Origin of the sequence: Terribacillus sp. FSL K6-0262 (genome assembly GCF_037977385.1) — a bacterium.
In the GTDB taxonomy this organism is placed as follows: Bacteria; Bacillota; Bacilli; order Bacillales; family Amphibacillaceae; genus Terribacillus.
Map to the genome: position 1 here is coordinate 1,903,170 of NZ_CP150277.1, position 115,343 is coordinate 2,018,512.

The window sequence follows — 115,343 nt, forward strand, 5'->3', positions numbered from 1 at the left end:
ATGTCGATGTATCGGAAGATGGCAAAACGTATACGTTCACCATCCGCGACGATGCCAAATGGTCAGATGGCTCGAACGTGACAGCAGGCGATTTCGAATACGCATGGAAACGGGTGCTGAACCCAGACACCGGCAGTTCCTTTGCTTTCTACCTGTATTACCTCAAAGGTGCAGAGGCATACAACAAAGGCGAGGGCTCCGTCGAGGATGTCGGTGTAACGGCACAGGATGATAAAACACTCGTCGTGGAATTGGAAGCACCTCTTGGCTATTTCGATGAACTATTGACGATGTGGACATTCTACCCGGTCAAACAGGATGTCGTGGAAGAGAACAGCGCGTGGTCTGCCGAAGCGGATACATTTGTAAGCAATGGGCCATTCAAGCTGACAAAATGGGCGCATGACAGCGAAGTCGTGATCGAGAAGAACGGAGACTATTGGGATAGCGATGTCGTCAAGCTGGATAAAGTAACCTACAAGATGGTCAATGATGCAACGACGTATTATCAAATGTACAAAACAGGCGAGCTGGATCTCATCCAGACACTGCCATCCGATGTGATCGATCAAGAAAAGGATTCCGAGGAATACAGCGAAGTACCATACTTCGGAACGTATATGTATATGTTTAACGTCGACAAAGAACCATTCACCAATGAGAAAATCAGAAGGGCATTCACGATGGCAGTCGATCGGGAAACATTAACGAAGAACGTGACAAAAGCAGGGGAAACACCAGCGTATGCATTTGTCCCGGAAGGTGTCGAAACACCAGAGGGTGACTTCCGCGAAGCAGGCGGCGCGTACTTTGAAGAAAATGCAGCCGAAGCGAAGAAACTGCTGGAAGAAGGTATGGAAGAAGAAGGCTGGACAGAGCTGCCGGAGGTGAGCATCCTTTATAATACAGCTGAAAACAATAAGAAAGTGGCAGAATCCGTCCAAGCCATGTACAAAGACAATCTCGGCATCGATGTGAAGCTCGAGAACCAAGAGTGGAAAACATACCTGGATACAACCCAGCAGGGCAATTTCCAAATGGCTCGCATGGGCTGGATCGGCGTCCTGGTAGATCCAGTGGTCATCCTCGATTACTACCTGGGCGACAGCCCGAACAACCGCACGAACTGGGTGAACGAGGAGTACGACCAGCTAATGGCCGATGCCAAAGTAGAACAAGACCCAGACAAGCGTTACGAATTGCTGCACCAAGCAGAAGCAGTACTGATGGAGGATCTGCCATTCAACCCGATCTACCATTATACAAATAACTACCTGACATCCCAGAACTTCGAAAACATTGTATACCCGGTAAACCGCTATCCTTACCTGAAATGGGCGGAAAAAGTTTCAGAATAGTATATAATCAAGGAAAGCGGGATCTCTTGCAGGTCCCGCTTTCCCATACATATGAAAGGAGCTTGCAGATATGAAATGGAAGGTATCCCTCTTCTTCCTGACTATGCTTGCCTGGTACAGCGTCACAATGGCAGCCTCATTTTCGCTGGCCGACGTATCCAACACTGCATTTTTGATCGGACTTCTTTTGACTATCATTGCAGCAATCGCACGCATTCTCAACACCGGCTTCCTCACGCCAATGATCCAAGGTTTTCAAATGATCGGACAGCGCATGATCCGGAAATCACGTTCAGCCGAACGCGCAGACAGCCAAATGAAAAACGACCCCGACATCCAAACATTCAAGTCCAGCCTTGCATCTTTTATCATGCAAAGCACGTTTATCATTGGCATCAGCTCGATCCTTACTTCTGTGGTTGGTATATTTATGCTTTAATAAGAGACATAAATTGTGTTATATTCCATGTTTATACAAAAATATTTAGGTTTTATGGAATTATATGTTAATTATTTAATATTCATGCCGATATAAAAGGAGATTAACAATTTCTGAAAAATAAGGAGGAAGTCATGAAGAAAATTATAGCCTTGTTTTTGTTAATCTCGTTAGTCGTTGCTCCATTGTTCTTCAAGGATTCAGCTTCTGCTGCAACTGCGCCAAGATTAACAGAAGTAAGAGTAGTAGCAATCACTTCGGATGGAAATGATTTTGTTTGGGAGAATATTCCTTCTAATTCATTGAAAGCGAGCAAACCGCTTAAGGGTGACACGCTTTATTTGAAGGTACTTTTTATGGGATATCCTAAGGGGTATCTTATTAACAGCGGAGGCGTCAATATTTATCCCAGTACAACCAGATATGATACGGATTACATTGTAGGACGAGACAGGATTGTGAAAGGGTATTATTATTATCTGAAGATTCCTATGGATAAGCTTCCAACAAATACTGTAAATATCACAGGGTTGGATCATCTGTTAGGTACTCCAATTTCTGCTATGCCTATTAGTTTTGATAGAGAGGGTGATGAACAATGACTAACTCAGTCTCCAACGTATACAGCGATGTGACAAAGGATTCCCGATTTTTAGCATTCAGCAGATTAGCCACTGAAAACTATGGGGGGAATCAAGTCTCAGAAGCTAATCGGTACTCCATGAGTTTTCAGGATTATTGTGAAAAACTAGAAAAAGGAGAAGTAGTTGAGCCAAAGAACACCTTGAATAATTACACCAAAGCCAATTGGGATTCCAGAGTGGAACGGGCATTTGAGAAATCTGATTCTGCACTGGGGAATGAGGTTATGAATATCATTAAAAAATCTTATCGATTGGGCTTGGTCGATGAGAATCATACGTTATTAAGATATAAAGCGATTGAAGCATATAAAAACTCCATTTAATCATTTCAAAAGGGCAGCTCTAGCTGCTCTTTTTTGTGATCAATGTTTTGATCTAATACTAGAAAGTGAGCATAGCTTTTGGGTTTCCAGTGACCTAGTGTTAACGCTGATACAGCAGATGAATGAGTATGTTATCGATTTTCGTATTTAAAATTTTTCGCTAACCCTGCCCCATACTTCATAAAACACCGTGTAAACTCCCTCCATCCGCTATATAATGACAGATAAAGACATATTGAACGGAAAGAAGGCATATTCATGAAAATCACCATCATCAGCGTCGGCAAACTAAAAGAAAAATACCTCAAGCAAGGCATCGAGGAATACACCAAACGCCTGAGTTCCTACGCCAAGGTCGACCTGATCGAAGTATCCGACGAAAAAGCCCCCGAAAACTTGAGCGAAGCCGACATGCAAATCGTCAAACAAAAAGAAGGCGATCGCATCCTGTCGAAAATCAACCCCGACGACTACGTCATTTCCCTGGAAATAAAGGGACAAATGATCACATCCGAACAGCTCGCGTCGAAAATTGACAGCCTGGCAACATACGGGAAGAGCAAGATCGTATTCGTCATAGGCGGATCCTTGGGTCTGAGCGAAGAAGTGATGCAGCGAAGTGACTATGCGCTGTCGTTCTCGAAAATGACATTTCCGCATCAGCTGATGAAACTGGTGCTGGTGGAGCAGGTTTATCGAGCGTTTCGGATTATTAAGGGGGAGCCGTATCATAAGTAAACGGGGTTCAAGGACAACCCCTACTTATAACAAGCACGAAAGGCCTTTATGCAAGATGGTTTTATTAATTTGTTCATAGTAGAATATTTCTTTAAGTCACAAATAAATGAATCAGGGGAGGCTCTAAAACATGGGATGGGTAATTACAGGATTGATAATCCTGGGGCTGCTGATATGCTTGGTTTCACAGAGAATTTTCTATATGCTTGTATACTTCGCATTATTATCTGCCGGGCTATTTATTTATAGAGTGGCCAATGGACAATCATTTTGGGAAGCTTTCATTGATTTTGGATTGGTGGATATCGTCATTCTTATTGTTGCATTAGTGATGATAGCAGAAAAATTAAAGAGTGGAAAAGGATGACGTGGAGGTCAGCTTTAAAGTTGGAGTACAAGAAGTATTTTTTAAGCTGCTTGGGCGGCAGTATCTATATCGTTTTTTACTTATCGAATCTTTTAGGTGTGAATATGATTGCTCCAGCATCTCCCTCTTTTTCCACAGTGTTTTTTAAATCACTATACCCAGCTAGTCCGCTTACAATGATCGTGGCGATAAGTACCAGTGAGAAAATCAGCTTTTTCATAAAAACCTCCTAATTATAGAGCCAATGAATAATACTCTGCCGCGAGTTCACATCATTAAAATATTAAAGCTATAATTAGCGTTAATTCTTCTAAAATATTCTGCGTTCCTGCTAAATGCTTCAAATTCAATCTGTCTTCATATATTTAATTCACATCTTCTCTAGATCATTTTCCATCCTTTATGAAGGAGCCGGTTCTTTCAAGGACTGTAACTGCTTATAGGAATTGAATATGGATCGGTATTAATATCTGTATATGAGATAATATGTCCTGTAGTACTAACCTCCCTAAAAACAGGAATATTATTGGTTTTAATTCCATTATTTATATATTTCGGCATGGGTATTGATGGAATTATCATGCGATTCTAGAAGTCTGTATTTCCTCGTTTGGCATAAGGACTCGTTAATCTGGAAGTGGAAAATGAGCAGGGTACTCCCAATTATCCTAGCATTTAGGCACTTTATACTGCTATATGGTCACTGGATATAAAAAAGAGGAAAATCATCTATATTTTTACTACTTTTTACTGATATTGTAAGTTCCCGGGACATGGTACGCTATTTGGGATAAGTTTACATGGAGGATGAAAAATGAATAAGAAATGGATGCTTTTATTTGGCGCATTGCTTTCCGTATTCATCATCAGTGGCTGTGGTGCTGATAAGAAGGCAAGTACGGAAGAGGAACCGGCTGCTGCCGAAGAGAAGGCTGCAGGCAGTGAAGATGAGGCGAAAGCAGTAGATACAGCAGCTGATGCAGATAAGGATGCTTCTGATGGTAAGGAAGAAGCAGCCGATTTCGCTGAACTGATTGATTATATGAAGACGGAAACAGATGCAGAAGAAGCGACGGTTCTCTATGAAAATACCGAGCCGCAGACGCATGAAATGGAAGGGGTGACAGTCTCCTTGGATTCCTATTCTCTTGTCGAGCTGAAGGATTTCCATACAGACTACAGTATTCCTTTCAATGATGAGACGAACGGCGGTGTCATTTTGGCAAGCTACACAGTCAAGAATGACACGGACAAGGATCTTCACTATACACCGTTTATGTATATGAGCTTTACAGGGGCAACAAAGGATTACAACAATTATAAGGATCTTATTCCGGAGGAAGGTCAGCTGCCCACCAAGCTGAGTCCGGATAATAAATACGAGCTTAAAGCAGGGGAAACGATAACTGGAACTTATGCTTATCCGATGGGGGAAACGCATTTGAAGACAGCAATGGAATCCGGTTCGGTCACGGTGGAAGTGCCTGCTCCGACAACTGATCCGGATGATTTAAGCACAGCACTTGGAACGAAGGGGCAGTTCACTATCGATTTGAGTGAAGAAGGAGCAGAAAAAACAGAAGCAAATGCAGTGTTTTATCAGGATTTGGCATCTGTTGATAACATGGGCGAAAAAACCATGATCGAGGAGAAGGAAGGCATCGGGCAAAGCCAGGAGCTGGGGGATGCCACCGTGACATTGGATGGATACCAATTCGCGGAATTCACTCCGAATGAATATGAAGCGCCGCGCTTCGAGAATTTCAAGAATGGCGTTGTCTTGCTGACAGTCCAATTCAATGTGGATAATAAAGGCTCCGATAATATTGGTTTGGATAACATGGGATCCAATCTTTATGTAAACGATGGCTCGCAGTATCAAATGAGTGAACGCATGCTGTCTCCTTATGAATACCAGGAGAGCATTGCTGCCGGGGAATCCGGTGAATTGCTCCAGGTTTTTGTGCTTGATAAAGAGCAATACGAAAAGATCTGGAAGGATAAAGCATTCGAGATCGAGCTTGGACCTTTGTACGATGAGAATGCTGAGGATATTTCCAAAGGCAAGAAAGCAGAATTCAAACTTAAATGATGCAAAACCGGCTGGCAGCTGCCAGCCGGTTTTCTTTATATAAAAAATAAGGTCCGATCCCATTATGGGATCAGACCTATAATTACCGGATTAAATTGGTTTTGGCAAGTTCCACCAATTCATTTCCCCGTCCATTCAATACGGCCTTCAGCATCCAAAGTGTAAAGCCATGCGCCTGTTCGTAAGTGATTTTAGGCGGCAAGGACAGTTCCTGGCGGTTGACGACGGCGTCCACGATGACTGGGCCATCGTATTCATATGCTTCTTTTATGGCGTCCTCCAGGTCGGCAGGATCCTCCACGCGGATGCCTTTGATTCCCATTGCTTCTGCAATGGCTGCAAAATTAGGGCTATCAAGGCCGGTTCCGGTTTCTGGATAACCGGCTGCCTTCATTTCCAGTTCCACGAAGCTCAGGGCGCTGTTATTATAGACCACTGCCTTGACAGGGAGATTGTGCTGGCGAAGTGTCAGCATATCGCCCATCAGCATGGATAATCCGCCATCTCCGCAAAGGGCGACGGTTTGTCTGTCTGGCTGCGCAACGGCGGCTCCGATTGCTTGCGGCAGGGCATTGGCCATCGTGCCGTGGTTGAAGGATCCCAATAGACGTCTTTTGCCGTTCATTTGCAAGTAGCGGGCTGCCCATAGCGTCGGTGTACCCACATCGCATGTATAGACGGTATCCTCATCTGCTAAATCGCTGACAACCTTCGTTAAATACTGCGGGTGGATCGGTTTCCGCCCGGGTTTTCCGACAGCAAGATTATCCAGGTTTTCCCGGACTTTCTTATATGCTTTTACATGTTTCTCTAAATATTTCTCATTATCTTTTTGTTCAATGAGAGGCAGCAGTGCCTCGACCGTTTGTTTTACATCCCCGACAAGGCCGTATGTCAATGGAGTACGGCGGCCGAGATGCTCGGAACGGATGTCCACTTGCAGGACTTTTGCGTTTTTCGGATAGAATTGACGGTATGGGAAGTCGGTGCCGAGCATGAGTAGTACATCGCAATCCATCATGGCTTCATATCCGGAGGAATAGCCGATTAAGCCGGTCAAACCAGCATAATAAGGGTTGTCGTATTCCAGATGTTCTTTCCCGCGAAGCGCAACCACCATCGGTGCGTTCAGCTTGCCGCAAAGCTCCATCAATTGATCATGCGCACCCTCGCAGCCTGCGCCGCAAAGCAAGGTCACTTTTTGTCCTTCATTCAGATAATCCGCCAGGGCGGTCAGCTCTTCCCGGGATGGGTGAATGACCGGTTTGGAGACATGGACAGGTACTTGCGGAACTTTGGCATTGGCATCCAAACCTGCTACGTCCCCAGGTAAAACAAGGACGGAAACGCCTTGTTTCGCGATGGCTTGCTGCATCGCCATATTCACCATCAAGGGCATTTGCTCTGGTCGCTGCACGGTCTCGACAAAGTGGCTGCAATCGTTAAAGAGTATTTCCGGACGCGTTTGCTGAAAGTATTCGCTGCCGATTTCACTGCTCGGAATATGCGCTGCAATCGCAAGTACAGGAATACGGGAACGATGGCAGTCGTACAAGCCATTGATCAGATGCAAGTTTCCCGGACCGCTGCTTCCTGCACAGACAGCAATGCTGTCATTCAATGCAGCATCTGCCCCTGCTGCAAAAGCCGCAACTTCCTCGTGGCGCACGCCGACCCATTCAATCCTTTCCGAGCGTCTGATGGAATCCAATACAGCATTCAACGAGTCCCCTACGATGCCGTAGATTCTTTTTACCCCTGCATTCAATAAAGAATCAATCAATAAATCAGCTATTGTTCTTGGCATGTTTTACCCCTCCATAGTCAGTTATACAATCTGTAATCCCCTTGATACCTGCAAACATGGAACATCGATTTCTTGCTAAGTCGAGCCGTCACTTCCTTTTACCCCTTTTCATCATGAATACTTACGAAAATAATCACCAAGCTGCCCCGAATGAATCGCCGTAACGGCAAAACATCAGGAAAAGGAAACTGTTATAGTTATTTATTTCATCTGTATCATAATGAAAAGCGGACAAAAATTATTCACATTTATATACTACTCCTTACAATCAGTAGTTTACAAGGAATTTGCAAAGTGTTTTTTAATTAAATAAATTAGTTTTATAAACTGTATCAATGAAATATCGATATACGTATAGTACAATTCCCGTAGATGAACCAAACGAAAATAAATGCTTGTTTTGGGCAGGGGATCCTGTCCTGAGTTGCTCCAAGTGATAAAACGTGTATAATACGTTTAAAAGAATCATCAAATGGCTGGGGGGAGAAAGAATGGTACAGTCGATCAATACAAAAGTCGATTTGGTCATCGATGCAACTTCCCATATAGGGATGGCGGCATATGGCAAGATCATGATCGGGGATAAAGGATTCGAATTCTTTAATAATCGCGATGCGCGTAAATTCATCCAGATTCCATGGGAAGAAGTGGATTACGTGATTGCCTCGGTTTTGTTCAAAGGAAAATGGATTCCGCGTTATGCAATCAGGACAAAGCGGAATGGGACATATACATTTTCTTCAAAGGACCCAAAAAGAGTGTTCCGGGCAATGCGTGAATACGTAGATCCCAACCATATGGTCAAATCACTGGGTGTCTTCGATGTTGTCAAACGCGGGTTGAAGAGTAAAGCAAGTAAGTAATATAGTCACATGGAACCCGGATTGGGAGCGGCTTTTCCAGGACTTTTGGCAGAAAAGAAATTTTTCTTGAAAGGGCAAAAGTGGTGTGCTACAATACCTTTGAAAGCTCACTAAAGCAAGGTGCAAATTTTTTTATCATTAAATTAAAGCGCTTGCAATTAAAATGAAATAGCCATTGCAATTATTTTTTTACGTGTTACTGATTCGATCAGGCATGAGTGAAAAAGTATTGATTAAAACGACGTATAGGGTCCATTCATACCTATGCCTTCCTTTAATCTGCTTTTTTGCTCATGCCTTTTTTATGTTTTTTATCGAATGTAACCGCTTTAGATGGGCTGGCCAAGTTTAGTCATGCTTTCAAAAATGCTAATAGGAGGTTAAAAGATGGTAGGAATCATTATTGCCACTCACGGGGAATTTGCCACTGGTATCCTGCAATCCGGGACGATGATCTTTGGAGAGCAAGAGAATGTAAAAGCTGTTACATTGATGCCGAGCGAAGGACCTGCTGATGTGAAGCTGAAGATGGAAAAAGCAATCGCCTCTTTCGACAATCAAGACGAAGTATTATTCTTGGTCGATCTTTGGGGCGGAACACCTTTCAATCAAGCCAACAGCTTGCTTGAGGGGCATGAGGATAAATGGGCGATCGTGGCTGGCTTGAACTTAGCCATGCTGATCGAAACCTTTGCATCTCGTTTCTCCATGAACACGGCACATGAGATTGCCGCGCATATTTTAGGCAGTGCGAAAGAAGCGGTAAAAGTAAAACCGGAGGAACTCGAGCCGGCAGCTCCGGCTGCAGCCGCGGCCGGGCCATCGAATACAGGTGCCCCTGGTACATTTGAATACGTATTGGCACGTATCGATACGCGCTTGCTGCATGGTCAGGTTGCGACTGCTTGGACAAAAAATACACGGCCTACACGCATCATCGTTGTATCTGACGAAGTAGCCAAGGATGATCTGCGTAAGAAGCTGATCCAGCAGGCTGCCCCTTCCGGTGTAAAGGCGCATGTCGTTCCTGTCCATAAGATGATCGAACTTGCAAAAGATGATCAGCATTTTGGCGGTCAGCGCGCACTGCTTCTTTTCGAAAACCCGCAGGATGCGCTCCGGGCGGTTGAGGGAGGCGTTCCGCTCACGACAATCAATGTCGGCTCGATGGCGCACTCACCTGGCAAAGTACAGCCGAATAAGGTGCTGGCCTTCAGCCAGGATGATATCAATACGTTCACCAAGCTGAAAGAGTATGGGGTGAGCTTCGATGTACGTAAAGTTCCGGGTGACTCAAAGGGCAATATGGACGAGATTTTGAAAAGGGCACAAGCGGAATTGAACAAACAGAAATAATCCTGATGATCACATAAAAGGAGGATTAATAATCATGGATTTGACTATGATTCAAATCATATTAGTTGTTATCGTGGCATTCTTGGCTGGTGTGGAAGGAATCCTGGATGAATTCCACTTCCATCAGCCAATCATTGCCTGTACATTGATCGGTTTGGTTACAGGGGAAGTCGTACCATGCCTTATCTTGGGAGGCACCTTGCAGCTGATCGCATTGGGCTGGGCAAACATCGGGGCGGCTGTAGCTCCTGATGCCGCGCTGGCATCGGTTGCATCTGCAATCATTTTGGTTTTAGGCGGTCAAGGGGAAGCGGGCGTTTCTTCTGCCATCGCAATCGCAGTGCCGCTTGCTGTGGCAGGTCTTTTGCTTACCATCATCGTTCGTACGCTTGCAACGGGGATAGTGCACCTGATGGATGCGGCAGCGAAGGAGGGGAACTTCCGGCGAGTTGAAATGTGGCATGTCATCGCTATCATCATGCAAGGACTGCGTATCGCTATCCCGGCAGCATTGATTGTGGCGATTGGTGCTGGTCCGGTTAGAGATTTGCTGGAAGCGATGCCATCCTGGCTGACAGACGGTTTGGCAGTCGGCGGCGGAATGGTGGTAGCTGTCGGTTATGCCATGGTCATCAACATGATGGCGACAAAGGAAGTATGGCCATTCTTTGCAATTGGTTTTGTCTTGGCGACGATTCCATCGATCACACTTTTGGGTCTTGGTGCTATCGGGGTTGCGCTTGCACTTATCTATCTTGCACTTACGAAACAAGGCGGTTCAGGTAATGGCGGTAACGGAAACACTGGCGATCCGTTAGGCGACATCATCGATAACTACTAAAAAAGGGGGAGGAAAAACAATGTCACAAGAATTGAAGTTATCCAAAAGAGATCGTGTTTCTATCTGGTGGCGTTCCACTTTCATTCAAGGTTCCTGGAACTATGAACGTATGCAAAACGGCGGCTGGGCATTTTCCATGATTCCCGCCATCAAAAGATTATATAAAACAAAAGAAGATCGTGCTGCGGCATTGCAGCGTCACTTGGAATTCTTCAATACGCATCCATATGTCGCTTCACCGATCATCGGGGTGACGCTGGCGCTGGAAGAAGAACGTGCCAACGGGGCGCCGGTCGATGACAAGGCCATCCAAGGGGTCAAAGTCGGGATGATGGGACCCTTGGCAGGTATCGGGGATCCGACTTTCTGGTTCACGGTGAAGCCGATCCTTGGTGCTTTGGCTGCTTCCCTTGCTCTGACCGGCAATATACTCGGCCCGATCCTTTACTTCGTGTTATGGAACCTCATCCGCATGGGATTCACCTGGTATACACAGGAGCTCGGTTACAAAGCAGGTTCCAAGATCACCGAAGACTTATCCGGCGGACTGCTGCAGGATATAACCAAAGGCGCCTCGATACTCGGGATGTTCATATTGGGGTCGCTGGTCAACCGATGGGTGTCGGTAGCCTTTACACCGACCGTATCGAAAGTCAAGCTTGATGAAGGCGCTTATATTGACTGGGATAACTTGCCTGAGGGATCGGAAGGAATCAGGACGGCATTGGAACAGCAAGCCGCCGGCCGATCGTTAAGCGAATATCAGGTAACCACCCTGCAAGATAACCTGGATAGCTTGATCCCTGGCTTGGCTGGACTTTTGATCACATTGCTTTGCATGTGGCTGCTGAGGAAGAAGGTTTCTCCGATTGTGATGATCCTTGGATTGTTCGTGATTGGTATTGCCTTCCACGCCATCGGTTTGATGTAATAAGTAATTCGATAAAAAAAGGGAAGTACCTCCTGGTATGATGAACTTATCCATCCTTGGGGGTGCTTTTTCATACAACAGAATCATTCACTATATCTTAGGAGGCTGCTATGCTTACAATCGGTTATATTGGAAATGGGAAAAGCACGAATAGATATCATCTGCCATTTGTACTGCAGCGGGAGAATATAAAGGTAAAGACGATTTATCGGAGGAATCCCGATCGTGATAACTGGGATAAAATCGCAGGGGTGCATTACACGTCTGATGTAAATGAATTATTACAAGACAAGGACATCCAGCTAATTGTGATCTGCACGAAACACGACAGCCATTATGCGTACGCCAAACAAGTATTGGAGCATGACAAGCACTGCTTGGTGGAAAAGCCTTTTATGGAAACCTCTCAGCAGGCAAAGGAAATCTTTGCATTGGCAAAAGAGAAAGGGTTGCTAGTGCAGGCATATCAAAACAGACGCTTTGACAGTGACTTCCTGACGGTGCAGAAGGTCATCGAGGAAGGGAAATTAGGGGACTTGCTGGAAGTGGAAATGCATTATGATTATTATCGGCCCGAAGTACCGGAGTCCGCACATTTCTTTGATCCTGCGGAGTCCTATCTGTACGGTCATGGCTGCCATACCCTGGATCAGGTCATCAGCTATTTCGGAAAGCCTGATCATGTCCATTACGATGTGCGGCAATTATTGGGTCAGGGAAGAATGAATGATTATTTTGATCTGGATTTATATTATGGCAGATTGAAGGTATCGGTTAAATCCAGTTACTTCAGACTGAAAGAAAGACCGAGCTTCGTCGTTCATGGCAAAAAAGGCACCTTTGTGAAAGAAACCAAAGACCGTCAGGAAGAACATTTGAAATTATTCTATATGCCTGATAACAAGGATTTCGGTATCGATACACTCCAGCATTACGGTGTCCTCACCTATATCGATGAGGACGGTACCATCCACGAAGAAAAAGTGAAATCCGTCGATGGCGATTATGGAAGGGTATACGATGACGTATATGAAGCCATCGTCAATGGGAAAGAGAAAACCATCACGGACGAACAGACAGTGCTGCAGATGGAAATGCTGGAGACAGGGGTCAAGAACTTGAAGTAGTATATAAGATTTCCTTTACGTTTGAAAGTGTCCTATATCCATATATACGAATGGGTATAGGACACTTTTTTGAGGTTCTAATTTTTCGATCCGATAATGTTTGATCCATCCATCTAGTTTTCAGCCATTAAATTTGATCGGATTCTGGGTATCATCTATACAAATAGGACTAAAAACAGACTTTTTTTGCATGAAACGTTCAATTTCTAGTCCTTTTTACCGATATAAGGGGAAACCATGTGCGGAGGAGCCCGTTTTATGAATTCTACATTACAAGCAGTAGTCAATATCGCCCCGATTTTAAAAGACACATTGGGTCCGACAGCCGCGATAGGTGTAATGGACACAGAGAAGTTTGTATACTTTGCCCCATCGACGCTTTTGAAGCTGGACGTTCAAGTAGGAAAATCAAGACTGGATGAACATGATGCTTATTTGCGAGCAATCAAAGGTGAATACATCATTTCTAAAACAGAAGATCCAGAAGTATTCGGTGTACCAGTCATGACGTCCATAACGCCGATTCGTGATTTGGAAACGAACGAAATTGCAGGACTGTTGTCTTTATCCCGGACTTTGGAGCATCAGGAAAAGCTGGATAAAGAACTGACCCGGCTGCATGAGGTAATCGACGCATTGCAAGGCAAGGTACAGCATGTAGCTGCCCAGGCAGAAGAGCTTTCCGCCACCAGCAATGACATCAACGGTCAAGCAAACAGTGCAAAGCATAACTCCCGCCAAATAGGTGATGTCGTTCAATTAATCGAGCAAATATCCACACAGACAAATCTTCTGGGATTGAATGCCGCCATTGAAGCAGCTCGTTCTGGTGAAGCAGGAAAAGGCTTTGGTGTGGTGGCAGATGAAATCCGCAAGCTTTCCGACAATACAAAGGAAGCGGTCCAAACCATCGGAAAATCCCTTACAGAAATACAATCCAGCATTGAAAATCTGACACTCAGCATCAATGAAGTCTCTGCTTCATCCGAGGGGCAGTCTGTCATCATGGTCGAATTCATGGATGATATTCAAGCCTTGGATGAAAAGAGCAAACAGATCATCGAAACGATGAAGAAAGTAACTAACCAGGAATAGAGGGGTTGAAAATGCATCTAACATTACAAGCGCTGGTCAAACTAGCACCTGAGATCAAGAAAAACCTAGGGGAAAATTGTGCGGTCGTTGTCACCGATAAAGAGCATTTTCTCTTCTCCTCCCAATCCAAAGACTTGGATTACAGCGTTAAAGTCGGAGATTACGCTTTTACGGATGACAATGATATATTGCGTCAGGCACTTGCAGGAGAAAAAGTGCAAATGCATATTCCAAAGGAACGTTATGGTGTCGGTATACAATACTCTGCCAACCCCATTCGTGATGAACAGGGTGAGATCATCGGTGTTTTCCAAGTCACCAAAACACTGAAGGATGAAGAGATATTAGACCAGGAGCTGGATGGATTACGTGCCATCGTCAGCAGTCTCCAAGGAAAAGTGCAGCAAGTGGCCGCTCAAGCGGAAGAACTTTCCGCTACAAGCACGGATATTAATAGTCAAGCATCCCATGCGAATGCGAATTCTCAGGAAATAAGTAAAGTAGTTCAATTGATTGAGGATATTTCGACACAGACGAACTTGCTTGGCTTGAACGCAGCCATCGAAGCAGCCCGCTCTGGCGATGCCGGCAGGGGATTCGGTGTCGTGGCGGATGAAATTCGCAAGCTTTCCATCGGCACAAAGGAAGCGGTAGGCACTATCGGCCAGTCGCTACAGGAAATCCGGACGAATATGGAGAACCTGACGCTGAGTATCGGTGAGGTATCCACCGCATCGGAAGAGCAATCCCGTGTCATGGTGAAGTTCATGGAAGATATCCAAAATCTTGATGAACAAAGTAATGGTATCGGCCAATACATCAAAGACATCACGAATTAAGAAGGACCAGGAGATAACTAGTTAAAATTTATTGGGGGAATGATTCTATGAAATCTTTAGTATATTATGGATCGAAAAATGTAAAGGTTGAAAATATAGCCGAACCAGAGGTCACACAAGGGACTGTAAAAGTCAAAGTGAAATATGCAGGTATATGCGGTACCAATTTACATGAATACTTACATAAAACCTTTGTCACGGAAGACAAAATGATTTTAGGTCATGAGTTTACAGGGGAAATCGTCGAAGTCGGAGAGGCTGTGACTGGATTCAAGACTGGAGATCGAGTAGCCATTGAACCGATCTGGGGATGCGGCGAGTGTGATACATGCAAAACAGGAAACTATAATATATGTCCTGATATGAAATCTTATGGTATCCACGAGAATGGAGGATTTGCAGAATATGTCGTCGTGAAGGAAGCGAATCTATATGCGCTGCCTGATACCCTAAGCTATGAATTTGCAGCATTAGTGGAGCCTCTCGCTGTCATATTGCAGGCAATCAGAAAAAGCAAATTCAAAATCGGGGATAGCGTCGCCCTATTTGGTGCGGGACCGATCGGATTGCTTTTATCGGAAAGCTTGAGAGCAGCAGGGGCAAGTAAGATCTTTGTGGCTGAAGTCAGTGAAGAGCGCAGGGAGCTGGCATTGAAAATGGGTGCGGATATCGTCATCAACCCTGCCGAGGAAGATGCAGTGCAAGTCATTAAAGATAACACGAATGGCGGCGTGGATGTATCCTTTGATGCTGCAGGTGTGGAAGCTACATTCAACCAAGCTCTTGATTGCATCAAACCTAATGGGGAGTTCATGATTGTCAGTGTGTTCGCAAATCCGATCAATTATCACCCTACAGCGCAAGTAGTCAGTGAGAAAAAGATCAATTCCTCTCTCGGCTACAATAATATCTTCGCTCAAGCAATTGACTTGCTATCCAAGGGATCATTGAATGTCGAGCCCGTCATAACAAGTGTCATTTCCTTGGAGAATATTGTGGAAGATGGATTTGAAAAACTGATAAGCGATAAGAACGAATGCAAAATCCTGGTTCGTCCGAGCTGAGAATAAAGCGGCAGATTCCAATCTGCCGCTTTATTCTATGCAAATTAAAAAATCCAATTTCCCAATCAGTGTGTAGTCTCAGGTTCCGCGTTACGGCTCATTCATTTTCCTAATCCGCGGCCATGTGCTATTATTATATGGTACCCACGTACCGTATAATATGATATTCCGTTATAGATACTCCCCTTTAGGAAAGAAGGTGTTTTACATGAATGATGCAGAAGAAATTAAAGTCACCCATAGATCGACAAACGATAAGGATCAGCTGATTAAACGCTTGAAGCGGATAGAGGGCCAGGTCCGCGGTATCCAAAGCATGATTGAAAATGATCGGTATTGTGTGGATATTCTTACGCAAATCTCCGCCATCAACGCAGCGATGAATAAAGTCGGCTTTCATTTATTGGAGCAGCATACCCACCATTGCGTAGCAGACGCGATAAAGGATGGGGATGGACAAGAAGCCATCCAGGAATTGATGGAAGTAATCAAAAGGTTTTCTAAAACGTCCTGATAGCAGCCAGCCGTTATATGCTGGCTTTCATGCTGTATATTTTTTATACCTGACAAGGGTATGGCAGCATAAGGGCGATGTTAATTGGCGATGCATTTTTTCAGAGGAAAACGGGAATGATCCCAGTAAGTGGTGAGAAGGCTTATTTAAAGGGACAGCCGAAGATACCTTCTCGGTTTGCTGTTTTGGATCAGCCTGCGCCCTGTGTACAAAAATAAAAATGAAACAAAATACTTTAATTACCCTACAGGGGTATGGTAATATGATCGTGAAGATAAAAAACATACATTCAAGGAGGAATTATGATGGAACAAGTCACTCTTAACGTACAAGGAATGTCTTGCGCACATTGCGTAAATGCCATAGAAGGAAATGTCGGTCAGCTTGATGGTGTGGATGCTGTCAAAGTGAACCTCGATGAAGCAAAAGTGGATGTTGCATTCGATCCAAATACAGTAAAACTGAATGAGATCAAGGATGTAATCGAAGAACAGGGTTATGACGTAGAGTAATCCTAAATAGATAGCCGTCATCGGATCGTGCCTGGGCACGGTCTGATTTTTTCAAAAGAATATACCCCTATGAGGTATGAAGGGATGGGAGTGAGAAGATGAGTCAAAAGGAAGCAACCCTGCAAATAACCGGGATGACATGTGCAGCTTGTGCCACAAGGATTGAAAAAGGGCTGAACAAGGTCGAAGGTGTGGAAGAGGCCAATGTCAATCTTGCCCTTGAGAAAACAAGCATCAAATATGATGCAGATGTAACGGACATCACAAAATTCAAGGAAAAAGTGCAGTCCCTGGGTTATGGCATTGCAACGGATAAGGCTGATTTCGATATCACCGGCATGACCTGTGCGGCTTGCGCGAATAGGATTGAAAAGCGTTTGAATAAGCTGGATGGAGTCGATAAAGCGACGGTCAACTTTGCGTTGGAATCCGTCATGGTGGACTATTATCCGGATCAGGTATCGGTTCCTGATATGAAGGAAGCGATACAGAAACTTGGTTATACCCTTGAACAAAAGCAGGATACACAGGGCGGGAAAGTGGACCATCGTCAGAAAGAGATTGAGAAGCAGCAGGGAAAATTCTTGTTTTCCCTGATTTTATCACTTCCATTGCTATGGGCAATGGTCAGTCACTTTACCTTTACATCCTTCATCTGGGTGCCGGATATGTTCCTGGATCCTTGGGTGCAGCTCGCCCTTTCGACGCCTGTCCAATTCATCGTAGGCAGACAATTTTATGTGGGAGCATATAAGGCGTTAAGGAATAAGAGCGCGAACATGGATGTGCTGGTTGCTTTGGGTACTTCGGCTGCTTATTTCTATTCGCTGTATTTGAGCTTTGCATCCATTGGTTCGGATGCGCATATGGTGGAGCTTTATTATGAAACAAGTGCCGTTCTGATCACGTTGATCATTTTAGGTAAACTATTCGAAGCCAAAGCGAAAGGACGCTCGTCCGAGGCTATCAAGAAGCTGATGGGCCTGCAGGCAAAAAACGCGACCGTCCTCCGTGGCGGACAGGAAATGATCATCCCGGTCGAAGAAGTCCTGGAAGCGGATATCGTGTATGTGAAGCCGGGTGAAAAGATCCCCGTTGATGGCGAGATTGTCGAAGGGCAGTCGGCACTTGATGAATCCATGCTGACGGGTGAAAGCATCCCGGTCGATAAATCCATCGGGGACAATGTCATCGGGTCGACGATCAATAAAAATGGTTTCTTGAAAATAAAAGCAACAAAGGTCGGGAAGGACACCGCCTTGGCGCAAATCATCAAGGTGGTGGAAGAAGCACAGGGTTCCAAAGCGCCGATCCAGCGGCTGGCTGATGTTATTTCAGGTATTTTTGTACCGATTGTCGTCGGCATTGCACTTGTAACCTTCCTTATTTGGTATTTTGCCGTAAGTCCCGGCGATTTCGCCGAGGCGCTGGAGAAATTCATTGCCGTACTGGTCATTGCCTGCCCCTGTGCGCTCGGTCTGGCAACACCGACTTCCATCATGGCCGGTTCTGGCCGTGCTGCCGAATTCGGCATCCTGTTCAAAGGCGGGGAGCATCTGGAAGCCACGCATCGTTTGGACACGATCATTCTGGATAAAACCGGGACCGTCACAAATGGTAAGCCTGCCTTGACCGATATTGTGCTGGCAGAAGGTATAGATGAAACAGAATTCCTGAAGCTTGTGGGTACCGCTGAGAGAAATTCGGAACATCCGCTTGCCGAAGCAATCGTCCAAGGCATACAGGAGAAAGGGATCGAGCTTGGTTCCGCGCAAACATTTGAGGCCATCCCTGGATACGGTATCGAAGCATCCGTGGACGGGAAGCAGCTGTTGATTGGCACACGCAGACTCATGCAGAAATATGACATTCATGCAGAGGGCGTGTCAGCAGGAATGGAGCAGCTGGAGAAGCAAGGCAAAACAGCCATGCTGGCAGCCATCGATGGAAACTATGCCGGTATTGTTGCCGTTGCGGACACCATCAAGGAAACTTCAAAAGAAGCCATCAGCCGGCTGCATGAGATGGGCTTGGATGTGGTGATGATCACAGGGGATAACACCCAGACAGCCAAAGCGATCGCCGAGCAGGTCGGCATTGAGCAGGTCATCGCCGAGGTGCTGCCAGAAGGCAAGGCAGACGAGGTGAAAAAACTGCAGCTGGCAGGTAAGAAAGTGGCGATGGTAGGAGATGGCATAAATGATGCCCCTGCCCTTGCGGTAGCCGATATCGGGATGGCGATCGGTACGGGCACCGATGTCGCCATGGAAGCTGCCGATATCACCCTCATCCGCGGGGAATTGACAAGCATTGCGGACGCAATCTATATGAGCAAAAAGACCATCACCAATATCAAGCAAAATCTTTTCTGGGCCCTTGCATACAACAGTCTGGGCGTTCCCGTCGCAGCCATAGGCCTGCTGGCTCCATGGCTGGCAGGAGCAGCGATGGCATTCAGCTCGGTGTCGGTTGTCCTCAATGCATTAAGGCTGCAAAGGACGAAATTGAAAGCATGACCGCAGAAAGAAGGGGCTGCATATGAATCAAAAAAGAAGCATTCTGATTTGGGCGATTTCGGCTGTTGTGTATCTTGGTGCCGTCATCCTGGTCTACAGTTTGTTTTCTGGTATGCATTAGTATCTGCTGATGGAAACAGCAAGCTTTAAGGAGGAAAAGACCATATGCTAGGAAAAAAAGTCATCATGGCAGGCTTCTCGCTTCTGGCTGCAGGGACGTTGGCTGCATGCAGCGGCGGGGATGATAACGAGACGGATGACATGGACCATGCCTCCCACTCGGAGGAAAGTATGGAAGGCATGCATCATTCCAGTTCCGGTGCCGTTCCTGAAGGATTGCAGGAAGCCGAGCATCCGACCTATGAGGTTGGCAGCAAAGCGATCATATCCGCCGATCACATGGAAGGCATGGAAGGTGCGGAAGCAACGATTGTGGGGGCATATGACACAACGGCTTACGTGATATCATATACCAGGACAGATACCGGCGAAGAAGTGAAGCATCATAAATGGATCATCCAGGAAGAGATAGGGGATGCAGGCGAAGCCCCCTATAAGGCGGGAGATGAAGTCATCATCGATGCCGATCATATGGATGGAATGGATGGTGCGACAGCAGTGATTGAATCGGCAGTGCCCACTACCGTTTATATGGTCGACTACACGTCGGCAACAGACGGAGAAAAAGTGCAAAATCACAAATGGGTCACCGAAAGTGAATTGTCAGCTGAATAGAATGAATCAAAACAGCCAATTGCTGATGGGAATCGGTAATTGGCTGTTTGACTGTCGATGAAATCATTTATACAAAAACACACGCAGCTTTTCATTCTTATCGATGGTTGCCAGCAGGACATTATCGACTTCCGTCTGATAATTACTTCTTAAGTGGGACACGAGCCATGCTTCATCCTTCTGGGTTCCATGCAGCTCCTTATACATGATTCTCCCATCCTTTATGATGGACCTTGGCAAATCGAAGGGCTGCACGTCAATCTGCATGGCCGCTGGTGTGAGAGGCTCATACTTGGGATCGAGAAAGAACGATATCTTTCCTTCCGCTTTCCACAGCGCCAACGCCACCTTTTTCACATCCTCCACCTTCCCCTTGCGCAGCTCCTCCAATAACACATCGATCGATATCCGGGCATGGCGCAGCCCTTCATAAAGGATTTCTCCATCCTGGACGATCGGGATCGGCCGATGATTGATCAAATTCCGGAACCATGGCCATTTCAAAATAAGGAAAATCCCGCCAAGGTATAAGAGCACCAATACTGCAGTCGTAATGATGGAGCCCTTCAGGCCCAGCTCCTCGTCCGAAAGAGGGTGGGCAATGATATTCCCGACGACCAAAGCAATCACAAAATCAAGCAGTCTCAGCTGCGAAATGGAGCGCTGCCCCAGCACTTTTGCGACAAACAATAAAAAGATGAAGGACACGACGGCCCGAAGAGCCCATTCGACAGATGTAAGTGTTTCTTGGCTATGGAAGAAATCCAAATTAGGCACATCCTTTGTTCAATAGGGTGTAATCACCGCTGATCGGTGTTACAGTTATTTCCCACTTTCCCGTCCGGTATCCTTTTGACAGATATAAATAAGCATCAGATAATCCCTGGGAAGGAATATCTGATGCCTTGTAATTGTGGCCGGCAGCCGCGCTCAGCTAGCAGCCCCTTTTATTTGTTTGGGAGGAAGCCTCAGGTTCCCCAGCATGAACTTCATACTTAGCAAGACCTCGATAAGAAGCAGGAAGAGAATGACCCAAATCCCAATATGGATGACAGCGGATGGAAGAGAGGACAAGCCTGCTCCTGTATGACTTTGGAAGGTGAATGTATAAAACATGCCAAACGTGAATAAACGGCTCCACTGGGAGACATCATACACCAATATTCCCTTTGCGAATCCAAGACGCTGCATGCGTCTGATAAGCCGATAAACCTCTATCGACTCCACCATCAAAAAGACGGAAGCTGTGATGCCCCATAAGGCGAGCAGTACGGCTGTGGAGTAAACATTGGCGTAAATGCCGGCGAGTCCGGTGATCGACAGAGCCCCGTGCAGGATACAGTTTGTATTATTCCAATCCGATGTAATATCGAGCTGCCGGAAATTCCCGATATAGCGGCAGAGGATGAATGCGGCACAAACCAGATAAAATGCTATTCCGATCACCAGGAAGGAAATATTCACATAACCGGCAATCTTCCCTTCAAAAACCGTATGAAGTTCCAGGATGAGAGACTGTGTGCTCACCGTAGTCAAAAGCAGGATGCCATGAACGTTCCGCCACAGCTTCAATCTATACATATTCCGGAAGGAAAATAGGCTTAATGTGATAAAAGCCATCCATAAGAAAATATTTAGGATGGCGATATACTTGGCCGCCAGCTGCCACATGGGAAAATGATTGTATAATAGAATGCTGCAAATCGACGTCCCCGCAACCCATGTTCCTATACCAAATCGATTAATCGGATTGGCAAGATGGCTGGTTTTGAACTGATTGTGTATAAGTGCAAGAAACAGCGAGAATAAAAAAGAAATCCACAAAGAAAAAGTAAGGATACTTAGGAGTTTATCCAATTCTTTGATTTCCCCTGTACTGAAATAATTGGACAATACACCCTGCGTGATGATTCCCAGTGCCATGACAGCAGCAAGGGAAGAGGTTTTTATATAAACCTTCTTCCATATAAAAACCGCAATCAGCAGGGCGCACATGATCATCATCAATAAAAAATAAAGCAATGCAATCACCTGTATTAAATAATTTTGCCGATAGTCACTGATATACTGTAACACGAAATACGGCATAAAAGCGCAGGATTCATCCCTGCGCTTTGGTCTGCTGTATGTCTAGTTTTATTTTTTCGATGGCATCTTCCACACTCACCGCCCGGATATGCGTTTGCTGATCTTCCGGACAGGAAGCGGAATGGTTATACTGCGGATCATAATAGTGAACCAACAGCAATTCCGCCGCCACAGCATATTCCCCGCTTTCCAAGCATTGCTCGATTTCCCTGGCGATGGGTGTATGGATACGTCGTTTTATCCGGCTGAAGGCTTCCATGAATCTCTCAGGATGCTTCGCAGGCTGATAGACTTCCAGGATATGTGCGACGCGCTTTTCCAGCGGTAAGTCAATGAAAAGCTGTCTGCTGCGCTCTTTTTTCTGGTAGAACTTATCAGGGATCGTTATCTTGCCGATGCGCTTGCTTTCACCTTCTGCGAACACAAACGGTTCGTCCTGATATTCAAGCATTTTCTCAAGCAGCAGGAAATCGAAGGCACGCTGATTATTCGGCTCCATTCCGATATGACCGAAAATCGATCCGCGGTGACCGGCCATTTGTTCCAGATTGATGACTGGATAGCCTTCTTCCTGCAGCCTTTCCAATATAATCGTTTTCCCATTGCCGGTACCGCCATTCAATACGATAAGTTCAGGAGCAAAGTCCATCTCATCCAGAAGACTGACAGCCCACTTCCGATAAGCACGAATCCCGCCATTCAAGCGCGTGACATTCCGGACACCCATCAGATCCACCACAGTGGCTGCTGTTTTACTGCGCATCCCCCCGCGCCAGCAGAAAACAGTGACAGGGGTATCGATCTGTTGGAATCTCGCGATAAAGTCAGGAAGTTTCTTGGAGAAGATGGCAAGTCCTCTTTGTTTGGCGGCTTCCGGTCCGACCTGCTTATAAATCGTCCCGACCTCGCTGCGCTCTTCGTCCGTGAATACGGGGATATTGATGCTTCCCGGGATGGTCGACTCCTGGAACTCCTTGGGAGAACGGACATCGACAATCGTGTGGCTTTGCTGCACTTTGCGTTTATATAATTCGTCAGGCTTTATGTCCTCGAACATAACTCGCTACACTTCTTCCTAATTTACTTGAATATGACCAGCATTACCTGAAATGACCTCGCCGATTCGCGACGCAGCAATATGGTTATCCTGAAGGTCCTGCAGCAGCGCATCTGCTTCCGCTTTCGGGACACTCATCAGCAGCCCGCCGGACGTCACCGCATCCGCGAGAATATATTGATCGATTTGATCCAATTCCTCCGAGAAAGTGACATTGCCTTTCACATGATTAAAGTTATTTTTCGTACCGCCAGGAATGGCACCAGTCTCCGCCAGCTCACGAACTCGAGGGAGGACGGGGATATCGTTAAAGGAAAGGACGATCTCTTGTCCGCTTTCCCGCGCCATTTCCGTCGTATGACCAAGCAATCCGAAACCAGTCACATCGGTGCATGCATGTACGGTATACCTCTGCATCGTTTCCGAGGCCACCTTGTTCAACGTTGCCATCACCTTCGTCACGTTGGCAATCTCGCCTTCATCCAATAAGCCCCGTTTCAAAGAAGTCGTATAAATCCCGACACCAATCGGCTTCGTCAAGATCAGCTGATCCCCAGGCTTGGCACCGGCATTGGTCTGAATTTTATCCGGATGCACCGTACCAGTGACAGACAGACCGAATTTCGGCTCCTGATCATCGATGGAATGACCGCCGACCAAGGTAACATTCGCCTCGCGAAGCTTATCACTGGCACCCCGCAGAATATCGGCCAGAATCGACTTATCCAAATTGGCAATCGGGAACGCCACAATATTCAGCGCCGTAAGCGGCGTACCGCCCATCGCATACACATCACTAATCGCATTCGCCGCCGCAATCTGCCCAAAATCATAAGGATCATCCACGATCGGCGTAAAGAAATCAACCGTCTGCACCAGCGCCGTTGTGTCATTCAGTTTATACACACCAGCGTCATCCCCGGTTTCAAGACCAACGATAAGATTCGGATCTTTTACAGCAGGAGGGAGGGTGCGCAATACTTGATCAAGATCGGCAGGGCCGATTTTGCAGCCACAGCCACCTTTTGTGGTTAGGGAGGTGAGTTTTATTGGGTTTGGCATTTAGCTCTATCCTTTCTCATATTGCTTATTGGCTCTTATAGGTTGCTATTCATAATCTTTTTATCTCTAACATGTTGACATAATCTATTTTAACATTGTTTAACAACGGGAGTGCAAGTTAGGCATTTTGATTATTTTAAGGTGCGATCAATACAATTAGTAGAAATCATTTCTATTCTTCATTCGCAGGAAAGTAAATCAGAAGAAGGATATTAGCTGATGATTAAAAAACTAGTCAAAAGTTTATCTGAAGAATTGAAAAGGAAGACGAGGGAGGAGGTAGCGTATAAAATATATAGCCCATTCTGTAGGCTACTGTCATTATTTATTGGAGAAAATATGACTTTAACAAAAAAATAGCCATCTCTCGAATATGAGAATGGCTAACTATGAACTACGCTATTTCACTAAGATATTTGTTCTTTAGCAAATTTCTCCTTCTCTTCCACCCCCATCCTCGCAAAAACATTAGCCAAAATAGACCCCGAAATATTATGCCAAACGCTGAAGATGGCACTTGGTACAGCGGCCAGCGGGGAGAAATGCGCTGTTGCCAGCTGTGCGCCCAGTCCTGAGTTTTGCATGCCGATTTCAATGGCGGCTGTCTTGCTTTTTGGCAGATCCATTCGCAGGAGCTTGGCAAAGGCGAAGCCAAGCAGGTAGCCAAGTGCATTATGGAGGACGACGACGCCGAAGATGGCGAGACCGGTCTGTGCGATCTGCTCCTGGCTATTGGAAACGACGGCTGCCACGATGCCGATGATGGCAATGGCGGATACAAGCGGGAGTGCTTTGACGCTTGCGGTTGCCTGTTTGTTGAAGAAGCGTTTCACCAATAAGCCCAAGACGATTGGGATGATGACGACGTTCACGATCGAAAGAAATAAGGAGACAGGGCTGACTTCGATCCATTCGCTGGCAAATAAAAGAATGAGTGCAGGTGTTACAATCGGCGCCAAGACGGTTGTGACGGCGGTGGAAGTCACGGATAATGGCACATCGCCTTTGGCCAGGAAGGTCATGACATTGGAGGATGTCCCGCCTGGGCAGCATCCTACGAGAATGACGCCGACAGCTACTTCGGGAGATAGCTGAAGACCTTTAGCCAATGCAAAAGCGAGCAGCGGCATGATCAGGAACTGTCCGGCAACGACCGCAAACACTTCCAATGGGCGCTTTACCACGCCTTTAAAGTCACCTGCGGACAATGTCAGCCCCATTCCAAACATAATGATACCCAACAGCGGGGTAATATAAGGGACGATCCATGTGAAGCCTTCCGGCAGCAGGAAGGCGACCACCGCAAATAAAATGACCCAATACGCAAAGGTACTTCCGACAAACTGGCTGAATCGTTCTAAAGTTTTCATCATCCACCTCTTCCTTCACTGTTTGTCAGATTGTATAACACATTTATATAAATTTCAATATTATTATTTTTCTGATAAATATAACAGGGGATGCTGTGCAATTTTATTTGTGCAGCATCTTTTTTATCTTTTCATTTAGAAGTTTCCTTCATCAAGGAAGAGTGATAGTGCAATAGATTGATGATCCTTCTGGCCATCTCGGACGGCGTCGCATCATAGTCGGCTTTGATCCATTCCAGTATCCAGCCATAAATGCCATAAGCGCGGTAGTGTGCGAAATATGGGGCATTGATTTCGGAAGCTTTTTCCCCTATGAAGGAAGATCGATTCTGGAATACATCTTTCAGCACATTTAATAAGGCCTCGCGTATTCCTGGTATCCGATCTTCTATCACAAGCAGGTCGTAGTAATGCCGATTATCCTTCATATACTGAAAAACATCGGTTTCATCCGGACTCATCTTCGTTAAGTCGAGTATCGGATTATTGCGAACGGGTTTGAAGAATTCATAAGAAAAATGCTCCATCTCCATCTCGATCATTTCTTTGGCTAATTGCTCTTTGCCATCGTAATGGACATAAAAGGTGGTGCGGTTGTAATTGGCTTCCTCGACGATGTCCTTAACCTTCACTTTCGAATAGCCTTTCTCGGATACTAGCTTTTGGAATGCGGCTATGAGCGTGGATTTTGTCCGTTCAATTCGGCGATCTATTTTCATATTATTCCCTCACTAAATTCGCTAGTCATGAATTTTAGACATTTTAAATTTTTTGTTGAAAAACTATACACAACTATTGTCATAGTTGAAAACCCATACATTTTCAGTTTTTTAGTGATTGAAACGCTGTTTTCTGATTCTTTATACTTAGCTTGATTATATTATAAAACGTTTTAATATAATTGAAAAATGTATGACTGGGGGAATTGGGATGGAAATCCAAGCAATGCTGACTACGGAAGAAAGCAATTTCAAAAGACAAACACTGCAGCTGGAGGATCCGAAGGCTGATGAAGTGTTGGTAAGGGTCATTGCTTCCGGTGTTTGTCACACGGATGCAACGGTTCTGGATGGCTCGCTGCCCGTACCATATCCAGCGGTACTGGGGCATGAAGGTTCAGGGATCGTCGAAAAAGTAGGCAGCAATGTCACGACGGTTGAACCAGGGGATCATGTCGTACTTGGATTCAGTTATTGCGGTCATTGCGATAACTGCTTGGAAGGTAATGCAGGCGGCTGTGAGAACATCATGGAGCTTAACTTTGCGGGTAAAAACAAATATGGTGTATCACCAATTCATACAGAAGATGATCAAGAAGTATCGCAATTCTTCGGTCAATCTTCCTTCGCGACATATAGCACGGTGGATGAGAAGAACGTGGTGAAGGTGGATAAGAGCGCGGATCTTCGTTTGCTGGGCCCGCTTGGCTGCGGTCTGATGACTGGCAGCGGTACCGTCTTTAACGCCCTGGCTCCAGAAGCTGGCAAGAGTTTTGTCGTATTCGGTACCGGAGCTGTAGGGCTGGCAGGGATGATGGCGGCGAAAATCGCTGGCTGCCATCCGATCATCGCGGTTGATATCCATGACAGCCGTTTGGAATTGGCGAAAGAGCTTGGCGCGACCCATACAATCAATAGCAAGAACGAAGATGCTGCCGAGAAAATCAAAGAAATCACTGGCAAAGGTGCACATTACTCCTTGGAAACAACAGGTGTTCCGGAAGTGACACTGGCTGCGATCCGCTGCCTGCGTGTCAAAGGGGAATGTGCAACCGTTGCGGTTGGTAAGCGTGACCTGACGATCAACGTCACCGATGAAATCATGACAAAAGCCATCACATTGAAAGGTGTCGTCGAAGGCGATGCTGTACCGCAATTGATCATTCCGAAACTGGTGAAGTTCTATGAAAATGGTCAATTCCCATTCGATAAATTGGTGAAATTCTATGAAATGGATGATATCCAACAAGCATTCGAGGATTCTGCTAATGGATCCACTATCAAACCGATCCTGATCATCGACAAAGAATATCAAGCTTGAACAGTTCGATATTCTATTGGTCATCCAAGTTGCAAAAGGCTGGAGGAATCCAGCCTTTTTTATTTTGTATAAAAGGAAGCGTTGGCTGTAATCGTTCCTGTTTAGAAAATTGCTTTACCGTTCATATTCAGTTCATATGGCCCCCTATACTCCATTTAGAGCTTGGAAGTACTTCTGATGAAATCTGCTGATAACCAGGAGGATCACTAATATGAAAACAGTTGATATAGACAGCGTGCATCTTTGGATATGGCATTGCCATTGTAAAAATAAAGGATACCGGGATAGGAATGGATGAGGAGGCAATCCTGCATATGTTCGAGTGATTTTATAAGGCTGATGAATCCAGGACTCGCAATGCTGGCGGGAATGGTCTGGGACTTTCCATAGTCAGGGAAATAATCGACTTGCATAAAGGGAGGATTGAGACACGTACCAATTGCCCGTATTCGTTAGTAAACGCCCAATATACACGTTCCCCAAAACCAATGTCAACTACTACGTTCGGTTGTCGATAGCCAGACAAATCACCACCATTGACTTCAAGGATATCGTATCCCGGAAACGCTTCTTCCTCTTCCCGATAGGCGATTGGCCTGGGTACTATAAGTAGACCCCTTTCTGCAGAAACATCCACGCTGCAGCGTGTTCAAATTATTTTTAAAGAAGGAGACAATAAAAAAATGCAAAATACCAACGATAATTTTATTTCAGTTCTTGCTTTGGCTTTTCTACCGGAGATTTTCGGAAAAGATCTTAACTTACTAAGAGATTTCCTGGTTCACTTCATTAGTACATATCCGGTTCTTTCGCTGTCTGTTGCACTAAATGTGATATTGATTTGGCAACTATACCAAAAACGCAGTAACAAAAGTGATCCACTACATAAAAATTTGACATGATGAAAAGCTACTATTGAGAAGCCGGCGCGAAGGTGATAGCCGTACAGTCCGTGATTATCGAGCTATTTTAGGGCTGCCGCTCGAAGAAAATTTTACGTTATTTTCCTTTCTTATCTACATTTCTTTTAATCAATAAAACTATCGCAGCTATTAAAAGAACAATTACAGATATCGTATCTTCTAAAATTGTATTTTCTGAAACTAAATTAGTAATAATCGATATAGCCAATAAAGTCAGAAAGATAATATATGCATATTTGGAAATAAAATTCAAAAAAATCCCTCCAAACCATTTATTTACATAAATAACTATGTTATGTCGTTACCGTAACATCTTCCCATATATTGGGCAATAACGATGTATTTCTGCAGTAGGACTTGCTATACTTTCAAACTCCCTTCCTATTGCTAAACTCACTAAGGCAAAAGCGGCAGGTCCAGAGACAAAAAGAGCACTATTAGTAGGAAGTGTCTACTCAGCATGCTTTGAATAGTTACATAGAAAAATAACTGCTGCACCGATCCTGATATGCAATAAAAAACCTTCCGTAACTTCTCGGAAGGTTTTATTGTAAGTATGTGGCGACCTTAGCAAGACACTCTTCCACAACCTCTGCAGGCGCAGGGCCGATAACTTTAATGTTTCTGGCTTTCCAGTCTAATGATTTAATTTGATCGGATAAAATAACACCCGTAACTGGATTTCCTGAAGGAACAGGAAATCCACCTTCAGGTAATGCTACTTCGAATGGATAGCCTTTTTCTTGATTAGTTATCGGGCATACAACTGCAAAGCCTGTTTTGTCATTGAAGTTCTTAGGTGATAGAACGATTCCCGTCCTACGGCCTGCTTGTTCGTGTCCTGCTTGTGGATTGAAGTTTATTACGATTAAATCGCCACGATCAGGTGTTTCCATTAAATCAATTCATTCCCCTCTGTTCCTAAATCAATTTCTTTATGTGTATTTTCTGGTGTGATTCCTGAAAGAAGCTCATCTAATGAATATTTCTTACGGGCTTTTTTCGGAACTAAAGTGATTGTTCCTTCGTTAGTTTCCACTCTCAATTCCATTAAAGATCCTTGATCAATATGAACTTTTTCAGCAACATCCTTCGGGATTCTTACTGCTAAACTGTTTCCCCATTTCTGAACAGTTGTGGCACCTGCCATGATTGTAGTTCCTCCTAGTGTTAGTCCTTTTTCCTTCGTCTCTTTGCTTTTCTTCTCTGTTTGGTTAACTTCGTTTTTGTTCTTCTCATTTGAATCTTGTGTATTCATTATACCACTCCTGTTCATTTTTGTATATACATAGTATATACGTGAGTGATGCTTTAGATACCTATTAAAGGTGTCCAAGATGAGAAAAAAACAAAATAACACAGGCGCATACAGTACGCTTACTAAGGTTAACTACCTTAAAAAATGAAAATTAATGCGCCACAGGGCTCTCTAGCAACACAGTAAAGTCCTTTTTTGTGCTTATGAATAGAAAAATCCCCTAAAAGGAGATTAGATAATCCATTTTTCAAAGGAAGGTATTCGTAAATACCCCTTGCTATTAGGTTCCGATACTTAACTATTCCTTGAAATCCAGGATTTAGATATATAAAGTCTTTTGTTTCCTTTGATACGTGCTGCCGATACTCATCATAAAGTCTCTTCTTGTCTCCAGGCCTCATGAACTCCAACATTCCTGCAGGAAATCCATCCTGGAAGGACAGCAGCAAGCTAATCTTATTCTTCCGTATGCCCGTAATGAAGACATTCTCATATTGATAGTTGATTACTTTTAGCCAGTTGTGTAATCTGGTTCCTGGCTTATAGAAGGAATCAGCTTTCTTCAGTACAATTCCCTCTAATGATTGGGTTTTAGTGAGCTCATATAGCGCCTCACCTTGTCCCTCAAAGTACCGGACAAACACAAACAAATCGTTGCTTGGAAGTATTCGCTCCAGCAGTTCTTTTCGCTCTATTAAGGGCTTCAGCATGACGCTTTTCCCCTCATAATAGAGAATATCAAAGACGCAATAGATCTGATTTAGATGATAGAAAACGGGACATAACTGCCTCAAAGTCTGGCTTATCATCCGTACCAGGTACAATGATTTCTCCATTTAACCATACTATAATAAAAAGAGGATAATATGTTTATTATATGACCTATTATTCTCTTTGCTGGGTACATATGGAATGAGTGCAATGCTAGCTATTCTACTGTCACCTTTACTTATTCTAAACTTCTTCTTAAAGCTATTCTTATGACCACAGCACAAAATGTTAGTTAAAGAAGAAAGCATTGTAGATGAACTTCTAACGTATAAATGTAATACTGGCGATAATAATGCCATTTACTCTGAAGAAGCAAGAGAATATTTAAACCGAATCCCTACCCTAAATGACCAGTTATTCCTAATAGGAGTAACTGATGCAGACGAACTATATGCACTGTTACCTCGGCCGTTTGGTGTTCCTATACACGGAGACCTACATAACAAACTTTTCTGCAAACACTTAAATATACACAAATTTCACAGTCAGAAGGATAAAATTCCTGGATGTGTTAGGTATTCCGGATACTTTCATTGCTGAGATAGAAACAAATCCTGAGATAGATGATATTGATATAGAAAAATATGATTCATATCGTTTTAAATACTTTATAGAAGCTAGTAATATGTCTGATTTATTGAATGCTTTCTCTATCTATGCGACAAATGATCAGTACAAGAGTTATGTCAGCATTGTACAGAATCATTTTTTTACCGATATGTCTGAGATTAAAAAGAAATTAAGAAATTGCATCGATAAAGAGCAATTCAATACATTAAAAAATGAATTAAATAGATACGAAAATATAACTAACCAGAGCATTGTAAGAAGTATCTGGGAAGGCAAAAATTCGAACAACATTGAAGGATATTAATGAATTCAGAACGAAAGAAAGAATTAATTAAGCAAATAACGGATTACAAGATTAATGTAACTACAGTAAGAGATTGGAACGTAACTGCAAAAGAAGAAAAGTTACCTTCAATTTCGACACTTATTAATGAATTTGGATCTTGGAAAGCCTTTTAGGAAGCCTGTGGGGTTGGCACGGAGAACAAATATACATCTAAAAAACTGTTTGAGATAGCAAAGTTGAATAAAGAGCACCTGACTTCGTGAAGAAAATGGGATGATTTTGCTTCCGAAAATTCTCTCCCTCGATCTCAAATATTTATCGATAAATTCCGCAGTTGGAATAATCTTAAGGAGAAGTTAGACTTACCAGCCTTAAGAAAGCGATCGGACCTCTATACAAAGGAAGACATAGTAAGCATCCTAAATGATCTTATAGAAATTAGTATCAAACATTATAAAGTATTTGGCTCAGCATCTATTACGACCTGGAACGACTATGCCAGGGATAACAAAGTCCCCAGCAGCTACAGTTTCATAAGAAACTTTGGAAGTTGGAAAAAAGCTAAAATCGAGATTGCAAAAATAAAAAATGGTTCGAAAGGTTCGTGCCTTTAATAAGTGATTCAATAACAGCACTTCTTTTTCCAGAATTAACATGAAGGTAATAGTTGAATCATTAAATATTGACTGTTTAAAAAATGGAAATAAATTAGCAAAAAATAAATTTAGGGAAGGAATTCGACTAAATACATAGAAATCCTTAAGTGCAACACAAAAAAAGAGGAGGAATATGTATGAAAATGTTGCAAAAAGTTACATTTACTTTGTTAGTGGCGGTACTTGTATTCGGAATTGCTGGGTCTCCATTCGCTCAAGCTGCTTCTAAGAATGAAACAAACGGTTTAACTGAGGAACAAATGGAATTTAGCAGAACCATACTTGGACACTTAGAGGCTTACACTGATGAAAATGGGAACCAACAATTGCGTATTACAGAAGCAGAAGAGTTAGAATCTGCTTTAAATGGAAGCGAGATCATTAGTTATGATGAATTTCAATCAGTTGTAGAACAATTTAATACTTACATCTCTGAAGGAGACAACGTTGTTTCAAACACAGCAGATAGTATTGCGAAGGAATTAAACACAAACGAGCCAGGTCAAATGGGAACAATGGCTATAAGTTGTGGAGATGCACTTAGTATTATAGGATTGATACATGCAGGATCTTATTCAGCAGCGGCATATGCATTAGGCATAACAGGTCCAGCAGCACTATTGATTCCACTACTTACTTCGGCAGCATACACAGCAGCATCAATTGCATGTGATTGAGTTGAATTAACAAACACGATATAAGGAGAGTCTACACATATGTCCATTACACTCAAGAAATTCAGCTTTTCTTATGTTTATTTAATAATAACAGTTATGTTATTTTCAACTAATTTTTCAGACACTGAAAATGCTCTGCTCACAACTATCTTGTTTTTACTACTCGTCAATTTGTCTTGTTTTTCTAACGAGTACCTCTTGGTAAAACACTACGAAAAGAATCCGCAGAAAAAGTCTAATATAGGGTATGTTATTTTAATTGCTGCACAGATCGTAATTACGTTAATACTATTCTTTGTGTTTAAGTATTATTTCTAAGAAAAAGGAGGCTGGGATATAACTAATTTCTCAGTGCTTAAAACCGAATCTTATTCTTGAGCGCCGCTTCGGTAGAACACGCCGCTTTCCACGGGCACGGCCTTAGCCTCCTCGTGGAAAGGCCACCACTGCGGGGTCTTCAGCTCGCGCTGTTCCCGTAGGAGTCTCCGTGTTCTCCCTACGCTGGGATAGATAGCTAATCAAAAAACCGAACTTATGCAAATTTTCGTATGAAGATTTGCAATATAGTTCGGTTTTTTATTTGGCTAAAACACTTTTGTCCCAGCCTCCTTCTTCGATTTGAGATACTATTTCAGAAGGTGTTGTCGAAATAAGATATGTCGAGAGATCATCTCCATGATTATTCGAACTGTAGTGTTTAAAAGCCAAGTTTATGTCAGTTTCAGATTGATCGCTGTATATCAATTTAACAGCTGCTTCATCCTTATATGTACCCAGGACTCCTTCTTTTTGATTGTATTTTATATCAGTTATTTCTTGATCTTTAGAAATAGCCTGGATGAAATCCATGATTACATCACTGTTATTTACAGAGCCACCATTTAATATATCCTTAGAAAGACTTTCTGGTTCAAATTCTTGAATGAAGAGATCCTCATCCTTTAATCTCACTGCAGTAAACAAGAACGTTATGGCTCCTTCTACTGAATTATACTTCTCTGCTACTTCATCATTGTGTAAATGAATGTGGCCGCCGTCCCCAATCTTTTCTTCGTCCGCCCATTTATACAGATCTTCTTCCTGATTCATAACCGTTTGCATATCTTCTAATGTGTCAGCAGATGCTTGCTCAATGTTTATACTGTCTGCTTCTTCATCTAAGCTGAAGAATATAAGCAACCCTATCATAATAAGCATCCAGGCACCTATAGAAGCTAAAACAAGCTTCCTTTTCATAATTCCCTCCTAGAATTGAACGTATTTTGCAGAATCTAATTTACCAGGCTTGCTAGAATTCCATGCAGGAGAGAGTAGTTCAAAATGAAGATGCATACCTGTTGATTGCCCAGTATTACCCATGTAGCCTATAAATTGACCTTTTTTGACATTAGCTCCTGCTGATACCTTCCTCGAAGCTAAAATAGAGTTTCATACTGTTTTCCTTCTATATTGTGCCTTATGATAATTGTGTTTCCGTATGAGCTTGAAAGATATGATTTAACTACTACTCCATCTGCAGATGCCACTACCTGTACATTAGATCTACCACCACCGATATCTATACCGTTGTGATAAGTTCCCCAACGAGGACCAAAAGTTTAAGTAATATCACCTGTTACCGGTCTCATAAAGGCACCAGAGGTTACTTGTGGTACATCGCCACCATTATTAGGGGTATAAGTCGCTTGTGATTTGAATTTGTTAGCGTTTTTTAGGACCTTATCGACATACCAGTTAGCATGGTTATAGTTATAGATAGCTCCTCTTTGATCGGAAGCATAATTACTCCCAGCCAAGTAATTGGCAGCTGTATGTATTGCATCTTCAATCTGCCATGGATCAGCCTTTCCATCACCATTCCCATCTACACCATATCCACCACCGGCTTTTTGAGGTAAGGAGCGAACTTGGCAAAGGAACGGAAATAGTCATAGCATTCGATCATGATTGAATGCCGGAATCCCTTTTCTGAACCCATGTCTGATTCCGATGATCCGGAGGAAGGGAAATCGATTCAGCGATGGTTCTGTATCTATCCAGGGAGATATTGTTTTTTAATGATGAAGAGATTGGAGGATATCCAATCTCTTTTTTGCTTATCTGCACCTGAAAATGCGATAGCCTAGTATATCTTTATACTGCTTTGTGATCTCCTGGTGCTTTTCCAATATCTCTAATAATGCGTCATCTATATCTTCCGATAGTGTGAAATCGGCAGCATGCTGCTCGTCGATTTGTTCAGAGGAAGCTTGGTATGTCGTGCTGTCAATTTGTTGGAAACCAGCCTGTTTGAAGACGGTAAGCCATTCGGCTTCGGTCCATAATTGCGGGAAGGTGTAAAAATCCATGATGTGATCCCGTTCGGTTTCTGGAATCGGCTGTTCCAGTACGGTTTCGATTGCAAGTAAGATGCCGTTTGGTTTCAGGACTCTTTTGAGCTCTGGAATGGTGGTGCCGACATTGGTGAACGCTAGCACGGATTCGGAAAGGACGATATCAAAATTCGCTTCCGGATAGGGGAGATTTTCGGTGTCCCCGAGTTTGATATCGACCGGTGAATCGAGGGAGTTGAATCGCTGCCGGGCTTTCTCCACCATGATGCCATTATTGTCCAGTGCACTGATGCTGCAGCCGTATTGCTGTGCGAGATGGGCGGCTGTTTGCCCGGTACCGCAGCCGATCTCCAGCATTGCTGTTTGTTCATTGATTTTTTCCTCGGACAGGATCTGCTTTGTTAGTCTCAGTCCTCCTGGATGGGCGCCGCCTACGCCAAACAGGGCTAAACAATCGAGGTATGTGTAATGCAAATGAATCCCCGCCTTTCCATGTAATAAGCTATGAGCGCAGGGGAGATTTGTGCTGTATGCAAAAGCAGGACGTGCTCTTCGTGAATAAATTGGTGTTGTGAGGAGGAGTGCTATGAGTGTAATCAGGACAGATGAATGGCTGCTTCATGATTATGAGGATCCAGTCGGGATGTGCGGGCAGCTGACAGAACATTTCCCGGGAGCTTCTGCTTCTGAAATATATGATTACCTCGTCAGGCATGGCATGTATCGCCCGCTGAAGAAGCGGGGGGAACAGCTGCTGGATCAGAAGGTGTGGGAGATAGTGAAGCAGGACGAGGCTTTCCTGCAGAAGGAATGGGGAGGTCCGGATATACCGATCTTTATCTTTCCATCAGATGTGCATAATGAATGGCTCCAAGCACAATTGGGAGGCAAGTCCGGGCTGGCTTTCGGTGATAAGCTTTTTTTATTTATCTCCCCGAAAAACACGGAAGAGGAAATAAAGGCAATATTTACGCATGAATACAATCATGTCTGCCGGCTGAATCACTTTGACAAAAAGGAAGGGATGTACACGCTGCTGGATACGATCGTATTGGAGGGGATCGCGGAAAATGCGGTCAGGGAAAGACTGGGGGAGGAGCTGACTGCAAGCTGGGCATCCTTTTATTCGGATAAGGAAATCGCCAAAATGTGGGCGGATTACATTCTGCCCAAGCGGCGGCTATTACGTGAGGAGCAGGAATTTCAAGCGATTTTATTCGGTCATCGTAAATATCCGAAGATGCTTGGTTATTGTGCCGGTTATCATGTAGTGAAAAGGTATATGGAGAGAAATAGCCTATCAAGCAAGGACTTGCTGCCTGTCGAAGCGGATGTGATTGCCGGCGGGAATTAATGGTGCATGGAGCTTAGTGGATATGGACGATGATCATGGAGTCAGGGTGCACCAAGTCCTGACTTTTCGTCATACCCACTTCTCCATGGCTATGATGCCGTTATCCTGGTCTGCTGAGATAAACATGCTTTAGTTGAATGGTCAAATCCAGAATAGGGAAAGCAAGGCTATTCCTGCAATGGCTCCCAAGGCCACTCCCCAGCCAAATCCCCAGCCGCCGCCATACCCCCAGCCTCCGTAACCGAAGCCGCCCAGGTTCCGGGAGCGGCCAAGTGGCTGCAAATATACTCGGTTCTGATCTACACGCTGAATGATTCCTCTATGGATTCTGCCATCATGGCATCGGATTTCAACTGCTTTACCGCTGTATCTTTGGCATAATGAACGATATCTTCCAACTGACATACCTTCACCCCCATAACGTTTTAAGGATTCAGGGTATTATATGTCCCAAATAAAATATCGCAGGGTACACGTATCTTAGGGGTTTAGCGGAATCTTGGTGTCAAGGGGATCGAGGTGCCATGCTGCAATCTGGATTTGACAAAAAATCCAACAAACATTAGAATGAACGGTAATCAAGCAAAATCTAAATAACTTAATAATAAAGCTATGAATGCTATGGATCACACTATAGCAGGAGCAGCTTCTGGAGAGACCGCTATTTGCGCGGCGCCGAAGGGTTCACAATCTCAGGCAAAAGGACAGAAGAGTATCGGATATGTATTTGTGTTTTGCAGCGCGCGCATGACCAATAGTATTTGTTATTCTTGTGATCAAGAGATTGGAGAACCTCCGATCTCTTTTTTTATTGGGTTTTTGAAGGAGGAGTAAGATTTGGCACAACAAGGGCTGAAAAGGGACTTATCAAATAGACATGTACAGCTGATTGCCATTGGCGGTACGATCGGTACGGGGTTATTCCTGGGATCCGGGAAAGCGATCCAGCTGGCTGGCCCATCGATCATCTTTGCATATTTGATTGTTGGCATTGCGCTGTTTTTTGTGATGAGGGCGCTTGGGGAGCTGCTTTTATCAAAGGCAGGCTATCAATCCATCACGGACATAGCCGAAGATTATCTTGGACCTTGGGCATCGTTTGTGACGGGCTGGACGTATTGGTTTTGCTGGATAATGACAGCGATGGCGGATGTGATTGCTGTCGGGGTGTATGTGAATTATTGGTTCGATATCCCGCAATGGGTACCTGCACTTATCTGCGTCATCGTTTTATTGGGACTTAATTTACTTACGGTCAAGCTGTTTGGGGAATTGGAATTTTGGTTCGCCTTGATCAAGGTGATCACGATCTTGGCCCTGATCGGTATTGGCATCGTGCTGCTGGTGATTGGTTTCCAGACAGATACAGGAGCCGTTTCGGTTGCCAATCTATGGGAGCACGGAGGACTGTTTCCCAATGGGATTCCTGGCTTCCTGCTCGCCTTCCAGATGGTCGTCTTCGCGTATGTCGGTGTGGAATTGATCGGTGTATCGGCAGCCGAAACTGCTGACCCAGCCAAGAATATCCCCTCGGCGATCAATAAGATACCGTTACGGATCCTATTTTTCTACGTGGGCGCACTTTTGATTCTATTGATGATAAATCCATGGACAGAGCTGAATGCAGCAGAAAGCCCATTCGTGAAGACATTCAGCTTGGTCGGCATTCCGCTTGCGGCAGGCATCATCAACTTTGTCGTATTGACATCGGCAGCATCTGCCGGGAACAGCGGCATGTTCTCCACCAGCCGGACTTTATACAACTTGAGCAAGCAAGGACAAGGTCCATCGCAGCTTGCCAAATTGAATAAAAAGCACGTCCCGGCGAACGCTTTATGGCTGTCGGCAATCGTTGTATCCGTGGGGGCGCTCTTAAGCAAACTCATCCCGGATCAAGCCTTCAGCATTGTCACGACTATCAGTGCCATCTGTTTTATTTGGGTTTGGAGCATCATTCTTATCTGTCATATCAAATATAAGAAAACCCGTCCTGCATTGCAGGCAAAATCAACGTTCAAGGCACCGTTTGCGCCATTTGTGAACTATGCTGTGCTGGCGATGTTTGCAGGGGTCCTCGTTATCATGCTGTCGGCGGATGAAACGCGGCCGGCGCTGCTGCTGACGCCTTTGTGGTTTGTATTGCTGCTTGGGCTGTATGGGGGCAGAAAGAAACGGTCCAATTAAGGTAATCGAATGATAGGAACAGCTTCCGGCAAATGGAGGCTGTTCCTATTAATCTATGATATAAGTTAAGTTGTCCATCCGCTCTCCACTATGATAGATTCTAAATGAAATGAGCGGGAAGGCGGGTAAAAAATATGCAATTCTTGACGTATGAACTGGCTCAGGAAATTGTCGGACGTACGATGAAGATATTGAATCAAAATATAAATGTCATGAATGAAGAAGGGGTGATCATAGGCTCCGGGGAAAGGGACAGGATCGACCAGCTCCATACCGGCGCGCTGCTAGTACTGGAAAAAGGAGAAAGCATGGAAATAGATGATGCCAGTGCCGCGGAAATGAAAGGGGCAAGGCCAGGTATTAATTTACCGATACTTTTTAACGATCAAGTCGTCGGCGTGATAGGTATCACAGGGGAACCAGAGCAGATCCGGAATTATGCCCGGCTGGTGAAAATGGCGGCAGAATTAGTGCTGGAGCAATCGTTTTTATTGGAGCGGGTGCAATGGAAGCAGCGACTTCAAAGTGAGATTGTCAATCAGCTTATCGCAGAAGGGGACTTGAATGAGGAATCAATCAAGCAGCGGGCTGGATTCCTGGGGATGGATGTAGGATGTCCGAGATTTGCTATCGTGATGGAAAAAATGGATGATGCCCAAATTACCACGCAAGGGCTGATTGGGGCGGTCCAATATGAGATTGGCAGAAACGATTTAATCGGAGTCAGTTATAACGAGGAAATAGTGGTTCTGAAGGCGGCAGGATCGAAATGGGGATTGAATCATTTTTTGGAACGGCTGCAAAAGATATCTTCTGAAAATGTACGAATGGGAATCGGCAGGGTGGCGAATCAGCTAAACCAATTAAAAGCCTCCTTCTCCCAGGCTAAAAATGCCATCATGGTCGGGAGTAAGCTTGATCCGGATAGGAACTGCTTCCCATATGAAAAGTATCAATTGGAGATCATGCTGTCGAAAGTGATCCGGGAAGAGGATAAGAGTGCCTTTTCTTACTATGATAATCTGCTGGATCAAGGCAGGAAGGGGGAGCTGATCGATACATTGGAAGCTTATATAAGAGAGGGCGGGGAATTGAACAAGATTGCAGAAAGCTTGTTTATTCACCGGAATACGCTGAGGTACCGTCTTGATAAGATCGCTGAGCTGACTGGAAAGGATCCGCGGGATGCTAAGGATTTGATGGAGCTGTATATGGCGAAGCTGCAGCGTGATTTGAGCTGATTGTGCAAATGCACAACCGAAGTGGAGGTTTTCCGGGACTTTTTCATTCTCTTTCACGATGAATCCATCTTAGAAAACGCTTACAATTGGTGTATAACGATTACACATTGTGTGGAGGGGACAGCATGGACGTTACTGTAAGCGCTTTAGGAGCGATATGTTCCTTGATCATAGCTATTGTACTTATCTTGAAAAAAGTGCCGCCCGCATATGGGATGGTTGCCGGAGCTTTGATCGGCGGCTTGATCGGCGGTGTGAATATCACGGATACAGTCGCCTTGATGATGGAAGGGGCACAGGATATCATTCCGGCGGTGCTGCGGATTTTGGCTGCGGGTATCCTGGCAGGTGTCCTGATCGAATCGGGGGCTGCTTCCTCGATTGCGGAAACGATTGTCAAAAAAATCGGGGAAACACGTGCATTGCTGGCATTATCCATTGCTACGATGATCCTGACAACGGTCGGGGTGTTCGTGGACGTGGCTGTCATCACCGTCTCCCCAATCGCTTTAGCGATTGCCAAGCGAGCTAATCTATCCAAAACGGCCATTCTTTTGGCGATGATCGGCGGAGGCAAGGCGGGGAATATCATGTCGCCCAACCCGAATGCGATCGCTGCTTCTGATGCATTCGGTATCCCGCTTACATCGGTCATGGCTGCAGGAATCATCCCAGCTATTTTCGGTGTGGCTGTTACGTATCTTTTGGCAAAGCGGCTCGTCGAAAAAGGTACTGCGGTGGCAAGCCAGGATGTTGAAATGACAGATAGTACAAAGCTGCCTTTATTTATCACCGCATTGATTGCACCGCTCATCACCATCATCCTGCTCTCCTTGCGTCCTTTATTCGATATCGATATCGATCCGATGGTTGCGCTGCCGGTTGGGGGTATCATTGGTGCCATTGCAATGAAAAAGACCAGGAAGATCAATGAATATGCGATTTCTGGTTTGAGTAAAATGTCCGGAGTGGCCATCATGCTGCTGGGGACTGGAACGCTGGCGGGGATCATTGCCAACTCTGCATTGAAGGATGTCCTGATTGATGCGTTGAATGCCACTGGGCTGCCGGCTTTTGTATTGGCGCCTGTTTCGGGTATCTTCATGTCCGCGGCAACTGCTTCCTCAACGGCTGGTACGGCAGTGGCAAGCAGCGTCTTCAGCGGCACCATTTTGGATTTGGGTGTGTCTGCTTTGGCTGGAGCTGCCATGATTCATGCAGGTGCAACGGTACTGGATCACTTGCCGCACGGGAGCTTTTTCCATGCGACAGCAGGAAGTGTCCATATGGCCATCAAGGAGCGCCTGAAGCTGATGCCATACGAATCCTTGGTCGGGCTGACACTCGCGATCATTTCAACGCTTATATTCGGGATCTTTAAGTTCTTTGGTTAAGGGAGTTAACGCTAATGGAGAGGATGGATTACCATGAAAATTGTATTCGCCCCTGACTCTTATAAAGAAAGTTTATCGGCTCTGGAGGCTGCTGATGCAATGGAGCGAGGCTTTCGATCGGTCTTTCCGGATGCTGTGTATAAGAAAATGCCAATGGCGGACGGAGGGGAAGGAACCGTTCAGTCACTTGTGGATGCAACGAGCGGTAAAATCGAAGAACGATTTGTAACGGGTCCCTTGGGTAAGCCGGTCAAAGCATTCTTTGGCTTGATGGGGGATGGGGGAACAGCTGTCATAGAGATGGCGGCAGCATCAGGGCTGCATCTTGTGCCTGCGGCTGACAGGAATCCGCTGTTGACATCTACCAGAGGAACCGGGGAATTGATGGCCGCTGCTCTTGATATGGGCGTGCATCATATTATCATCGGACTTGGGGGCAGTGCGACAAATGATGGCGGGGCCGGAATGATTCAGGCCCTGGGGGGAAGGCTGCTTGACGAAGCTGGAAGAGAAATCGGTGACGGCGGCGGTGCACTCTCCCAGCTTGCTGCCATAGACTTGGCTGGTCTGGATGACAGATTGAAGGATGTCCTGATCGAAGTGGCCTGTGACGTGGATAATCCTTTGACGGGACCAAGGGGGGCTTCGGCGATTTTCGGTCCCCAAAAGGGCGCCACGCCGGAGATGGTGGAGCAGCTGGATAAGAATCTGTCCCACTTTGCCGATGTTGCAGAGCAAGCGCTTGGGAGCTCCTTCCGGGAGATAGAGGGCGTAGGGGCAGCAGGTGGACTTGGAGCGAGTCTGCTGGCTTTTCTGGATGCAAAGCTGAAAAGGGGAATCGATATTGTCCTGGATGCGGTGAACTTCGATGAAGCAGTCAAGGATGCCGATCTTGTCATCACGGGGGAGGGGCGGATCGATAGTCAGACGATTTACGGCAAAACCCCGATCGGCGTAGCGAAAGCAGCTAAAAAATATGGTGTTCCTGTAATCGGGCTTGCGGGGACATTGTCGGAAGATGCTGATGTTGTGCATGAGCACGGAATTGATGCGCTTTTCACGATCGTTCCGGGTGTGGTGACACTGCCGGATGCATTGGAACATGCTGCAGATTATATGGAAAGAGCGGCAAGAAACATTGCAGCGACGATGAAGGCGGTTAAATCCAAGCAGCTATCATAGGATACAAAGAAAAGGATCGACCTGGTTAAGATCGATCCTTTTGGTATTCAATCAATAAGCGCGAGCAAACCAAACGGTATGTTTTGCTTCTTTGCCGCAATGCAGGCAAGTGTGCTTTTCAGCTGGCGGGTTGAATGGGATATTTCGGGTTGTGAATTTCGTTTCTTCTTTTACTTTATCTTCACAAGCGTCATCGCCGCACCAGCCTGCCAGGATCCAGCCAGGAATTTGACCGTTTTGTTCAGACTCGGTCAGATGCTGTTTCAGCTGTTCCATTGTATCGATATGTGTATGGGAGTGCTCTGCGCGGAAAGCTTTGGCTTTTTCGAACAGGCGGGTTTGCATGGTTTCCAGCTCTTTTTGGATCGCTTCGACAATGCCTTCCAGAGGAACCGATACTTTTTCTTCTGCATCACGGGCTTTCATAAGCGCTTGATCATTATCCAAATCACGCGGGCCAAGCTCCATGCGTACTGGCACACCTTTTAGCTCCCATTCATTGAATTTGAAGCCTGGTGATTGATCGGAATCATCGAGACGAACACGGATGCCTTGGGCTTTCAGGGCTGCGAAGATCTCATCCAATTTCTCGATGATGGCAGGGTTTTTCTTCCATGGACCAACAGGAATCAAAACGACTTGTGTCGGTGCCACTTTCGGCGGTAAAACAAGTCCTTGTTCATCGCCATGAACCATGATCATCGAACCGATGAGCCGTGTGGATGTACCCCATGATGTAGTATGCACATGCGTGTGTTTATTTTCTTTGTTCAGATATTTGATATCGAACGCTTCAGCGAACTTGGTACCCAAGTAGTGGGAAGTCCCTGCTTGAACAGCTTTTCCATCCTTCATCATCGCTTCGATCGAGAATGTATCGACCGCACCGGCAAAGCGTTCGGATGGTGTCTTTTGCCCATCATAAACTGGAATCGCAAGCAAATCCTCCACGACTTCCTTGTATATGTTCAGCATTTGCATCGTTTCCTTGCGCGCATCTTCTTCATCCACATGAGCGGTGTGACCTTCCTGCCATAGGAATTCAGAAGTACGGATGAATGGGAGAGTTTTCTTTTCCCAGCGGAAGACATTCGCCCATTGATTGATCAACACCGGCAGATCCCGATAGCTCTTGATCCAATTGGAATATAAATGACCAATCATCGTCTCGGATGTCGGACGCAGCGCTAACCGTTCCTCCAGCTTCTCCCCGGCAGCCTCTGTCACCCAAGGAAGCTCCGGTGAGAAGCCTTCGATATGATCCTTTTCCTTCTGGAAGAAAGATTCCGGAATCAGCATAGGGAAGTAGGCATTGCGGTGTCCGGTTTCCTTGAAACGCTTATCCATCGCTTCCTGGATATGCTCCCAAATTTCATAGCCGTCGGGCTTGAATGCAATACTCCCGCGGACTGGCGTATAATCGACCAAATCGGCTTTTTGAATGGTATCGATATACCACTTGGTAAAATCATTTGTATTCTCGGACATCGTTGTTTCCTCCTAAGTAATATAAAAAAGCATAAAGCGTCCGAAAAGGACGTCTTTATGCTTGATAGACGTGGTACCACCTTCATTCGGCTTAATCATGCATTAAGCCCTCGCAGCGTCTGTAACGGAACGACCCGGTTAGGTTTGCCTAACATCTCCGTGGCAGGGTTCAATAAGAAGAGGTGATATAGCTCTCAGCCAAGGCTATATTTTCTGTTTCACGATCCTTATTTACTTGATCACATCATCGATTGCATATGTATAAATTAATATAGCAATAGGCGGCGGGGAATTCAATAACATTAAGTGCTGCACGGCAAAAAAAATATCCTTCCTGAGGTGCGGGAAGTCTGTCTTAAAGGAATGGAAAGGGGACAACAGCAGAGCATCATTGATAAATTCAGGATTGATTGCGATTATCTGAAGAAAAAAGAAGAAGCTCACCATCAACGATGAGCTTCTTTCCGTTATCTAGTTGAGGATATTTAAAGAAAATACTGCGCTGCCAAGATCTCCTTCTTTAACTGCATTTTCATTTTGATTCTGGTCAGAAAAGCCTGCTAAACCGCTCAGTATGATTGTGCCGATAAACAGAAATGAGAGAACTAGCTTTTTCATATAAAACCCTCCCTATTATAGTAGAGCCAAGGCATAGTATCTGGAAGCAAGTTCGTACTGATTACTTTCAGTATAATATTCTGCCAACTCCTTTGAAAACCTCCTTACATTGTAATTATCGTTAATTTTTGTAAAATAATCTATGCCTTCTTGCCATACGCTTTCAAAATTCAATTTATCTTCATATTTCTTGTGTAGCATGGCAAATTCCCACTTTTTCGCTGTATCATCCTTTTTGGTGCTTATGCTGAAACCTTCTGTGTACGTTTTCAGTGCTTTGGAAGTTTGATTGGTCTTCCAATAGCAATCAGCCAGCAGATATAAGATTTTTAAATGGATGCGTTCTTGATTTCCTTTCAGTGCTTCTTCAAGATAATGAATTGCCACAGCTGGAAGATTGCGTTTGACATACAGGACGCCAAGGTTGAGGTTCGATGAAGTGATGAAATTATGATTTTCAAGTCTCTTGAATGATGTCAAGGCTCTTTGGAGACATGCTTCTGCACGATCATATTTGTGTAAATCCGCAAAATTGAGCCCTTGCATCATTTCTGTACGGGCGAGTAAAAACTCTAATGTCTTATGGGGTCTAAAGGCCTCTGCTGCTCTCTCTCCATGAAGCACAGATAACGATGTAATGTCGAGATAAAAATACGTCATTGCCTTGCGGAGGTGAAATTCGCCTATCTCTGCCGGATCTTCTAATTGATCTAAATATCTTTCGGCTTTCTCGAAGCAGTTCAGTGCTTCCTGGAAACGATTTTCATCGTAGAAGATGATACCTTCTGCTATATGCAGGTGGTGGAGATGAATATCATGGAAGTGGTCAGTGTATTTTTTGGCGTCAGCAAGGGACATGGCAGCATGGACAGGATCTTTATTCATTAAATAGAAGCGGCTTTCCAGCAAGAAATAGGTGATAAGCGTACTGATATCGTAATCGGCGATCATGTTCTTTATATCCTGATGGATACTTGCAGCAGTATCTCTTTTATCTAATCGAATATTGATAGACCAGTTGTCCAATCGATCCACAATATCAGTATGATTAAAGATATTCTCTCCCATAGCGCGAAACTCCTTCAAAAAAGTTATTTATTGTTCGATTTTACCATTTTTTGTCGCTTTTCATGGTGGGAATAATTGGATTTTCTGTGAGTGAATATTGCTGGTTTATATGCCTATCTTTCCTGATCTTCTTCATGCAGCAGCTGCCGGTCTTTCTGGTGGATAAATTATAAAACCAGCGTTACTAGAGTTGACATTACCCTTAATTACTGTAATAATAACTTTAATTTGAATACTGGTACCTTTAATTCAGTCCCGTGAGGCTGACAAGGACATTCGGAAACTATGCGGAGTAATGGGATAGCTATACCCTTATATCCCCATGTTCAAAGAGGCTTCCTGTCAGTGATGGCAGGAAGCCTCTTTTCTTTTTTCCTCGGTACCAGTTTTAGTCTGACTAAAACAGGAGGAATCACAATGGAAAAGATAGATCATGATTTTTCTTTAAGGGAAGTACCTAAATCGCATCGAAACGGTTTTTGGAGGATGCTCATGGTAATGCTTGGGTTTACCTTCTTTTCCGCGAGTATGATAGCGGGAGGAACGTTGGGACTAGGATTATCCATGACGCAATTCATCTGGATTGTACTGGCAGGAAATTTAATTTTAGGTATATACACAGGCGCGCTCGCTTATATCTCAGCGAAAACTGGCCTCTCCACGCATTTATTGACACGCTATGCATTTGGTGAAAAGGGATCTTATGTATCTTCTTTCCTGTTGAGTGCTACACAAATCGGCTGGTTCGGTGTCGGAGTGGCAATGTTCGCTGTGCCAGTTCAAAAGGTGACCGGAATTGATACTGCTATATTGATTGTTATTTTTGGATTATTGATGACAGCTACAGCTTTCTTCGGAATGAAAGCTCTGACGATTTTAAGCTTTATCGCTGTCCCGGCAATAATTGTCCTGGGTGGATATTCTGCTTTTGGGGCAGTGAATGATATTGGCGGCTTGGATATGCTTATGCAGCATAAGCCCACCGAAGTGCTGGGTGCAGCGGCAGCACTGACAATCGGTGTCGGTTCGTTCATCAGCGGGGGAACGTTAACACCGGACTTCACTCGATTCGCGAAGAGCCCAAAAGTGGGGGTCTCTACGACAGTTATCGCATTTCTTATCGGAAATTCCCTTATGTTCGCGTTCGGTGCAATTGGCGCAATCGTTACAGGTCAGTCGGATATTTCAGAAGTGATGTTCATGCAAGGGCTTATCATACCGGCAATTATCGTCTTGGGCTTGAATATTTGGACGACAAACGATAACGCAATCTATGCTGCGAGCCTGGGAATCTCCAACATTACTAAAATCAAGAAAAACAAAGTGGTTATCGTAAATGGTATTATCGGCACAATCTTGGCTATGTGGCTGTATAACAATTTTACAGGTTTTCTTACAGCGCTAGGGTCTGTATTACCGCCGATCGGCGCCATTTTGATTGCGGATTATTTCATCGTACGCCGCGGGAAGTATCCGGAGTTCGACACGATGACATTCAAAGCAGTGAACTGGAATGCGATGGCAGCGTGGGCTGTCGGGGCCGGCGCAGCGAAGTTCCTGCCGGGTATACCGCCGCTGAATGGATTGATTGGTGCGGCGGCAGTATATGTGGTTCTTTCAATCATTACAGCAAAAGCAGCGGAAGCGAAACTAAATCTCAATGTGGAAAAGGTGACAGAATCATGATTATTACAAATGCGAAGCTAAGAAATAGAGAAGGACTCTGGCAAATACAAATCACAGAAGGAAAAATCGAAAGAATCGCTCCATCGATCGAATCAAACCGTGACGAGCAAATCATGGATGTGCAGGGCAACCTGGTACTGCCGCCATTTATTGAACCGCATATTCACCTGGATACAACGCTGACCGCAGGCGAGCCGAACTGGAATGAAAGCGGGACATTATTTGAAGGCATCCAGCGCTGGGCTGAGCGCAAAGAGCTGCTGACGCTGGAGGATGTGAAAACGAGGGCGAAGCAAGCATTGAAATGGCAGATTGCCCAAGGCATCCAGCATGTCCGGACGCATGTGGATGTCACGGACCCGAATTTGACAGCATTGAAGGCATTGCTGGAAGTGAAGGAGGAGATGGCTGCTTATGTGGACCTGCAGCTTGTGGCTTTTCCACAGGAAGGCATCCTCTCTTATCCAAGCGGGGAAGAGCTGCTTGAAGAAGCACTCCGCATGGGAGCCGATGTCGTTGGAGGAATCCCGCATTATGAATTCACTCGTGAGTACGGCGTGGAATCCTTACAGAAAGCCTTTGAATTAGCGGAAAAATATGACCGTCTCGTAGACATCCATTGTGATGAAATCGACGACGAACAATCCCGATTTGTCGAAGTAGTGGCAGCCGAGGCATATCGATACGGCATGGGAGAACGAGTGACGGCCAGCCATACGACGGCCATGGGCTCTTATAACGATGCCTATACTTCCAAGCTCTTCCGATTGCTCAAACTATCCAATATCAACATGGTTGCCAACCCATTGGTCAATATACACCTTCAAGGGCGCTTCGACACGTATCCGAAACGAAGAGGAATCACAAGGGTGAAGGAGCTGACAGAAGCTGGAATCAACGTCAGCTTTGGACATGATGACATCTTCGATCCATGGTATCCGCTGGGAACAGGCAACATGCTGCAAGTCCTGCACATGGGCATCCACGTCACACAGCTGATGGGCTATGAACAAATCGTTAATTCCATCGATATGATCACAGCAAATAGCGCAAAAACGCTGCACATCGAAGACAAATACGGCATCGAAGAAGGAAAGCCTGCCAACTTGATCGTGCTGGAAGCAGAGAATGAATACGAAGCGATCCGGAAGCAGGCGGCTGTTCTGTATTCTGTACGGAATGGTGAGGTTATTGCGGAGACGAAGCCGAGGGATACGAAATTGACGCTAGCTGGTAATATTGAAAGAATAACATTTTCTAAATAAATATGATGTAATGATTATCGAAGGAACCCAGATAAAATTTGTCTGGGTTCTTATCTACGTGTCAAACATTTTCTTAACCGACTTCATTGACGAATATTAACGGGTTATATGATGTTGTCCGATATCTATTTGAGCTTAGAAATAGACTTTATATTAATCTTGTATTTGCCATGATCTAATGCTGCTCCATTAGCAAGAAGAAGCATTAAAAAGAGTAATAACCCAACAAATAGTATATAGAGATTACTTTCTGTTATAAATGCCAGTAAACAAACAACAGAGAAAGCTAAGGAAAACAGATATACGAAAGCTGTCCGCATAATAAGTCTAAACTTTGGTCTGCTAGTTCTTATCTGCAAAGTGGGTAAGTGGGAAAAGTCTATATTTCTTTTCAATCTTTGTTTTTGTTTATTCATTAGGAATAAGAAAGTCCAAATTAGTATACCTGTTAGTAATAACGTTATAATGATATTTAAATATAAAGAGCTTTTTATAGTGGCTAAATCAGTTAATGGAAGTAAAAACCCTGAGAACGTTGTAGCAATCCCAGAACCTATAGCGCCGTACTTTAAACTATTGCTAAGATCTATCTTTTGATGGGTGGTAAGTTGCAAAGCAACATCGCGATCTATCTTATAGCCAGGATTACGCAGAAGCCAGAAAAGAAAGGGAAATATGTTTCTCCAAATTGAATTCCCTATATCTATAACATAAAATTCATCATTATAGATGAGGATTCTATACCTATTATTGCCTTTAACTCTTCTAATTTCCCCTCTGTCTGTATTCCTCATAATATCAACACCTAAAGTTCGTTATATTTTTATTCTCGAAAGCTAAAAATGTAGTATATACGTAAATAAAATCAACAAGGAATAGTATAAAGTATCAAGATAATGAAGTAATCTTGATACTTTATCTATTGTGTTATGTCAATGGACCGCTAACAACACCTTTTTTAATATCATTCTCCTCAAGCCACTGCTTATACAAGGAATGGAAACGATCCTCATCACTATCTTTAAATCCTTCAAAGATAACTTCATCAATATTTTCTTCATTAAAGTAGAGGACACTATCTGCCACCAGTCCTTGTGGATAAACACAGGCAGAGTAATCAAACATTTTTTGTTCTCCATCTAGTTCTATGATAGGACCGCGGTTTAAAATCATTAGTTTACTTGTTCCTTCATTTAAGTAGACTATTGAGCCGATAGGTAGCATACATATTTCCTCCTTAAAATTTATGCATGAGTCTTAGGATTCTCAGATTCATAATCAACTTATATTATTTTACAATGATCTTAATAGTATTTCTTCCATGCGGAACAGTTAATATATTAAAGAATAACAACATAAAGAAGAATACGATGTAGGTAACTAAAATAATTATATTTCCAGAAACAATAAAAGCAAACATAGCTCCTATAGCTATTAGCATTGTAAATAAGATCATTAAAGTAAAAGAAAATAATTTTTTAAGAGGGTTTGGAAAAACATATACATTTAAATAGTTAGAATTATTATCTAGATCTAAATCCAAATTCTTATGAATAGATTTTTTATTTTGTATACCTATAAGAAATCTAAAATAAATTAACAATATGGCAAATAATATAACAACTAAACTAGCGACAAAATGAGTTATTGAAATAGAAAAGTAATCTGTAATAAGTCGTAATAAGCTTGCTAGAGTCATTGATATTCCAACGGCAAAGAGACTTAATTTAGCGTTTTTTGTATCTTTATTAGGTATTGTCTGCAGAAGTTTTGCAGATTCCTCACTAATTTGATGAATTTTTTTTGGAAATGCCCAATATAAAAATGGTAAAAGATAAACGAGAAGATATGGTTTATCTTTATCAATGATATAAAACTTATTCTCTATCTTAATAAGCTGATATCTAAAATTCTTTAATATAATAAATACCTCTGAATTCATTCTTAGTTCCAACCCCAATTTATTGGATTTAGAGATTCTATACCTGATTTAATAGCTTCTCCTGTTTTATTAACTGTATTACTTACACTCGTTCCGAAGTCATTCAGCTTATCACCTACATAATCAACTCCCTCATCTATTTTATTTCCGACATAATTTAATCCATCCTGTAAGCCCAAAAAGTTTTCATCATAGGCCCAATTGAAGAAGTGTCCTGCTAACGCACCTACTGCCATAGTGCCCAGAACAGCCCAACCTGCAGGGTTAGAAACTCCTAAAAATGTTAATGCTCCTGTTGTGAACGCCTGAGCTGCGACTCCAGTTCCTAGACTAAATGCAAGAGAAGATACATTATGAGTAATGGCTTCACCAACAGTTTTATCTTTTTTTATCCACATATCCTCAATAAAACCATAACCAGCATTTAAGTAAGGTAGCGCCCTTCCTAATGCATTGCCGCCGTGAGCTAGCTTACTACCAAGAGTAAACTTATTGTTAATTCTATTGGCTCTACCTCTAGCAGTTCTAGTGCCTCCTCCTACAGCCCCTGATGAAATATCTCTAACTAATCTTACGCTATCGGAAAAAGCGGATTTTCCTAAGTATATACCTCTTTGTTCAAGTGCATTGGCAACACCATCCTTAGCAACATCCAAGCCGATCTTATCCCAGTTTTTGTTCGTGTATTCTATAAATGTATCGGTCTTCTCTTCATCAGATCCGTTCTTCTTGCTAGCTGTAATCAGAATGTCGTTATATTCTTTTCTATTTATATCACCTTGCTGAAGACTCTTGTACGCATGCTGAAGGATAGCGAGAGCACCTTCATCCATCCCTTTTTCCGCATTTTTCGTTGTAGCAGCAATCGCAGCCATAGGAAGATACTCAATATTATCCTCCGTGATCTCAATATTTCCATTTCCATAACTTTGCTGAATGACATTATTATAAGCATTCATATCCTGCAGGGATGCAGCATCAAAGTCACTGATTGTTATAGCGCCACTGCTCAATCCGGCAGTCATTTCAGACAGATACTTTTTCATTGTATCCAGATCAGCTTGTGTTTCTTGCAGCTGGGATGCGTGTTTGCTATCGAGTTCGCCAAGATCATTTATGACATCATCTATCTGCTGTTTGCCATCTTCAATACTTGTTTCAAAGTCGGCATAATCGATTTTTGCTACATATGTTATATCCGCCACGCCGGATAATACGGAATTGATGCTCTCGGAGACACTGGCAACCTTGGATTTGGCTTGATCGAGTCCAGGATGCAGTTCATCGTCCAGGAAGCTTTCACTTATGTATCCGTGATGGCTGGGTTCGAAGGATTGTACATCATTTTTCATATTTTCCAGCCTGTTTTTATAATCTTCCATGGATTGAAGCAGGAAGGTGATGAAGGGGGTATGGATTTCGTTGTAAAAGGATCGGATAGCCTTGCCTGTTTCTCCTTTTAAGGCGTCATCTAAGCTATAAAGATTTCTGACTTTTTGCTGGAGGTTTGTTAGTTGTTCGGAAAGCGTGTCTAAATCGAGCTTGGTCGTTTCTGTGCCTTTATGAATCTCCTTTACCGCGAACTCTCTCAACGTACTTTCTCCTCACTTGTTTATTTTAAAGCGATATTATCGCCAAGTGCTTGATCCAATTCGACTAACTCCTGTACTGCTGCCTCTGTAGCTGCTATATTATCTTGAAACAGCGTGATGAACTGTCCGAGAAGGTCTTCGTATTGTTGCTTGATTTCGTTGTAAGCATCACTCATACGTATGTCTTTATTGCCGTCCATCGTTTCACCGAGCTGTTTTTGCAATGCTTGCACGGCATCGCTCATTTCTTGGATGCCTTTTTGAGCTGCGGCTTGGTTGATTTTTATTTCCCCGCTCATGAAAGGGCTCCTTTCCATAAAACTGCTAATTTTACCCTAACGAAACCTTTTTCCATTTTGTAGAGTATTAAGTACCTTTTTCCTTGAGCATTTTCCCTCTGTGCCTAGGGAAATAGTTTTATATGCTCATATCTTGGCTTGGAACGCTGACCTATTACCTGTTTTGTTGGATTCATATGCCAAACAATTATATGTTTTTGATAGAAATGGTTTGGGGGGGATGGAGTGTGACTGTAAAGGTATTTGTCCACATTTTAGGTACTTATATAGATTGTGCAGCGATTATGAATAAATGGGGGAAGAGTATCCCCGCTGGAAATTAAGATACCTAATAACATGGTATATAACCGAGAAATTGGCAGAGAGGTTCAATATGTCGTGAATCTGGAAAACGGCTATCTATTGTAAAATATCCAACCTTTTTACCATTGGAACGTAGCTGCATTATGGTAAAACAAGGAAGAAGTCTTACAGATTTTTTGCTGGGAATCCTTTACAGTATTAGGGGGCAGTATAGAGCGGAGCGTTCAAAGCAAGGAGTGTGATAAAAGATGTCATTGACTTCAATCGATAGTCAAATCCGCAGCATGCAAACTTCAATCAACGGATTAAGCTCCCAAGTTGCCCTGAAGCAAGGGGAGATAAGGGAACTTGAGCGGGCAATATCGGAGATTTCAAGCTTGCAAGGGGATTACGAGGAGAGCAGGAAGCACTGGCAGGATATAGATCTGACTGCGAAAACGTGGAAGGGGGAGCTTGCGGATGAATTTGAGGCTTTCCGTAATGGTGAGCTGGCAGCGAGTTTTCGGGATGTGTCTCATGGCGAAGTGCAGCGGGTGTTGGATGCATTGGAGCAGGCGAAGGGTATGCTTGTTGCTGAAATCGATGCATGTCAGATGCAAATGGCAGCGAAGCAGAGCGCATTGGAGCGGCTGCGTGCCGATAGGAAGAAGGAGCTGCAGTCATGAGTGAGATGAAGTTGAAGGCGGATCTTGTCCAGCAGAAACTGACAGATCTTCAGAGGTCGCTGGCTGACTTTCGTGCTGGAGATCCCGATTCAGGCAGCGGACGTGAAATGCTCGATGTGCAAGCGAGGATCACTGATATCAATGTATCGCTGAGTAGTCTTATTCGGGATTATCAGCAAATGGCGCTGCACCATGCAAAAGCAAGCAGTGAAGCAGTCGATTCCTTGGAGAAGGCAGAGCAGGCAGCGGCTCAAGCGATAGGTATTTTACAATAGGAAAGGGGCGGATTTATATATGTCGATACATGTAAAACGCAATACAGGTATGATGGGTGGATTATCCAAGGTGGATTTGATTGTGGATGGGCAGCGTGCTGCCAAACTTGCCAATAGCGAGAATACAACTGTAACCCCGGATGAAGGCTCGGTAAAGCTGCAGGCGAAACAGTGGTTCTTTGGCAGCAAGGAATTGGAAGTGAATGATGATGCCCATGTAGAGGTGAGAATCAATATGACGGCATTGTTCCTTCTTTTGGTCGCGCTGGTCTGCTTGATCCTTGGTGTCATGATTACCCCGTTACTTACTGCAGCGGCAGGCGTCCTCCTTTTGGTTTGTATCATTTATGGCTCAAAGAACTGGTTCCAATTAATAAAGGTGGAATAGGATATAGGCGAATTTGATTGGTGGTCGCGGGGAAAGGCAGCAGTCCGTGTTTCGATATGATTGTGTCATAAGTTTTTTCACGGAAATATGAAACCTTTATCTCTATGCTGCGTACATAACCTCATAATATCTTTAGAAACTGTAGGAGCGATGAATTTTGGAGTACGCGATACCGGATCAAAAAACAATCATGCAGAAGGTGCTACAGACTTTCCTGATGACACTGCTGCTGGCTACGCTTGGAATTTACGCGGGTCATTTTGTGCCGTCTGTTCTTATTCTTCCATTGATTGTGGTGGAATTGGGCATGCTGATTGCAGCTCTCTGGCTTAGAAGGAAAAAGGCGGTCAGCTATACGTTCATCTATATCTTTGCTGTCATTTCGGGTATTACGACGTACCCAGCAGTAGCGCATTATGCTTCGATCGGCGGCGCTGATATTGTGCTTTATGCCTTCACGACAACATTTGTCATCTTTGGGGCGATGGCGCTGGCAGGAGTTAAATCGAAGAGGGACTTCTCTTTCCTGGGTGGATTCTTGTTCGTCGCTTTGGTCGCCTTGATCGCAACAGGCTTAATCGGAATCTTTGTACCATACAGTGATATGACGATGCTTGTTTTCTCCGGAATTGGTTCGGTTGTATTTTCCCTTTATATCCTTTATGACTTCAATCAGATGGCGAGGGAGAGAGTCACGGAGGAAATGATTCCATTGATGGCGCTGAATCTGTATCTGGACTTCATCAACCTGTTCCTGAACATACTGCGCTTCCTTGGCATCATGTCGAAGGATTGAATAGTGAAATGCCAGAAATCCTTTATGGGATTTCTGGCATTTTTATGTCCATTCATTCAACGATCCATCACAAAACTCGTCTTCGATTGCTGGCTGCTGCTTAGCCAGCCTTCATTTGTCAGAGCTTCCGACCATTTTTCCTGGATATCATCCGCTTCCTCTGCATCATCGGTCTTGGTTGAAATTTCGGCGATGGTTTCTCCTTTGTAATGCCAAATCTCCAGATCCGCATCGATGTCTTCGTAATTCCCTTCGAACTTAGAAACCTCGGCTGGTCCATACGGCACAGCTTGTTCCAGGGTGTCATAGTACCAGTCCTGATCATCCCAGCTGCGATATTTTTTAGGTGCTTGATCACGGAACAAATCAAGAGCATATTCTATGTCTATACCATCATCGTAACTTAGTTTATCATCCGGGTTAAACTTTTCTTTCCTGCTGATGGAGAAACTATCATTGCCTGGCTTCTTATCGATCTCGTATTTGTAATTTGGCATGTCTCCATGGAAGCCATGTTCGGCAGCTTCTGCAATGGCATCTGCTGGAGTCTGATCCGGGAAAGTCTTTTTGTAGGTGATGTTCGTTTTCTTGTCACCATCATAGATGCGCAAGCGGTGAACATAATTCAGCTTGCGGAAGATTTGATCGGGTGTATCGAAATAATAGACCTTCAAATCCTCGTCGTGGCTGGCTTGGAAGGCATCGGCGATATCATCTGCAGTCGCGAACTGACTGACATCCAGCATGAATTTCACTTCATAGCCGGGATTGATGGGACTTTCTTCGGCAAAGGCCATGGCCGGGAATACGGATACCAGCAATAGGGCAATAAGAACAGCGATGGACAGCTTTTTCATAAATAGACGCCTCCGTTCAGAATAAGTTTCTTCGGTATGTGAGCGATAAGTTTTGTGAAGTCCTTCGGTTTGCTGTGAAAGAATACGAGTTGTTCGGCTTGGATTCCGCCCAGCAGCTTTTCGACATCTTTCAGGTCTGGGTGTGCTTTATAGAAAAACTCTGGATGGGCAGGAGAATCAATCGGGATCATCTTCGTGCCTTCCAGCCGGCGGTTTGTAAAATAAATGCCTGATGCGGATGCTTGATCACTGGTTATGCAGGCGATTCGCCCATCAGCCAGCAGGTTCGTAAGCTGCTCCTTCATGCCAGGGCGCAGGTTGGCGGCATAGGATAAGCAATCTGATAAATGCTCCCGCAAAGCGGGATCCAAAAAGAGCCGACGATCAGGAAAACGTTGGTATACAGTCAGGATCAGATCACATGCCTTCCCCGATGGAGAAACAGGTATCCGGTAGCTTCCATCCGGATTTTCCAATGCCTTCAGCAGTGCCTGCTCGCTTGCCTGACAGGATGTGACTTGTCCGCCATGTCCGGAGTCGATGATGGCCAGCTGAAAAGATGACTGAGTGGGTGTTTCTGTTTGGAATGTGACAGAATCCAGTACCATATCCCCTGAATAAAAGAGCGAAGTTCCTCCTAGATGGATGATGTACCAAACACTCCCCAGCATATGGCCGCTGTGCCCCCATTCAAAGGATAGATTGTCCGTCATTATGATCCTTTGGCCTTTTGTAGCGGGCGAGAAGGGGGTGAAGTGCAATGTATCACCCGCTCCTGCCTGGTAAGGGACAGCGGATTTTTGTTTCCAGCGCTGCTGGATCGGACCAATCTGTACGTAGCTTGCTTCACTTAACCAAATCGGTCCTTCATATCCTTTGTCAGCCAGCAGTGGCAGCGCTCCGACATGGTCATTATGCACATGTGAGAGGAAGACGGCGTCCAATGATTGGGCAATCTCCGGTGTAAGGGGGGGATACACCTCGGGCTGGCCATTCTGGACACCGCAATCGAGCATGATGCGTGTGCCGGTTTCTTGGTGTTCGATCAGGAAGCAATTCTTTCCGTACTCTTGAAAGCCTCCTAAAATTTGCATGCTGATCATGGATGTGTCAGTGCCTTTCGTTGCAACCAATTCATGATGGTGATGAATAAAATGGTTAACAGGACGGTGATGACCGCCATCGCCATGCCGACTCCTGCGTCGCCTTGCTCGAATTGGCTGTAAATGAAAGTGGCGCTTGTAGAGACCGAAGGCGGCAGGATCAGCAGCGACCCGACTAGTTCCCGCATGGAGATGATGAATGTCATGATCCAGCCAGCCAGGATTCCTTGTGCCAGTAAGGGCAGCCATATACGTACAAAGACGGTGAAGGTGCTTGTGCCGTAGACTGCGTTGGAATAGTGGATCGATTGATGCAGCTGACTCAACGAACCTTTGGTGTACTGTACAGCATACGGCAGGAACAGCACGATATAGGTTATAATCGGCATCCATGTCGTGTTATAGATTGTCGCGGGCAGCCAAGGCATGTTCCAGAATAAGATGAGCCCGACGACAAACACGATTCCGGGTATGATGTTTGGCATCATGCTGGTGAAATCCATCAGCTGCTGCGGTTTCCGGGAAGCATCCTTGATCGACAGGGCGGTGAACAATCCAATGACGGCCGCAATCGTGGCAGCTGCAAAGGCAAAGCCTAAACTATTCATCAAGGCGTAAAACCCTTCCGAGTGAAGGCTGAATAGCTCCATATAATGGGAGAAGGTCAGATTGTCCCAATGTAATCCGTCACCGCGCACTTGCAATAGCGACGTGGCGATGATGGAAAAGTAAGGAACCCCAATGGAAAGCAGCAGCACGACGGATACAAAGCTCCAGGAAAATACACGGACGGGCAGGCTGTCCCGCTTTTGGGAAGCAGTGCTTGAGCGGCCGGAATGTATGCCATACGTATATTTCCGGCTTATGATATTCTGCAAATACCAGATGAACATGCAGACGCTGAGCAAAATCAGGGACAAAGAAGTGGCAGCCGAGATATTGATTGGCCAGCGGGACAAATATTGATGGATTTCGGTAGTGAATACATAGAATCCGATTTGTTTACCGAAGGTGGCTGGTGTCCCGAACTCTGCCAGTGTCTTAATGAATATGAGCAGCGAAGCCATGGCGTAAGTGGATAGCAGCAATGGCAAAACGATCCGGATCCAATTCATCACCGGGCTTCGTCCGTAGATATCGGCAGCTTCCTGGAAGGATCCATTGATCCGGACGAGTGTATTGCGCAGCATTAAATACAGAAATGGATACAAATGCATGCTCATAATGAAAACCATCCCGGCGAGACTGAAGAATGATGCAGGCGCAGCAGCGGAAAACAAGCTTTCGTAGTAGCCGTTATGCTGCATGAATTGCATCCATCCCATGGAACCGATATAAGGCGGTGTCATGAAAGGGATGGTAAAGACGATATCAAGCCAATGTTTATTGGCAAACTGTGTTTTTGTCCGGATGATGGCAAGCGGCAAGGCAATGATCGTCGTGCCGAGAATGACAAGCAATCCGAGAACAAAAGAGTGCTCCATGGTGGCAAGGATGCGGTCATTCTGCAAAGCCTCTGAAAAAGCCGTGAACGACAACGAACCATCCTCGATGAATGTATAGCCCAGCACCGCCAGAAGCGGAGCTGCAGCCAGCAAACCCAGCAAGGCAAACAGCGTCCAAAAGGGGAGGTGTTTGCTTACATACATAAGTCATTCCTCCATACTCATTGCATCATTTCTGTAAATTTGTCAAGGGTATCCTCTTGTTTTTCTTCTGCTCCATCCCAAGAAACCGGAAGTGCAGGAATCTCGCTTAATGCAGCTCGGTCTTCCAATGGTATATCTTCATTTCCCGGAAGCAAGTATGCATTCGCTACAAGCTCCTGTGCTTCATCGGATGTGAGGAAATCGATGAATTCTTCGGCGCCTTCTTTGTTTTTCGCATCCTTCAGAATCCCGGCGGCGCGCGGACTGATCACTGTTCCGCTTTCAGGATAATAGATATCGATAGGCTCCCCGTCTGCTTTGGCTTTATAAGCCATATAATCCACCGCAGATACGACAACATCCTTGCTTCCTGTAATGACAGATTCCAAGCTTTCTTTGTTTGCCCCGGCCACCAGCAAATCATTGTCCATCAAGCTCTGGATGGTGTCCCATCCGTCTTTTTCCGTGCTGGTCAGCCCATAGAGGAAATCGACGGCAGAGCCTGAGGAAGTCGGATCTGGCATTGTGACGCGGCCCTTCCACTCATCCTCGCTGAATTCCTTCCAGTCCGCGTCGAGCCCCGACACGTTATCTGTGTTATAAGCCACTCCCAGGGCGGATGCGCTGTAGCCATGATAATAGTGCTCCGGGTCGCTCCAGTCTTTGTTCATGCTGGCGTCATTTTCCGATTCATAAGGCTGCAGCTTGTCCTCTGCTTTCAACCCCTCCATGGACGGGATGGAGGCCAGGACAACAACGTCGGCGACAGGGTTGTTTGCTTCGGCTTCCAATCTGGAAAGAATTTTGCCGGTGGTGCCTTGGAACATCTCCACCTTGATGCCAGTCTCTTCTTCGAACTTTGCGGTCATCTCATCGGCCAGTCCTTTTGGTCCTGCAGTATAGACAGTGATGGTATCCTCGGATGTTTCGGAAGCATCCGCCTGTCCGCCGGTGCCGGAGCTGCAAGCGCTCAAAAATAGAGTGGACATGATAAGACCTGTGATTACTGTACTGACTGTTTTTTTCAATTTGTCATACCTCCTGTTTATATAGCGGATGGACTGCATCTTCTTGCACGTACAGCTTTACGATGGAACGGGCTTCATGCGGACGGGAATCATAAAATTGCCATAGCTGTCCGTCCACTTCGGCATGGATGATGTATCTGTCACCTTCAAATAGGCTCTTGCGGACTATGCCGGTGCGGGCTTTCTGCGCTGCATGCGGCTGCAGGTGAATTGCTTCGGGACGAATCAGGTCCTTATCTGCTGTCCAGTTGGCCCGGCCGATCAGATTGGCAACATAAGCATCATTCGGGGCGTGATAGATTTGTTCCGGCGGTCCTTTCTGAATTACTTTGCCTGCCTCCATGATGATCATGCAATCCGACATGGCCATTGCCTCTGTTTGATCATGCGTCACAAAGATGGCTTGGGAATGGATCGTCTGGATGATGGAAAGGATCTCTTCCCGCATTTGTTCCCGCAGGATGGAGTCCAAGGCGCTTAGTGCTTCATCGAACAAAATCAGTCTAGGATTGACAGCGATGGCCCTGGCCAAAGCGACGCGCTGCTGCTGACCGCCGGAGAGCTCCCCGGGCTTGCGTTTCGCCTTGTCTTCCAGCTGCACCTTTTGCAAGGCGTCCATGACAATCTCGCAGCGCTCGGCCTTTGAATGCTTTCCTCGGAGACCGAATGCGATGTTGTCAAATACACTCATATGCGGCCAAAGCCCGAAATCCTGAAAGACCATGGCGATGCCGCGTTTGCTGGGCTTGATATTGATGCTGGCTTCCGATGAGAAAATGACTTGATCATCGAAGCGAAGCTCGCCGGCTGTCGGATCGGTCAAGCCAGCCAGCATTTTCAGAAGTGTCGTCTTGCCGCAGCCGGACTGCCCCAAGATCGTGACAAACTGGTCGGTGATGGTCAGATCGGTCCGACCGACTGCTTGAACGGAGCCAAAACGTTTCTCGATTCCTTGTAATGTAATACGCATGCTATCCTCTCCTTGCTTTTAGTATAGGAAGTGAATGTATGGAGAATATTAACGCGCTGTTAACGTTGAATTAAAAAAAGTATGCAAAAATCATCTCAGTGAAAGAATTTATCTAATATTCTTTAGGAGGATAAAATGGGGATGATTATATGAACCTTCAAAAACTATCCATCTTTGTGACGCTGGTAGAAACGCGGAAGATGTCGGAAACAGCAGCTAGATTGCAATTGACCGCGCCAACTGTATCCTTTCATATTCGGTCACTGGAAAAGGAATATCGCATGAAATTATTCCGGACAAATGCCGGCGGTTATCGACTGACCTCTGGGGGAGAGGTGCTTTATCATTACGCCAAGCGGCTTATCCAAACAAATCGGGCAATGGAGAGATCGATGAAGGATATCAAAGAAGGGATGTCAGGTTCTATCCGATTAGGCGCCAGCGGTGTTCCGGCTCAGCTTTACATGCCGGATCTGATTCACCAGCTTACCGAACGATATCCTCGTGTGAAGGTTTCATTGGACGTAAAAACAGCTCCTGAAATAGAAGCCAGATTAGCTGCCCAGGAACTGGATTTTGGATTGGTGATGGAAACGGAGCAGAAGCAGGAAGAGCTTTCTTATGAGGAATTGACGAGTGATAAGCTGGTATTGGCCTTTAGTAAAGAACATCGCTTGAAGGATAAGGCTGATTGGGGAATCGAGGATTTACATCAGGAGACTTTGCTGGTGCATAATCTTTCCAGTTCCACTGGACACTTCTCCCGGACTTGGCTGGCAGAGAAGGAGATGGAAATGGAGAAAATGGAGCTGGATTCGGTGTCGACCATTACGAAGATGCTCTCTTTTGGGAAATCAGTTGCATTAATATCCAAGCGGCTCATAGAAAAGGAGCCGAATCTATCTTATAAAGAGCTGCATGATTCGACTTTGGAACGGAGAATATTCTTCGTTCATCACCGTGATCTATGGTTTAGCGAGCCATTTCGTCATTTTCAAGAGCTGGTGCGGGAACAGGCAAAGATTTTGGGCGGTGTATAAGAAAAAAGGCGAGCTCACAATAGAAGCTCGCCTTTTTATAATTTATTCCTTATTTACGGATGCATCATAAATGGTATCCACGGCGTCTTTCAAGGCCGCATCGAATTCCTCCTCGGACTGATCCGCATTCAGATCCGCAGCCAAGGCCCTGGAGAAGCTGGCAATCAAACCTTCATTCTCCTTCAGCTTTTCATTTGCTTCGTCACGGGAGTAGCCGCCGGATAAGACGACAACACGGACGACGCGCGGGTGCTCGGTAAGCTCTTTGTAAAGATTTGCTTTTGTGGGGATGGTGAGCTTGAGCATGACGTTCTCTTCCTCGGTCAGGTCGTTCAAATGACGGAAGATTTCATCCCGAAGGATTTCTTCGCATTTTTCTTTATCTTCGCTGTGAATATTCACTTCTGGTTCGATGATCGGGACCAGGCCGGCGGCGATGATGCTTTTGCCGATCTCGAATTGCTGATCGACGACGGCTTTGATGCCGCTGATATTAGGCTCTTTGATTACGGAGCGCATTTTTGTTCCGAAAATATGGCGTTCGGATGCGCGGCCGAGTGTTTCGTTAAGGTCATCGATCGGTTTCATGAGCTGGACGCCGTCTTTTTCTTCAGCCAATCCTTTGTCGACTTTCAGGAATGGAACGATGCCTTTTTCTTCCCATAAGTAATCACCGGTGTATTTGCCTTCTATCTCCCGATCCATCGTCTGTTCGAATAGGATGGCGCCGAGGATTTTATCCTTGTTGAATGACGGAGAAGTGATGATGCGGGTCCGCATGTCATGGACAAGCTTGAACATCTCATCTTCCGTTGAATAGGAATCCTCGGATACGCCATACTCTGCCAGTGCTTTTGGGGTGCTGCCGCCGCTTTGGTCCAGGGCAGCAATAAAGCCTTTGCCGTTTTGGATGATATCGAATTGTTTTTCATTCATCAGTCCCACTCCTTTGATCCATTTATTTCAGAAAAAATACTCCATGTTCACTGTTCCCTTTTATCCAGGTTTTTAACATTAAATGTTTGATAGGGTTTCCATTTTGGGATTGCATGGCGGGGAAGCCGGTTTCGCTCCTCGAAATAGCATCATTTGTTTTATGCCGGGACTCATTGGTGTAACTTAAGTTGGATTGACGGTCACTTTGGCATGTTATAGGGTAAGTTTGACTTATCATCGGCTGTGCGGAAGGAAGAAGTATTCATGAGCATTCGGGTTCGCTTATTCATCATGCTGCTATTATTCATCATCCTGCCTTATTTCCTATCCGTCATCCTTATATATGTGAACAGCAAATCCAGTATCGAGGAACGGGATTTGGCCAAGAGCCGGGAAGAGCTGCAGGAAAGCGGGACCGATTTGGAGCACTATGCCGAGGAGATGGTTCGGCTGCCTTATCGTTTGTTCAATATGCCGGAAGTCCAGCAAGTGCTGGAGCATGGCATGCTGGAGGAAAGCACGGAACATATCCGTGCCTTCGAGAATAGTGTCGGGACATATGCAGCAACGCGGCCGGATATTCGGCAGCTGCGATTTTATTTTCAGCAGGACCAGCAATCAATGACTGTCTATCAGGCGAATGTCAGTGCTCCGAAGCCGGCCCCGGGATACTTGGATGAATCGCCTTTCAAAGCCCTGTACGATTCGGAGGAAGCGTACATGCTGGAAGCACCCCATGTTCTGGAAAATGATAATAATGTGGCGATCGTACCGGAATCGGATAATACGATGGTGCTGCCGATCCATCATAAGATCACCGATGTTTTGAGCGGGGAATTCCTAGGTTTTCTTACGACCGATGTAGAGGTTTCGTCGTTTGCTCCATTGCTGGATGCCGTGACGAGGGAGGCTGGCACGAAGGTCCTGCTTGTCAACGACAGCGGGAGGATCATGTATAGCAAGGACTCGGAACAGCTTGGGGAAAGGCTGGATGAGGTGGACATCGCCGCATCGGATGATCATCTCGTTTTGCAGGAAGAACTGGGAAATCCCCTGGCCGGCTGGAAGCTGATCAAGATTACATCAAAGGATGCGTTATTCCGTGATGCGAGGGATACAGCATGGACGAATGTCTGGCTCGGCATCATCGTCGTGGTGCTAGGGATCGTATTGATATTGGTTATTTCACGGATATTCACCAAACCAGTCATCACGTTAAGCGAAAGGGTGCGCTCCATTGAAGGCGGGCAGATGGATGTCGGCCTGAAGATGGACCGTCAGGATGAAATCGGACATTTGGCGGCGCATATGCAGGAAATGCTGGATAGGATCAACTCTCATATAGCGCGTGAATATAAGCTGGAGCTGGAAGTGAAAGAGAGTCAGCTGCGGCTGCTTAAATCGCAGGTGAATCCGCATTTCCTTTTCAATGCGCTGCAATCGATCGGAGCTGTCGCGCTTCGTTCGAATGACCAGGAGGTATACAAGCTGCTTGTATCATTATCCAAAATGATGCGCTATGCGCTGCAGGCAGATCAGCTGGTGCCTGTGCAGGAGGAACTTGCTTACATCGATGCTTATGTGACGCTGCAGAAAGAGCGCTTCGGGGCAGATTTATCCGTGTCCATCGAAGTGGAGGAAGCGATACAAGCATACCGGATACCAAGCATGCTGCTACAGCCGCTCGTGGAAAACTATTTTAAGCATAGCTTCGAGCAGAAGCGCGACAAAAGCAGTTTCCTTTTGAAGGGGACGCTGAAAGATCGATCGCTGGTATTCCAGGCGATCAGTCATGGCCCTTCTGTCAGCAGGGCAAGGCTGGAGTTGCTGCAGAAGGAAGAAGCCGGTGGAACCGGGCTGCGGAATATAGCGGAACGGCTGCGCTTGCACTACGGTGACGCGGCGGGTTTTCATGTGGATAATCTTGACGGCAGGGGCTTTAGAGTTACGATTTGTATTCCGATAGAGGAGCAGGGAGGTCGTTAGTATGAAGGCGTTGCTTGTCGACGATGAAAAAAATGGTCGAGACGTGCTCCGGCTGCTTGGAGAATGGGAACAGAATGGCATAGATTGTCTTTTGGAGGCGGCTGACGGCGAGGAAGCCCTTCGGCTGATTGAAATGGAGCAGCCGGATATCATTTTCACCGATATCAAGATGCCCCGAATCGATGGCGTTGCATTGATCGAACGGCTCCACGCCATTGGATACCTGGGGAAATATGTCCTTGTCACGGGATATGATGACTACCAATATATGCGGAAAGCCATCCAGTTCAATAGCTTTGACTATCTTTTGAAGCCAATCGAACCGGAGGCATTCGCGGGGGTGCTCAAAAAGGTGACCCAAGCTGTATTATCGGACAAACGATCCGAGGAAAGGGAGGCAGCAGTGCTGGAGGATGCCAAGCGCCTGCGCTTGGAACAGCAGGTGACAGCTCTGCTTACGGAAGAAACAAAGGATATATCTTTTTTACGGGAAGCATTGCCGCAGCTGGATCGGCTCGATGCTACTTTATTGTCCTTTTATCAAATGCACCAGCCAGCGCCATTCATGGATGCATTGGCGGAAGCATTGCAGCAGTCTGCCATCGGCAATGTTTTTCACTTCCTGCACGAGGAGCACATGTATATTGCGCTGACGGCAGCGGATCATTGGCTTCAGGTTGAAAATTGGCTGCGGCAGCACCTGGATATCCCCGTCCGGCTCGTGCAGAAGCCGCTTCCTGTTTTGGAAGGCCTGCCTGCTGCATTCAAACTGCTCCGGGAAGATCTTGCAAAGCATCATTATCGGACGATCAGAAGGCTTGATGAGCTTGAGAGTGAGCAGCGAGGACAAGATATCGTTACCTATGTAAGGAATTATTATATGGAGGATGTCAGCTTGGAGAGGCTGTCAAAGCTGTTCTTCCTGACCAAAGAACATATATCGCGCAAATTCAAACAGGAAACTGGTACGACGCTATCCAGATTCGTGACAAACTGCCGAATGAAGCAGGCAAAACAGTGGCTGGAAGAGACCGACAAGACGCTGTATGATATTGCCTGCCTGCTTGGCTATCAGGATGAAAAATATTTCTCGAAGCTATTCAAGAAGGAGACGGGCCTCACTCCGACTGCGTATCGAGCTAAACTGAGTGGGCAGGAGGAAAGAGTAAGATGATGGGAAAGAAAGCATTCGTCATCCTCATCCTGGTATTCCTATCTGCCAGCAGCCTGCCATTGCAAGAAAACCATGAAGAAAATACGGAGAATACGGTCACTGTCACAATCCGGAATCCGAAGGTGGAAATTGCCGCGCCATTTGAGGATTTGGCGAAGTTATATGAAGAGTCGCACCCGCATGTGCGTATCCGTGTGGAAACAGTCGGCGGAATCTCGGATGATTTCTCGGATCTGAAAACACAGATGGCAATCGGCGAGGGCCCGGATATCTTCACGAATGTCGGGTATGCTGCGACGGGAGAATGGCAGCGCTATTTGGAGGATCTGAGTGAGGAGCCGTGGGTGGAGGATGCGCGTACGGATACACTTTCCCCGATCACACGAGATGGCAAGGTATATGGCATGCCGATGAATATCGAAGGTTTTGGCATCATTTATAATAAGGGATTATTTAAGAAAGCAGGAATCGATAAGCTGCCGGCCACGTTCACGGAGCTGGAAAAAGCGGCGCAAAGGCTTGATGAGAGTGGTGTCACGCCATTTGCGAATGGTTATTACGAGGAATGGAAACTCGGTCATCATTTGACGAGCCTGGCTTTTGCGGAACAGCCTGATCCGGAGGCATTCATGGAGGATCTGGCCGGAAATCGGACGAGCTTCACGGAAAATGCAGGACTGAAGCATCTGCTGCGCTTCATTGATCTGACGCTTGCCTATGGTAATCCGCATGCGGCGACCACGGACTATTACACTGAAATCGATGCGTTCCGGAATGGGGAAGCTGCCATGATTGTCCAAGGGAATTGGGCGGAGCCGCTCCTGGCAGCGCAACAGCCAAAGCTTGATGTGGGGATGTTTCCGATTCCGCTGGATGATAAAGGGGATGCTCAGCTTGTTACGGGCGTACCGAGCTACTGGGTCGTGAATAAACAATCCGGGGAAGCCGAAAAGCGGGAAGCGAAACGCTTTCTGAACTGGCTGGCCGAATCTCCGGATGGGCAAAAGTTCCAAGCGGAGAAGCTGCACTTCATTCCTGCCTTCCGATCCATTCAGCCGCCTGTTGCGGGAATCAGCGGGGATGCCTGGAGGCAATATGAACAGCAGGATCGCCGGAATTTCAATTGGTCCTCTTATTCACCGCCTGTGAGGGAAGCTTTTGGCCGAATCCTCAAACAGTATGTAAATGAGGAAATGTCCAAGCAGGAAACATTGCAGGACCTGGATCATGCCTGGGAGCAGTTTTCCTCCCATCGATAGTGTGGAAGTCCCTCCTTATCGGAGGGACTTTTTGTGTGGATATCAATTTTAGACAAAAAGGAGATCAAGATAAGCCATCCCCGTTTTTGCTTTGCTGTCCTATACTGTGCTCGTAAGGCAGGTTTGCCAAGGCTTGCCTTATCAGGATCAGCAATCATACATAGGAGGAATGCGGGATGAGATTCCGGAAACAGGTGTTAAAAACAAGTGTCGCTTCGTTAAGTGCAGCATTGATACTGGGAAGCAGTCTGACAGTGGCTTCTGCTCAAACGGGAGCGGATGACAATGTGAAGCCGTATAAAGAAACATATGGCACATCACAAATCACGCGTCAGGATATGAAGGAAATGATCGGGCAGCACGGGGACGATCGGTATACCGTTCCTAGTTTCGATGCTTCTTCCATCAAAAATATCGATTCGGCTACGAAGATCGATGAAAACGGCAATGAGATTAAAATGGATGTATGGGACACATGGCCGCTGCAAAATCCAGATGGCACAGTTGCAGATTACAATGGATACCAAATTGTCTTCGGACTCGCTGGTGATCCGAAAGATGCAAGTGATACCTTCATTTACATGTTCTATAAAAAATCAGGTGATGATTCCGTCGATGCATGGAAAAATGCTGGACGGGTTTTCGATGACGAAGATAAATTCAAAGGCGATAAGACGTTAGCCGGTCAGGAAGAAGAATGGTCCGGTTCTGCCACGTTCACAGAAGATGGCAAAGTGCGTCTGTTCTACACGAATCGCGGAGGCTGGAATGAAGCGGAAGGTATCTTTGGGAAGCAATCCCTCACGACAGCCCAAGTGAATGTGTCCGAAAAGAGTGAAGGCACATTGCAGATAGACGGAGTCGAAGACCACAAGACCATTTATGACGGTGGAGACAGCAAAACATACGAAAATATGGATAAAGCCTTCGAAGATCGCAACTTCGCCAACAACCATACGTTGCGCGATCCGCATTATATCGAAGATAAAGGGAAGAAATACTTGGTATTCGAAGCGAATACAGGAACTGAATATGGTTATTCCGGTGAAGAGTCCCTTTATAACCGGGCTTATTACGGAAATGGGATGAAGTTCTTCCGCGATGAATTCAAACAGCTGCAGAACAGTGATAAGAAGGCGACAGCAGAGCTTGCCAACGGTGCCATCGGCATTGTGGAGATCAATGACGATTACACGCTGAAAAAAGAAATGAAGCCGCTGATCGTTTCCAATACGGTGACAGATGAGATCGAACGTCCGAACATCTTCAAGAAAGACGGCAAATTCTACTTGTTCACAAGCACACGCGGATCTAAAATGACGATCGACGGTATCGATGATCGTGACATTTATATGCTCGGATACGTGTCGGATAGCTTGACTGGCCCTTATAAGCCAATGAATAAAACAGGTATCGTCTTGCATCAGGATCTGGATCCGAATGATTTGACATGGACATATGCACATTACGTGATTCCGCAAAAGAACTCGGATGATTTCGTCGTAACAAGCTACATGACGAATCGCGGCTTCTTCCAGGATCACAAATCCACATTCGCACCGTCGTTCTTGCTTGATATTCACGGCAAAAAATCCTCAGTCGTGGAAGGCGGTATTTTGGAACAAGGACAGATTACGTATGACGAGGAATAAATAAGAAGCAGAAAAGGAAATGCCCAAAGAAGGCATTTCCTTTTCCTTCATTTACGCAAAAGTGTGGTGACAGTATGTTTGGCAGGATTTCGAAAAAGGGGTGGACGATGATCGGCATGCTGATTTTACTGGCTGCGGCGATAGCTTCTGCCTTTGTATTGGTGCTGCAAAAGAAGACAGAGCATGCATATCCCTATAAAGCAGGAACGGATTCCTATCGCCCGGTTTTTCATTTCAGTTCTCCTGACAAGTGGAAGAACGATCCGCAGCAGCCGATTTATTATCAGGGAAAATACCACTATTTTTATCTTTACAATAAAGACTACCCCGACGGCAATGGTACCGAATGGCGGCATGCAACCTCGGAGGATCTAATCCATTGGGAGGATCATGGAGTAGCGATTCCGAAATATACGACAGAAAACGGTGACCCGTGGACAGGATCTGTGGTTCACGATAAGAACAATACGGCTGGTTTTGGAGAGGATGCACTTATTGCGATTATCACCCAGCCGACTGGAAAGACGGGTCAGCAGGAGCAGTATCTCTGGTACAGCACGGATGGAGGGGATACTTTCAAGCAGGAAAGTGGGGAGCCGGTACTTGCCAACCCTGGTACACCGGATTACCGTGATCCAAAAGTGATATGGGATGAAGAAAAGAATAATTGGAGCATGCTTCTGGCAGAAGGGGATAAAATTGGTTTTTATGAATCTGCTGATCTGAAGACATGGACATTCACTGGAGATTTTCACACCGATGGAATCGGAGTGCTCGAATGTCCGGATCTATTCCAGCTGCGCGCGACGGACGGCACGGTTAAATATGTATTAGGCATGAGTGCGAATGGAGAGGGAAAAGGCGAGCCGAAAACGTATGCGTACTGGACTGGAGACTTTGATGGCGCAAGCTTTACACCAGATGAAGAAAATCCAAAATGGCTTGATTACGGTTTTGACTGGTATGGCGGCGTCACCTTTGAGGATGGCTTGGCAGAGGATAAGCAAGCCAAGCGGTATGCGCTGGCCTGGATGAACAACTGGTCGTATGCCGATCAGGCACCGACAATGGAATCTGATGGATTCAATGGGACGGATTCGGTTGTCAGGGAAATTTCTTTGCGAAATGGACAGGAGGGGTATTATCTAGCTTCCGAACCGGTCGCTGCATTGGATGAGCTTATTCAGTCGACCGAAGCAGTCGAGGATATCTCCCTTCATGATGACACCCGAACCTTGGATGCCACGGCGGAAACATATCGATTGGATGCTGATATTGCATGGAACGAAAGTCCGAACGTCGGGCTGCGCCTGCGGGAATCGAATGATGGGACTCGTCATTTGGATGTTGGGATAAATGCCGCTGGGGGGTATTCCTACGTGAATCGGACGCATACACCCAATCCAGATGCTTCTGGTTCTTATCAGGAAAGCAAGGCGCCGTTTGATGCGGGGAAGAAGCAAGCGCATTTGACCATTCTCATAGACAAAACAACCGTGGAAGTGTTTGTTGACGGAGGAAAAGTCGTGCACAGTAACTTGGTATTCCCCCAGTCGCAGGATCAAGGGATCGGCCTATTTGCAGAAGGAGGCAGTGCGGAGTTTGATAATATTTATATAACTAAAATGGGGAATTCACCATAGATTTTTTAAAAAGGTCTAATACAGGCCTTTTTTTATTATTTAAAATGCATTAACAGATGAGTTATCATGTTAGGTTATTTTACATCTTGTGTAAGTAATAATTTTCGAGTTATAATGATTATTGTTTATTAAATATTTGTGATAATGTAAGAAAAGCAGTACATAATACGAATGATTTGTAAAAATCATTACATAAGGGGGATTACCATGGCATCAAAAGAGAATGAACTGCAGCAGAAGCAGTCTCCTTCCAAAGGAAAATGGGGTGTCCTGTTAGGTGCGGCCTTCCTCATGGGATCATCGGCCATCGGGCCAGGCTTCCTGACACAGACAGCAGTCTTCACAGATCAATTATTAGCCAGCTTCGGCTTTGTTATTCTCATGTCCATCATTTTGGATGTCGGTGTGCAGATGAATATATGGCGTATCATTGCTGTTTCCAGAATGCGCGGACAGGATATCGCCAATAAAGTATTGCCTGGTCTTGGCTACTTCCTTGCTTTTGCCGTTGCGCTGGGCGGGCTGGCCTTCAATATTGGCAACGTCGGCGGGGCTGGACTGGGTTTGAATGTTATCTTTGGTCTTGACGCTCGAATCGGTGCTATCATAACAGGTATCATAGCGGTTGGTATTTTTCTTTCCAAAGAAGCCGGGGCAGCGATGGATCAGATTGCCCGAATACTCGGCGTCGTCATGATTGTTTTGACATTATATGTAGCGTTTCAGAGTGATCCGCCTGTCGGAGAAGCAATCACACGCACATTTGCGCCGACAGAGATCGATGTATTTGCCATCATCACCCTTGTCGGTGGTACAGTCGGCGGCTATATCACCTTTGCTGGAGGCCACCGTTTATTGGATGCAGGTATTTCCGGGAAGGAGAATCTGCCGTATGTAACGCGAAGCTCTGTGACAGGTGTCTTGATTGCTTCCATCATGCGGGTATTCCTATTCCTTGCTGTTTTGGGTGTGGTGGTCACTGGGGTGTCATTGGATGCAAATAACCCTGCAGCGACAGTCTTTTTGGAAGCAGCTGGGACTATCGGCTATAAGATGTTCGGCTTGATCCTATGGGCTGCGGGTATTACGTCGGTGATTGGTGCTGCCTATACCTCTGTTTCTTTCTTGAAAACCTTGTCCAAGAGCGTTGAGCGTCATCAGAAGCTCGTGACCATTGGTTTCATCGTCGTTTCGACAGTGATCATGGTCTTGGTGGGCCAACCTGCCACACTGCTTGTCATTGCAGGTGCGGTGAACGGTTTGATCCTGCCGATTGGTTTAGGCGTATTGCTGATCGCAGCTTATAAGAAATCCATTGTCGGTGATTATAAACATCCATTATGGCTGACGATCTTTGGGGCAATTGTATTTGTCGCAACGGCATATTTGGCGATTGTCACATTGATTGATAAAGTACCGCAGCTGTTCTAATTCGAGAAGGAGGTCCCAAAAATGAAGCTTACCTATAATCCATTAGGGGATACGGGCATCCAGCTTGTTTTCGGGCAGACGATCTCAGAGGAAACAAATCAGGAAATCCGGATGTTTGCAGAGCTGTTGAAACAGGAGCGGATCGAGGGGATCATCGAATGGGTGCCGGCATATACGACATTATCCATTTTTTATCGCCCTGATAAAATCCGCTATCAAGCGCTGCTGGAACAATTGGAGCGTCTATATGAAAATATGCAAGGAGGAGTGGCTGAGGCTGCTTCTCTTGTTTATGAGATTCCGACCTATTATGGCGGGGAGACTGGTCCTGATTTGGATTTCGTCGCGGATCATAATGGCCTGACGGCAGATGAGGTCATCCGTATCCATTCGAGTCGGGATTATTTGATTTATATGATGGGGTTTGTCCCTGGATTCCCTTATCTGGGCGGGATGCCTGAAGAAATTGCCACCCCGCGCCGTGAGGATCCCCGTGCGAAGATCGCCGCGGGTTCAGTCGGCATCGCAGGATCGCAGACCGGCGTTTATCCGTTGGAAACACCGGGCGGCTGGCAGATCATCGGCCAGACGCCGGTGAGATTATATGATCCAGGCCGTGAGGAGCCGATTTTATTATCCTCCGGTCATTATCTGCGGTTTGTGCCGATTTCAAAAGAAGAATACGATGATATTGCGGCAGCAGTCCAGCTTGGGGAATATAGGATTGTCAGTAAGGAAAAGTAAGGAGGTACTGGTATGAAGACAATCGATCTTAACAGCGACTTGGGCGAAAGCTTTGGTGCCTACACGATCGGCAATGATGAGGAAGTACTGAAATACATATCATCCGCCAATATTGCGTGCGGATTCCATGCGGGGGATCATAATGTCATGCTGGAAACGGTCAAAACAGCAGCTAGCCTTGGAGTGGGCATCGGTGCTCATCCAGGCTTCCCTGATTTGGCAGGATTCGGCCGCCGCGAGATGAAATTGCCGCCGGATGAAATCCATAACCTTGTGGTCTACCAGGTAGGAGCGATCCAAGCGGCAGCGAGGGCTTGCGGTACCTGCGTCCAGCATGTGAAGCCGCATGGGGCGCTTTATAATATAGCTTCGAAGGATTCGACCATGGCAGAAGCGATTGCAAAAGCAGTGCATGCGGTCGATCCTGATTTGGTTTTATTCGGACTGGCGGGCGGTGAGCTTGTACGCGCAGGAAAAAGGGTCGGCCTGCGTGTGGCGCAAGAGGTCTTTGCGGACAGGACGTATCAGCCGGATGGAACGCTGACACCCCGTTCGCAGGCAAATGCGATGATTCATGATGTGGCGATTGCGGTCGATCGCGTCATCCGTATGATCCGAGAAGGAAAGGTGACCGCTGTGGATGGCGAGGATATCTCTATTCAAGCGGATACGATTTGTGTGCATGGAGATGAGCCGGAAGCGTTGCGATTTGTCCAGCAGCTCCGGGAGAGACTGCAGGCAGAACAGATAGAGATCCGGAATTTCGGAGTGGGAAGACATGAGTGAAAAGCTGTTTCAAGTGATCAAGCCGGGGCTGATGACGACTTTCCAGGATCTCGGCCGGACTGGCTATCAGGAATACGGTGTTGTCGTAGCTGGTGCCATGGATGATTTTTCCCTCCAAATCGCCAATCTGCTCGTCGGGAACGGTCGGGATGAGGCAGGACTTGAGGTGACGATGATGGGTCCGGCACTCAAGGTGCTGAAGGATGCTGTCATTGCCATCACGGGAGGGAATTTGTCCCCGAGGGTGAATGGCCAGCCTGCGCCGATGTGGAAGAGCTTCGCTGTCAAAGAAGGGCAGCTGATTGAATTCGGACAGCCGCTGGAAGGGATCCGGTCCTATATCAGTGTGGCTGGCGGCTTCGACTTGCCGGAGGTCATGGGCAGCAAATCCACATTCCTGAAGGCAAAGATCGGCGGGCTGAACGGACGTGCACTGGAGAAGGAAGATATACTGTATGCTGCGGGTGATACACACGCGATTACGGGACGTTCCCTCCATTATGATGAGATCCCGAAATATCAGAAGGAGATCAATGTACGTGTCATCCTTGGGCCGCATCAGGAGGCCTTTACAGACGAGGCGATCCAGACCTTCCTGACTTCTGCATATGAAATCACCCCGCAATCAGATCGAATGGGCTTTCGTTTGAATGGACCGGAACTGGCGCATAGAACGACCGCTGATATCATTTCCGAAGCAATCCCGCTCGGCGGAATCCAAGTGCCGGCCAATGGCCAGCCGATCATCCTGATGGCGGATCGGCAGACGACCGGAGGATACACGCGAATTGCAACGGTGATTGCGGCGGACATTCCGTTGCTCGCACAGGCTGCACCGGGAGCTGTGGTCCGGTTCGAAGAAATAGATGTCAAGGAGGCGCAAGCCCTTAATCTTAAAAGAGCAAAAATAATTCGAGTCCTTGAGAAAATAACGTAAATGGGATTTTTCTAAAAAATCTCAACTAAATTCCTTTTACTCCGATATATGAGGTACTAAATACTTTATTGAGGAGAAACTGATGACTGTTAAGATTGCATGTTATGGTTCTTGCATTACTAGGGATAACTTCAACTCGAAGCTGAATAAAAATTATAAAGAGAGGTATGAATGTGTTGCTACCTCTTTGCATACGTCGATAATCAGTCTGGTTTCACCACAAGTTCCTTTTGATGAAGCGAAGTTGGACCATGTGGATATCAAGAGTGCTGACAGGAATAAACGCATTGTCATGGAGGAGCTGAACAGGACTTTCTTGGATGACTTAAAAGAGAGCCAGCCAGATTATTTGATCATGGATTTCTTCCCGGATATCTATTTTGGAGTAGTCTTCTCGCAAGACCGCATCTTCACAAATAATGACTGGTATATAACAAGAACCTCTTTTTACAGGGAGATGCAAGAAAAGTTCATCCTGGACATCGGAGACAATTCGACCGAGTATTTGAGCGTTTGGTTACCATCCATCCACAAGTTCATGGAATTTGTAAAGGAGCATGTGCCGAATTGTGAAGTGATCATCAATAAGGGAAGGTTCAGCAATCGATTGATGCGTGATGATGGGAATATTTCGTATCTTACACCTTTTGATGGTTATAACGAGGTTTGGAATGTGCTCGATAACTTTGTGGTTTCAAAGTATGACTTGAAATATATAGAGTTGGATCATTCCGAGTACTATATCTCTTCTAAACCGACACTTGGCTGGGACATTTTTCAATTGCATTATCAGGATGATTATTACCATGACTTCCTGAAGCAGCTGGATGGAACAATCCGTCACAATGCTGGTATGAATGCTTGATCTTATACAGATAATATGTGATTGATCTTGTAAAAGGTCAAAAGCGTGCGCTAATCAGATAGCGCACGCTTTTTTTTAATTTCGGATCAAGTAGTCGAATGCACCAAGTGATGCAGTCGCTCCCGATCCCATGGAAACGATGATTTGTTTGTATGCAGTATCTGCACAATCTCCTGCGGCAAACAGGCCGGGGACGTTTGTTTGGCCGTGTTTGTCGACGATGATTTCGCCCATTGGAGTGCGCTCGACGACATCTGCGAGCCATTCTGTATTTGGCACTAGGCCGATTTGGACGAAGACGCCTTGCAAGGCGATGTGTTTTTCTTCGTTTGTGTCGCGTTCTACGTAAGTGATGCCGTTGACGCTGTCATCACCAGTAATTTCTGTCGTTTGCGCGTTTGTGATGATGGTTACGTTCGGCAGGCTGTAAGCGCGCTGCTGCAATACTTCGTCTGCTTTCAGTGTGTCGTTGAATTCAAGCACGGTAACATGTTTTACGATGCCAGCCAAATCAATGGCTGCTTCGATACCGGAGTTACCGCCGCCGATGACGGCGACGTCTTTTCCTTCGAATAGTGGACCGTCGCAATGCGCGCAATATGCGACGCCTTTGTTCTTGAATTCCTGTTCCCCGGGAACGTTGACATTGCGCCAGCGTGCGCCCGTAGAGATGATGACGCTTTTGCTTTTCAGTGTTGCGCCGTTTTCCAATTCCAGCTCGAATAGATCATTTTTGGCGATCTTTGTTGCTTTTTGGAGGTTCATCACATCGATGTTATATTCCTTCACATGCTCTTCCAGGCTTGCGACAAGCTTCGGGCCTTCTGTCTCTTTGACAGTGATGAAGTTCTCGATACTCATCGTATCCAATACCTGGCCGCCAAAGCGTTCCGCTACGATACCCGTGCGGATCCCTTTGCGTGCAGCATAGATGGCCGCACTGGAGCCTGCTGGACCGCCGCCGACAACCAGGACGTCATAAGGATCTTTATTATCGAACTCAGAGGCATCAGCTCCGGATCCCATTTTAGCGAGCATTTCTTCAAGCGTCATCCGGCCGCTGCCGAAGTTTTCGCCGTTCAGGTAAACTGTCGGCACTGCCATGATGTTCTTGCTTTCCACTTCCTGCTTGAAGGCTGCACCATCGATCATCGTGTGCGTGATGTTCGGGTTCAGCACGCTCATCACATTAAGTGCCTGCACGACATCCGGGCAGTTGTGGCAGGTCAGGCTGATATAAGATTCAAAGTGGAATTCGCCTTTGATGTTCTTGATCTGCTTGATCAGCTTCTCCTCAACCTTCGGTGCACGCCCGCTTACTTGCAATAGTGCCAGGACTAGCGATGTGAATTCATGCCCGAGCGGGATGCCGGCGAATGCAATGCCGGTATCTTCGCCGGCGCGGTTCACGGTGAAGCTTGGTGTACGTGTCAGTTCTGCTTTTTCCACTGTGATTTTAGGCGACATGGCCGCAAGTTCTTCAACCAAGGAAAGCATGTCTTTGGAAGTGTCATCTGCACCAGCACTTACCTTGAGCACGATAGGGTTTTCCATCAGTGCCATGTATTGGTTCAATTGAGCTTTGATGTTTGCATCAAGTACCATATTCAACGCACTCCCTTAGATTTTGCCTACAAGATCCAAGCTAGGTGTCAGTGTTTCAGATCCTTCTTCCCATTTTGCCGGGCAAACTTCACCTGGGTTTTGGCGCACGTATTGTGCTGCTTTGATTTTGTTCACAAGCGTGCTTGCATCACGGCCGATACCGTCTGCATTGATTTCGACAGTCTGGATGACGCCATCTGGATCGATGATGAATGTACCGCGGTCAGCAAGACCAGTTTCTTCGTTCAATACATCGAACTGACGGGAAATGGCCTGGGATGGATCGCCGATCATTGCATATGTAATTTTACTGATTTTTTCAGAGCTGTCATGCCAGCCTTTATGAACAAAATGTGTATCTGTGGATACGGAAAATACTTCTACGCCAAGCTCTTGAAGTGTGCTGTATTGATCCTGAAGATCTTCCAGTTCAGTCGGGCATACGAAGCTGAAATCTGCAGGGTAGAAGCAAACGACACTCCATTGGCCTTTAAGATCCGCTTCTGTTACTTCGATGAAATCGCCGTTTTTGTAAGCTTGTGCTGTGAATGGTTGTACCTCTTTGCCGATTAATGACATAAATAAGTAGCCTCCTAAAATATCTTGATAATTAGAAACTTAGAATTACTTGAACAAAATAATTCTAAATTTATATTTGTTAGTAAGCGTAGAATACGATAGATTTCATGTCAAGAGAATATGTGAAAGTTGTCACAATAAAATATTGACGTGACGCCTTTTGTTCGGTGTTTCCAGTATCCGTCGGATGCATATGCCATCCTTATATTAGGGAAAACTTGCAACTTGTCAGCTTTTTCAGTTGAAAAGGCTCTTTGAGAAGAAGGATTTCTGCAACAGGCTGAAAGTGAATCTGAGGATTTTAGCACTTTATCTCCATGATCTTTTTAGACTGCAGATAAAAATAGTATTAATGAGTCGGCAGTTTAGAAGATTAGGGGGAATCTTTTAAAAATGTGTCAGCCAAGACCCTATCCTCCGATGGCCGGTACCGCTGACTGATGCAGCATGGCGCTCTTTCCCTGGTTGTTGGATCTCCGGCAGATGATGGCCTGGCGCCGAGGAGCTGCAGGGACTGCTGGGGTTCAAATTATAAATCGGATAAGCGGCCCGAAAAGGAGTCGCTTTTTTGTGTAAAGATTTGAGTGGCGAAGGCTTCGGTTTGCGTATCAGCTGGTAAGAGGAGGAATCGGTCGTTTTATGACTAACTTTGTCGATTATGGATTTGGGTATATATAACTGCGTGCCATATATAATTTTAAATTGATGGGTATAATTAACTATTATTGAACGACTCGTTTAAAGGCAGTCTATTATGATTTAGCAGGAGATACTGTAAAATGATTAGACTCAAATTAAACCGTAATGCCTATTAATATAGTCTCGTGCATGATGGGGAGCAAATATATTCCAAAAAACCCAATATATTATTTAACGATAGCTTTATAGAACATTAACATCACATTAACAATCACCTTATAAAATTACCCTCGTACACGACCTAATTCTATTAACTTTTTCGATGGATTGGTGAAGGTTTTTATAATCGGTGAGATGGAGGAATGCGAAATGAAGCTGAGCAAAAAATTACTAGGGGTGACGCTGGCCGGTACGCTTGCGGTTGGTTCACTTGGTTTGACGGGACTTGAAACGGAAGAGGTAGAGGCGAAAAAGGATAAGAAAGTGAAGAATGTCATCCTCCTTGTCAAGGATGGGGTGAGCTCTACAACCACTACGCTTTCCAGATGGTACAAAGGCGAGGATTTGGCCATGGATGAAATGGTATCGGGCGGTGTGCGTACATATTCTGCAGAATCGGCAATCACAGATTCAGCACCTGCCGGCACGGCAATGGCGACTGGCAATAAAACGAATGACAAGTTTGTCGGTGTGCTTCCGGAGAAGGTTGCTTCCCCGGGAGTGGATGAGGATCTTGCCGATGACCCGTATCGCCCGGTGACGAATGTGCTGGAAGGTGCCAAGCTGAATGGAAAAGCGACAGGGCTTGTTTCCACATCCGAGATACAGCATGCGACACCTGCAGCGTTCTCCTCTCATGCAGAGCATCGTCAGCAATACGATAATATCGCTGAGCAGCAAGTCTATCAGAATATCGACGTTGTCCTGGGCGGCGGGAAGGATTCACTTGAGAACGGGAATAGAGAAGATGGCGAAGACTTGCTTGAAGTAATAGATGATAAGGGTTATGATTTCGTCGAAAATCGTGATGATTTGCTCGATTCAAAATCGAAGAAAATCTGGGGCTCCTTTGCACCGGCAGCACTTGCTTACGATATGGACAGGGAAGTGACACAGCCGGAAGAACCGACACTGGCGGAAATGACGAAAAAGAGTATTCAGACATTGTCCAAGGATAAGGATGGTTTCTTCCTATTCGTGGAAGGAAGTAAACCGGATTGGGCAGCGCATGCAAATGACCCTGTCGGCATGATCAGCGATACGCTGTCATTTGATGACGCGGTGAAAGAAGCACTTGATTTTGCCAAGAAGGATAAGCACACGATGGTGATTGCCGTTTCTGACCATGGTAATAGCGGAATATCCATCGGTAATGAAAATACGGACGGCAGCTATCCTTCTACACCTGTCTCTGCTTATGTGGATCCGCTGAAAGAAGCGCAAATGACGCTTGAAGGCGCTATGTCCCAGTTGAATGAGGATGGATCCAACAGATTGGAAGTGGCAGAGCTATACGGTATCACGAATCCTACCGAGGAAGAGAAGAAAGCAATCAATGAATCAGAGGATCTTGAAGGCACATTGGTTGACCTCCTGGCGCAGCGAGCCAATCTTGGATTTACGACTGGCGGGCATACAGGAGAGGATCTGTTCCTTTACGCTTATGGACCAGGCAAACCATCAGGTATGATCGAAAATACGGATATTGCCCATACAGTGGCGGATGCGATGGGCTTCAAGCTTGATAAGCTGAGCAAAAACATGTTCATTGAAGCGGAAGAAGCCTTCGGCAATTGGGGAGAAGTGAGCATCGATTCTTCTGATGCAGCCAATCCGGTATTAGTAGTAGAGAAAGGACGCAAAAAAGCGGAATTCCCTGTGAACAAGAATATCGTTGTCGTAAACGATCGGGAATATGAGCTTGATAGCGTAACCGTTCAAAGCGGCGGCAAGTTCTATGTATCCAAGGATGCCGTGAAATTGGTGAAGAAAGCAAAATAAATCGGAAAGCACCCTTGCAGACCAGGGGTGCTTTTTGTATACGCTGATCGAAAGAGTGAAAATAGCAAAGTTTGCCTTCCTTCTGTGACAACCAATGAAAGAAGAGCCCGCACCGATGTTCCTGACTTTTTAGGGGGAATCACATCGTTATGGCGGACTCTTTATTACTTTCGCATCTCTTCTCGTACCTGCAGCTTGTGTCTGTATAATGGGGAGGGAGGTGGCAAATTGTTTTCCAAGACGTTTTTCTATCGGCTATTGCTTATCTTTATTGGTCTATATATTCTATATACCTTCGTTGATAATTACATATTGGATCACCGTGCATCCTTCTTCCTCGAACAGAAGGTGGAACTGCGTGATTCCTTCCGTTTACCGGTCTGGCTTGATGTCATGTATGTACATGTATTCGTGGCTTGCTTGGCTGCGCTGAGCGGAGCGGTGAACTTTTCAAGGGGGCTGGCTTGGCATAGGCGGAAGTTCCATCGTATAAATGGTTATGTGTATGTGATATCGGTCATGCTTGTGTCCTTGACATCAGGATACCTGGCGCCTTACGCAACGGGAGGAAGGCTGGTCAGTGTACCATTCAATATGGTGAATCTGTTTTGGCCGATCATGACAGTGATTGCCGTCGTCCATGCCAGGAAAGGCAGGCTGGATGAGCATCGGCATTGGATGCTTCGCAGCTATATGTTCTGTTTTACAAATTTGTTCATTCATTTGATTTCTTCGGTTTTATGCAAGGGGGGATTGGATTATACGCTGAGTTATACCATCGGGGTGTATGGTTCGATTGCAGTGAATGTCCTGATTGCGGAGACTATCATCCTTTATGTGAGGAAGAGATGATCGGCTGCGGGCGGTGAAAATAGCTGGATGGAATGGTCGGTACAAGCTTCGGGAATGAGGGATCAAACGAGCCATTGTAATTTTTTATGTCGGAAAATCTCCTCTAATACATTATAGAATGCCAGGTCTCTGGCATGATGGAAAAAAGCTGCAAAAGGGAAGGGGATGGCAGATGAATTTAAAAACGGCTCCTTTATTCGTCCTGCTAGCTGCGATGTTATGGGGGACGACTGGTACGGCACAGGCTTTCGCTCCATCAGATGCGCACCCGATTGCGGTTGGGGCAGCCAGGCTGGTGATTGGCGGCGCGTTTTTGCTGGTAATGGTGTTGCTCTTCGGGCGGTTCAGCATGAAAGGGTGGCCAATCAGGCTGACAGTCCCGGCTGCCATATGCATGGCGTGCTACCAGCCATTATTCTTTTCGGCGGTGCAGCAGACTGGTGTGGCTGTAGGAACGGTCCTTGCAATCGGCAGTGCTCCGATAATGTCCGGGCTGCTGGAGCTGCTGTGCTTCAGGCGGCGTCCTGGGCGTATATGGTGGATGGCGACGCTGTCATCGATTATGGGCTGCGTGCTGCTGTTTCAGACCGGTGCTTCGCTGGCCATCGAACCCATCGGTGTTTTGCTGGCACTGGGAGCTGGGCTCTCTTTTGCTGGTTACACACTGCTGAGCAGACAAATTGTACAAGGCAGGGGCCCACTTGAGACGGCGGCCATTATCTTTGGAATGGGCGGGGTTCTCCTATTTCCATTCTTTTTCTTATTTGATATGGAATGGATTCGTCAGCCAAGCGGCTTTGCTGTAAGTATGCATCTGGGAATCGCTGCGACAGCTGCTGCGTATTTCTTGTTTTCAAAGGGTCTGCAGCAAGTCCCGGCGTCCTCGGCTGTCACGCTTTCCTTGGCCGAACCGCTTACGGCGGCTGTATTAGGTGCAGTGCTGGTGGGCGAGGAGCTAAGTCTCTTATCTTGGGCGGGCATTGGATTGCTGCTGGCGGGTATAGTCATGATATCACTTGCTTCCAAAAGGGCCGAGCCTGTATGATGGAGTTTTTTGTTGAGGACTTAAACGGCTTGGTCCTCTAAAAATCACTGGTCGTAACTGGTAATTTTAACTCGGAATATCCGATATGGTGTCAAATTGTACAATATCTTATCGATAAATTAATACTGCCATCACAATTCCTCATTAGAATTTACTTGTATGACTAATGATGAGGAGTGAGTGAATGGCGAATAAGTATAATGAAAAAAAAGGGAAAAAATCCAAGTCCAAGATCCCTGTTCTATTATTAACGGCTGCTTTTTGTTTTCAAGGCACAGATTCTGTTTTGGCAGCAAACAGCCTGGATGAATCAGCGATTGCTCCGCAAGAAGCAGCTTATGGGTATTACGTCGATAACTATGCAAAAAATGACAAGGCCAATATGACTCCTGATACAAACCCCTCGATTGGTGTGCTTTCCAAATTTCATGACATTTGGGAACCTGGGTCTTCCTGGGATAATGGCACCGTGTTGAATGCCGATATACATAATCAGAACATAGCGACATCCATCTCCATTACACAAAATCGCACAGATGAAGAAGCAAGGATGGCTTATTTGATCGATCGCCGTCATCAGAATTACAGTGCCATTGCAGGGCTCGGGCCTTATGCTGATAATTTCATTGCTGGTGCCAATGCTGGGACGACGATTCCGGACGAGATCCCGGAAGATGCGACAAGTGTTGGTTATGAAGATGGAAGCAACAGCAATGGTGTATGGGCTGATCAGGGTTCGAGTCTTGGAAGCATGGTCGAATTAATCGATAATATACGCTCGACTGGTGCATCGACATCGTCAGCCAAAGCTTATTATGCTTATAAACGGCCGTTCCGCTGGAGTGAGGAGGTCAGTGTGATACCGACACTTGTCCCAAGGATAAAGGACGATCCCAGCAGTGATGGCGGTTTCCCGAGCGGGCATACGAATGCAGGCTATCTTGCATCCTATGGTTTTGCTTATGCAGTTCCGGAGCGCTATGAAGAAATCATGACAAGGGCCTCTGAGATGGGGCATAGCAGGATCGTCGCAGGCATGCATTCCCCATTGGATGTCATGGGCGGCCGAGTGATGGCAACCGCTGTGGCGGCAGCTGCCCTGAATGATCCGGCCAACAAGAGTGTGAAGGAAGCTGCTTATGCGCAGGCACATGAAGTACTGCTTACACAAGAAGGTACATCTGAAGACAATTACAGTGACTATGAAACGAATAAGAAGAAATATACGGAGCGCCTGACATATGGTTTTGCGCAAACTGGCGACACCACGAAGCCAATGGTTGTGCCAAAAGGTGCAGAGGTCCTGCTTGAGACCCGTTTCCCATATTTGGATGATGCGCAGCGCCGCTGGGTGTTATATACAACAGGTTTGCCGTCCGGCTATCCGGTGCTGGATGATACAGAGGGCTGGGGAAGGCTGAATATGTTCGCTGCCGCGGGCGGATATGAAGCATTTGAGAATAATGTGTCAGTGACAATGGATGCTTCCAAGGGCGGCTTTCATGAAGCAGATACTTGGAAAAACGATATCAGCGGTACCGGGAAATTGACTAAATCAGGTACGGGCTCCTTGACGCTTTCAGGGAATAATTCTTATTCTGGCGGCACCCTGCTGGAAGAAGGAACCTTAGTTGCGGATTCCGGGACTGCTTTTGGTGAAGGGAAAGTTGAAAATACAGAAGGTATCCTGAAAGAGAATGTTTCGAGTGTTGTGACGATCGGCAATGATTTTACCCAGTCCGAGGCGGGTACGCTTGAGCTTACGATCGGAAGTAAAGAAGATGTGCTTGATATCAATGGTCAGGCAGCATTTGGCGGGACCCTGAAGCTGAACTTTACAGATGGTTACGTCCCTGAAGCGGATACACCGATCATCTCCTACGATGAACTGGCGGATAAGAATGCCTTTTCCGCGGTTGAGATCACAGGTCTCCCGGATGAGTATGAGGTTGTCTATGAGGCAAATGCCATGTATGTCGTGAATACAGAAGAAGTGAAAGAAGAGGAAGAGAAGGAGAATGAACAGCCGGTCGTACCGCCGGCTGAAACAGGAGACGATAATCCGGCACCGGAATCGGGCAGCGATGACGGATCGGCAAACGATACGGTCAACGAGGAAGATCCGGGTAATACAACCGATGGGAAGGAAGACAGCAAGACGCCGGATGCTGCAGCTGACGGAAATGACGGCAAAACCACGGTTAAGCCGGATGATACGAATGATGAAGGGGAACATCAGGTTACGCCTGTGACTTCGAGCGAAACGAAAGAAGATGTGGTGAAGAACCCTAAAACCGGGGATGACACAAATATCCTTCTGTATGTCGGGTTGTTGGCGGCTTCCGCCATTGCAGCAGCAGCTGTTTTCTTGCAAAGAAAATTAAAAGGCAGAAACTAAACAAGGTCCCTTGCAGCGAAAAGGCAACTGCTGCCATGCAGCTGCAAGGGGCATCTTATCTGTATCGATAATAATTGATCGTAAAGGTATGGGCAGAGAATGAATAAAAATCAGAAGAAAAAAATGAGCTGGCTCCAAAAAATGGTTCTTCTCACTTGTTTGGCGTTTTTTCTGTTTTCCCTTATCAAATTAGGAACGATAGGCTTGGATTACGCTCAAAGTGAACAAGTGATGAGTGAAATCCAAGAGGAATATAAAGACAATCTTCGAAGCAGCAATACTGCAATTGCTGCACCCTCTGAGAATCAAGTTCGTCCGCAATTTAAATCCCTTTTACAGACCAATCCAGATATCGTCGGTTGGATTGCGATCAATGATACAAAAATAGATTACCCTATCTTGCAGGGTTCCGATAATAGTCATTATTTAGATCGGGATTACAAAGAAGCTGCATCCAAATCCGGCAGTATTTTCATGGATTATCGAAATGATGCATCATCCCTGGATAGACAAACGATCATTTACGGACATCAGATGAAGGATGGCTCGATGTTCGGGCAGCTGGATAAGTTCTTAGACAAGGATTTTTTCTCGCGGCATGAACAATTTCAATTCGATACGCTTTACGAAAGCTATAAGGTAGAGGTTTTCTCGGTATACGCAACGACCACTGATTTTAATTATATTGAAACGGATTTTACCAGCGAAGCCGAATATAAGGATTTCCTTGAGATAGTGAAGGGGAAATCAACCGTGCCGGCAGATGTCAAAGTAACGGAAAAGGATAACATCATCACCCTATCAACATGCAATGAATTACTGGATTCGGATGAAGGCAGATTGGTCCTGCACGGGAAATTGACAAAGATCGATTAAGAGGCCCCTTCCCAGTAAAGAGTTGATGATCAGCTAGGATTTACTCCTATCCTGTCTGTACTGTCTTGGCGTCATGCCATATTTCGCTTTGAAGAGCTTTGAAAAGTAACCTTGCCTTGTATAACCGACCTCTTCGGCAATTTGCTGCAGGGGCCAGTCCGTAGTCAAAAGCAGCAGGCGGGCTTGGTGCAGCCGATAAGCTGCCAAGTATTCGAGCGGTGTGCAATGATAGATTCGTTTCATGCATCTGGCCATATAATTTTCGTGTACGTGGAAATGCTTTGCCAAGGTGCTGTTTGTGATTGGATGGCTATAGTGCTGCTTGATGTACATTTCGATTCGCTCGGCCAGACGTAAGGTGGCTTGCTGCGGTGCTGGGTTATAGGAAAGATGCTGCAGCACCTGCATGAATAAATACTGTGTTTCCCAAAAAGCAAAGGAGCGCGGCTGGATGGTGGATTGCAGCAGATTTTCCACTGCATCAAACAGTACTTCGGGATAGGCCATCGGCTGATATTTCGGCAGATGCAAGGTGGTATTCGCTGTATGATAATGCAGGGATGGCATTGTTTCATGGGATGAAATAGGAGAGGAGGTCATTTGTTCCCTCCAAGCTGATGGGCTTTGCATATGCAGCCAATAGAATGTGGTATCAGCTGCACAGCGAGCCGTTGGGTAATGGAATTTCCCAGGCTCAAGGATCAATGCCTCGCCGGCGGAAACGTCCCATTGCAGTCCTTCTTCACCGATGTATAAAATGCCATTTTGGACGAGGATGATATCGAAGAATCCAAGATTCCTTCGTGCCGGGTGCCGCTGTCCTTTGCGAAAGGTCGTGCGGTCTCCTTCCACAAAGTAATGCAGAGGCGGAACGGCGAATGATAAGTAGGAAGTCTCCATTGCTGTGTCGCCACCTTTTGGGTGAAATAGTGTAAATCGAGGTTGAATCTGATACTATATCACTTCTATTTTAAATGTTAAGCTACCTCTTGAAAACGCTTAACAAGGGAGTGGGAAGATGGAAACCGCAAAAAGTCCTAAAGTGATGGTAGAGGATGCCTTTTGGTCGAATTATAAGAAACTCGTCGCAGAAAAGGTCATTCCCTATCAGTGGAAGGCGTTGAATGATCAGCTGTCCGGCACTGCCCCAAGCCATGCCATCGAAAATTTCCGCATAGCAGCAGGAGAAGCGGCTGGCGACTATTATGGCACAGTCTTCCAGGATAGCGATGTGGCCAAATGGCTGGAAACGGTAGCGTACAGTTTACGTCGCTTTCCGGATCCAGACTTGGAAAAAGCAGCCGATGATGTCATTTCGCTGATGGGCAGGGCACAAGCCGTAGATGGATATTTGAACACCTATTACATGCTCGTGGAGCCTGAAAATCGCTGGACGAATTTGCGGGACAATCATGAATTGTATTGTGCGGGTCATTTGATCGAAGCTGCGGTTGCCTATTATGAAACGACGGGAAAGCGTGCATTCCTTGCCATCGTGGAAAAGTATGTGAAGCTGATCCGGAATACGTTCGGAATCGAAGAGGGAAAGCTGCGAGGCTATCCAGGGCATCCGGAAATCGAGCTGGCCCTGCTTCGGTTATTTGATTTGACAGGGAATGCTGAGCATCTGGAGCTTGCTGCATATTTCATCCAACAGCGCGGACAGGAGCCGCATTATTTTGATATGATAGTTTGTCAATCTAAATGCGACAGTTCCTCCTGGAAAGCCTCGTAAGGAGTTTTCCATCCTAATATTTTTCGCGGGCGATGATTAATTAGGTATAGTGCTTGGTGGATTTCATCTTCTGAAACAGAGGCTAAGTCTGTTTTCTTTGGGAAGAACTCCCGAAGCAGCCCGTTACTGTTTTCATTGGTTCCTCGCTGCCATGGGGCATACGGATCGGCAAAGTAAACCGAGATATCCATTTCATTTTCGATTTCTTGATAACAAGCAAATTCTTTCCCTCGATCTGTGGTCGCTGTCTTAAATATTTCCTTAGGCATAGAAGCTGCCACTTGTGAGATAGCTTCCTTCATAGAGCGTGCACTTCGATCGTTCATTTTAACTGCGAGAAAGAAACGCGTTTTGCGTTCGGCAAACGTTCCGAAGCATCCTTTACTTTTTCCACGGCTTGATACTACTGTATCTAGTTCCCAATGGCCTGCCGATTTTCGGTCCTTCACATCTTTTGGACGCTCCTTTATCGACGTACCAATATTGAATCGACCTCTCGTTTCCCGGGGTTTTTGCCTTTTTCCTTTTTGACGGAAGACCTGATGATCGACAGAGAATCGTCTTTGATTCATCCAACGATAGATGGTTTTGAAGCTGATGATACCCAGCCTTCCTTGAATTTGTTCAGGTGACCAAGTGAGCTTTAATTTCTCCTCAATAACCACTCTAAGCTCTTCTTTCCATTTACCTTTAGGAATACAAAATTCCCGTCGTTTTTGATACATTCTGTCAGCAGAGTCAGCTTTATAGCTGCCCTCACTGTTACGCTCCAATTCTCTGGAAATAGTCGAATGGTGTCTCCCTAACTCCTTTGCGATACGACGTGCAGACCAGCCAAGCTTGTATAGTGTTTCTAGTTTTCCTCGTTCAATTGTAGTAAGATGGGAATAGCTCATGTTTTCCTCCGTTTAAGATTAGGTATGGTAACTTCATCTTACACGAGGAAACATGGGCTTTTCTATTTTCAAAAGGTGTCGCACTTAATATTACAATTCATCATATGGAAAAAGAGCGGCGCCGTAACTTGGATGCGGCGCCGACGTGGAATGACCGGCATACCAATTTCGGACTTGGATATGCCTATATGCAGGCACATCTTCCTGTGCGGCAGCAGACAGAAGCAGTTGGCCACGCCGTCCGGGCGATGTATTTATATGCAGCAATGGCCTATCTGGCGCGGCGGACAGATGATGCCCAGCTGCAAGCGGTATGTGATGCCTTATGGGAGGATGTGACAAACAGGAAGATGTATGTGACCGGGGGACTGGGCTCAGCTGTCAATGGCGAGGCGTTCACGGATCCGTATGACCTTCCCAATGACAGTATGTATTGTGAGACATGTGCATCTGTCGGATTGGTTTTCTGGGCGAAGCAGATGCTGCTGCTATCACCAGACAGGAAATATGCAGACGTGCTGGAACGGGCTATCTACAATGGGACGATCAGCGGGATGGACTTGGAGGGAGAACGATTTTTTTATGTGAACCCGCTGGAGGTGAATGCATATCAAGGCGGACGCAAGGATCAGGAGCATGTGAAGCAGGAGCGGCAAAAGTGGTTTGCCTGTGCTTGCTGTCCGCCGAATCTGGCTCGTCTGCTTGCATCCATCGAGGATTATGCATTTACGCAGACGGGGGACACCTTATATACACATCTTTATATGGCTGGAAGTGTGCAGACAAGGATCGATGAGCTGCCTGTTAAGCTGATGCAAAAGCATCATTATCCATGGGATGGCAGCATTACCGTGACGGTGGAAGGGACTGGGCAATTCAAGCTGGCGTTTCGTATACCTGGCTGGTGTGAGGGCGCGGCGGTCTCCATCAATGGGGAGGCTCTTGCGGCGGATGATCTGGTGGATGGTTATCTGGTGTTGGAGCGTATGTGGAAGCTCGGCGACAAGATCGAGCTGTTTCTGCCAATGCCGATTATGCGTGTATATAGCAATCCGGAGGTCGGGATGAATCAGGGGCAGGCTGCCTTGCAGCGGGGCCCTGTCGTCTATTGTATAGAAGAAAAGGATAATGGAAGCAATCTTTCTGGTCTCCGTCTCCCAAGAGAAAGCACTTTTACGATATCCTATAGGGAAGATTTGCTGAAGGGGGTAGTCAAGCTGGAAGCAGACGCATTTCGTATCGTTAAAACAGAGCATCTTTATCAGACAAGGACACCTGAAGCGGAGCGGGTCTCCATCCATGCTATTCCATATTTTGCATGGGGGAACCGGGGAACTGGCGAAATGCGGATTTGGATATATGAAAATGCGGAGTAAATGAAACAGAAAGCTGTCCCTCATCGGGGCAGCTTTCCGTCAAGATAATTTAAGGTCGAGTTCGTGAATATTTTCCAAAACGCGCTGGAAAGAAAATGCGCCGGGCGTTTTCGGGAGTTCACTATGCTCGTATGGCTCCCCGAGCAGGCGGAAGAACTTTTCAAACAAACCAGAAGCCAGGAACCCGATGAATTTCGTATGATGGACGTCCAGGCGGAAAGAATGTTCAATGTGTGCCGGAACATGCAGGAAATCTCCTTTTTCCAAATGGAATTCTTCTCCGTCCGCCCACATCGTCATCTTCCCTTCAAGGCATAGGAAACATTCCGTGTGCTTCTCATGATGATGCACTGGTACCGCTTCTCCCGCATAGCCTTCTGTCATGACAGCGAGATACTTTTTATCAGTGGTTGCTTGCGTAGCGAGAAAGGTAAATAGCTGATCGGCGGCCAGCATGCTTTCACCCGCACCTGATTCGACGACATATGGAACAGCGGCATCAGGAAGTTCTGCTGCTGTGATTTGCTTGGCAGCAATCAGCCCTTGCGGAGGATCAGTGACAATCCTGTAATCATGATCCAAATCGTGTAAGGCAGCAGCTGTGATAGAATCGGCTGCCTCACTGTGGGGCACCGTGTATGCATATGGTTCGGCAATATTGCGGTACATGTCTGCCATGCTGCCGTCGGTTGAGAACGAATAGAACCGCGTGCGATTACGCAGCGTTTTGTATTGATGTACAGTGCCAGCTGGCAGGTGAGCGTAATCCCCGGAAGCAAGCGTATGTATTTCATTATTGATTGTCAATTCCAGCAAACCGTCTATCACATAAATGGATTCATGCTGTTGGTCGTGCACGTGAAGGGGAGACGCTTCACCTTTACTGCCAGTGATCTGCACAAGGCTGAACAGGTTCCCTGTACTTGCAGCATCTGCAAGAATTTTAATAACCTGCTTGTTGATGATGTAGCATTCGCCCTCTTCATTGCGCAATAAATAGGCTTGTTTATTTTGGGGCGTTGTTTTCTGCTGGAGCGCAGTCATTTTTCTCTCCCTCTCTATTTTTGTATCTATAAATTATAAAAATATCATCATTCAGCCTGCAAGAGTAAAAAGTACTCTGATGAAGGTCTGGTATCAAAAATGAGCTGCCTCCCTAAAAGGAGTGCAGCTCATTCTCATATGTTTTCCATCAAACGCTTCGCAATACGTGCATAGTCATCCCGGTCGATGCCCGGAGCGAATTGCTCGGGCAGCTCCTCAAGGTCCGGGATCGGACCGCCCCTTGGCGCGCCTTGTTTCACGACGAGTTCACTGCCGTTCTCTGGATTCTTCCCTTTCCAGATTTTTCGGATGTCTGCATATTCGCCCATGTCGTTCCAGGTGAAAAGGATATTGCCAAGCCCTTGATTCTCGAATTTACGGGCATGATCGAATTTTGTATTGGATAGATCGGGGACAGGCACCATCTTTGAGACGTCTACTCCCGTTGCGATTTCCAGCGCTTTGGCATAAGCCAGCACATGTGTGCCGCCGCGTACGAGCAGATAGCCGATCATTTCCCGGGCTGTTTCATGCTCCGTCATTTCATAGACACGCATCTTATGCGTACGTGCGCCGCATTCCAGGAAGAAGTTATGGAGAAGGTCGAGCACGAGATTTCCGCTGGAAAAGACATTGTCCCCACTCCAGGCGCGACCCATGGAGTCGCCGGCCAAAGCTGTTTGGGCTGTAGCGATGAAGTGATATGTATTGCGGCTGTCCAGGCCTGTGCGCAGGGGCGTGGCATCTGGATCCCCGGTGTAAAATGTATTGCCGCGTGATAAAAGGTTTATTGTATTGGCCACCAGTTCCACGTGTCCGAATTCCTCTGCAGTGATACTTGCAACTAAGTCATAAAAAGGCTTCAGCTTCTTTTTATGGCGAAAGTTGAATGATTGATACATATAATTATTCAATGTGGACATCTCACCGAATTTTCCGCCAAGCAGTTCCTGCACAGCTGCAGCTGCGTTCGGGTCGCCATGCTCCGGGATGGGTAATTCAATTGCAAGTCTGTTTTCACGTTTGAACATCGGTTTGCCTCCTTATCCTTTTGGAATGACCCAAACGATTTGTGCAGTCCGGATGTGGAAAGGTGATCCTCCTGATTCGACGACAATATGATCCGGACGAACGGTGCTCAATCTGCCTGTAACGGATCCACGTACGGTCTCCACGATGATTTGCTTATTCCTGGCTCCTTGTAAGGTTTGGTAGATATATGGATCGACACTGCTGACATAGGTTGTTTGCTGAGGCTGGTTCATGCTGATCGCTCCTTTGATAGATAGAAACGATATACTGTATGCAGTTGATGGATGTCCTCATGCATAGGTGATGGATGCAGGCATCATTTTTTGCGGAATGTCGGCTCTGTGCTAAAATCATCTTAATGTGAAAAGGGGTGTCACGATGAAAATTGAAATATGGTCAGATTTTGTCTGTCCTTTCTGTTATATAGGGAAACGGAAGCTGGAGCTTGCTTTGGAACAATTCGAGCATAAGGACAGTGTGGAAATAGAATTCAAGAGCTTTGAGCTTGATCCGAATGCCGGGGTGTATGATGGGAAAAGCATCCATGAAGCGCTTGCTGAAAAATATGGCATGACGATCGGCCAGGCAAAGGTGAACAATATGCAAATCGGCCAGCACGCAGCCGAGGTCGGTCTTACATTCAACTTTGATGAAATGAAGCCGACAAATACATTGCATGCACATCGATTAGCTAAGTTTGCCGTGACAAAAGGCAAGGAGAAAGCAATCACCGAGAAACTTCTTCATGCATATTTCACAGAATCCAAGAATCTCAGTGAGAGAGAGACACTGCTTGATATTGCAGAAGCCTCAGGCTTGGACCGAAGCGAAGCAGGGTGGATCCTGGATGATGAATCCCTTCACCTGGATGAGGTAAGAGCCGATGAACAGCTGGCGCAGCAGTACGGGATCACAGGTGTCCCTTTCTTCATCTTCAATAATAAGTACACTATCTCGGGCGCACAGCCGATGGAGACATTCGTCGGTGCGCTGAATCAGGTATGGAAGGAAGAAAACGAACAGCCGAAGTTCCAGAATTTCGGTTCTGGTGATGTTGGTGTGTGCACAGATGATAATTGTTCCATCTGATATATGATGGGCCTGCAGATTTGCAGGTCTTTTTTTGTGCTTCCAAAAAGGGTATTTAAAGTGATGAGCCCTGTTAAACGGAAGATAAGGCATCATATTGGAGGATATCTAAGAACCGGCCGCTTATCTTCAGGTTGAGCAAAGTGAGCCATCTATATCCTGTTTAACTGCTGTCAGTGGCATTTTATCTTTCGGAGGATATACTGTAGCATTATAGAAGTGAGTTTCACACAGCGGCTGAACGGGTAGATGATAAAAGTTGTATTTCGTTCAGCAAAAATAAACAACCTCAGGTTGAAGGAGTGGTTGGTTGGAAACCGATATTAAGAAACCGTCTTTTATTTATGCATTGATGATGCTTTTATCAATAGTGGCAGTAGTATCCATAGGAATTTTGGCATTTGATGCACCGATTCAAATACTGATGTTCATCAGCATGCTAGTCATCATCCCTTATATGCTGGGGCTTGGATTTACGTATAAGCAAATCGAAAAATCCATGGCAAAAGCAATGGGAAGAGCATTGATGCCTGGTGTCATTCTTTTGACCGTCGGCATTTTAATCGGTGCATGGATAGCATCCGGAACAGTGCCAACACTGATTTATTATGGTGTGCAGGCAATTACACCGCAGTTCTTCTTAGTGACGACATTGCTGTTTTGCTCCCTGGTATCTGTTGCGACAGGCACCAGCTGGGGAACGGTCGGAACTGCAGGTGTTGCTATGATGGGTGTCGGTACGGCACTCGGCATTCCGGTTGGTCTGACAGGAGGGGCCATTGTCAGCGGAGCGTTTTTCGGTGATAAGATGTCTCCTTTATCCGATACGACTAACTTGGCACCCGCGGTAACAGGCGGGAATTTGTTCAAGCATATCAAGCATTTGCTTTGGACGACAGTTCCTTCTTATTTGATTACAGCTGCCATCTTTTTCTTCATTGGTTTGCGTTATCATGGAACAGGCGCCGATTCGGAGAGTGTCAATCAGCTGACGGCATACCTGGCGAATAATTTCCATTTGGGGATCATTCCATTGATCCCGATAGTTGTATTGATTGCATTGCTGGTCATGAAAAAACCTGCCATACCATCGATTTTTGCCGGAGCGGCGGTCGGCGGGCTGATTGCGATCTTTTATCAAGGATTCGGATTTGCTGAAACTTTAACCACTTTCTATAGCGGATATGCAGTGGAATCCGGTATTCCTGTTGTCGATGAATTGCTGATTCGCGGTGGCTTGACAAGTATGCTGGAATTGATTGCGCTATTCTTGTTTGCTCTCGGAGTCGGCGGTCTTTTGGCAGATGCGGGTGTGCTGGAAGCGCTGATTGCATCATTTGCGATGAAAATCAAACATACTGGTGTATTGACAGCAGTGACTATCATTGTAAGCTACGTAACCCTGGTGCTTGGAGGAACTGTTTACTTCTCGACAGTTATGGGCGGTACACTGATGAAGCCTATATTTGAACGGTTGAATCTTGAACCGGAAAACCTCTCGCGTATCTTGGAAGATACGGGTACGTTGAGTGCCCCGCTTGTCCCTTGGACCGGCGGCGGTATCTATACGGCCGGGGCCCTCGGTATCGCGACAGTCACGTATTTGCCATTCTGTTTCTTGGCCTTCATCACGCCGTTGTTTACCTTGCTTTATGGCGTGACCGGCTGGACTTTCAAGGAGAAAAAAGAAGCGAAGCAGAAGAAACCAAAAATGAAAATAGCAGAAGCTTGATAGCAGGAGAGCACTGCCCTGACAGGGTAGTGCTCTCTTTTTAATGCTTGATCGGAGGGATGGTCATTTTTCTATCCTTCAAATTGATGTGGAGCTTTTGCTGCTGGGAAATGGATGCGAAGAATACATTGTTGATTCCGATGATATTTTGCTCTGCCAGCTGTGTTCTTAACCATTCTTCATCCAATTGGAAATAGGCCAGTGTATCGTAGTGAATGACTCCATCCGATATGACTGGATAAGCAATGGAGGAGATGGGCTCCCGAAGTTTGAGATCTTCCCGGGTAACGGGCAGTTTGACAGTCTTTTTCAACACGCTCAGCGTACCGTTCGGTTCAATGACAGCAGTTTCTACATCGGATATATCAAATATGTCCTTTTGCCGCAGCATGAACAATATATTGTCTATGGAGTATTCGATTTTTCGCATATTATCATACAGAAAGGTTCCATCCTGGATCACGATAGTCGGATCGAGTGTAAGCAGTTTACCGATTTTACGGTTGGCTATCTTCCACTTTACGATTGCTTTTTGAAAAAGCCCGATAGCGATGACAGCAAAGGCTGTAGGGAGATGTTCAATGTTGGGATCAGCAATATCGGCACCGACCAGCGCTCCTAAAATGACGACAATCAGAAAATCGAATACTGGCATTTCCCCGATGGTGCGTTTTCCCATGAATAGTGTGACGATGAGCATCAGCGGTATGATAGTAATGATTCGGGATAGGACAATCAGATTATCATGTATGAGTTCAGGCATGAAGCTGCTCCTTTCTTATCATCCAGTCTTGCCAGCAGATGCTGCCGTCAAACCGATGCCTTGAATTTTTGAAACGAAAATGCAGTCAGCGCGTAAAAAGAGAAGAGGCGATCAACATGCAAAAGCAGGAAGTATTGTTCGATATGAAGGAATTGCAAAAGCAAGCTGCGATCCTGGCGCTAGGAATGCTGTTTGCGGCCACTTTTAGTTATCTTCTGATACATGGATTTGAATTTCATATAAGCTTATCTGGTATCGCAGTCATTTTTCTGCTCACAATCATCGGAATCATTCTGCATGAACTCCTGCATGGGGTTGGCTTTGTCGTGTTTGGACATGTGAAACCCAATCAGGTGAAATATGGATTTTCCATGAAAGACGGTGCCGCCTATGCGCATTGCATGACACCTATCACACTTAGGGCTTATCGCATGGCTTTGCTTTTACCCGTTATACTGACGGGGCTTGTTCCGCTGCTGTTTTCGTATATGACCGGGAATGGGATACTGCTGACTGTATCTGTGATCCTGACAGCTGGAGGGGTAGGTGATTGGATCATCTTCCGCAGCCTGACAAAGTATGAAGCCAGACAATTCGTGATGGACCATCCGACCGAGGTCGGTTATTTCATTTATACAGAGGCACCTGACTGATGGAAGGGAGAATACTGTGTGGTCGATCTTTTTCATTACTGGCTTTTCAATGATGATGCTGTACATAATGTTATTTTGACGCTGATTTATATTTGGATTTTGATCAATATCGGCAAGTGGGCAGTGGATAAGATCATTCCAGATAAGCAAGGCAAATCGTTTTGGGCACTCGCAGGTTTCCTGCTTGTCCATGCAGGGCTAGGGACGTTGCTGCTTTGGCTCTTGGGAGGGGATTTCTTCCAGGATTGGACGTTTACAGGATGGTTTTGGCATGATGTGACGCTGTGGATTTTAGTTGGTTTGTTTGTCGCATTATGCACGCTTTTTCTTGTGAGGGGGATTAGAAGGTTAAGTTCGATAAAGAAAGTGATCAGCATGATCATTTTCCTGCTAGTTGGTGAATTTATCGTTGGTTCCTTCGTCATGACTGTGTTCCACGGAGCAGGCCGCTCGGTGACGATGAATCTTGATTCCCCAACAATCGTGGCGGAAGATGCCAATTTGGCCATCAATAAAATTCGGATGAAAATACCGAATGGGCATGAGAACGGTATCTCCTTGAGCGTTTCGCGCTTTGAGATCATAGCTGTGGATCTGGAATCGGGGGAGAGGGAGTGGAGCCGGAAATCCAGCTGGCAGGAATATGTTCTGGGGCTGACAGATGACGGTGTCATGGTCGTGAATGGGAAAGCCGAGGAGCTGTATTTCCTTGATCCAGCCACCGGGGAAGTCCGTCTTGAGGAAGAGGATTGGACAGAGACATATCCGGAACTTGCCGATAATCTGAGCTACGAGCAGGCTGATTATTATCTCGATGAAGGCGGCAGCATCTATTTATATGCATTGAACAGCAAGTATTATCGTATTGCCGACGGACGAATGACAGAGGATCCGGCTTATGGGAAAGAGTTACAGAAGGGATTTTTCGGTGACGGAGAAAACGGAGAGGCAGAAGAAGCCCAGCAGATCGTTCAGAAGCTGTACCCGGATTTGCTTGAGGCACAGCCGATCATCGGGACAAATAAAGATGGCAGTATGCTGCTGATGTACAAAGAAAAACGCAACCAGGATCAGATGATGATCGCACGTGTTTCAACTGGTGGATCCCGCGTGAGCTGGAAGTTAGCAGTCGATTATGATCATCAAGAGATCCCAGGCGAAAGCCCGGTTGGTGTCTTTTTTACGGAAGATGCTGCATGTATACAAGCTGCCGGCAAACTTTATAAAGTTTCCGAACAAGATGGTACCGTGGATTTCGTTTACCAGTATCGTTGGAATAAAAAGGAGGACATAATGGAAACTCCATAGTCCTGGAAGGAATTGACGATATCCTGAGGCATAACATCTTTTGAATCGGGGTATGGAAGAGTACGGCTCAAAAGAAGTTTTGCTGAAGGAGGCGTTTCATATGACCATAAAACCAATCGACACAGATTATATTGCCAAGGGCATTGGACCAAATGTTTCACCGGAGGCTTTCACGAATGATAAACGCAAGGTCTTCTTATTCGGCTCGCCGAGTTATACAAATATCGGTGATCAGGCAATTGCGTATAGCATCGAGAAATTCATCAAAAGCCGGTTCCCTTATTATGAATATATAGAAATCATGGACTATGCGACGGATGAAGGAATTGAATTTGTTAAAGGTATCATTCGTGAAGACGATATCGTCATGTTCACAGGCGGCGGTAATCTCGGAAGCTTGTATTTGGATATCGAAGAAGATCGCCGAAAGGTATTCGCTGCTTTCAAGGACTATAAGTCGATTTCCATGCCGCAGTCTGTGTTCTTCGAAGATAATGAACATGGCGAGCAGGAGAAAAAGAAAACACAGGAAGCCTATCATCAGAATAAGAACTTGGTGATTGCTGCCAGGGAATCGCAGACGCTGGATGTTGTAAGAAATACATTCGAGTCTGAGGTGATGTACACACCGGATATGGTGATGTCACTTGATATTGTCCCCCGTGAGCAGGAACGGGAGGGTGTCATGTTCTTCCTGAGGGCTGATAAAGAAAAGGTGATGGAAGAGAGCTTCGTTTCGGAGCTCATGGAGTGGGCGAAGAAGTTCGGGTCTGTCGACCGTACAGATACAGTCTTGGATGAGGATATTGTACCGACAATCGATTATGCGGACAGGGAAAAGCACTTCATCGAGATGCTGGATTTGATCAGCTCGAAGAAATTGATCATCACCGACCGCCTGCATGCGATGATTTTCTCCATCATCACGAAAACACCATGTCTTGTATTCGGAAACAGCTATGGAAAAGCGAAGCACTCTTACCGTGACTGGCTCGACTCCATTAATTTTGTGGAGTATACAGACTCCAAGGATGTGGGACTGCTGGAGAAAATGGTAGAGAAATTGATGGACACAGAGCCAAACGAGGTGGATCTGAGAAAAGACTTCAAACCGCTGGTGGATTTCCTCCGCAGCTGATAAGAAAGCTAGAATCTTATGATTCTAGCTTTTTTTATTGGGTATGCATATTCATTCCAAAAAAAATATTAATATACGGTTGTATTTTTATATAAATAGTTGTATATTTATTACACAATATACAACGAAGGGTCGTCCTTGAAGGAGTACAGCCAGATGAACAGCTTACAAGATTTACAGCAGCAGCCATATAAGAAAAAGAAACCAAAGCAATTCAATGTCTACGTGATGATTTTCGCATTCATCGTCGTGGCGGCACTATTAACATATATCATCCCTGGCGGCGCCTATGACCGCGTGGAGCAGGATGGACGAAGTGTCATCCTGCCGGAAACCTTCCATTACATAGACGGAGAAAATGTCGGACTGCTCGGCATATTCAATAGTATTCATACAGGTATGGTGAATGGCGCCAATATCATTTTCTTCGTCTTGATCGTCGGCGGGGCATTTGGTATTTTCACAGCAACCGGGGCATTGGATGCTTTCATTTATATGCTGTCCAGAAAGATGGCCAATAAAGAGAAATTACTCATTCCTGTTTTGATGCTGTTCTTTGCAGCAGCAGGGGCATTGATGGGAATGTCGGATGAAACAATCGTTTATGTCGCAATCCTGGCGCCTATGGCGATAGCACTTGGCTTCGATGCATTGACCGGTTTTGCGATTGTCGTACTCGGTGCCGGTGTCGGATTTACGGCAGCGGTCATGAACCCATTCACGGTTGGAGTAGCCCAAGGGATTTCCGAGCTGCCGACGTTCTCCGGAATCGGCTTCCGGATCATCATTTTTGTTGTCTTGTATGCGGCGGCCGTCTTGTATGTGATGCGGCATGCCGGCAAAGTGAAAAAGAACCCGGAGCTCGGGGTATACGGCAAGTTTGGCGGAAAAGCAGATACAGCGGCACTTCAGTCCCATAAAATGACCGCTCGCCATAAGCTTGTCCTATCCGCTTTCTTGATCAACTATATTGTATTGATCATCGGGGTATTGAAATACGGATGGTATATCACGGAGATTGCCGGATTGTTCCTGCTGTTCGGTGTACTGATGGGGATCCTTGGCGGCATTTCTTTCTCTGGCATTGCCGATAATTTCATCCTTGGAGCGAAAGACTTGCTTGGCGGTGCACTGATCATCGGCTTTGCACAAGCTATTCTGGTAATCTTCAATACGTCAGGTATGATGGATACATTGCTGCATTATGCTTCTGATGCGCTTGGCGCTATTCCCGGTGCCCTGTCTGCAGTCGGGATGCTATTTTTGCAGATGGGCATCAATTTCTTCGTGCCGTCCGGAAGCGGACAAGCTGCTTTGACCATGCCGCTGATGGCGCCATTATCCGACATGATTGGCGTAACGAGGCAGACAGCTGTATTGGCATATCAGTTCGGGGACGGTATCTCCAACACAATTTTGCCAACAGGCAATATCATCGCCTTGCTTGCGATTGCAGGCATTGGCTACGGCAAGTGGGTGAAGTGGTTCCTGCCATTCTTCCTTATTCAGATCGGCATTGCCATCATCGCACTGATCATAGCTCAATTGATTCAATACGGACCGTTTTAATAGAAGGGGAAATAGTTATGGAATTAGAGAGATTAGCAGAGCAGGCGATCCTGGATCGCCGGCATTTTCATCAATACCCGGAACTTTCCGGGGAAGAATACGAGACAGGTAAATATGTGCGTGGCAGATTAGAGAAACTTGGCATCGAGATCCTTGATTTTCAGCCGCCGAGTGTCGTCGGCTATGTGAAAGGCGCAAAAGGGGAGAAGACGATCGCTCTCCGGGCGGATATGGATGCACTGCCGATGGTGGAAGAAGGGGATAAACCTTATATCTCCAAGCATCATGGGGTAGCTCATACCTGCGGGCATGATGGTCATACAGCTATTTTGCTTGCAGTTGCAGAATGGATCACCCTTCATAAAGAGGAAGTGGAGCCTAATATCGTGCTCATCTTCCAATCCTCCGAAGAAGCTTCTCCAAGCGGTGCTGATAAACTGATCAAGGAAGGTGTACTGAAAGACGTCGACAGCATTTATGGCATCCATGTCGATGCCGGCTTGAAAAAAGGACAATTCGGTACCCGCCCTGGCGCCATGATGGCGTCGGTCGATGATTTTGAGATCAAAATCCAGGGCTCTGGCGGACATGCATCAACACCGCATTTGACAGTGGATCCGGTTTACATCTCGACCCATGTCATCCAGGCGCTGCAAAGCATCGTCAGCCGTAAACTCAATCCAATGGATGCCAGCGTCATCTCCGTTGGGAAAATCGAAGCTGGCAACACTTATAATGTCATTCCGGATTCAGCCAAAATCATCGGGACAATGCGCTCCTTCTCTCCAGAAGCGGTGCAGACGATCCAGGAACAGATTGCCAAGCTGACCAAGGGCATTTGTGAATCTTTTGGCGCCGCAGCCGAAGTGGACTTCATCATCGGCACACCGCCGCTTATCAATGATGAAAAGGAAGCGGATTTTGCAGAAGGACTATTACAGAAAACATTCGGCAAAGAGCGCTACGAACAACTCGAGCCGGTCATGGGATCAGAGGATTTCTCCTATTACCTGCAGGAAATTCCAGGGGTATTCGTCAAAGTCGGCATGCAAGGGGAGAAAAGCCAGTATCCGCATCATCACCCAAGGTTTGATATTGATGAGGATGTATTCGTAGATGCGATCAAGGTATTCCAGCAATTCATTCTGAACCAATAAGTAAAGGAGCATATGGGATAACCCATACGCTCCTCTTTTTATGCAAGTATTTCTGATTGTTTCCAGGATGTTGCCGTTTGTTTCAATACTTCATTTAATTCCTCGACATTCTTTCTGCCCTGCTGCTGCAGCCACTGTTTTCCTGCAGCTTCTCCACCACGGCCGAAAATAGCTACACTATCTTTCCAGGTTGCCCGGCCGCATAATACACCATTGAAGCTGGAGCCTGCTTCCTTTGCAAAACGCAGGGTCTCTTGGAAAAGTGTGGCGCTTACGCCTGCGCTTAAAAAGATGAAAGGCAAATCAGTGGCCTCGCTTTGTTCTTTGAAATAGCGTTTTGCTTCTTCCTGTGTGTAAACAGGCGGCTCTTCTGAAAATCCTTCTACATATCCCATGTTTACAGGCACTTCCACTTTCAGGACATCTACTTTATATGGGGCTTTGGAGAATTCCCTCATCATGTCGTTCACTTTATGCGGCTTGAGTTTGGCGTATTCCCGGCCTTTCACATCATCATTGGCAGCATCATAGGATACGAGTTCCAAGAAGAAGAGAATGTCTTCCGCCTGACATTCAGATCCAAGTCGTTCTACAAAAATATGTTTCTTCTCATTGATGCTTGGGTCCTCATCCACATCGTAGTACAGAAGGAATTTTACAGCATCGGCACCTTGGGCCTTGATTCGCTGAACAGACCAATCATCCAGGATATCCGGCATGCGGCCAGGCTGTGCTGCATCATAGCCGGTTTTCTCATACGCGAGTAGCAGTCCGGCATCCTTATCCCTTTTCTTTGCTGCAGGCAGACCGTATTCAGGATCAAGCAGAATGGAAGTGGCATATGGTGTGAGTTCCTCAGAGATCAGTTCTTTGAAAGATACGATGGTATCGTCTCCCTGATTTGTGGTGCTTTCCTGCTGCAGCATCTTTTTCAAGGAGCCTCGCTGATCGATGGCGAGGGCGCCGATTATTCCATTTTCGTCTGATAGTCTTTCCAGTGCTTCTCGTTTAGCGGGTGTTAGATTAAGCATTGTAGCAGCTCCTTTAAGCAGATAGTTTAGTTGAAAATAGGGTCAGGATGTCTTCTGGCTTCCTGGCACGGTGCAGCTGATCAATCGTTTCCTGATGGACGAGCATCTTGGATACTTCTGATAGATAGTACAGATGATTGGAAGCTGTTCCTTTGGGAATGAGCATGGCAATGACGACTTTGATCGGCTGTCCGTCCAATGCGTTCCATTCGACACCGTCAGCCAGTTTGAAGATGATGATTGCTGGCTTCCGTACTTCGATCCGTTCTGTATGAGGAATGGCGATGCCTTGTTCCATTCCGGTTGTACTCTCTTTTTCCCGCTGGATAAAGCCGTCTATGATAGCAGCTTGATCTGTGATGATTCCGTGTTGCTTTGCAGTTGCGGCGATTTGCTGGAATACCTCTGTTTGAGTGGCTGCTTTGACGTTTAGCTTGATGGTGTCGACAGACATGATTTGACTGACATCCTGTACAGACGGCACCGATTTTTCCGTTACAGCTGCTGTCTGTACAATTGGTGTTTCTTTCGTTTTGCTTTTAGCAGCCGTGCGCTTTTGATCCATGCCAATCAAAAATCCGCTCACGACTGCACCAGCCAAGATTGCCAGCACCCAAAGGAATGGATGTGTAACGATTGGCAGAACGATGAATCCGCCATGTGGTGCTGGTACTTGTACTTTGAATAGATAAGTAAGGATTGCCGCAATGGATGAACCAATCATGAGAAACGGAATGACCTTCAGCGGCTTCTTCGCTGCGAATGGTATGGCTCCTTCCGTGATATGAGTCGAACCAAGCAGGAAGTTGACGAGACCGGCACTGCGTTCGCTCGTGCTATAGGATTTACCTGCAAATAATGTGGCAAAGCCAGTAGCGATTGGCGGAACGATGCAAGCAGCGGATACGCCAGCCATAAAGAAGAAGTTACCATCCGATAGCAAAGCTGTTCCCGTTACGTATGCAGCCTTATTGACGGGGCCGCCCATATCGAATGCGCACATGATTCCTACGATAAGACCTAATACGATTGGGTTTGAATTTTGGAAGCTAGCCAGGAAATCCATCATGGCTTGGTTGATCCAGCCCATTGGAGCCGAGATGAACCACATAGCGAAGCCAGCGATGAAAATACCGAAGACCGGGAATAAGAAGATCGACTTCAAGCCATCAAGCTGTTTTGGCAAGCCCTTGAACAAGTAACCAAGGCCAAGGATGATATAACCAGTCATAAAGCCACCAATAATACCGCCCAGGAAACCAGTTCCGTTTGTGAAAGCAATCATACCTACGATGAATCCGATGATGAGGCCAGGACGCTTGGCTATGGATTCGGCAATATATGCACAGAGCACCGGAACCATCAGATTCATCGCAATACCGCCGATTGTATTCATGTAATAAGCGAATTCATTGTATTGCGAGCTTTCTGGATCGGCAGAGTGGATACCGAACATGAGGGAAATCGCGATCATGACACCGCCTGCCACAACAATAGGGAGCATGTGAGAAACACCGTTCATGAGTGATACATAAATGCTTCGTAAAATGGAATCCTTCTGCTGTGGCTCGGCGCTGCCTGCCGAAGCAGAGCGCTGCTGTCCATCTTTATAGATAGGTGCTGTTTGATCTATAATGGCATCAATAAGCTTTTCTGGTTCTTTGATACCTTTGCTGACAGCCACGTTGACAACTCGTTTGCCGATGAAACGATCACGGTTTACATCTTTATCGGCTGCGATGATGACGCCGTCGGCTGCATCGATTTCGGCTTGTGTGAGTGCACCTTGGACGCCATCCTGACCATGTGTTTCCACTTTTATGGATATGCCGCGTTTACGGGCGGCTTCTTCCAAGGCTTCCTTTGCCATGAAAGTATGGGCAATTCCTGTAGGACAGCCAGTTGCGGCTATGATTCTATACGTCATGTTTCACACCCCAATTTCTTTTTAATTGGATTTGACTTGCCAAATAAGGTACATCCTTAAGTTCGGACAATCCTGAAGTGAAAGCTGTGGAAGAGCCGGCAGCAGTCGCAAAAACCAATGCCTCTTCCTCTGGAGAACCGAGCATCAGTTTGCCTGTGAAGGCTGCCAGCATCGTGTCCCCGGCACAGGCTGTGTTCACAATCTTGCCGGTAGGAGCATTTACGGCCAGGTCTTGTTTGGCATCGCAATACAAGGCACCTTGAGCTCCGCGGGATAATAGGACTCGTTGAGCCCCACGCTTGAGCAGCTGTTGTGAAGCAGTTTGGAGTTCCGACAAATTTGTATGGTCCAATAGACCGAACCATTTGGCCGTTTCCTCATCATTTGGCTTGATGAGGTAAGGCTTATACGCGAGGCAGTCCAGCAGCACTGGAGAACTGATATCCAGCACCAAATTGACGCCTTGCCGTTGGGCAATACGGGCGATGTCGATATAAATATGATCATCGACGCCGCGCGGCAGACTGCCTGAGACAAATAACCAATCATCTTTTTTTAGGTGGCGTAATTGATCCAAGAGCTGTTCCTGGGCCTGCGCCGAAATGACCGGACCTCTATTCACTGCTTTGTATTCCATTGTTTCCGCACGGATAAAGGTATTGATACGAGTGATACCATCCACCTTTATGAATGCGGTTTCAATTCCGGCAGCTTCAAGCTCCTTTTCAATGAAGTCACCAGAGAAACCGCCAAGGAATCCGGTCGCCTTATTGGAAATGCCTAGTTTTTTCAATATGAAGGAGATATTGATGGCTTTCCCATTGGGCTGGTACTCTTCAAATATGCTTCTATTGACGACGAAAGGATCAAAAGAGGTAAATTCGGAAAAAAGATCAATCGCTGGATTCATCGTGCATGTATAAATCATCCGCATCACTGCCCATCTGTGTTTTTCTTACAACCTCATTATGGCATGCTGCGTGCTGTAAATGTTTTCAACATTCGGTTATTTCGGTACAATATTAGTAAACGTTTACACGGGGGATCATCTATGAACGGAACCTTTCTGGCGCGGATCAGTCAATATGCTGAAAAGATGAGTGAAGCTGAATTGTATCTGATTCGATATATACGGGAAAATCTCGATACAATCCCTGAATTGTCGATCGTACGATTAAGTGAAGATGCGAATGTTTCCACTGCCACCATTGTTCGTACAATGAAGAAGCTCGGCTATAATGGGTTTACCGATTTTAAGATCCGGCTAAAGGATGAAAATGACCAGAATCCAAATTTTTCAATCATTGAGCAAGTGGATGAAGAAATAAAAGATGCCATTTTGAAGAATGAGCAGGAAGTGATGAGGACCATCGAGATGCTTAATAGCGGATTGATAGAGGATACTGTACAAAAAATTTTGCATAGCAGCCGGGTGATCCTATTTGCCAGGGGATTCTCTGAACTTATAGCAAAGGAGATGGAAGTGAAACTGCAGCTGCTGAACAAGTACGCAGAGCTGCATGATGATCCCAATATCATCCGTACGAAAAGCAAGAGGCTTGAACAAGGGGATTTGGTCATTTTTGTTTCATTGAATGGGTATACGGAAGAGCTGGTGGATGCAGCAAGGAGCTGCCAGCAAAACGAAACAAGTACAATCACCTTGACGTGTAACAAAAATAGTCCGCTTGCCGCACTTGCTGAGTTGACCCTGACCGGCTACAAATCGGAGACATCTTATTTTCCGGATTATGAGGTGAGGTCGAGACTTCCGCTTCAGGTGATTTCGAGAATATTGCTGGATGCATACGCCATCCGGGCAGGAAAGTCCTGATTTTCAGGAGGGAAGAGGTTATGTCATCCTGCAATAAGCTTTTTTTCTTGCATCGTTTCATTCTCGGCGTTATATATGCAGCGGATGGAATGAGGATTTTCTTTCGATCGGGCATGAAAAGCCAAGGCTCATTTCTTTTGCTGTCCAAGCATATCTGCACCATTCCCAGGAGATGACTTGTATAATATGCTGCAGATACAAGAAGGAAAGGAAGTTGCATATGGATTTACAGCTTCAAGATAAATTAGTCGTTGTCACGGGATCAACCGGAGGCATTGGAAAAGGGATTGCGACATCTTTCTTAAGGGAAGGGGCGACCGTGATCATCAACGGACGGAATGAAGCTCGTGTCCAATCAGTAATGGAAGAGCTATCTGCATTCGGGAAGGTACATGGTATTGCAGCCGATCTGTCAGATGGGGAACAGGCCGATGGCTTTATCCGGAAAGTGAAGGAATACGGGGAAGTGGATGTCCTGGTCAATAATATGGGGATCTTTGAGGTGATGGATTTTGCCGATGTGACGGATGAAGAATGGATGCATTATTTCAATATGAATGTCCTCAGCGTCATTCGCCTGTCCCGTGCTATCCTGCCAGACATGCTGGAGCGAAACAGCGGCCGTATCCTTACGGTTTCCAGTGAAGCGGGTGTGAAGCCGCTGCCGCATATGATTCCGTATTCTGTTACTAAATCAGCGCTTATCAGCCTTTCCCGCGGAATGGCGGAGCTGACGAAGGGGACAAATGTGACAGTGAACAGTGTGCTTCCTGGTCCGACATGGACAGAAGGGGTGGAAAGCTATATGAAAGGAGCGGCAAAAGCTGCGGATCAGGAGCTGGATAAGTTCACCGCCGATTATTTCAAGGACAGCGAACCGACTTCATTGATCCAGCGCTATGCGACTGTGGAGGAAGTTGCCGATACGATAGTATTCCTGGCTTCCAAACAAGCTTCTGCGATCAATGGTACCGCTCAGCGTGTAGAGGGCGGCATCATCCGTGCATTGTAAAAAGATGAAGGACTCAGCTCATTGCGGGAGCTGAGTCCTTTTTATAAATATTGTGCCATCCATTTCCTGACATGCTCCAGCAAATCGATTCGATAGGATGGTTTGCCATTTTTCAGCAGACCGTGGTTGGAGTTTGGATATCTGATCAATTTCGTTGTTTTATCCCATCGCTTCAATGCCATGTACAGCTCATCGGCTTGGCTGACTGGACAGCGCAAATCAGCTTCCCCGTGAATGAGAAGCAGCGGTGTCTCCATTGTCTGTACATGCGAAATCGGGGAGCGCTCCCATAATTTTTCGGTATCCTCCCAAACATTCCCCCCGACAATCCCTTCCGCATAAGCTATGCCGATATCACTTGAATTGTAGAAAGACACCCAATTCGAGATGCAGCGCTGGGATACTGCTGCCTTGAAACGGTTTGTGTGCCCGATTATCCAGTTCGTCATCAGTCCGCCGTAGCTGCCTCCGGCTATGCCAAGCCGTGATGCATCCAGATGCGGATATGTTTCAAGGGCATGATCCAGTCCGCTCATTATATCCAGATAATCTCCGTTCCCGAAATCGCTCCGGCACGCATTGGTGAAATCTTGTCCGTATCCGACGCTTCCCCGAGGGTTTACAAATAGGACGGCATACCCTTCGGCAGTGAGCGATTGAAACTCATAGCTGTACATATTGGTGTAAGCAGAATGAGGACCGCCATGGATCTGCAGGACAAGCGGCACCTTTCCATCCGTTATCACTGGAGGATTCATGATCCACCCTTGGACTTTTGTTCCGTCGAAGGAAGAGAACCAGAATTCCTCAGGGATGCTTTGCCATGTGCTGGCATGATAAGCAGTATGATAGGCCGTCAGCTGCTGCTCTTCCATCGTTTCAAGATCCAAAGTATACATCTCGCTAAGACTAGTCGGGGTCAGGGCTGCATACACGATGCGGTGGCCATCCGCACTCAGGGCCATATCGTAAATGTCCTTGTCGCCAGTGCTTACTTGGAACGAGGCATCGTCTGCAAAACGATGGATATGGACCTGCCCTTGCTTGGTGACAAGTGAATAAATAGCGTGACTGGCAGGATGTATCAGTGGTGCTGCGTAGTCGTCGGAGAACTTCGCATCATTAAGTGAAGCGCTTCCTGCATGTATGTCCTCCGTATGAAGCAGCTCCGGAACACCAGCCGCATCCAATCGATAAAGGCGGTTTGCTGTGCCGCTTCCGAATTCTTGGTCGTTGGCAATCAGGATAAAGGCTGCTTCATCAGCCTTATAGGTGAATTTTTGAATGCTCAAGTTGGAATCGGAATGTTTCTCTATCGAGCCGGATGCAATATCGATTATGTATAAGTCCTGTATCCGTTCATTCCTCCTGGTGTATATATCATCTCCAGACAGGGAGCCTGCTGTAAAAGCTATCTGCTCGCCATTTGGCAGCCATTGTGCATTTGCGGCATGGAATGGTCCGTCTGTTAACTGCTTTGTCCGTTTATCTTTTACATCATATAAAAATAGGTGGGTATAGCTGCCGCTGTACAAGCCAGTCCCTTCCTGCTTGAAATACACTTGTTCAAACACATGGCCGTTCCTGTTTGTATGTATTTCTTTTTTGGTGTCAGCGTGAACCTTTGCTGTGAAGAATAGACGGGAGCCATCCGGGGACCATCGATAGGAAAGGATGGATTCCGGGAATTCGATCAGCTGTATGGGTTCCCCGTTGTCATCTAGCATCCAGATTGCTTTTTTGTCCTTGCCGCGAAGGAAGGTGAGTCTGTCGCTTGGTGACCAGGAAGGTAGCGTATCGAAGCCTTCACCGGGAATGGTTTCCATCGACCCACGCTTGATTAATGTAATGGCGGTATGGTAGCTGTCCGTTTCTTCATTTATGCTTCGGTCCACAAAAGCTATTGTTCCATCAGGATGCAAATTCAAATTGGAAAGCCAGTGATGCTGCAGTATATCTGCGGGATTCATAAGACGTTTTGCCATGCTGGAAGTCCTCCTTTTTTAGTAACTCCCATTGTAATGGAAAGGAAAGGATTGGAACAATGAAAGCCCTCGCTAAAGAGGGCTGTTTGACTGTTTATTCACTTATGGTGTTGCTGCTGGTGTGAATTGATCATGTCTCCCTGCTTAGGAGAGCGGCGGTTTTTCGAAGTTCCTCTTCCAGTACTTCGAAGTAATCGGACAGGAAGCCTTGGAATTTCTTTGCTATGGGGCTGTGGTATCTCCTGGTTGACCAAGCCAGGCCGATTGTCCGTTCACAGATGGGATCCTGCAGACGGATGACAGGTAAGTGGGCTGTTTTATTGCCCATCAATGATACAGATGGAATGAAGGCGATCCCGAGACCTTTATTGACCAATTCCCCGATGACGCCTGGTTCATCCCCCTCAAAGGCGATATGAGGCTGAAACCCCGCCAGCTGACAATATTTATCGGTCAGATTGCGTATGCCATAGCCCTCATTCATGCTGACGAAGGCTTCATCGCGGAGTTCATAAAGGGAGATATGGCTTTTGGTCCCAAGCCAATGACCTGGAGGGGCTATCAGCAGGATTTCTTCCGTCATGAGCGGCTGCCATTCGATGTCCTCATCCTGGATCGGTACAGAAGAGATGCAGAAATCGAGCTCACCGCTGCGCAGTTTTTCCGTCATTTTCGGCACGGACTGTACGTATTGCTTGAAGTGAACCTGCGGCTCTTCCTCCAGGAAGCTGCTGATCAGATCCGGCAATACCCGGGGTATCGTGACAGACAGCCGGATCGTGTGATCTGTTTTTTGATTCAATGCATGCAGTTCCCGCTCTGCTTCCTGCAGCTCATGAAGGACAGCGTTGACGCGACGGAGGAATATCCTGCCGTTTTCATTCAGTTTGATTTGCCGATTGTATCGCTCAAAAAGCCTTATCCCCAGATCCTCCTCCAATCGGCTGATTGCTTTACTGAGCGAAGGCTGGGCGATATTCAATGCTTCGGCTGCATGTGTCATGTGCTCCAGTTCAGCAACTTTTTTAAAATATTGCAACTGTAATAATTCCACGTTCATCCTTCTTTCGGATAGTTTAAAAGCTATTATTTATAATGATATATATATTATACAATATGCACCTGAGCCGTTATGCTATTTAGATGTTCAATATTTCACAAAGGTAAAGGTGAGGAAATCATGAAAGGAATAAAATTGGGCTTTTTTGACATAAAGCGGATGTGGCAGCATAAACACGGACGTATTGCACTTATTTTCCTGCTGATCATTCCGGTTGTGTATGCTGCACTGTTCCTTGGCGGCTATTGGGATCCATACGGTCATATCGAAGACTTGCCGGTGGCAGTCGTCAATCAGGATGAAGGTGCCAGCATGGATGGCGAAGAAATGCATGCCGGGGATGATTTCATCAAGGAATTGAAGAAGAGCAAGGCGCTGGACTTCGATTTTGTATCAGACGAGAAGGCAGAAGATGGATTGGATGATGGTAAGTATTATATGAAAGTGACCATCCCGAAAGACTTCTCCGAAAAGGTAACGACGCTGATGGACGAAAAACCAAAACAAGCGGAGCTTACGTATGAAGTCAATCCGGGTAAAAACTTCGTGGCAGCGCAAATCAGTTCTTCGGCAATGGAGGAAATGAAATCCAAGCTCGCCAGCAGCATTACGAAATCATATGCTGACAGTGTGTTCACCAGCTTCCATGAAGTGGCTGAAGGGCTGCAGGATGCCGGTGATGGAGCTGGCGATCTGCACAAAGGTATCACGGATGAACAGAACGGATTGAAGGATCTGCAAAATGGGATCGGTGATGTGAATGGTGGTGCCTCCGACTTGGCGGATGGTGCGGATAAGCTGGCTGCTGCCCAAGGTAAACTGTCGGATGGGATCGGCAGCCTGCATACAGGTGCATCTGATTTAGCGAGCGGGCTTGGTCAGTTGGATGATGGAGCAGCGTCACTGAAATCCAATACGGATAAAATTGCAGATGGCCTGGCAGACTGGGACAAGCAAAGCAAGGAACTATCAGAAAGTCAGGATAGCTTCACATCTGGTTCCCAGGATTTGAGTAAACTGGTTGCCTCCTATATGAAAGAGCATCCGGAACTCAAGGATGATAAGACATTCCAGCAAATAGCAGCAGCGTCTGAACAGCTGGCGGATTCATCTGCAAAACTGGCGGATGGTCAAAAGCAGCTTGGAGAAGGTGCGGAGAAGCTGGCATCAAGCGAAGAAAAGATTGCGGATGGAATGGATGATTTCAGTGAAAAATTCGGCTCCGCGGTCAGCGGAGCCAATGAGCTTGCCAGCGGCGCTGCCGATTTGGATAGTGGTTTTGCTGATTACACCACAGGCTTTGGATCACTTCAGAGCGGAGCAGCCGAACTTGCTTCCGGAACGGATAAACTGTCGGATGGAGCGACGCAGCTGGATGATGGTATGACGAAGCTTTCCGATGGTTCGGATGAGCTTGCGACAAGCCTGCAGGATGCTGCTGACAAAACTGCAGATATCAAGTCCAGTGATGCGCTGACGACGATGTTTGCCGACCCGGTCAAGCTGACAGAGAAACAGCTGTCGGATGTACCGAATTACGGTGTCGGTATTGCGCCATACTTCTTATCGCTTGCTTTGTTCGTTGGAGGCTTGATGGCAGCCAATATCCTGCCGCTCGGCAGAAGACAGGATATGCAAGTATCCGGTACGGCGCAATTCTTCAGTAAACTGACATTGGTTTATGTCGTGGCTATCATTCAAGCAGTCATACTCGACTTGATCTTCCTATTCGGATTCCAAGTCGATGTGCAGAGTGTGCCGTTATTTATCCTGTCCAGCATCATTGTGTCCATGACGGTCATGACGATCATCCTTACACTCGTGACGCTGTTCGGGAACTTAGGGAAGCTATTGGCCATTGTATTGCTGGTGGTCCAGCTTGCAACATGCGGCGGGACATTCCCGGGCGAACTGACCATTTCCGCTTTGGCATCAGTGGGCAAATACTTGCCGATGGCGCATTCCTTGCACAGTTTGCAGGAGGCAATCACACTCGGCGACTGGTCGGTGCTCGGTCATCAATTGGTCGATTTATTGATCTATCTGGTTGTCGTCGGTGTCATCGGATGGATTGTATCCTATTTGCAGCACAGACCTAAAAAAGATACAGAGCTGGAAGCAGCTTGATGAAAGGGCCTGTCCTTTAAGGACAGGTCCTTTTCCTGAATAATATTGAAAGCGGTTGCATAGGCGGTGATACCATCATATAATGTAAGGAGAGCGTACAATTGCATCACACCTATTGAAGGTTGTTACTGATTAGATCAGGCAAAACTTCAACATCCGATGAGAGCGGCTATCCTTAGCCTTTGATTCGTTTGTTGGAGTTTTTTCTTTTTTCGGAAGGGGGTAGACATGGAGATACATCGCGTGATCAATAACAATATTGTCGTAAGTGAAGATTCCCAAGGAGATGAAGTCATCCTGATCGGAAAAGGGCTTGCATTCGGATTGAAACGAGGCGATCCAATTCAAGAGAAGAGAGTGGAAAAAAGGTTCTATCTTGAAGATAAGGGGCTGTATGCGAAATTCAAAAAAATGCTGCAGGAAGTATCGCTGGAAGAAATGCATATTGCGGACGATATTATCAGTATGGCGCGCCGGCAACTGAAGCGAGAATTCAGTGAGAGTATCTATATATCCTTGCCGGATCACATCCACGCAGCCATCAAGCGTCATCATGATGGAATCCAACTGCAAAATGGTCTGCTGTGGGAAATCAAACGAATGTATAAGGAAGAATTCCGTATTGCAGAAAAAGCTGTGGCTTATATCAACGATCAATTCGGGGTCGATTTGGGAGAAGATGAAATGGGGTTCATCGCCTTCCATTTTGTCAGTGCCGAGTTAAATAGTGAAATGAACGCAATAACGAAGATTACCAGATGCATGAAAGAGATCATGAACTTAGTCACCTATAATCTTCAAGTTTGTATCGATGATAATTCCATGAATGGGTTCCGGTTTATGACGCATCTCAAATTCTTTGCCCATCGTGTCGTGAATAAGGAACCTCCTGAGATACGGGAAGATACGGTACTTTATGACATCATCCGGGAGAAATATCGCAAGGCATTTCAAGTGGCACTAAAGATAAAGGATTATATCATCAATCAGTACAACTATGAAATCAGTGATATTGAAGTCACGTATTTGACGGTGCATCTTCAAAGGTTTTTGGAAAGGAAAACTGAATGATGGTTTCTAAGCTCGTTACTTTTCGGGAGGCCAGACTTAGATTGTGGCAATGCTTTATTTTGCTATGATCTGAGTCTTTTTTATTTCAATGGAGGTGTGAAAATGGATAAGAAGAAATTGGCTGCGGCCATATTGGAGCAAGTGGGCGGTGAAAGGAATATAAAAGATGTGTACCATTGTGCAACAAGACTGCGCTTTACATTGCGGGATCGTTCTGCAGCTGACAAGTCAGTGATAGAATCGATGCCGGGCGTCGTAACGGTTGTGGAAAGCGGGGGTATGTTCCAGGTCGTCATAGGAAATGACGTGAGTGATGTCTACGATGAACTGCTCCAGATTACTTCTTTGTCCGCTTCTTCGGCGGACGGTGCAGCTGAACAGCAGAAAGGGAATCTATTCAACCGTTTTGTGGATCTTATCTCCGGTATTTTCAGTCCGCTATTGGGTGTATTGGCAGCCTCCGGACTGCTCAAAGGCCTGAATGCTGTACTGGTCAGTTTTGGCTGGATTGATCAACAAGGCGGGACATATAAGGTGCTGCATGCTGCTGGAGACAGTTTCTTCTATTTCCTGCCCATTTTCCTGGCCTTTACGGCAGCAAGAAAGTTCAAGGTTAATCAATTCTTGGCTGTCGCTTTGGCAGGGGCATTGATATACCCTGATCTAGCCGCAGCCTTCAAGGAAGGCATCTCTGTCGATTTCATGTCTATTCCGGTTGTCCTTGCCCAATATAGCAGCACGGTCATACCGATCATCTTAGCTGTATGGGTATTATCATATGCAGAGGGCTTTTTCAAAAAACTATTCCATGAGAGTGTCAGGAATTTACTTACGCCATTTTTCTGCTTGGTCATCATGGTACCTCTGACATTGCTTGTGGTAGGCCCGATTGCCACATTCGCAAGCAGCTCGATAGCAGCAGGTTATCTGGCTGTTTATACAATCAGCCCCATCATCTCAGGTTTGATCATGGGTGCCATGTGGCAGGTATTGGTCATCTTCGGACTGCACTGGGGATTGGTCCCCGTCATGCTGAATAATATTTCTGTATACGGCAGGGATACATTAAGTGCCATGACAGGTCCTGCTGTTGCAGCCCAAGCAGGAGCTGCGCTGGGGGTATTCCTGAAAACGAGGAACAAAGGCATGAAGGCTTTGTCTTTACCTGCATTCGTCACTGGTTTATTCGGTATAACCGAGCCAGCTGTCTATGGGGTGACCTTGAAACTGAAACGACCTTTCCTCTTGGCATGTATAGCCGGGGCGATTGGCGGAGGTATCTCAAGTGCATTCGGAGCAAGTGCGATTGCAACTGCAACGAAAAGTATCCTTACGTTTCCGATCTTTGTAGGTCCGGGATTCATCGGTTATGTACTGGGCTATTTTGTTGCGTTAATTCTTGCATGTATCCTGACTTACCTATTCGGCTTCAAGGAAGAGGCGGATCCAGTAAGAGAAAAGCACAGACAGGAAGAAGCTCCGGGCAATAAGGATGGGAAAAAGGGAGAAGTTGTGGTGAGTCCGATGACTGGGGAAGTAGTGAAACTAGCCGAGGTGAAGGATCCAGCGTTCGCTTCAGGGGGGATGGGGCAAGGGATTGCTTTGATTCCGTCTGAAGGGAGATTATATGCACCGATTGATGGCAAAGTGGAAATGGCTTTTCCGACAAAGCATGCCTATGGCCTTAGGACGGCTGATGGAGGGGAAGTGCTGATACACATTGGGTTGGATACCGTGAAGCTTGGAGGAGAAGGATTCACATCTTATGTGGATACAGGCGACAGCGTGACGAAAGGGGATTTGATTGCGGAATTCGATTTGGATACCCTGCGGAAAAAAGGCTTCGATTGCACGACACTCATGGTCATTACGAATGCTTTGCATTATAAAGAAGTCATACCTGAAACCAAAAAGTACCTGAATTCTGGAGAAGCAGCTATAACCTTGGTTGAAAATAGGGATACAGATTTAAAGAAGGGAATATCGTGATAGATTTAACCCAGGCTCGCCTTAAAAGGCGGGCTTTTTCCATTGACACCGTATGTTAGACTGTAAACAGCAAATCGAAAGTAAAGGATAGAGCGCATGCAGATTGATAAACCGAAATTGGCGATGGAATTGCCGGAGAAAAGGATGCACGATATTTTCTTTGAAGAAGAACCGGAATTGGAAATGTGTCAGGTGCAGCAAGCTGATTTTTCGAATGAATCCGTATATCGGCTGCGATTGTCGAAGGCAGTGATTCGCAATAGCCGTTTCAACAATACCGATTTTACCGGAATGGATCTGCTGGATGTCCGGTTTGAGAATTGCGATTTTTCCAATGTGAATATGAGCAAGTCTTCGATTCACCGCGTGGAGTTCCGAGGCTGTAAGATGCTGGGCGCAGATTTGACGGAGTCAAGCTTAGGCAATGTTGCTTTCGAGGATTCATTGGTGAATCTTGTATCTTTCGGCAGGTCCAAGATGGAGAAAGTGATCTTTTCCTCCTGCGGACTGCAAGGGGCGGACTTTTATGCCAATCGGTTGAAAAGGGTGGAATTCATTGACTGTGATTTGAATGAGGCCAATTTTGAACAGACTTCACTAAAAGGCATCGATCTTAGTACGAGTACTTTCCAGCAGCTGATTGTGTCGCTCGAGGATCTGAAAGGCTGCATCGTTTCTCCTCATCAGGCGATTCAATTCGCATCATTGATCGGACTTGTGATCAAGTAAAAAGCTTCCCGGGCGGGAAGCTTTTTTAGCTGGCGGGCT

General features: G+C 45.9%; 108 protein-coding genes, 1 pseudogene, 1 riboswitch and 1 other annotated feature (2 of these 111 cut by a window edge). Of the genes and pseudogenes, 64 read left to right on the top strand and 45 right to left on the bottom strand.

Going from position 1 to position 115,343, the window contains the following annotated elements; all coding sequences use genetic code 11:
• The 6 genes from MHI54_RS09915 to MHI54_RS09940 form a co-directional block, all read left to right on the top strand.
• Nucleotides 1–1,358 carry the 3' portion of a peptide ABC transporter substrate-binding protein gene (locus tag MHI54_RS09915; RefSeq protein WP_340081392.1) on the top strand. The gene continues 250 nt to the left of window position 1, outside the view, so 1,358 of the gene's 1,608 nt are visible here — the last part of the coding sequence; its start codon lies beyond the left edge, outside the window; it ends in the stop codon at nt 1,356–1,358.
• 70 nt (nt 1,359–1,428) lie between these two features.
• A complete protein-coding gene (locus tag MHI54_RS09920) occupies nt 1,429–1,797 on the top strand; it encodes a DUF3899 domain-containing protein (RefSeq protein ID WP_095217087.1) in 369 nt (122 codons plus the stop codon).
• A gap of 134 nt (nt 1,798–1,931) precedes the next feature.
• Nucleotides 1,932–2,399, top strand: a complete 468-nt coding sequence (locus MHI54_RS09925; RefSeq protein ID WP_095217088.1) for a DUF4879 domain-containing protein — start codon at nt 1,932–1,934, stop codon at nt 2,397–2,399.
• Entirely contained in the window at nt 2,396–2,764 is a 369-nt protein-coding gene (locus MHI54_RS09930) for a hypothetical protein (protein WP_095217089.1), read from the top strand. The genes MHI54_RS09925 and MHI54_RS09930 overlap by 4 nt, the downstream gene beginning before the upstream one ends.
• 258 nt (nt 2,765–3,022) lie before the next feature.
• The gene (gene rlmH / locus MHI54_RS09935) at nt 3,023–3,502 is read left to right on the top strand and encodes a 23S rRNA (pseudouridine(1915)-N(3))-methyltransferase RlmH (RefSeq protein WP_095217090.1); all 480 of its coding nucleotides are present in this window, start codon (nt 3,023–3,025) and stop codon (nt 3,500–3,502) included.
• 130 nt (nt 3,503–3,632) lie between these two features.
• On the top strand, nt 3,633–3,869 hold the full coding sequence (locus tag MHI54_RS09940) for a hypothetical protein (RefSeq protein WP_340081393.1): 237 nt from the start codon (nt 3,633–3,635) through the stop codon (nt 3,867–3,869).
• Nucleotides 3,870–3,945: 76 nt separating this feature from the next.
• On the opposite strand, the gene MHI54_RS09945 is transcribed toward MHI54_RS09940, so the two are convergent.
• Nucleotides 3,946–4,089 (bottom strand): hypothetical protein, encoded by a 144-nt coding sequence (locus MHI54_RS09945; protein ID WP_340081394.1) that lies wholly within the window; start codon nt 4,087–4,089, stop codon nt 3,946–3,948.
• 594 nt (nt 4,090–4,683) lie between these two features.
• Between MHI54_RS09945 and MHI54_RS09950 the strand changes: the two genes are divergently transcribed.
• Nucleotides 4,684–5,961: a DUF5068 domain-containing protein gene (locus tag MHI54_RS09950; protein WP_340081395.1), complete on the top strand. Its 1,278-nt coding sequence runs from the start codon at nt 4,684–4,686 to the stop codon at nt 5,959–5,961.
• An 82-nt stretch (nt 5,962–6,043) separates the two neighbouring features.
• Here MHI54_RS09950 and poxB read toward each other — a convergent pair whose 3' ends face one another.
• Nucleotides 6,044–7,768, bottom strand: coding sequence for a ubiquinone-dependent pyruvate dehydrogenase (gene poxB, locus MHI54_RS09955; protein ID WP_340081396.1), 1,725 nt, complete (start codon nt 7,766–7,768; stop codon nt 6,044–6,046).
• Nucleotides 7,769–8,259: 491 nt separating this feature from the next.
• Between poxB and MHI54_RS09960 the strand changes: the two genes are divergently transcribed.
• The 12 genes from MHI54_RS09960 to MHI54_RS10015 all read left to right on the top strand — a co-directional run bounded on the left by MHI54_RS09960 (nt 8,260) and on the right by MHI54_RS10015 (nt 20,161).
• Nucleotides 8,260–8,631: a DUF956 family protein gene (locus tag MHI54_RS09960; protein ID WP_095216141.1), complete on the top strand. Its 372-nt coding sequence runs from the start codon at nt 8,260–8,262 to the stop codon at nt 8,629–8,631.
• 387 nt (nt 8,632–9,018) lie between these two features.
• Entirely contained in the window at nt 9,019–9,987 is a 969-nt protein-coding gene (locus MHI54_RS09965; protein ID WP_340081398.1) for a mannose/fructose/sorbose PTS transporter subunit IIA, read from the top strand.
• Between the two features lie 40 nt (nt 9,988–10,027).
• Nucleotides 10,028–10,828, top strand: coding sequence for a PTS mannose/fructose/sorbose transporter subunit IIC (locus MHI54_RS09970; protein ID WP_304442500.1), 801 nt, complete (start codon nt 10,028–10,030; stop codon nt 10,826–10,828).
• Between the two features lie 19 nt (nt 10,829–10,847).
• On the top strand, nt 10,848–11,759 hold the full coding sequence (locus MHI54_RS09975; RefSeq protein WP_095216144.1) for a PTS system mannose/fructose/sorbose family transporter subunit IID: 912 nt from the start codon (nt 10,848–10,850) through the stop codon (nt 11,757–11,759).
• Nucleotides 11,760–11,869: 110 nt separating this feature from the next.
• Nucleotides 11,870–12,886, top strand: coding sequence for an oxidoreductase (locus tag MHI54_RS09980; RefSeq protein WP_095216145.1), 1,017 nt, complete (start codon nt 11,870–11,872; stop codon nt 12,884–12,886).
• Nucleotides 12,887–13,144: 258 nt separating this feature from the next.
• A complete protein-coding gene (locus MHI54_RS09985; RefSeq protein ID WP_340081399.1) occupies nt 13,145–13,981 on the top strand; it encodes a methyl-accepting chemotaxis protein in 837 nt (278 codons plus the stop codon).
• A gap of 11 nt (nt 13,982–13,992) precedes the next feature.
• On the top strand, nt 13,993–14,820 hold the full coding sequence (locus tag MHI54_RS09990) for a methyl-accepting chemotaxis protein (RefSeq protein WP_095216147.1): 828 nt from the start codon (nt 13,993–13,995) through the stop codon (nt 14,818–14,820).
• A 47-nt stretch (nt 14,821–14,867) separates the two neighbouring features.
• On the top strand, nt 14,868–15,884 hold the full coding sequence (locus tag MHI54_RS09995; protein WP_340081400.1) for a 2,3-butanediol dehydrogenase: 1,017 nt from the start codon (nt 14,868–14,870) through the stop codon (nt 15,882–15,884).
• A 208-nt stretch (nt 15,885–16,092) separates the two neighbouring features.
• The gene (locus tag MHI54_RS10000; RefSeq protein ID WP_340081402.1) at nt 16,093–16,398 is read left to right on the top strand and encodes a metal-sensing transcriptional repressor; all 306 of its coding nucleotides are present in this window, start codon (nt 16,093–16,095) and stop codon (nt 16,396–16,398) included.
• Between the two features lie 305 nt (nt 16,399–16,703).
• Nucleotides 16,704–16,910: a copper chaperone CopZ gene (gene copZ / locus MHI54_RS10005; protein WP_095216150.1), complete on the top strand. Its 207-nt coding sequence runs from the start codon at nt 16,704–16,706 to the stop codon at nt 16,908–16,910.
• 98 nt (nt 16,911–17,008) lie between these two features.
• Complete coding sequence (locus tag MHI54_RS10010; protein WP_340081403.1) at nt 17,009–19,426, top strand: heavy metal translocating P-type ATPase; 2,418 nt, start codon at nt 17,009–17,011, stop codon at nt 19,424–19,426.
• Nucleotides 19,427–19,591: 165 nt separating this feature from the next.
• Nucleotides 19,592–20,161 carry a YdhK family protein gene (locus MHI54_RS10015; RefSeq protein ID WP_340081404.1) on the top strand — a complete coding sequence of 190 codons (570 nt, stop codon included), beginning with the start codon at nt 19,592–19,594 and terminating at the stop codon, nt 20,159–20,161.
• A gap of 63 nt (nt 20,162–20,224) precedes the next feature.
• On the opposite strand, the gene MHI54_RS10020 is transcribed toward MHI54_RS10015, so the two are convergent.
• The 6 genes from MHI54_RS10020 to MHI54_RS10045 all read right to left on the bottom strand — a co-directional run bounded on the left by MHI54_RS10020 (nt 20,225) and on the right by MHI54_RS10045 (nt 26,457).
• Complete coding sequence (locus tag MHI54_RS10020) at nt 20,225–20,929, bottom strand: YetF domain-containing protein (RefSeq protein WP_340081405.1); 705 nt, start codon at nt 20,927–20,929, stop codon at nt 20,225–20,227.
• A gap of 162 nt (nt 20,930–21,091) precedes the next feature.
• Nucleotides 21,092–22,183, bottom strand: a complete 1,092-nt coding sequence (locus MHI54_RS10025; RefSeq protein ID WP_340081406.1) for a hypothetical protein — start codon at nt 22,181–22,183, stop codon at nt 21,092–21,094.
• Between the two features lie 79 nt (nt 22,184–22,262).
• Complete coding sequence (gene mnmH, locus MHI54_RS10030) at nt 22,263–23,306, bottom strand: tRNA 2-selenouridine(34) synthase MnmH (protein WP_340081407.1); 1,044 nt, start codon at nt 23,304–23,306, stop codon at nt 22,263–22,265.
• A gap of 18 nt (nt 23,307–23,324) precedes the next feature.
• Nucleotides 23,325–24,368, bottom strand: coding sequence for a selenide, water dikinase SelD (selD, locus tag MHI54_RS10035; RefSeq protein ID WP_095216155.1), 1,044 nt, complete (start codon nt 24,366–24,368; stop codon nt 23,325–23,327).
• Between the two features lie 407 nt (nt 24,369–24,775).
• Nucleotides 24,776–25,738, bottom strand: coding sequence for a bile acid:sodium symporter family protein (locus MHI54_RS10040; RefSeq protein ID WP_340082942.1), 963 nt, complete (start codon nt 25,736–25,738; stop codon nt 24,776–24,778).
• 131 nt (nt 25,739–25,869) lie between these two features.
• Nucleotides 25,870–26,457: a TetR/AcrR family transcriptional regulator gene (locus MHI54_RS10045; protein ID WP_095216156.1), complete on the bottom strand. Its 588-nt coding sequence runs from the start codon at nt 26,455–26,457 to the stop codon at nt 25,870–25,872.
• Nucleotides 26,458–26,668: 211 nt separating this feature from the next.
• Here MHI54_RS10045 and MHI54_RS10050 point away from each other — a divergent pair, with 211 nt between their 5' ends.
• Nucleotides 26,669–27,778: an NAD(P)-dependent alcohol dehydrogenase gene (locus MHI54_RS10050; RefSeq protein ID WP_095216157.1), complete on the top strand. Its 1,110-nt coding sequence runs from the start codon at nt 26,669–26,671 to the stop codon at nt 27,776–27,778.
• A gap of 1,468 nt (nt 27,779–29,246) precedes the next feature.
• On the opposite strand, the gene MHI54_RS10055 is transcribed toward MHI54_RS10050, so the two are convergent.
• From MHI54_RS10055 to MHI54_RS10065, 3 genes are all read right to left on the bottom strand, one after another.
• Nucleotides 29,247–29,597 carry a type II toxin-antitoxin system PemK/MazF family toxin gene (locus tag MHI54_RS10055; protein WP_340081408.1) on the bottom strand — a complete coding sequence of 117 codons (351 nt, stop codon included), beginning with the start codon at nt 29,595–29,597 and terminating at the stop codon, nt 29,247–29,249.
• Nucleotides 29,597–29,851, bottom strand: coding sequence for an AbrB/MazE/SpoVT family DNA-binding domain-containing protein (locus MHI54_RS10060; RefSeq protein ID WP_095216166.1), 255 nt, complete (start codon nt 29,849–29,851; stop codon nt 29,597–29,599). Before MHI54_RS10060 ends, MHI54_RS10055 begins: the two co-directional genes overlap by 1 nt.
• A gap of 245 nt (nt 29,852–30,096) precedes the next feature.
• On the bottom strand, nt 30,097–30,669 hold the full coding sequence (locus MHI54_RS10065; protein ID WP_233135042.1) for a hypothetical protein: 573 nt from the start codon (nt 30,667–30,669) through the stop codon (nt 30,097–30,099).
• A 569-nt stretch (nt 30,670–31,238) separates the two neighbouring features.
• On the opposite strand from MHI54_RS10065, the gene MHI54_RS10070 reads away from it, so the two are divergent.
• Together MHI54_RS10070 and MHI54_RS10075 are read left to right on the top strand one after the other, a co-directional pair.
• A complete protein-coding gene (locus MHI54_RS10070) occupies nt 31,239–31,604 on the top strand; it encodes a hypothetical protein (RefSeq protein ID WP_095216162.1) in 366 nt (121 codons plus the stop codon).
• 775 nt (nt 31,605–32,379) lie between these two features.
• A complete protein-coding gene (locus MHI54_RS10075; RefSeq protein WP_095216163.1) occupies nt 32,380–32,919 on the top strand; it encodes a hypothetical protein in 540 nt (179 codons plus the stop codon).
• A gap of 576 nt (nt 32,920–33,495) precedes the next feature.
• Here the strand turns inward: MHI54_RS10075 and MHI54_RS10080 are convergent.
• From MHI54_RS10080 to MHI54_RS10100, 5 genes are all read right to left on the bottom strand, one after another.
• Nucleotides 33,496–34,155 carry a hypothetical protein gene (locus MHI54_RS10080; RefSeq protein WP_340081409.1) on the bottom strand — a complete coding sequence of 220 codons (660 nt, stop codon included), beginning with the start codon at nt 34,153–34,155 and terminating at the stop codon, nt 33,496–33,498.
• Nucleotides 34,156–34,164: 9 nt separating this feature from the next.
• The gene (locus MHI54_RS10085; protein ID WP_340082943.1) at nt 34,165–34,341 is read right to left on the bottom strand and encodes a M23 family metallopeptidase; all 177 of its coding nucleotides are present in this window, start codon (nt 34,339–34,341) and stop codon (nt 34,165–34,167) included.
• Entirely contained in the window at nt 34,335–34,445 is a 111-nt protein-coding gene (locus MHI54_RS10090) for a hypothetical protein (RefSeq protein ID WP_340081410.1), read from the bottom strand. Before MHI54_RS10090 ends, MHI54_RS10085 begins: the two co-directional genes overlap by 7 nt.
• A 72-nt stretch (nt 34,446–34,517) precedes the next feature.
• Entirely contained in the window at nt 34,518–34,748 is a 231-nt protein-coding gene (locus MHI54_RS10095) for a hypothetical protein (protein WP_095216168.1), read from the bottom strand.
• A 267-nt stretch (nt 34,749–35,015) separates the two neighbouring features.
• On the bottom strand, nt 35,016–35,726 hold the full coding sequence (locus MHI54_RS10100; protein WP_095216169.1) for a class I SAM-dependent methyltransferase: 711 nt from the start codon (nt 35,724–35,726) through the stop codon (nt 35,016–35,018).
• A gap of 112 nt (nt 35,727–35,838) precedes the next feature.
• Between MHI54_RS10100 and MHI54_RS10105 the strand changes: the two genes are divergently transcribed.
• Nucleotides 35,839–36,606 (top strand): DUF2268 domain-containing protein, encoded by a 768-nt coding sequence (locus MHI54_RS10105; protein ID WP_095216170.1) that lies wholly within the window; start codon nt 35,839–35,841, stop codon nt 36,604–36,606.
• Between the two features lie 141 nt (nt 36,607–36,747).
• Here the strand turns inward: MHI54_RS10105 and MHI54_RS10110 are convergent, their stop codons facing one another.
• On the bottom strand, nt 36,748–37,011 hold the full coding sequence (locus MHI54_RS10110; RefSeq protein WP_095216171.1) for a hypothetical protein: 264 nt from the start codon (nt 37,009–37,011) through the stop codon (nt 36,748–36,750).
• Between the two features lie 234 nt (nt 37,012–37,245).
• Nucleotides 37,246–37,324: riboswitch (glycine riboswitch) on the top strand.
• 119 nt (nt 37,325–37,443) lie between these two features.
• On the opposite strand from MHI54_RS10110, the gene MHI54_RS10115 reads away from it, so the two are divergent.
• The 4 genes from MHI54_RS10115 (at nt 37,444) to MHI54_RS10130 (ending at nt 42,607) form a co-directional block, all read left to right on the top strand.
• Nucleotides 37,444–38,790, top strand: coding sequence for an amino acid permease (locus tag MHI54_RS10115; RefSeq protein ID WP_095216172.1), 1,347 nt, complete (start codon nt 37,444–37,446; stop codon nt 38,788–38,790).
• Nucleotides 38,791–38,924: 134 nt separating this feature from the next.
• Nucleotides 38,925–40,031, top strand: a complete 1,107-nt coding sequence (locus MHI54_RS10120) for a sugar diacid recognition domain-containing protein (RefSeq protein WP_340081412.1) — start codon at nt 38,925–38,927, stop codon at nt 40,029–40,031.
• Nucleotides 40,032–40,156: 125 nt separating this feature from the next.
• Nucleotides 40,157–41,425: an SLC13 family permease gene (locus MHI54_RS10125; RefSeq protein ID WP_340081413.1), complete on the top strand. Its 1,269-nt coding sequence runs from the start codon at nt 40,157–40,159 to the stop codon at nt 41,423–41,425.
• A gap of 33 nt (nt 41,426–41,458) precedes the next feature.
• A complete protein-coding gene (locus tag MHI54_RS10130) occupies nt 41,459–42,607 on the top strand; it encodes a glycerate kinase (RefSeq protein ID WP_340081414.1) in 1,149 nt (382 codons plus the stop codon).
• Nucleotides 42,608–42,658: 51 nt separating this feature from the next.
• Here MHI54_RS10130 and proS read toward each other — a convergent pair whose 3' ends face one another.
• From proS to MHI54_RS10145, 3 genes are all read right to left on the bottom strand, one after another.
• Nucleotides 42,659–44,095: a proline--tRNA ligase gene (gene proS / locus MHI54_RS10135; protein WP_340081415.1), complete on the bottom strand. Its 1,437-nt coding sequence runs from the start codon at nt 44,093–44,095 to the stop codon at nt 42,659–42,661.
• 42 nt (nt 44,096–44,137) lie between these two features.
• Nucleotides 44,138–44,352: a binding site (T-box leader), on the bottom strand.
• A gap of 214 nt (nt 44,353–44,566) precedes the next feature.
• Nucleotides 44,567–44,713, bottom strand: coding sequence for a hypothetical protein (locus tag MHI54_RS10140; RefSeq protein WP_158221545.1), 147 nt, complete (start codon nt 44,711–44,713; stop codon nt 44,567–44,569).
• Between the two features lie 15 nt (nt 44,714–44,728).
• Nucleotides 44,729–45,781, bottom strand: a complete 1,053-nt coding sequence (locus tag MHI54_RS10145; RefSeq protein ID WP_095216178.1) for a tetratricopeptide repeat protein — start codon at nt 45,779–45,781, stop codon at nt 44,729–44,731.
• 417 nt (nt 45,782–46,198) lie between these two features.
• Between MHI54_RS10145 and codB the strand changes: the two genes are divergently transcribed.
• Nucleotides 46,199–47,467 (top strand): cytosine permease, encoded by a 1,269-nt coding sequence (gene codB, locus MHI54_RS10150; RefSeq protein ID WP_340081416.1) that lies wholly within the window; start codon nt 46,199–46,201, stop codon nt 47,465–47,467.
• The gene (locus tag MHI54_RS10155) at nt 47,464–48,732 is read left to right on the top strand and encodes a cytosine deaminase (protein WP_340081417.1); all 1,269 of its coding nucleotides are present in this window, start codon (nt 47,464–47,466) and stop codon (nt 48,730–48,732) included. Before codB ends, MHI54_RS10155 begins: the two co-directional genes overlap by 4 nt.
• A gap of 125 nt (nt 48,733–48,857) precedes the next feature.
• Here MHI54_RS10155 and MHI54_RS10160 read toward each other — a convergent pair whose 3' ends face one another.
• The 5 genes from MHI54_RS10160 to MHI54_RS10180 all read right to left on the bottom strand — a co-directional run bounded on the left by MHI54_RS10160 (nt 48,858) and on the right by MHI54_RS10180 (nt 52,565).
• Nucleotides 48,858–49,526 (bottom strand): DUF443 family protein, encoded by a 669-nt coding sequence (locus MHI54_RS10160; protein WP_095216181.1) that lies wholly within the window; start codon nt 49,524–49,526, stop codon nt 48,858–48,860.
• 133 nt (nt 49,527–49,659) lie between these two features.
• A complete protein-coding gene (locus MHI54_RS10165) occupies nt 49,660–49,956 on the bottom strand; it encodes a DUF4176 domain-containing protein (protein ID WP_095216182.1) in 297 nt (98 codons plus the stop codon).
• A 64-nt stretch (nt 49,957–50,020) separates the two neighbouring features.
• Nucleotides 50,021–50,674 (bottom strand): DUF443 family protein, encoded by a 654-nt coding sequence (locus tag MHI54_RS10170; RefSeq protein ID WP_095216183.1) that lies wholly within the window; start codon nt 50,672–50,674, stop codon nt 50,021–50,023.
• A 2-nt stretch (nt 50,675–50,676) separates the two neighbouring features.
• Nucleotides 50,677–52,266: an LXG domain-containing protein gene (locus MHI54_RS10175; protein WP_340081418.1), complete on the bottom strand. Its 1,590-nt coding sequence runs from the start codon at nt 52,264–52,266 to the stop codon at nt 50,677–50,679.
• A gap of 20 nt (nt 52,267–52,286) precedes the next feature.
• On the bottom strand, nt 52,287–52,565 hold the full coding sequence (locus MHI54_RS10180; RefSeq protein ID WP_095216185.1) for a YwqI/YxiC family protein: 279 nt from the start codon (nt 52,563–52,565) through the stop codon (nt 52,287–52,289).
• A gap of 551 nt (nt 52,566–53,116) precedes the next feature.
• Here MHI54_RS10180 and MHI54_RS10185 point away from each other — a divergent pair.
• The 4 genes from MHI54_RS10185 to MHI54_RS10200 all read left to right on the top strand — a co-directional run bounded on the left by MHI54_RS10185 (nt 53,117) and on the right by MHI54_RS10200 (nt 54,992).
• A complete protein-coding gene (locus MHI54_RS10185) occupies nt 53,117–53,533 on the top strand; it encodes a DUF5082 family protein (protein WP_095216187.1) in 417 nt (138 codons plus the stop codon).
• Nucleotides 53,530–53,808 carry a DUF5344 family protein gene (locus tag MHI54_RS10190; protein WP_095216188.1) on the top strand — a complete coding sequence of 93 codons (279 nt, stop codon included), beginning with the start codon at nt 53,530–53,532 and terminating at the stop codon, nt 53,806–53,808. The genes MHI54_RS10185 and MHI54_RS10190 overlap by 4 nt, the downstream gene beginning before the upstream one ends.
• A 19-nt stretch (nt 53,809–53,827) precedes the next feature.
• The gene (locus MHI54_RS10195) at nt 53,828–54,196 is read left to right on the top strand and encodes a hypothetical protein (protein WP_095216189.1); all 369 of its coding nucleotides are present in this window, start codon (nt 53,828–53,830) and stop codon (nt 54,194–54,196) included.
• A 157-nt stretch (nt 54,197–54,353) separates the two neighbouring features.
• The gene (locus tag MHI54_RS10200; RefSeq protein WP_233135043.1) at nt 54,354–54,992 is read left to right on the top strand and encodes a Bax inhibitor-1/YccA family protein; all 639 of its coding nucleotides are present in this window, start codon (nt 54,354–54,356) and stop codon (nt 54,990–54,992) included.
• 56 nt (nt 54,993–55,048) lie between these two features.
• On the opposite strand, the gene MHI54_RS10205 is transcribed toward MHI54_RS10200, so the two are convergent.
• The 5 genes from MHI54_RS10205 to MHI54_RS10225 are packed head-to-tail and all read right to left on the bottom strand — an operon-like array spanning nt 55,049 to nt 60,599.
• The gene (locus tag MHI54_RS10205; RefSeq protein ID WP_095216190.1) at nt 55,049–55,849 is read right to left on the bottom strand and encodes a CYTH domain-containing protein; all 801 of its coding nucleotides are present in this window, start codon (nt 55,847–55,849) and stop codon (nt 55,049–55,051) included.
• Nucleotides 55,846–56,952, bottom strand: a complete 1,107-nt coding sequence (locus MHI54_RS10210; protein ID WP_095216191.1) for an MBL fold metallo-hydrolase — start codon at nt 56,950–56,952, stop codon at nt 55,846–55,848. Before MHI54_RS10210 ends, MHI54_RS10205 begins: the two co-directional genes overlap by 4 nt.
• Nucleotides 56,949–58,601: an iron ABC transporter permease gene (locus MHI54_RS10215; RefSeq protein WP_095216192.1), complete on the bottom strand. Its 1,653-nt coding sequence runs from the start codon at nt 58,599–58,601 to the stop codon at nt 56,949–56,951. The genes MHI54_RS10210 and MHI54_RS10215 overlap by 4 nt, the downstream gene beginning before the upstream one ends.
• 17 nt (nt 58,602–58,618) lie before the next feature.
• The gene (locus MHI54_RS10220) at nt 58,619–59,629 is read right to left on the bottom strand and encodes an ABC transporter substrate-binding protein (RefSeq protein WP_233135044.1); all 1,011 of its coding nucleotides are present in this window, start codon (nt 59,627–59,629) and stop codon (nt 58,619–58,621) included.
• Between the two features lie 4 nt (nt 59,630–59,633).
• Nucleotides 59,634–60,599, bottom strand: coding sequence for an ABC transporter ATP-binding protein (locus MHI54_RS10225; protein ID WP_095216193.1), 966 nt, complete (start codon nt 60,597–60,599; stop codon nt 59,634–59,636).
• 149 nt (nt 60,600–60,748) lie between these two features.
• Here MHI54_RS10225 and MHI54_RS10230 point away from each other — a divergent pair, with 149 nt between their 5' ends.
• Nucleotides 60,749–61,639, top strand: a complete 891-nt coding sequence (locus MHI54_RS10230; RefSeq protein WP_095216194.1) for a LysR family transcriptional regulator — start codon at nt 60,749–60,751, stop codon at nt 61,637–61,639.
• A gap of 42 nt (nt 61,640–61,681) precedes the next feature.
• Here the strand turns inward: MHI54_RS10230 and MHI54_RS10235 are convergent, their stop codons facing one another.
• Nucleotides 61,682–62,575: a fructose bisphosphate aldolase gene (locus tag MHI54_RS10235; RefSeq protein ID WP_095216195.1), complete on the bottom strand. Its 894-nt coding sequence runs from the start codon at nt 62,573–62,575 to the stop codon at nt 61,682–61,684.
• 264 nt (nt 62,576–62,839) lie between these two features.
• Between MHI54_RS10235 and MHI54_RS10240 the strand changes: the two genes are divergently transcribed.
• From MHI54_RS10240 to MHI54_RS10285, 10 genes are all read left to right on the top strand, one after another.
• Nucleotides 62,840–64,561, top strand: coding sequence for a sensor histidine kinase (locus MHI54_RS10240; RefSeq protein ID WP_340081420.1), 1,722 nt, complete (start codon nt 62,840–62,842; stop codon nt 64,559–64,561).
• Between the two features lies 1 nt (nt 64,562).
• Nucleotides 64,563–65,735, top strand: coding sequence for a response regulator (locus MHI54_RS10245; RefSeq protein ID WP_095216197.1), 1,173 nt, complete (start codon nt 64,563–64,565; stop codon nt 65,733–65,735).
• Nucleotides 65,732–66,994 (top strand): ABC transporter substrate-binding protein, encoded by a 1,263-nt coding sequence (locus MHI54_RS10250; RefSeq protein WP_095216198.1) that lies wholly within the window; start codon nt 65,732–65,734, stop codon nt 66,992–66,994. The genes MHI54_RS10245 and MHI54_RS10250 overlap by 4 nt, the downstream gene beginning before the upstream one ends.
• Nucleotides 66,995–67,170: 176 nt before the next feature.
• Nucleotides 67,171–68,646: a glycoside hydrolase family 68 protein gene (locus tag MHI54_RS10255; RefSeq protein WP_095216199.1), complete on the top strand. Its 1,476-nt coding sequence runs from the start codon at nt 67,171–67,173 to the stop codon at nt 68,644–68,646.
• A gap of 107 nt (nt 68,647–68,753) precedes the next feature.
• Nucleotides 68,754–70,289, top strand: coding sequence for a glycoside hydrolase family 32 protein (locus MHI54_RS10260; protein ID WP_095216200.1), 1,536 nt, complete (start codon nt 68,754–68,756; stop codon nt 70,287–70,289).
• A 207-nt stretch (nt 70,290–70,496) separates the two neighbouring features.
• The gene (locus tag MHI54_RS10265; protein ID WP_095216201.1) at nt 70,497–71,720 is read left to right on the top strand and encodes an NRAMP family divalent metal transporter; all 1,224 of its coding nucleotides are present in this window, start codon (nt 70,497–70,499) and stop codon (nt 71,718–71,720) included.
• Between the two features lie 21 nt (nt 71,721–71,741).
• Nucleotides 71,742–72,464: a 5-oxoprolinase subunit PxpB gene (gene pxpB / locus MHI54_RS10270; RefSeq protein WP_095216202.1), complete on the top strand. Its 723-nt coding sequence runs from the start codon at nt 71,742–71,744 to the stop codon at nt 72,462–72,464.
• A 12-nt stretch (nt 72,465–72,476) separates the two neighbouring features.
• Entirely contained in the window at nt 72,477–73,250 is a 774-nt protein-coding gene (locus MHI54_RS10275) for a 5-oxoprolinase subunit PxpA (protein ID WP_340081421.1), read from the top strand.
• Nucleotides 73,243–74,187 (top strand): biotin-dependent carboxyltransferase family protein, encoded by a 945-nt coding sequence (locus MHI54_RS10280; RefSeq protein WP_095216204.1) that lies wholly within the window; start codon nt 73,243–73,245, stop codon nt 74,185–74,187. Before MHI54_RS10275 ends, MHI54_RS10280 begins: the two co-directional genes overlap by 8 nt.
• Before the next feature lie 82 nt (nt 74,188–74,269).
• A complete protein-coding gene (locus tag MHI54_RS10285; RefSeq protein ID WP_095216205.1) occupies nt 74,270–75,052 on the top strand; it encodes a DUF6270 domain-containing protein in 783 nt (260 codons plus the stop codon).
• A 75-nt stretch (nt 75,053–75,127) separates the two neighbouring features.
• Here MHI54_RS10285 and ahpF read toward each other — a convergent pair whose 3' ends face one another.
• Nucleotides 75,128–76,657, bottom strand: a complete 1,530-nt coding sequence (gene ahpF, locus MHI54_RS10290) for an alkyl hydroperoxide reductase subunit F (RefSeq protein WP_095216206.1) — start codon at nt 76,655–76,657, stop codon at nt 75,128–75,130.
• 15 nt (nt 76,658–76,672) lie between these two features.
• Complete coding sequence (ahpC, locus tag MHI54_RS10295) at nt 76,673–77,236, bottom strand: alkyl hydroperoxide reductase subunit C (RefSeq protein ID WP_095216207.1); 564 nt, start codon at nt 77,234–77,236, stop codon at nt 76,673–76,675.
• A gap of 1,008 nt (nt 77,237–78,244) precedes the next feature.
• Between ahpC and MHI54_RS10300 the strand changes: the two genes are divergently transcribed.
• The 5 genes from MHI54_RS10300 to srtB all read left to right on the top strand — a co-directional run bounded on the left by MHI54_RS10300 (nt 78,245) and on the right by srtB (nt 85,047).
• A complete protein-coding gene (locus MHI54_RS10300; protein ID WP_095216208.1) occupies nt 78,245–79,876 on the top strand; it encodes an alkaline phosphatase in 1,632 nt (543 codons plus the stop codon).
• Between the two features lie 258 nt (nt 79,877–80,134).
• Nucleotides 80,135–80,728: a DUF2306 domain-containing protein gene (locus MHI54_RS10305; protein ID WP_095216247.1), complete on the top strand. Its 594-nt coding sequence runs from the start codon at nt 80,135–80,137 to the stop codon at nt 80,726–80,728.
• A 172-nt stretch (nt 80,729–80,900) separates the two neighbouring features.
• Nucleotides 80,901–81,773, top strand: a complete 873-nt coding sequence (locus MHI54_RS10310; protein ID WP_095216209.1) for an EamA family transporter — start codon at nt 80,901–80,903, stop codon at nt 81,771–81,773.
• 184 nt (nt 81,774–81,957) lie between these two features.
• Nucleotides 81,958–84,171, top strand: coding sequence for a phosphatase PAP2 family protein (locus MHI54_RS10315; protein ID WP_340081423.1), 2,214 nt, complete (start codon nt 81,958–81,960; stop codon nt 84,169–84,171).
• Nucleotides 84,172–84,270: 99 nt separating this feature from the next.
• Entirely contained in the window at nt 84,271–85,047 is a 777-nt protein-coding gene (gene srtB, locus MHI54_RS10320) for a class B sortase (RefSeq protein ID WP_095216211.1), read from the top strand.
• Between the two features lie 33 nt (nt 85,048–85,080).
• Here srtB and MHI54_RS10325 read toward each other — a convergent pair whose 3' ends face one another.
• A complete protein-coding gene (locus MHI54_RS10325; protein ID WP_095216212.1) occupies nt 85,081–85,947 on the bottom strand; it encodes a helix-turn-helix domain-containing protein in 867 nt (288 codons plus the stop codon).
• A 118-nt stretch (nt 85,948–86,065) separates the two neighbouring features.
• Between MHI54_RS10325 and MHI54_RS10330 the strand changes: the two are divergent.
• Nucleotides 86,066–86,728: pseudogene (locus MHI54_RS10330) on the top strand (beta-L-arabinofuranosidase domain-containing protein); the annotation flags it as partial.
• 14 nt (nt 86,729–86,742) lie between these two features.
• On the opposite strand, the gene MHI54_RS10335 reads toward MHI54_RS10330, so the two are convergent.
• On the bottom strand, nt 86,743–87,678 hold the full coding sequence (locus MHI54_RS10335) for an IS30 family transposase (RefSeq protein ID WP_340081424.1): 936 nt from the start codon (nt 87,676–87,678) through the stop codon (nt 86,743–86,745).
• Nucleotides 87,679–87,782: 104 nt separating this feature from the next.
• Here MHI54_RS10335 and MHI54_RS10340 point away from each other — a divergent pair, with 104 nt between their 5' ends.
• Entirely contained in the window at nt 87,783–89,054 is a 1,272-nt protein-coding gene (locus MHI54_RS10340; RefSeq protein WP_340081425.1) for a beta-L-arabinofuranosidase domain-containing protein, read from the top strand.
• 39 nt (nt 89,055–89,093) lie between these two features.
• On the opposite strand, the gene MHI54_RS10345 is transcribed toward MHI54_RS10340, so the two are convergent.
• The 3 genes from MHI54_RS10345 to MHI54_RS10355 form a co-directional block, all read right to left on the bottom strand.
• Nucleotides 89,094–90,098 (bottom strand): quercetin 2,3-dioxygenase, encoded by a 1,005-nt coding sequence (locus MHI54_RS10345; RefSeq protein ID WP_095216214.1) that lies wholly within the window; start codon nt 90,096–90,098, stop codon nt 89,094–89,096.
• 134 nt (nt 90,099–90,232) lie between these two features.
• The gene (locus MHI54_RS10350) at nt 90,233–91,129 is read right to left on the bottom strand and encodes a manganese catalase family protein (protein ID WP_095216215.1); all 897 of its coding nucleotides are present in this window, start codon (nt 91,127–91,129) and stop codon (nt 90,233–90,235) included.
• Between the two features lie 12 nt (nt 91,130–91,141).
• The gene (locus MHI54_RS10355; protein ID WP_095216216.1) at nt 91,142–91,363 is read right to left on the bottom strand and encodes a YuzF family protein; all 222 of its coding nucleotides are present in this window, start codon (nt 91,361–91,363) and stop codon (nt 91,142–91,144) included.
• A 145-nt stretch (nt 91,364–91,508) separates the two neighbouring features.
• On the opposite strand from MHI54_RS10355, the gene MHI54_RS10360 reads away from it, so the two are divergent.
• Together MHI54_RS10360 and nhaC are read left to right on the top strand one after the other, a co-directional pair.
• A complete protein-coding gene (locus MHI54_RS10360; RefSeq protein ID WP_095216217.1) occupies nt 91,509–92,219 on the top strand; it encodes a DsbA family oxidoreductase in 711 nt (236 codons plus the stop codon).
• Between the two features lie 310 nt (nt 92,220–92,529).
• Nucleotides 92,530–93,951, top strand: a complete 1,422-nt coding sequence (nhaC, locus tag MHI54_RS10365) for a Na+/H+ antiporter NhaC (RefSeq protein WP_233135047.1) — start codon at nt 92,530–92,532, stop codon at nt 93,949–93,951.
• A gap of 40 nt (nt 93,952–93,991) precedes the next feature.
• Here the strand turns inward: nhaC and MHI54_RS10370 are convergent, their stop codons facing one another.
• Nucleotides 93,992–94,714, bottom strand: coding sequence for a DUF421 domain-containing protein (locus MHI54_RS10370; RefSeq protein WP_095216218.1), 723 nt, complete (start codon nt 94,712–94,714; stop codon nt 93,992–93,994).
• Between the two features lie 116 nt (nt 94,715–94,830).
• Here MHI54_RS10370 and MHI54_RS10375 point away from each other — a divergent pair, with 116 nt between their 5' ends.
• The 5 genes from MHI54_RS10375 to MHI54_RS10395 all read left to right on the top strand — a co-directional run bounded on the left by MHI54_RS10375 (nt 94,831) and on the right by MHI54_RS10395 (nt 100,539).
• Nucleotides 94,831–95,367: a DUF3267 domain-containing protein gene (locus tag MHI54_RS10375; RefSeq protein ID WP_158221546.1), complete on the top strand. Its 537-nt coding sequence runs from the start codon at nt 94,831–94,833 to the stop codon at nt 95,365–95,367.
• An 18-nt stretch (nt 95,368–95,385) separates the two neighbouring features.
• The gene (locus MHI54_RS10380) at nt 95,386–96,675 is read left to right on the top strand and encodes a PA2928 family protein (RefSeq protein ID WP_340081426.1); all 1,290 of its coding nucleotides are present in this window, start codon (nt 95,386–95,388) and stop codon (nt 96,673–96,675) included.
• A 100-nt stretch (nt 96,676–96,775) separates the two neighbouring features.
• On the top strand, nt 96,776–97,813 hold the full coding sequence (locus MHI54_RS10385; protein WP_095216221.1) for a polysaccharide pyruvyl transferase family protein: 1,038 nt from the start codon (nt 96,776–96,778) through the stop codon (nt 97,811–97,813).
• 156 nt (nt 97,814–97,969) lie between these two features.
• Nucleotides 97,970–99,382 (top strand): C4-dicarboxylate ABC transporter permease, encoded by a 1,413-nt coding sequence (locus MHI54_RS10390; protein WP_340081427.1) that lies wholly within the window; start codon nt 97,970–97,972, stop codon nt 99,380–99,382.
• 17 nt (nt 99,383–99,399) lie between these two features.
• A complete protein-coding gene (locus tag MHI54_RS10395; RefSeq protein WP_095216223.1) occupies nt 99,400–100,539 on the top strand; it encodes an amidohydrolase in 1,140 nt (379 codons plus the stop codon).
• A 38-nt stretch (nt 100,540–100,577) separates the two neighbouring features.
• Here the strand turns inward: MHI54_RS10395 and lacD are convergent, their stop codons facing one another.
• Genes lacD through pfkB form a run of 3 tightly spaced genes read right to left on the bottom strand, consistent with a single transcriptional unit; the run spans nt 100,578 to nt 104,431 of the window.
• Nucleotides 100,578–101,570 (bottom strand): tagatose-bisphosphate aldolase, encoded by a 993-nt coding sequence (lacD, locus tag MHI54_RS10400; RefSeq protein WP_095216224.1) that lies wholly within the window; start codon nt 101,568–101,570, stop codon nt 100,578–100,580.
• Between the two features lie 13 nt (nt 101,571–101,583).
• The gene (locus tag MHI54_RS10405) at nt 101,584–103,497 is read right to left on the bottom strand and encodes a fructose-specific PTS transporter subunit EIIC (protein ID WP_340081428.1); all 1,914 of its coding nucleotides are present in this window, start codon (nt 103,495–103,497) and stop codon (nt 101,584–101,586) included.
• A complete protein-coding gene (gene pfkB / locus MHI54_RS10410; RefSeq protein WP_340081429.1) occupies nt 103,487–104,431 on the bottom strand; it encodes a 1-phosphofructokinase in 945 nt (314 codons plus the stop codon). The genes MHI54_RS10405 and pfkB overlap by 11 nt, the downstream gene beginning before the upstream one ends.
• Before the next feature lie 117 nt (nt 104,432–104,548).
• Here pfkB and MHI54_RS10415 point away from each other — a divergent pair, with 117 nt between their 5' ends.
• On the top strand, nt 104,549–105,331 hold the full coding sequence (locus MHI54_RS10415) for a MurR/RpiR family transcriptional regulator (protein ID WP_340081430.1): 783 nt from the start codon (nt 104,549–104,551) through the stop codon (nt 105,329–105,331).
• A 220-nt stretch (nt 105,332–105,551) separates the two neighbouring features.
• Nucleotides 105,552–106,343, top strand: a complete 792-nt coding sequence (locus MHI54_RS10420) for an SDR family oxidoreductase (RefSeq protein WP_095216227.1) — start codon at nt 105,552–105,554, stop codon at nt 106,341–106,343.
• A 41-nt stretch (nt 106,344–106,384) separates the two neighbouring features.
• Here MHI54_RS10420 and MHI54_RS10425 read toward each other — a convergent pair whose 3' ends face one another.
• Nucleotides 106,385–108,328: a S9 family peptidase gene (locus MHI54_RS10425; RefSeq protein ID WP_340081431.1), complete on the bottom strand. Its 1,944-nt coding sequence runs from the start codon at nt 108,326–108,328 to the stop codon at nt 106,385–106,387.
• A gap of 130 nt (nt 108,329–108,458) precedes the next feature.
• Nucleotides 108,459–109,382: a LysR substrate-binding domain-containing protein gene (locus tag MHI54_RS10430; protein ID WP_340081432.1), complete on the bottom strand. Its 924-nt coding sequence runs from the start codon at nt 109,380–109,382 to the stop codon at nt 108,459–108,461.
• Between the two features lie 126 nt (nt 109,383–109,508).
• On the opposite strand from MHI54_RS10430, the gene MHI54_RS10435 reads away from it, so the two are divergent.
• The 4 genes from MHI54_RS10435 to MHI54_RS10450 all read left to right on the top strand — a co-directional run bounded on the left by MHI54_RS10435 (nt 109,509) and on the right by MHI54_RS10450 (nt 115,304).
• Nucleotides 109,509–111,515: a YhgE/Pip domain-containing protein gene (locus tag MHI54_RS10435; protein ID WP_340081434.1), complete on the top strand. Its 2,007-nt coding sequence runs from the start codon at nt 109,509–109,511 to the stop codon at nt 111,513–111,515.
• A gap of 228 nt (nt 111,516–111,743) precedes the next feature.
• On the top strand, nt 111,744–112,586 hold the full coding sequence (locus MHI54_RS10440; RefSeq protein WP_095216231.1) for a PRD domain-containing protein: 843 nt from the start codon (nt 111,744–111,746) through the stop codon (nt 112,584–112,586).
• 102 nt (nt 112,587–112,688) lie between these two features.
• The gene (locus MHI54_RS10445) at nt 112,689–114,575 is read left to right on the top strand and encodes a beta-glucoside-specific PTS transporter subunit IIABC (protein WP_340081435.1); all 1,887 of its coding nucleotides are present in this window, start codon (nt 112,689–112,691) and stop codon (nt 114,573–114,575) included.
• Between the two features lie 96 nt (nt 114,576–114,671).
• Nucleotides 114,672–115,304 carry a pentapeptide repeat-containing protein gene (locus MHI54_RS10450; RefSeq protein WP_095216233.1) on the top strand — a complete coding sequence of 211 codons (633 nt, stop codon included), beginning with the start codon at nt 114,672–114,674 and terminating at the stop codon, nt 115,302–115,304.
• Between the two features lie 25 nt (nt 115,305–115,329).
• On the opposite strand, the gene MHI54_RS10455 is transcribed toward MHI54_RS10450, so the two are convergent.
• Nucleotides 115,330–115,343, bottom strand: the final stretch of a protein-coding gene (locus MHI54_RS10455; protein WP_340081436.1) for an L-lactate permease. It continues 1,786 nt past the right edge of the window; the window shows 14 of its 1,800 coding nt (coding positions 1,787–1,800); its start codon lies off the right edge, out of view; it ends in the stop codon at nt 115,330–115,332.

Excerpts from the sequence above, each read along its gene's own strand:
- MHI54_RS09920 (WP_095217087.1), top strand. The coding sequence starts at position 1,429 with ATGAAATGGAAGGTATCCCTCTTCTTCCTGACTATGCTTGCCTGGTAC.
- MHI54_RS09925 (WP_095217088.1), top strand. The coding sequence starts at position 1,932 with ATGAAGAAAATTATAGCCTTGTTTTTGTTAATCTCGTTAGTCGTTGCT.
- MHI54_RS09930 (WP_095217089.1), top strand. The coding sequence starts at position 2,396 with ATGACTAACTCAGTCTCCAACGTATACAGCGATGTGACAAAGGATTCC.
- rlmH (WP_095217090.1), top strand. The coding sequence starts at position 3,023 with ATGAAAATCACCATCATCAGCGTCGGCAAACTAAAAGAAAAATACCTC.
- MHI54_RS09940 (WP_340081393.1), top strand. The coding sequence starts at position 3,633 with ATGGGATGGGTAATTACAGGATTGATAATCCTGGGGCTGCTGATATGC.
- MHI54_RS09945 (WP_340081394.1), bottom strand. The coding sequence starts at position 4,089 with ATGAAAAAGCTGATTTTCTCACTGGTACTTATCGCCACGATCATTGTA.
- MHI54_RS09950 (WP_340081395.1), top strand. The coding sequence starts at position 4,684 with ATGAATAAGAAATGGATGCTTTTATTTGGCGCATTGCTTTCCGTATTC.
- poxB (WP_340081396.1), bottom strand. The coding sequence starts at position 7,768 with ATGCCAAGAACAATAGCTGATTTATTGATTGATTCTTTATTGAATGCA.
- MHI54_RS09960 (WP_095216141.1), top strand. The coding sequence starts at position 8,260 with ATGGTACAGTCGATCAATACAAAAGTCGATTTGGTCATCGATGCAACT.
- MHI54_RS09965 (WP_340081398.1), top strand. The coding sequence starts at position 9,019 with ATGGTAGGAATCATTATTGCCACTCACGGGGAATTTGCCACTGGTATC.
- MHI54_RS09975 (WP_095216144.1), top strand. The coding sequence starts at position 10,848 with ATGTCACAAGAATTGAAGTTATCCAAAAGAGATCGTGTTTCTATCTGG.
- MHI54_RS09980 (WP_095216145.1), top strand. The coding sequence starts at position 11,870 with ATGCTTACAATCGGTTATATTGGAAATGGGAAAAGCACGAATAGATAT.
- MHI54_RS09985 (WP_340081399.1), top strand. The coding sequence starts at position 13,145 with ATGAATTCTACATTACAAGCAGTAGTCAATATCGCCCCGATTTTAAAA.
- MHI54_RS09990 (WP_095216147.1), top strand. The coding sequence starts at position 13,993 with ATGCATCTAACATTACAAGCGCTGGTCAAACTAGCACCTGAGATCAAG.
- MHI54_RS09995 (WP_340081400.1), top strand. The coding sequence starts at position 14,868 with ATGAAATCTTTAGTATATTATGGATCGAAAAATGTAAAGGTTGAAAAT.
- MHI54_RS10000 (WP_340081402.1), top strand. The coding sequence starts at position 16,093 with ATGAATGATGCAGAAGAAATTAAAGTCACCCATAGATCGACAAACGAT.
- copZ (WP_095216150.1), top strand. The coding sequence starts at position 16,704 with ATGGAACAAGTCACTCTTAACGTACAAGGAATGTCTTGCGCACATTGC.
- MHI54_RS10010 (WP_340081403.1), top strand. The coding sequence starts at position 17,009 with ATGAGTCAAAAGGAAGCAACCCTGCAAATAACCGGGATGACATGTGCA.
- MHI54_RS10015 (WP_340081404.1), top strand. The coding sequence starts at position 19,592 with ATGCTAGGAAAAAAAGTCATCATGGCAGGCTTCTCGCTTCTGGCTGCA.
- mnmH (WP_340081407.1), bottom strand. The coding sequence starts at position 23,306 with ATGTTCGAGGACATAAAGCCTGACGAATTATATAAACGCAAAGTGCAG.
- selD (WP_095216155.1), bottom strand. The coding sequence starts at position 24,368 with ATGCCAAACCCAATAAAACTCACCTCCCTAACCACAAAAGGTGGCTGT.
- MHI54_RS10040 (WP_340082942.1), bottom strand. The coding sequence starts at position 25,738 with ATGAAAACTTTAGAACGATTCAGCCAGTTTGTCGGAAGTACCTTTGCG.
- MHI54_RS10045 (WP_095216156.1), bottom strand. The coding sequence starts at position 26,457 with ATGAAAATAGATCGCCGAATTGAACGGACAAAATCCACGCTCATAGCC.
- MHI54_RS10050 (WP_095216157.1), top strand. The coding sequence starts at position 26,669 with ATGGAAATCCAAGCAATGCTGACTACGGAAGAAAGCAATTTCAAAAGA.
- MHI54_RS10055 (WP_340081408.1), bottom strand. The coding sequence starts at position 29,597 with ATGGAAACACCTGATCGTGGCGATTTAATCGTAATAAACTTCAATCCA.
- MHI54_RS10060 (WP_095216166.1), bottom strand. The coding sequence starts at position 29,851 with ATGGCAGGTGCCACAACTGTTCAGAAATGGGGAAACAGTTTAGCAGTA.
- MHI54_RS10065 (WP_233135042.1), bottom strand. The coding sequence starts at position 30,669 with ATGCTGAAGCCCTTAATAGAGCGAAAAGAACTGCTGGAGCGAATACTT.
- MHI54_RS10075 (WP_095216163.1), top strand. The coding sequence starts at position 32,380 with ATGAAAATGTTGCAAAAAGTTACATTTACTTTGTTAGTGGCGGTACTT.
- MHI54_RS10080 (WP_340081409.1), bottom strand. The coding sequence starts at position 34,155 with ATGAAAAGGAAGCTTGTTTTAGCTTCTATAGGTGCCTGGATGCTTATT.
- MHI54_RS10105 (WP_095216170.1), top strand. The coding sequence starts at position 35,839 with ATGAGTGTAATCAGGACAGATGAATGGCTGCTTCATGATTATGAGGAT.
- MHI54_RS10110 (WP_095216171.1), bottom strand. The coding sequence starts at position 37,011 with ATGTCAGTTGGAAGATATCGTTCATTATGCCAAAGATACAGCGGTAAA.
- MHI54_RS10120 (WP_340081412.1), top strand. The coding sequence starts at position 38,925 with ATGCAATTCTTGACGTATGAACTGGCTCAGGAAATTGTCGGACGTACG.
- MHI54_RS10125 (WP_340081413.1), top strand. The coding sequence starts at position 40,157 with ATGGACGTTACTGTAAGCGCTTTAGGAGCGATATGTTCCTTGATCATA.
- MHI54_RS10130 (WP_340081414.1), top strand. The coding sequence starts at position 41,459 with ATGAAAATTGTATTCGCCCCTGACTCTTATAAAGAAAGTTTATCGGCT.
- proS (WP_340081415.1), bottom strand. The coding sequence starts at position 44,095 with ATGTCCGAGAATACAAATGATTTTACCAAGTGGTATATCGATACCATT.
- MHI54_RS10140 (WP_158221545.1), bottom strand. The coding sequence starts at position 44,713 with ATGAAAAAGCTAGTTCTCTCATTTCTGTTTATCGGCACAATCATACTG.
- MHI54_RS10145 (WP_095216178.1), bottom strand. The coding sequence starts at position 45,781 with ATGGGAGAGAATATCTTTAATCATACTGATATTGTGGATCGATTGGAC.
- codB (WP_340081416.1), top strand. The coding sequence starts at position 46,199 with ATGGAAAAGATAGATCATGATTTTTCTTTAAGGGAAGTACCTAAATCG.
- MHI54_RS10155 (WP_340081417.1), top strand. The coding sequence starts at position 47,464 with ATGATTATTACAAATGCGAAGCTAAGAAATAGAGAAGGACTCTGGCAA.
- MHI54_RS10160 (WP_095216181.1), bottom strand. The coding sequence starts at position 49,526 with ATGAGGAATACAGACAGAGGGGAAATTAGAAGAGTTAAAGGCAATAAT.
- MHI54_RS10165 (WP_095216182.1), bottom strand. The coding sequence starts at position 49,956 with ATGCTACCTATCGGCTCAATAGTCTACTTAAATGAAGGAACAAGTAAA.
- MHI54_RS10170 (WP_095216183.1), bottom strand. The coding sequence starts at position 50,674 with ATGAATTCAGAGGTATTTATTATATTAAAGAATTTTAGATATCAGCTT.
- MHI54_RS10180 (WP_095216185.1), bottom strand. The coding sequence starts at position 52,565 with ATGAGCGGGGAAATAAAAATCAACCAAGCCGCAGCTCAAAAAGGCATC.
- MHI54_RS10185 (WP_095216187.1), top strand. The coding sequence starts at position 53,117 with ATGTCATTGACTTCAATCGATAGTCAAATCCGCAGCATGCAAACTTCA.
- MHI54_RS10190 (WP_095216188.1), top strand. The coding sequence starts at position 53,530 with ATGAGTGAGATGAAGTTGAAGGCGGATCTTGTCCAGCAGAAACTGACA.
- MHI54_RS10195 (WP_095216189.1), top strand. The coding sequence starts at position 53,828 with ATGTCGATACATGTAAAACGCAATACAGGTATGATGGGTGGATTATCC.
- MHI54_RS10205 (WP_095216190.1), bottom strand. The coding sequence starts at position 55,849 with ATGAAAAAGCTGTCCATCGCTGTTCTTATTGCCCTATTGCTGGTATCC.
- MHI54_RS10210 (WP_095216191.1), bottom strand. The coding sequence starts at position 56,952 with ATGATCAGCATGCAAATTTTAGGAGGCTTTCAAGAGTACGGAAAGAAT.
- MHI54_RS10215 (WP_095216192.1), bottom strand. The coding sequence starts at position 58,601 with ATGTATGTAAGCAAACACCTCCCCTTTTGGACGCTGTTTGCCTTGCTG.
- MHI54_RS10225 (WP_095216193.1), bottom strand. The coding sequence starts at position 60,599 with ATGCGTATTACATTACAAGGAATCGAGAAACGTTTTGGCTCCGTTCAA.
- MHI54_RS10230 (WP_095216194.1), top strand. The coding sequence starts at position 60,749 with ATGAACCTTCAAAAACTATCCATCTTTGTGACGCTGGTAGAAACGCGG.
- MHI54_RS10235 (WP_095216195.1), bottom strand. The coding sequence starts at position 62,575 with ATGAATGAAAAACAATTCGATATCATCCAAAACGGCAAAGGCTTTATT.
- MHI54_RS10240 (WP_340081420.1), top strand. The coding sequence starts at position 62,840 with ATGAGCATTCGGGTTCGCTTATTCATCATGCTGCTATTATTCATCATC.
- MHI54_RS10245 (WP_095216197.1), top strand. The coding sequence starts at position 64,563 with ATGAAGGCGTTGCTTGTCGACGATGAAAAAAATGGTCGAGACGTGCTC.
- MHI54_RS10250 (WP_095216198.1), top strand. The coding sequence starts at position 65,732 with ATGATGGGAAAGAAAGCATTCGTCATCCTCATCCTGGTATTCCTATCT.
- MHI54_RS10255 (WP_095216199.1), top strand. The coding sequence starts at position 67,171 with ATGAGATTCCGGAAACAGGTGTTAAAAACAAGTGTCGCTTCGTTAAGT.
- MHI54_RS10260 (WP_095216200.1), top strand. The coding sequence starts at position 68,754 with ATGATCGGCATGCTGATTTTACTGGCTGCGGCGATAGCTTCTGCCTTT.
- MHI54_RS10265 (WP_095216201.1), top strand. The coding sequence starts at position 70,497 with ATGGCATCAAAAGAGAATGAACTGCAGCAGAAGCAGTCTCCTTCCAAA.
- pxpB (WP_095216202.1), top strand. The coding sequence starts at position 71,742 with ATGAAGCTTACCTATAATCCATTAGGGGATACGGGCATCCAGCTTGTT.
- MHI54_RS10275 (WP_340081421.1), top strand. The coding sequence starts at position 72,477 with ATGAAGACAATCGATCTTAACAGCGACTTGGGCGAAAGCTTTGGTGCC.
- MHI54_RS10280 (WP_095216204.1), top strand. The coding sequence starts at position 73,243 with ATGAGTGAAAAGCTGTTTCAAGTGATCAAGCCGGGGCTGATGACGACT.
- MHI54_RS10285 (WP_095216205.1), top strand. The coding sequence starts at position 74,270 with ATGACTGTTAAGATTGCATGTTATGGTTCTTGCATTACTAGGGATAAC.
- ahpF (WP_095216206.1), bottom strand. The coding sequence starts at position 76,657 with ATGGTACTTGATGCAAACATCAAAGCTCAATTGAACCAATACATGGCA.
- ahpC (WP_095216207.1), bottom strand. The coding sequence starts at position 77,236 with ATGTCATTAATCGGCAAAGAGGTACAACCATTCACAGCACAAGCTTAC.
- MHI54_RS10300 (WP_095216208.1), top strand. The coding sequence starts at position 78,245 with ATGAAGCTGAGCAAAAAATTACTAGGGGTGACGCTGGCCGGTACGCTT.
- MHI54_RS10310 (WP_095216209.1), top strand. The coding sequence starts at position 80,901 with ATGAATTTAAAAACGGCTCCTTTATTCGTCCTGCTAGCTGCGATGTTA.
- MHI54_RS10315 (WP_340081423.1), top strand. The coding sequence starts at position 81,958 with ATGGCGAATAAGTATAATGAAAAAAAAGGGAAAAAATCCAAGTCCAAG.
- srtB (WP_095216211.1), top strand. The coding sequence starts at position 84,271 with ATGAATAAAAATCAGAAGAAAAAAATGAGCTGGCTCCAAAAAATGGTT.
- MHI54_RS10325 (WP_095216212.1), bottom strand. The coding sequence starts at position 85,947 with ATGGAGACTTCCTACTTATCATTCGCCGTTCCGCCTCTGCATTACTTT.
- MHI54_RS10335 (WP_340081424.1), bottom strand. The coding sequence starts at position 87,678 with ATGAGCTATTCCCATCTTACTACAATTGAACGAGGAAAACTAGAAACA.
- MHI54_RS10340 (WP_340081425.1), top strand. The coding sequence starts at position 87,783 with ATGGAAAAAGAGCGGCGCCGTAACTTGGATGCGGCGCCGACGTGGAAT.
- MHI54_RS10345 (WP_095216214.1), bottom strand. The coding sequence starts at position 90,098 with ATGACTGCGCTCCAGCAGAAAACAACGCCCCAAAATAAACAAGCCTAT.
- MHI54_RS10350 (WP_095216215.1), bottom strand. The coding sequence starts at position 91,129 with ATGTTCAAACGTGAAAACAGACTTGCAATTGAATTACCCATCCCGGAG.
- MHI54_RS10355 (WP_095216216.1), bottom strand. The coding sequence starts at position 91,363 with ATGAACCAGCCTCAGCAAACAACCTATGTCAGCAGTGTCGATCCATAT.
- MHI54_RS10360 (WP_095216217.1), top strand. The coding sequence starts at position 91,509 with ATGAAAATTGAAATATGGTCAGATTTTGTCTGTCCTTTCTGTTATATA.
- MHI54_RS10370 (WP_095216218.1), bottom strand. The coding sequence starts at position 94,714 with ATGCCTGAACTCATACATGATAATCTGATTGTCCTATCCCGAATCATT.
- MHI54_RS10375 (WP_158221546.1), top strand. The coding sequence starts at position 94,831 with ATGCAAAAGCAGGAAGTATTGTTCGATATGAAGGAATTGCAAAAGCAA.
- MHI54_RS10385 (WP_095216221.1), top strand. The coding sequence starts at position 96,776 with ATGACCATAAAACCAATCGACACAGATTATATTGCCAAGGGCATTGGA.
- MHI54_RS10390 (WP_340081427.1), top strand. The coding sequence starts at position 97,970 with ATGAACAGCTTACAAGATTTACAGCAGCAGCCATATAAGAAAAAGAAA.
- MHI54_RS10395 (WP_095216223.1), top strand. The coding sequence starts at position 99,400 with ATGGAATTAGAGAGATTAGCAGAGCAGGCGATCCTGGATCGCCGGCAT.
- lacD (WP_095216224.1), bottom strand. The coding sequence starts at position 101,570 with ATGCTTAATCTAACACCCGCTAAACGAGAAGCACTGGAAAGACTATCA.
- MHI54_RS10405 (WP_340081428.1), bottom strand. The coding sequence starts at position 103,497 with ATGACGTATAGAATCATAGCCGCAACTGGCTGTCCTACAGGAATTGCC.
- pfkB (WP_340081429.1), bottom strand. The coding sequence starts at position 104,431 with ATGCGGATGATTTATACATGCACGATGAATCCAGCGATTGATCTTTTT.
- MHI54_RS10415 (WP_340081430.1), top strand. The coding sequence starts at position 104,549 with ATGAACGGAACCTTTCTGGCGCGGATCAGTCAATATGCTGAAAAGATG.
- MHI54_RS10420 (WP_095216227.1), top strand. The coding sequence starts at position 105,552 with ATGGATTTACAGCTTCAAGATAAATTAGTCGTTGTCACGGGATCAACC.
- MHI54_RS10425 (WP_340081431.1), bottom strand. The coding sequence starts at position 108,328 with ATGGCAAAACGTCTTATGAATCCCGCAGATATACTGCAGCATCACTGG.
- MHI54_RS10435 (WP_340081434.1), top strand. The coding sequence starts at position 109,509 with ATGAAAGGAATAAAATTGGGCTTTTTTGACATAAAGCGGATGTGGCAG.
- MHI54_RS10440 (WP_095216231.1), top strand. The coding sequence starts at position 111,744 with ATGGAGATACATCGCGTGATCAATAACAATATTGTCGTAAGTGAAGAT.
- MHI54_RS10445 (WP_340081435.1), top strand. The coding sequence starts at position 112,689 with ATGGATAAGAAGAAATTGGCTGCGGCCATATTGGAGCAAGTGGGCGGT.
- MHI54_RS10450 (WP_095216233.1), top strand. The coding sequence starts at position 114,672 with ATGCAGATTGATAAACCGAAATTGGCGATGGAATTGCCGGAGAAAAGG.